99 protein-coding genes, 4 tRNA genes and 1 pseudogene (2 of these 104 cut by a window edge) are annotated in these 113,319 nt (G+C 67.0%); 65 read left to right on the forward strand and 39 right to left on the reverse strand.

Annotation, left to right across the window (positions count from 1 at the left end; genetic code table 11):
* The 4 genes from ACPEH1_RS01650 to ACPEH1_RS01665 form a co-directional block, all read right to left on the reverse strand.
* Positions 1-583, reverse strand: the start of a protein-coding gene (locus ACPEH1_RS01650) for an OprO/OprP family phosphate-selective porin (RefSeq protein WP_026070827.1). The gene continues 629 nt to the left of window position 1, outside the view; 583 of the gene's 1,212 nt are visible here — the first part of the coding sequence; its start codon is at positions 581-583; the stop codon falls past the left edge of the window.
* Between the two features lie 181 nt (positions 584-764).
* Positions 765-1,439 carry an endonuclease III gene (gene nth / locus ACPEH1_RS01655; protein ID WP_136004205.1) on the reverse strand — a complete coding sequence of 225 codons (675 nt, stop codon included), beginning with the start codon at positions 1,437-1,439 and terminating at the stop codon, positions 765-767.
* Positions 1,439-1,804 carry a hypothetical protein gene (locus ACPEH1_RS01660; protein WP_423715130.1) on the reverse strand — a complete coding sequence of 122 codons (366 nt, stop codon included), beginning with the start codon at positions 1,802-1,804 and terminating at the stop codon, positions 1,439-1,441. Before ACPEH1_RS01660 ends, nth begins: the two co-directional genes overlap by 1 nt.
* The gene (locus ACPEH1_RS01665) at positions 1,804-2,586 is read right to left on the reverse strand and encodes an enoyl-CoA hydratase/isomerase family protein (RefSeq protein WP_423715132.1); all 783 of its coding nucleotides are present in this window, start codon (positions 2,584-2,586) and stop codon (positions 1,804-1,806) included. Before ACPEH1_RS01665 ends, ACPEH1_RS01660 begins: the two co-directional genes overlap by 1 nt.
* A gap of 169 nt (positions 2,587-2,755) precedes the next feature.
* Here ACPEH1_RS01665 and ACPEH1_RS01670 point away from each other — a divergent pair, with 169 nt between their 5' ends.
* The 3 genes from ACPEH1_RS01670 to ACPEH1_RS01680 all read left to right on the forward strand — a co-directional run bounded on the left by ACPEH1_RS01670 (position 2,756) and on the right by ACPEH1_RS01680 (position 5,284).
* Positions 2,756-3,457, forward strand: a complete 702-nt coding sequence (locus ACPEH1_RS01670; protein WP_017357558.1) for an FKBP-type peptidyl-prolyl cis-trans isomerase N-terminal domain-containing protein — start codon at positions 2,756-2,758, stop codon at positions 3,455-3,457.
* A gap of 121 nt (positions 3,458-3,578) precedes the next feature.
* Positions 3,579-4,382, forward strand: a complete 804-nt coding sequence (locus tag ACPEH1_RS01675; RefSeq protein ID WP_026071021.1) for a CoA pyrophosphatase — start codon at positions 3,579-3,581, stop codon at positions 4,380-4,382.
* Positions 4,379-5,284 (forward strand): sulfurtransferase, encoded by a 906-nt coding sequence (locus ACPEH1_RS01680; protein ID WP_136004201.1) that lies wholly within the window; start codon positions 4,379-4,381, stop codon positions 5,282-5,284. Before ACPEH1_RS01675 ends, ACPEH1_RS01680 begins: the two co-directional genes overlap by 4 nt.
* A gap of 13 nt (positions 5,285-5,297) precedes the next feature.
* On the opposite strand, the gene ACPEH1_RS01685 is transcribed toward ACPEH1_RS01680, so the two are convergent.
* A complete protein-coding gene (locus ACPEH1_RS01685) occupies positions 5,298-5,876 on the reverse strand; it encodes an N-acetylmuramoyl-L-alanine amidase (protein WP_017357555.1) in 579 nt (192 codons plus the stop codon).
* 57 nt (positions 5,877-5,933) lie between these two features.
* On the opposite strand from ACPEH1_RS01685, the gene ACPEH1_RS01690 reads away from it, so the two are divergent.
* From ACPEH1_RS01690 to ACPEH1_RS01700, 3 genes are all read left to right on the forward strand, one after another.
* The gene (locus tag ACPEH1_RS01690; protein ID WP_287251085.1) at positions 5,934-6,464 is read left to right on the forward strand and encodes a hypothetical protein; all 531 of its coding nucleotides are present in this window, start codon (positions 5,934-5,936) and stop codon (positions 6,462-6,464) included.
* A gap of 115 nt (positions 6,465-6,579) precedes the next feature.
* Positions 6,580-8,724, forward strand: coding sequence for a bifunctional 23S rRNA (guanine(2069)-N(7))-methyltransferase RlmK/23S rRNA (guanine(2445)-N(2))-methyltransferase RlmL (gene rlmKL / locus ACPEH1_RS01695; RefSeq protein WP_026071020.1), 2,145 nt, complete (start codon positions 6,580-6,582; stop codon positions 8,722-8,724).
* Between the two features lie 15 nt (positions 8,725-8,739).
* Positions 8,740-9,276, forward strand: coding sequence for a GNAT family N-acetyltransferase (locus tag ACPEH1_RS01700; RefSeq protein ID WP_166472802.1), 537 nt, complete (start codon positions 8,740-8,742; stop codon positions 9,274-9,276).
* Between the two features lie 196 nt (positions 9,277-9,472).
* Here ACPEH1_RS01700 and ACPEH1_RS01705 read toward each other — a convergent pair whose 3' ends face one another.
* Genes ACPEH1_RS01705 through ACPEH1_RS01715 form a run of 3 tightly spaced genes read right to left on the reverse strand, consistent with a single transcriptional unit; the run spans position 9,473 to position 11,759 of the window.
* Positions 9,473-9,808: a DUF3325 domain-containing protein gene (locus ACPEH1_RS01705; RefSeq protein WP_136004194.1), complete on the reverse strand. Its 336-nt coding sequence runs from the start codon at positions 9,806-9,808 to the stop codon at positions 9,473-9,475.
* Positions 9,805-11,439: a PepSY-associated TM helix domain-containing protein gene (locus ACPEH1_RS01710; RefSeq protein ID WP_153164398.1), complete on the reverse strand. Its 1,635-nt coding sequence runs from the start codon at positions 11,437-11,439 to the stop codon at positions 9,805-9,807. Before ACPEH1_RS01710 ends, ACPEH1_RS01705 begins: the two co-directional genes overlap by 4 nt.
* Positions 11,436-11,759 (reverse strand): DUF3649 domain-containing protein, encoded by a 324-nt coding sequence (locus ACPEH1_RS01715; protein ID WP_243746332.1) that lies wholly within the window; start codon positions 11,757-11,759, stop codon positions 11,436-11,438. The genes ACPEH1_RS01710 and ACPEH1_RS01715 overlap by 4 nt, the downstream gene beginning before the upstream one ends.
* 439 nt (positions 11,760-12,198) lie before the next feature.
* Here ACPEH1_RS01715 and ACPEH1_RS01720 point away from each other — a divergent pair, with 439 nt between their 5' ends.
* Positions 12,199-13,428: an aminotransferase class V-fold PLP-dependent enzyme gene (locus ACPEH1_RS01720; protein WP_166472804.1), complete on the forward strand. Its 1,230-nt coding sequence runs from the start codon at positions 12,199-12,201 to the stop codon at positions 13,426-13,428.
* A gap of 6 nt (positions 13,429-13,434) precedes the next feature.
* Here ACPEH1_RS01720 and ACPEH1_RS01725 read toward each other — a convergent pair whose 3' ends face one another.
* The 4 genes from ACPEH1_RS01725 to ACPEH1_RS01740 form a co-directional block, all read right to left on the reverse strand.
* Positions 13,435-13,836, reverse strand: a complete 402-nt coding sequence (locus ACPEH1_RS01725; protein WP_017357058.1) for a DUF4124 domain-containing protein — start codon at positions 13,834-13,836, stop codon at positions 13,435-13,437.
* Between the two features lie 98 nt (positions 13,837-13,934).
* On the reverse strand, positions 13,935-15,227 hold the full coding sequence (locus ACPEH1_RS01730; RefSeq protein WP_017357059.1) for a DUF445 domain-containing protein: 1,293 nt from the start codon (positions 15,225-15,227) through the stop codon (positions 13,935-13,937).
* Between the two features lie 127 nt (positions 15,228-15,354).
* Positions 15,355-16,230 (reverse strand): plasmid replication/partition related protein, encoded by an 876-nt coding sequence (locus ACPEH1_RS01735; RefSeq protein ID WP_423715134.1) that lies wholly within the window; start codon positions 16,228-16,230, stop codon positions 15,355-15,357.
* 92 nt (positions 16,231-16,322) lie between these two features.
* A complete protein-coding gene (locus ACPEH1_RS01740) occupies positions 16,323-17,675 on the reverse strand; it encodes an aspartate aminotransferase family protein (protein WP_017357061.1) in 1,353 nt (450 codons plus the stop codon).
* 112 nt (positions 17,676-17,787) lie between these two features.
* On the opposite strand from ACPEH1_RS01740, the gene ACPEH1_RS01745 reads away from it, so the two are divergent.
* Both ACPEH1_RS01745 and ACPEH1_RS01750 read left to right on the forward strand, forming a co-directional pair.
* Positions 17,788-19,290: an aldehyde dehydrogenase gene (locus ACPEH1_RS01745; protein WP_017357062.1), complete on the forward strand. Its 1,503-nt coding sequence runs from the start codon at positions 17,788-17,790 to the stop codon at positions 19,288-19,290.
* Positions 19,291-19,396: 106 nt separating this feature from the next.
* Entirely contained in the window at positions 19,397-20,671 is a 1,275-nt protein-coding gene (locus ACPEH1_RS01750) for an MFS transporter (RefSeq protein WP_017357063.1), read from the forward strand.
* On the opposite strand, the gene ACPEH1_RS01755 is transcribed toward ACPEH1_RS01750, so the two are convergent.
* Together ACPEH1_RS01755 and ACPEH1_RS01760 are read right to left on the reverse strand one after the other, a co-directional pair.
* The gene (locus ACPEH1_RS01755; protein ID WP_017357064.1) at positions 20,672-21,133 is read right to left on the reverse strand and encodes a bacteriohemerythrin; all 462 of its coding nucleotides are present in this window, start codon (positions 21,131-21,133) and stop codon (positions 20,672-20,674) included.
* Positions 21,134-21,203: 70 nt separating this feature from the next.
* Entirely contained in the window at positions 21,204-22,556 is a 1,353-nt protein-coding gene (locus tag ACPEH1_RS01760) for a diguanylate cyclase (protein ID WP_312709627.1), read from the reverse strand.
* Between the two features lie 243 nt (positions 22,557-22,799).
* Here ACPEH1_RS01760 and ACPEH1_RS01765 point away from each other — a divergent pair, with 243 nt between their 5' ends.
* Positions 22,800-23,210 (forward strand): hypothetical protein, encoded by a 411-nt coding sequence (locus ACPEH1_RS01765; RefSeq protein ID WP_037591605.1) that lies wholly within the window; start codon positions 22,800-22,802, stop codon positions 23,208-23,210.
* Between the two features lie 82 nt (positions 23,211-23,292).
* Here ACPEH1_RS01765 and ACPEH1_RS01770 read toward each other — a convergent pair whose 3' ends face one another.
* Positions 23,293-24,888: an MASE1 domain-containing protein gene (locus ACPEH1_RS01770; RefSeq protein ID WP_017357067.1), complete on the reverse strand. Its 1,596-nt coding sequence runs from the start codon at positions 24,886-24,888 to the stop codon at positions 23,293-23,295.
* 466 nt (positions 24,889-25,354) lie between these two features.
* Entirely contained in the window at positions 25,355-26,641 is a 1,287-nt protein-coding gene (locus ACPEH1_RS01775; RefSeq protein ID WP_166472809.1) for an NAD(P)/FAD-dependent oxidoreductase, read from the reverse strand.
* A gap of 141 nt (positions 26,642-26,782) precedes the next feature.
* On the opposite strand from ACPEH1_RS01775, the gene ACPEH1_RS01780 reads away from it, so the two are divergent.
* From ACPEH1_RS01780 to ACPEH1_RS01810, 7 genes are all read left to right on the forward strand, one after another.
* On the forward strand, positions 26,783-27,541 hold the full coding sequence (locus ACPEH1_RS01780) for a gamma-glutamyl-gamma-aminobutyrate hydrolase family protein (RefSeq protein ID WP_423715136.1): 759 nt from the start codon (positions 26,783-26,785) through the stop codon (positions 27,539-27,541).
* Positions 27,538-28,935, forward strand: coding sequence for a glutamine synthetase family protein (locus ACPEH1_RS01785; RefSeq protein ID WP_017357070.1), 1,398 nt, complete (start codon positions 27,538-27,540; stop codon positions 28,933-28,935). Before ACPEH1_RS01780 ends, ACPEH1_RS01785 begins: the two co-directional genes overlap by 4 nt.
* 135 nt (positions 28,936-29,070) lie before the next feature.
* Positions 29,071-30,174 (forward strand): polyamine ABC transporter substrate-binding protein, encoded by a 1,104-nt coding sequence (locus ACPEH1_RS01790; RefSeq protein WP_136004178.1) that lies wholly within the window; start codon positions 29,071-29,073, stop codon positions 30,172-30,174.
* 132 nt (positions 30,175-30,306) lie between these two features.
* Positions 30,307-31,440, forward strand: coding sequence for an ABC transporter ATP-binding protein (locus tag ACPEH1_RS01795; protein ID WP_017357072.1), 1,134 nt, complete (start codon positions 30,307-30,309; stop codon positions 31,438-31,440).
* On the forward strand, positions 31,437-32,348 hold the full coding sequence (locus ACPEH1_RS01800) for an ABC transporter permease subunit (protein ID WP_017357073.1): 912 nt from the start codon (positions 31,437-31,439) through the stop codon (positions 32,346-32,348). Before ACPEH1_RS01795 ends, ACPEH1_RS01800 begins: the two co-directional genes overlap by 4 nt.
* Positions 32,345-33,190, forward strand: coding sequence for an ABC transporter permease subunit (locus ACPEH1_RS01805; RefSeq protein ID WP_017357074.1), 846 nt, complete (start codon positions 32,345-32,347; stop codon positions 33,188-33,190). The genes ACPEH1_RS01800 and ACPEH1_RS01805 overlap by 4 nt, the downstream gene beginning before the upstream one ends.
* A gap of 202 nt (positions 33,191-33,392) precedes the next feature.
* The gene (locus tag ACPEH1_RS01810) at positions 33,393-34,757 is read left to right on the forward strand and encodes an NAD-dependent succinate-semialdehyde dehydrogenase (RefSeq protein ID WP_017357075.1); all 1,365 of its coding nucleotides are present in this window, start codon (positions 33,393-33,395) and stop codon (positions 34,755-34,757) included.
* A gap of 79 nt (positions 34,758-34,836) precedes the next feature.
* On the opposite strand, the gene ACPEH1_RS01815 is transcribed toward ACPEH1_RS01810, so the two are convergent.
* The 8 genes from ACPEH1_RS01815 to ACPEH1_RS01850 form a co-directional block, all read right to left on the reverse strand.
* Positions 34,837-35,835, reverse strand: a complete 999-nt coding sequence (locus tag ACPEH1_RS01815) for a magnesium and cobalt transport protein CorA (RefSeq protein ID WP_017357076.1) — start codon at positions 35,833-35,835, stop codon at positions 34,837-34,839.
* A 15-nt stretch (positions 35,836-35,850) separates the two neighbouring features.
* A complete protein-coding gene (locus ACPEH1_RS01820) occupies positions 35,851-37,113 on the reverse strand; it encodes a DUF4105 domain-containing protein (protein ID WP_017357077.1) in 1,263 nt (420 codons plus the stop codon).
* Between the two features lie 8 nt (positions 37,114-37,121).
* Positions 37,122-38,003 carry an HlyC/CorC family transporter gene (locus ACPEH1_RS01825; protein WP_017357078.1) on the reverse strand — a complete coding sequence of 294 codons (882 nt, stop codon included), beginning with the start codon at positions 38,001-38,003 and terminating at the stop codon, positions 37,122-37,124.
* A 64-nt stretch (positions 38,004-38,067) separates the two neighbouring features.
* The gene (locus tag ACPEH1_RS01830) at positions 38,068-38,628 is read right to left on the reverse strand and encodes a hypothetical protein (protein ID WP_051008651.1); all 561 of its coding nucleotides are present in this window, start codon (positions 38,626-38,628) and stop codon (positions 38,068-38,070) included.
* A 75-nt stretch (positions 38,629-38,703) separates the two neighbouring features.
* Positions 38,704-39,411, reverse strand: a complete 708-nt coding sequence (locus ACPEH1_RS01835) for a hypothetical protein (RefSeq protein ID WP_136004175.1) — start codon at positions 39,409-39,411, stop codon at positions 38,704-38,706.
* A 3-nt stretch (positions 39,412-39,414) separates the two neighbouring features.
* The gene (ybeY, locus tag ACPEH1_RS01840; protein ID WP_017357081.1) at positions 39,415-39,900 is read right to left on the reverse strand and encodes an rRNA maturation RNase YbeY; all 486 of its coding nucleotides are present in this window, start codon (positions 39,898-39,900) and stop codon (positions 39,415-39,417) included.
* A 56-nt stretch (positions 39,901-39,956) separates the two neighbouring features.
* Positions 39,957-40,487 (reverse strand): hypothetical protein, encoded by a 531-nt coding sequence (locus ACPEH1_RS01845; RefSeq protein WP_423715138.1) that lies wholly within the window; start codon positions 40,485-40,487, stop codon positions 39,957-39,959.
* 39 nt (positions 40,488-40,526) lie between these two features.
* Entirely contained in the window at positions 40,527-41,510 is a 984-nt protein-coding gene (locus ACPEH1_RS01850; RefSeq protein ID WP_017357083.1) for a PhoH family protein, read from the reverse strand.
* 602 nt (positions 41,511-42,112) lie between these two features.
* Here ACPEH1_RS01850 and ACPEH1_RS01855 point away from each other — a divergent pair.
* The 10 genes from ACPEH1_RS01855 (at position 42,113) to ACPEH1_RS01900 (ending at position 61,496) form a co-directional block, all read left to right on the forward strand.
* The gene (locus tag ACPEH1_RS01855) at positions 42,113-45,340 is read left to right on the forward strand and encodes a type VI secretion system Vgr family protein (RefSeq protein ID WP_423715140.1); all 3,228 of its coding nucleotides are present in this window, start codon (positions 42,113-42,115) and stop codon (positions 45,338-45,340) included.
* 3 nt (positions 45,341-45,343) lie between these two features.
* Positions 45,344-48,679, forward strand: coding sequence for a phospholipase D-like domain-containing protein (locus tag ACPEH1_RS01860; protein ID WP_017356389.1), 3,336 nt, complete (start codon positions 45,344-45,346; stop codon positions 48,677-48,679).
* Positions 48,676-50,301: a hypothetical protein gene (locus ACPEH1_RS01865; RefSeq protein WP_423715142.1), complete on the forward strand. Its 1,626-nt coding sequence runs from the start codon at positions 48,676-48,678 to the stop codon at positions 50,299-50,301. The genes ACPEH1_RS01860 and ACPEH1_RS01865 overlap by 4 nt, the downstream gene beginning before the upstream one ends.
* Positions 50,302-50,995: 694 nt before the next feature.
* Positions 50,996-51,406, forward strand: a complete 411-nt coding sequence (locus ACPEH1_RS01870; RefSeq protein ID WP_423715143.1) for a hypothetical protein — start codon at positions 50,996-50,998, stop codon at positions 51,404-51,406.
* A gap of 90 nt (positions 51,407-51,496) precedes the next feature.
* Positions 51,497-54,877, forward strand: a complete 3,381-nt coding sequence (locus tag ACPEH1_RS01875) for a phospholipase D-like domain-containing protein (protein WP_423715144.1) — start codon at positions 51,497-51,499, stop codon at positions 54,875-54,877.
* Positions 54,874-56,514 carry a hypothetical protein gene (locus ACPEH1_RS01880; RefSeq protein WP_423715145.1) on the forward strand — a complete coding sequence of 547 codons (1,641 nt, stop codon included), beginning with the start codon at positions 54,874-54,876 and terminating at the stop codon, positions 56,512-56,514. The genes ACPEH1_RS01875 and ACPEH1_RS01880 overlap by 4 nt, the downstream gene beginning before the upstream one ends.
* 98 nt (positions 56,515-56,612) lie before the next feature.
* Positions 56,613-58,253: a hypothetical protein gene (locus tag ACPEH1_RS01885; RefSeq protein WP_423715147.1), complete on the forward strand. Its 1,641-nt coding sequence runs from the start codon at positions 56,613-56,615 to the stop codon at positions 58,251-58,253.
* A gap of 98 nt (positions 58,254-58,351) precedes the next feature.
* On the forward strand, positions 58,352-59,323 hold the full coding sequence (locus tag ACPEH1_RS01890; RefSeq protein WP_423715149.1) for an HlyD family efflux transporter periplasmic adaptor subunit: 972 nt from the start codon (positions 58,352-58,354) through the stop codon (positions 59,321-59,323).
* A 125-nt stretch (positions 59,324-59,448) separates the two neighbouring features.
* Complete coding sequence (locus ACPEH1_RS01895) at positions 59,449-60,384, forward strand: ABC transporter ATP-binding protein (RefSeq protein ID WP_423715168.1); 936 nt, start codon at positions 59,449-59,451, stop codon at positions 60,382-60,384.
* A complete protein-coding gene (locus ACPEH1_RS01900; RefSeq protein WP_017356125.1) occupies positions 60,381-61,496 on the forward strand; it encodes an ABC transporter permease in 1,116 nt (371 codons plus the stop codon). The genes ACPEH1_RS01895 and ACPEH1_RS01900 overlap by 4 nt, the downstream gene beginning before the upstream one ends.
* Before the next feature lie 31 nt (positions 61,497-61,527).
* Here the strand turns inward: ACPEH1_RS01900 and miaB are convergent, their stop codons facing one another.
* Complete coding sequence (miaB, locus tag ACPEH1_RS01905) at positions 61,528-62,973, reverse strand: tRNA (N6-isopentenyl adenosine(37)-C2)-methylthiotransferase MiaB (protein ID WP_423715151.1); 1,446 nt, start codon at positions 62,971-62,973, stop codon at positions 61,528-61,530.
* A gap of 207 nt (positions 62,974-63,180) precedes the next feature.
* Between miaB and ACPEH1_RS01910 the strand changes: the two genes are divergently transcribed.
* The 6 genes from ACPEH1_RS01910 to ACPEH1_RS01935 all read left to right on the forward strand — a co-directional run bounded on the left by ACPEH1_RS01910 (position 63,181) and on the right by ACPEH1_RS01935 (position 68,342).
* Positions 63,181-64,125 (forward strand): lytic transglycosylase domain-containing protein, encoded by a 945-nt coding sequence (locus tag ACPEH1_RS01910; protein ID WP_136007008.1) that lies wholly within the window; start codon positions 63,181-63,183, stop codon positions 64,123-64,125.
* A gap of 214 nt (positions 64,126-64,339) precedes the next feature.
* The gene (gene petA, locus ACPEH1_RS01915) at positions 64,340-64,960 is read left to right on the forward strand and encodes a ubiquinol-cytochrome c reductase iron-sulfur subunit (protein ID WP_017354852.1); all 621 of its coding nucleotides are present in this window, start codon (positions 64,340-64,342) and stop codon (positions 64,958-64,960) included.
* A 2-nt stretch (positions 64,961-64,962) separates the two neighbouring features.
* On the forward strand, positions 64,963-66,222 hold the full coding sequence (locus ACPEH1_RS01920) for a cytochrome b (RefSeq protein WP_017354851.1): 1,260 nt from the start codon (positions 64,963-64,965) through the stop codon (positions 66,220-66,222).
* On the forward strand, positions 66,215-66,961 hold the full coding sequence (locus ACPEH1_RS01925; protein ID WP_017354850.1) for a cytochrome c1: 747 nt from the start codon (positions 66,215-66,217) through the stop codon (positions 66,959-66,961). The genes ACPEH1_RS01920 and ACPEH1_RS01925 overlap by 8 nt, the downstream gene beginning before the upstream one ends.
* A 163-nt stretch (positions 66,962-67,124) precedes the next feature.
* Entirely contained in the window at positions 67,125-67,760 is a 636-nt protein-coding gene (locus ACPEH1_RS01930; RefSeq protein ID WP_017354849.1) for a glutathione S-transferase N-terminal domain-containing protein, read from the forward strand.
* Between the two features lie 138 nt (positions 67,761-67,898).
* A complete protein-coding gene (locus tag ACPEH1_RS01935; protein ID WP_017354848.1) occupies positions 67,899-68,342 on the forward strand; it encodes a ClpXP protease specificity-enhancing factor in 444 nt (147 codons plus the stop codon).
* A 98-nt stretch (positions 68,343-68,440) separates the two neighbouring features.
* Here the strand turns inward: ACPEH1_RS01935 and ACPEH1_RS01940 are convergent, their stop codons facing one another.
* From ACPEH1_RS01940 to ACPEH1_RS01955, 4 genes are all read right to left on the reverse strand, one after another.
* Complete coding sequence (locus ACPEH1_RS01940; RefSeq protein WP_017354847.1) at positions 68,441-68,797, reverse strand: DUF3301 domain-containing protein; 357 nt, start codon at positions 68,795-68,797, stop codon at positions 68,441-68,443.
* An 83-nt stretch (positions 68,798-68,880) separates the two neighbouring features.
* Entirely contained in the window at positions 68,881-69,900 is a 1,020-nt protein-coding gene (locus tag ACPEH1_RS01945; protein ID WP_423715152.1) for a DUF2272 domain-containing protein, read from the reverse strand.
* Between the two features lie 103 nt (positions 69,901-70,003).
* A complete protein-coding gene (nadC, locus tag ACPEH1_RS01950) occupies positions 70,004-70,861 on the reverse strand; it encodes a carboxylating nicotinate-nucleotide diphosphorylase (protein ID WP_026070577.1) in 858 nt (285 codons plus the stop codon).
* A complete protein-coding gene (locus ACPEH1_RS01955) occupies positions 70,858-71,127 on the reverse strand; it encodes a Trm112 family protein (protein ID WP_017354844.1) in 270 nt (89 codons plus the stop codon). Before ACPEH1_RS01955 ends, nadC begins: the two co-directional genes overlap by 4 nt.
* A gap of 58 nt (positions 71,128-71,185) precedes the next feature.
* On the opposite strand from ACPEH1_RS01955, the gene purE reads away from it, so the two are divergent.
* Together purE and ACPEH1_RS01965 are read left to right on the forward strand one after the other, a co-directional pair.
* Positions 71,186-71,689, forward strand: coding sequence for a 5-(carboxyamino)imidazole ribonucleotide mutase (gene purE, locus ACPEH1_RS01960; protein WP_017354843.1), 504 nt, complete (start codon positions 71,186-71,188; stop codon positions 71,687-71,689).
* A 2-nt stretch (positions 71,690-71,691) separates the two neighbouring features.
* Positions 71,692-72,834 carry a 5-(carboxyamino)imidazole ribonucleotide synthase gene (locus tag ACPEH1_RS01965; RefSeq protein ID WP_423715154.1) on the forward strand — a complete coding sequence of 381 codons (1,143 nt, stop codon included), beginning with the start codon at positions 71,692-71,694 and terminating at the stop codon, positions 72,832-72,834.
* 67 nt (positions 72,835-72,901) lie between these two features.
* Here the strand turns inward: ACPEH1_RS01965 and ACPEH1_RS01970 are convergent, their stop codons facing one another.
* Positions 72,902-73,483 (reverse strand): superoxide dismutase, encoded by a 582-nt coding sequence (locus tag ACPEH1_RS01970; protein WP_423715155.1) that lies wholly within the window; start codon positions 73,481-73,483, stop codon positions 72,902-72,904.
* Positions 73,484-73,601: 118 nt separating this feature from the next.
* On the opposite strand from ACPEH1_RS01970, the gene grxD reads away from it, so the two are divergent.
* The 11 genes from grxD (at position 73,602) to ACPEH1_RS02025 (ending at position 87,149) form a co-directional block, all read left to right on the forward strand.
* On the forward strand, positions 73,602-73,922 hold the full coding sequence (gene grxD / locus ACPEH1_RS01975) for a Grx4 family monothiol glutaredoxin (protein WP_136006998.1): 321 nt from the start codon (positions 73,602-73,604) through the stop codon (positions 73,920-73,922).
* Positions 73,919-74,659, forward strand: coding sequence for an SDR family NAD(P)-dependent oxidoreductase (locus ACPEH1_RS01980; protein WP_423715156.1), 741 nt, complete (start codon positions 73,919-73,921; stop codon positions 74,657-74,659). Before grxD ends, ACPEH1_RS01980 begins: the two co-directional genes overlap by 4 nt.
* A gap of 335 nt (positions 74,660-74,994) precedes the next feature.
* A complete protein-coding gene (locus ACPEH1_RS01985) occupies positions 74,995-78,243 on the forward strand; it encodes a TonB-dependent receptor (protein ID WP_017356377.1) in 3,249 nt (1,082 codons plus the stop codon).
* A gap of 250 nt (positions 78,244-78,493) precedes the next feature.
* Entirely contained in the window at positions 78,494-79,882 is a 1,389-nt protein-coding gene (gene ppnN / locus ACPEH1_RS01990) for a nucleotide 5'-monophosphate nucleosidase PpnN (protein ID WP_017356378.1), read from the forward strand.
* A gap of 171 nt (positions 79,883-80,053) precedes the next feature.
* Positions 80,054-80,569 carry a GspH/FimT family pseudopilin gene (locus tag ACPEH1_RS01995; protein ID WP_017356379.1) on the forward strand — a complete coding sequence of 172 codons (516 nt, stop codon included), beginning with the start codon at positions 80,054-80,056 and terminating at the stop codon, positions 80,567-80,569.
* A complete protein-coding gene (gene pilV / locus ACPEH1_RS02000) occupies positions 80,566-81,042 on the forward strand; it encodes a type IV pilus modification protein PilV (RefSeq protein WP_017356380.1) in 477 nt (158 codons plus the stop codon). The genes ACPEH1_RS01995 and pilV overlap by 4 nt, the downstream gene beginning before the upstream one ends.
* Positions 81,039-82,205, forward strand: a complete 1,167-nt coding sequence (locus ACPEH1_RS02005) for a PilW family protein (RefSeq protein ID WP_017356381.1) — start codon at positions 81,039-81,041, stop codon at positions 82,203-82,205. Before pilV ends, ACPEH1_RS02005 begins: the two co-directional genes overlap by 4 nt.
* 4 nt (positions 82,206-82,209) lie before the next feature.
* Complete coding sequence (locus ACPEH1_RS02010) at positions 82,210-82,719, forward strand: pilus assembly PilX family protein (protein WP_017356382.1); 510 nt, start codon at positions 82,210-82,212, stop codon at positions 82,717-82,719.
* Between the two features lie 11 nt (positions 82,720-82,730).
* Entirely contained in the window at positions 82,731-86,573 is a 3,843-nt protein-coding gene (locus ACPEH1_RS02015) for a pilus assembly protein (protein ID WP_017356383.1), read from the forward strand.
* A gap of 12 nt (positions 86,574-86,585) precedes the next feature.
* The gene (locus ACPEH1_RS02020; RefSeq protein WP_017356384.1) at positions 86,586-87,014 is read left to right on the forward strand and encodes a type IV pilin protein; all 429 of its coding nucleotides are present in this window, start codon (positions 86,586-86,588) and stop codon (positions 87,012-87,014) included.
* Positions 87,015-87,072: 58 nt separating this feature from the next.
* Positions 87,073-87,149: transfer RNA gene (locus tag ACPEH1_RS02025), tRNA-Asn, on the forward strand.
* 68 nt (positions 87,150-87,217) lie between these two features.
* Here the strand turns inward: ACPEH1_RS02025 and ACPEH1_RS02030 are convergent.
* Positions 87,218-87,754 carry a GspH/FimT family protein gene (locus ACPEH1_RS02030; RefSeq protein WP_423715158.1) on the reverse strand — a complete coding sequence of 179 codons (537 nt, stop codon included), beginning with the start codon at positions 87,752-87,754 and terminating at the stop codon, positions 87,218-87,220.
* A 151-nt stretch (positions 87,755-87,905) separates the two neighbouring features.
* Here ACPEH1_RS02030 and uvrB point away from each other — a divergent pair, with 151 nt between their 5' ends.
* The 13 genes and pseudogenes from uvrB (at position 87,906) to ACPEH1_RS02095 (ending at position 101,956) form a co-directional block, all read left to right on the forward strand.
* A complete protein-coding gene (uvrB, locus tag ACPEH1_RS02035; RefSeq protein ID WP_136006990.1) occupies positions 87,906-89,930 on the forward strand; it encodes an excinuclease ABC subunit UvrB in 2,025 nt (674 codons plus the stop codon).
* Positions 89,931-90,034: 104 nt separating this feature from the next.
* A tRNA-Val gene (locus tag ACPEH1_RS02040) sits at positions 90,035-90,109 on the forward strand.
* A gap of 167 nt (positions 90,110-90,276) precedes the next feature.
* Positions 90,277-92,834, forward strand: a pseudogene (locus ACPEH1_RS02045) (DNA internalization-related competence protein ComEC/Rec2).
* Positions 92,725-93,402, forward strand: a complete 678-nt coding sequence (locus ACPEH1_RS02050) for a MotA/TolQ/ExbB proton channel family protein (RefSeq protein WP_136006988.1) — start codon at positions 92,725-92,727, stop codon at positions 93,400-93,402. The pseudogene ACPEH1_RS02045 and the gene ACPEH1_RS02050 overlap by 110 nt, the downstream one beginning before the upstream one ends.
* A gap of 3 nt (positions 93,403-93,405) precedes the next feature.
* Positions 93,406-93,828 carry an ExbD/TolR family protein gene (locus ACPEH1_RS02055; protein ID WP_136006985.1) on the forward strand — a complete coding sequence of 141 codons (423 nt, stop codon included), beginning with the start codon at positions 93,406-93,408 and terminating at the stop codon, positions 93,826-93,828.
* Positions 93,825-95,573 (forward strand): lipid A export permease/ATP-binding protein MsbA, encoded by a 1,749-nt coding sequence (gene msbA, locus ACPEH1_RS02060; RefSeq protein WP_136006983.1) that lies wholly within the window; start codon positions 93,825-93,827, stop codon positions 95,571-95,573. The genes ACPEH1_RS02055 and msbA overlap by 4 nt, the downstream gene beginning before the upstream one ends.
* Positions 95,573-96,595 (forward strand): tetraacyldisaccharide 4'-kinase, encoded by a 1,023-nt coding sequence (gene lpxK / locus ACPEH1_RS02065; protein WP_166472823.1) that lies wholly within the window; start codon positions 95,573-95,575, stop codon positions 96,593-96,595. The genes msbA and lpxK overlap by 1 nt, the downstream gene beginning before the upstream one ends.
* A 91-nt stretch (positions 96,596-96,686) precedes the next feature.
* Positions 96,687-97,460, forward strand: coding sequence for a 3-deoxy-manno-octulosonate cytidylyltransferase (kdsB, locus tag ACPEH1_RS02070; protein WP_423715159.1), 774 nt, complete (start codon positions 96,687-96,689; stop codon positions 97,458-97,460).
* Positions 97,457-97,945: a low molecular weight protein-tyrosine-phosphatase gene (locus tag ACPEH1_RS02075; RefSeq protein ID WP_026071014.1), complete on the forward strand. Its 489-nt coding sequence runs from the start codon at positions 97,457-97,459 to the stop codon at positions 97,943-97,945. Before kdsB ends, ACPEH1_RS02075 begins: the two co-directional genes overlap by 4 nt.
* A complete protein-coding gene (locus tag ACPEH1_RS02080) occupies positions 97,942-99,357 on the forward strand; it encodes a hypothetical protein (RefSeq protein ID WP_017357521.1) in 1,416 nt (471 codons plus the stop codon). The genes ACPEH1_RS02075 and ACPEH1_RS02080 overlap by 4 nt, the downstream gene beginning before the upstream one ends.
* On the forward strand, positions 99,354-101,201 hold the full coding sequence (uvrC, locus tag ACPEH1_RS02085) for an excinuclease ABC subunit UvrC (protein WP_423715160.1): 1,848 nt from the start codon (positions 99,354-99,356) through the stop codon (positions 101,199-101,201). Before ACPEH1_RS02080 ends, uvrC begins: the two co-directional genes overlap by 4 nt.
* 9 nt (positions 101,202-101,210) lie before the next feature.
* Positions 101,211-101,834: a CDP-diacylglycerol--glycerol-3-phosphate 3-phosphatidyltransferase gene (pgsA, locus tag ACPEH1_RS02090; RefSeq protein ID WP_017357519.1), complete on the forward strand. Its 624-nt coding sequence runs from the start codon at positions 101,211-101,213 to the stop codon at positions 101,832-101,834.
* A gap of 46 nt (positions 101,835-101,880) precedes the next feature.
* A tRNA-Gly gene (locus ACPEH1_RS02095) sits at positions 101,881-101,956 on the forward strand.
* Positions 101,957-102,056: 100 nt separating this feature from the next.
* On the opposite strand, the gene ACPEH1_RS02100 is transcribed toward ACPEH1_RS02095, so the two are convergent.
* Entirely contained in the window at positions 102,057-102,722 is a 666-nt protein-coding gene (locus ACPEH1_RS02100) for a hypothetical protein (RefSeq protein WP_423715162.1), read from the reverse strand.
* A gap of 81 nt (positions 102,723-102,803) precedes the next feature.
* Here ACPEH1_RS02100 and ACPEH1_RS02105 point away from each other — a divergent pair, with 81 nt between their 5' ends.
* The 3 genes from ACPEH1_RS02105 to ACPEH1_RS02115 all read left to right on the forward strand — a co-directional run bounded on the left by ACPEH1_RS02105 (position 102,804) and on the right by ACPEH1_RS02115 (position 106,314).
* Positions 102,804-103,910, forward strand: a complete 1,107-nt coding sequence (locus ACPEH1_RS02105) for an NAD(P)/FAD-dependent oxidoreductase (protein WP_287249804.1) — start codon at positions 102,804-102,806, stop codon at positions 103,908-103,910.
* A gap of 158 nt (positions 103,911-104,068) precedes the next feature.
* A tRNA-Gly gene (locus ACPEH1_RS02110) sits at positions 104,069-104,144 on the forward strand.
* A 226-nt stretch (positions 104,145-104,370) separates the two neighbouring features.
* Positions 104,371-106,314, forward strand: coding sequence for a tyrosine-type recombinase/integrase (locus ACPEH1_RS02115; protein ID WP_017642575.1), 1,944 nt, complete (start codon positions 104,371-104,373; stop codon positions 106,312-106,314).
* 48 nt (positions 106,315-106,362) lie between these two features.
* Here the strand turns inward: ACPEH1_RS02115 and ACPEH1_RS02120 are convergent, their stop codons facing one another.
* The gene (locus ACPEH1_RS02120) at positions 106,363-107,004 is read right to left on the reverse strand and encodes a substrate-binding domain-containing protein (RefSeq protein WP_023110687.1); all 642 of its coding nucleotides are present in this window, start codon (positions 107,002-107,004) and stop codon (positions 106,363-106,365) included.
* A 110-nt stretch (positions 107,005-107,114) separates the two neighbouring features.
* On the opposite strand from ACPEH1_RS02120, the gene ACPEH1_RS02125 reads away from it, so the two are divergent.
* On the forward strand, positions 107,115-107,408 hold the full coding sequence (locus ACPEH1_RS02125; protein WP_003821173.1) for a helix-turn-helix domain-containing protein: 294 nt from the start codon (positions 107,115-107,117) through the stop codon (positions 107,406-107,408).
* Positions 107,409-107,434: 26 nt separating this feature from the next.
* Here ACPEH1_RS02125 and ACPEH1_RS02130 read toward each other — a convergent pair whose 3' ends face one another.
* Together ACPEH1_RS02130 and hppD are read right to left on the reverse strand one after the other, a co-directional pair.
* Positions 107,435-108,328 carry a LysR family transcriptional regulator gene (locus ACPEH1_RS02130; protein WP_003821171.1) on the reverse strand — a complete coding sequence of 298 codons (894 nt, stop codon included), beginning with the start codon at positions 108,326-108,328 and terminating at the stop codon, positions 107,435-107,437.
* A gap of 320 nt (positions 108,329-108,648) precedes the next feature.
* Positions 108,649-109,737 carry a 4-hydroxyphenylpyruvate dioxygenase gene (gene hppD, locus ACPEH1_RS02135; RefSeq protein ID WP_003821169.1) on the reverse strand — a complete coding sequence of 363 codons (1,089 nt, stop codon included), beginning with the start codon at positions 109,735-109,737 and terminating at the stop codon, positions 108,649-108,651.
* A 131-nt stretch (positions 109,738-109,868) separates the two neighbouring features.
* On the opposite strand from hppD, the gene ACPEH1_RS02140 reads away from it, so the two are divergent.
* Positions 109,869-110,351, forward strand: a complete 483-nt coding sequence (locus ACPEH1_RS02140; RefSeq protein WP_033471055.1) for an Lrp/AsnC family transcriptional regulator — start codon at positions 109,869-109,871, stop codon at positions 110,349-110,351.
* Positions 110,352-110,451: 100 nt separating this feature from the next.
* A complete protein-coding gene (locus tag ACPEH1_RS02145; RefSeq protein ID WP_003821167.1) occupies positions 110,452-110,646 on the forward strand; it encodes a heavy-metal-associated domain-containing protein in 195 nt (64 codons plus the stop codon).
* 74 nt (positions 110,647-110,720) lie between these two features.
* Here ACPEH1_RS02145 and ACPEH1_RS02150 read toward each other — a convergent pair whose 3' ends face one another.
* From ACPEH1_RS02150 to ACPEH1_RS02165, 4 genes are all read right to left on the reverse strand, one after another.
* The gene (locus ACPEH1_RS02150) at positions 110,721-111,479 is read right to left on the reverse strand and encodes a MauE/DoxX family redox-associated membrane protein (RefSeq protein WP_017642570.1); all 759 of its coding nucleotides are present in this window, start codon (positions 111,477-111,479) and stop codon (positions 110,721-110,723) included.
* Positions 111,480-111,702: 223 nt separating this feature from the next.
* Positions 111,703-112,041 carry an ISC system 2Fe-2S type ferredoxin gene (fdx, locus tag ACPEH1_RS02155; RefSeq protein ID WP_003821165.1) on the reverse strand — a complete coding sequence of 113 codons (339 nt, stop codon included), beginning with the start codon at positions 112,039-112,041 and terminating at the stop codon, positions 111,703-111,705.
* A gap of 15 nt (positions 112,042-112,056) precedes the next feature.
* Positions 112,057-112,536 (reverse strand): Cu(I)-responsive transcriptional regulator, encoded by a 480-nt coding sequence (cueR, locus tag ACPEH1_RS02160; protein ID WP_003821164.1) that lies wholly within the window; start codon positions 112,534-112,536, stop codon positions 112,057-112,059.
* A gap of 15 nt (positions 112,537-112,551) precedes the next feature.
* On the reverse strand, positions 112,552-113,319 hold the final stretch of the coding sequence (locus ACPEH1_RS02165) for a heavy metal translocating P-type ATPase (RefSeq protein ID WP_033471058.1). Its footprint extends 1,728 nt past the window's final position; 768 of the gene's 2,496 nt are visible here — the last part of the coding sequence; the start codon falls outside the window, past its right edge — the gene reads right to left on this strand; it ends in the stop codon at positions 112,552-112,554.

The raw sequence follows: 113,319 nt of genomic DNA on the forward strand, positions 1-113,319 counted from the left end.
TGATCGGCGCCCAGGTACCACGCGCGCCGTAGCCGCTGCCGTGGGCCAGGTTGCGCGTCAGCTCGCGGCCGAAGGCGCTGGCGGTGACCGACCAGTTGCTGTCGCCGATGCTGTAGGCACCGCCGAGGCGACGGGCCACGGCGTAGGTGTTGGTGACCGCCGCCTTGGAGATGAAGTCGTTGTTCTTGGTGCTGGACAGTTCTTCCAGGCTGTTGGGCTGCTTGAACTGGCCGAACTGCACGAAGTGGTTGGCGTTGCCGGCCAGCTTGTACTTCAGGTTGGTGTCCAGGAACTTGTCGGCCTTGGCATCGTAGCCCACCACCCATTCCACGTTGCCCGGGCCCTTGCCCTTGAGCACCAGCTCGGCGCGGCGCAGCTCGAACTCGCTGTTCTTGCCGTTCCCGGCATCGCCGCCGTTGAGGTCGGTCAGATCGTTGTCGAACCAGTTGCCGTCGGCCTGGACCAGGCCTTCGAAGGTGATCTCCGAACCGCCGATCACGTCGATGGCCACTTCAGCGTGAGCGGCCGGCACGAACAGCGCAGCCGCCACGGCCGCAGTAAGAAGTTGGCGATGCAGTTTCATGGAAAGGAGCCTTGCAGGCAGGTGGGAAGATGCTGCGCAGGCTAATTAGTGAAGATTGCGTAAATGTGACAGTTTCAGACAAACCGTCGTTTGCCGGACCCCACGGCCCGGCAGGGCTTTACATGAATGCCCGGCGCAGATGACCGCCGGATTGCGTACAGATGGCAATCGCCGCCGGGGGTCAGGCGGCGGTTTTTTCCCTGTAGCGGCACAGGTCGCGGATCACGCACTGCGGGCAATCCGGCTTGCGTGCCTTGCACACGTAGCGGCCGTGCAGGATCAGCCAGTGGTGTGCGTCGAGCAGGAACTCGGCGGGGATCACCTTGACCAGCAGGTCCTCCACCGCGCGGACGTCCTTGCCAGGGGCCAGCCCGGTGCGGTTGGCCACGCGGAAGATGTGCGTGTCCACCGCCATCACCGGCTCGCCGAAGGCGGTGTTGAGCACCACGTTGGCCGTTTTGCGGCCCACGCCCGGCAGCGCCTCGAGGGCGGCGCGATCACGGGGCACCTCGCCACCGTGGTCGCGGATCAGCAGTGCGCAGGTGGCGATCACGTTCTTCGCCTTGGCGTTGAACAGCCCAATGGTGGCGATGTACTTCTTCAACCCGTCTTCGCCCAGCGCGAGCATGGCCTGTGGCGTGCTGGCCACCGGGAACAGCTTGCGCGTGGCCTTGTTGACGCCCACGTCGGTGGCCTGCGCCGACAGCGCCACCGCGATCAGCAGTTCGAACGGCGTGCTGTATTCCAGCTCCGTGCGCGGATGCGGATTGAGCTCGCGCAGACGCGTGAACATCTCGATCACATCGGCCTTGGGCATGCGTGCGGAGCGCGGCGCGGCCTTGCTGACGACGGCCATCAGGTGCCGTTCCCGGCCGCCCGGGCCTTGGCGCGGGCGAGGATGGCCGCCGCCGCCGACGGCAGCGCCGGCTTCGCATCCGGCGTGGTCGCCGCCGGTGCCCGCCGCGCGTCGCGTTCGGCGGCACGGCGGCCCAGGCGTACCGCGCGCTGGCGGTAGCGCTCGCGCGCAGCCCACGCTCGCGTGAGCTGCTGCTGGGCCTGCAGCAGGCGCACGGGCAGGTCCGGATGGCCGGGCACCCGCTGGGCGTCGCCAGGGTGTGGCACGTAGTCCATCAAGCCGGCCGCGAGTGCGCCGTCGACGTCGTCGTCCAGCAGCAGCATCCACAGCCGCGTGGGCAGGTCAGGGTCGGTGGCCATCATCATCAGCGGTTCTGGAACACCGGCGGACGGCGGGCAAGGAAGGCGGCGGTGCCTTCGCGCATGTCCTCGGTAGCGAACATCAGCCCGAACTGCGCGGTTTCGTAGGCCAGACCTTCGCCCAGCGCACACTCACCGCCGATATGAACGGCATCGAGGATGCCGCGCAGCGCCAGCGGCGCGGCGTGCGCAAGCTGCTGGGCCAGCGCCTGCACGCGTGCATCCAATGCATCGGCAGCCACCACTTCGTTGACGATCCCGAACTGCAGCGCGCGCGCGGCCGTGATCGGTGTGCCAAGCAGGCACAGTTCCAGCGTCGCGGCGCGGCCGCACAGACGCAGCAGGCGCTGGGTGCCGCCGAAGCCGGGAATCAGCCCGAGATTGATCTCCGGTTGGCCGACTTTGGCGGTTTCGGCAGCGATGCGCAGGTGGCAGGCCATCGCCAGTTCCAGGCCGCCGCCCAGCGCAAATCCGTTGATCTTCGCGATCACCGGCTTGGGCATGCGCTCGATGCAGCGCATCAATTTCTGCCCCAGCGCCGAGAAATCACGTCCCTGAACCGCGCTGAGTCCGTTCATTTCGGCGATGTCCGCCCCGGCCACGAACGCCTTCGGACCGGCCCCGGTGAGCACTGCCACCCGGACCGCCGGATCGGCGGCTGCCGCCGAAAACGCGCTGTATAGCGCTTCCAGCGTAGCCTTGTCGAGGGCATTGAGCTTGTCCGGGCGGTTCACGGTGAGGGTGCGGATGGCGCCGTCATTGGTCACGGCGAGGGGCGAATCGGCCACGGCGGGGCTCCTGGAAAAACGTTAAAAAAAAGTGAGGTTGAACTCTTGAAACGAAGTCAGGTCAGAGCTTGCGTCGTTAGTGGCGGTTCAACGTTGCGGCGGCTATCCTAACCCGTCGCCTCAGGGCGGCCCAACGCGTCCTGAGTTACCACCCCTGGAGAAATGTTTGATGAAGTTGCGTTCTATCGCGGTCGCCGTCGCGGCCCTGGCCCTGACGGGCAATGCCTTCGCCCAGGACACCTCGTCCGAAAAGGGCAAGCTGAGCTATTACTTCGGTTACGACTACGGCAACAATCTGGCTGAGCTCACCTCGCGTGGCGAACAGCTGGACATCAACTCGGTGGTGAAGGGCCTGCAGGATGCCTACGCCAAGAAGCAGCCGGCGATCACCGCCGAGCAGCTGAAGCCGGCCGTCGAAGCCTTCCAGAAGCGTGAGCAGGGTCGTGCGCAGGCCGCCAAGGCCGAGTACGACAAGGCCGCTGCCGAGAACAAGACCAAGAGCACCCAGTTCCTGGCTGCCAACAAGGCCAAGGCCGGCGTGCAGACGCTGCCGAGCGGCGTTCAGTACCGCGTGGTCGAAGCCGGCACCGGCGCCAAGCCGACCCAGGCCAGCACCGTGCAGCTGGAAGTCGCCGGTCCGTACCCGTACGGCACCCGTCCGGCTGAAGCCCGCCCGGCGCAGCAGATCCCGGCGATGAAGGTCAGCGAAGTCGAAATGAAGGCCATGCGCGAAGCGCTGCTGCTGATGCCGGCCGGCTCGAAGTGGGAAGTGACGCTGCCGCCGGAACAGGCCTATGGTGCCGATCCGCGCACGCCGTTCCCGCCGAACGTCGCCGTGCAGTTCGAAATCAAGCTGATCAGCGTCAAGTAAGATCAGGCAGTCACAAAAAACGCGCCGATGGAAACATCGGCGCGTTTTTGTTTGCTATCACCGCGCGCTCCGCGCTCTCGATCCAGCCTGCCAATCGCGCTACTGTTGCACGGTGCAATCACTGGACGATCCCCCGCGTGCCGTACCCACCCCCTGTATCGGTATCTGCGCGCTGGACAGCGCCGATATCTGCGCGGGGTGCCTGCGCACCGTGGATGAAATCACCCGCTGGCGAACGATGAGCCGTCACGAACAGACCCATGTCATGCAGCATACGCTGCCATTGCGCGAGCAGTTGCGGCAGTCGCTGCGCGGTTCGCTGGCCGAGCACGCGCGGCTGATGCGCGCGCTGCATCCGCTGGATGCGCCGCCGACTGGCGAGGGCTGGAACCGCAGCGAGCTGAGTGACCTGCTGCCGCCCGGGCCGCCGGTCGAGGCGGCGGTGTTGGCCGGCATCATTCCGCGCGAGGGCGGTGCCCAGGTGCTGTTGACCCGACGCACCGATACTTTGCGCCATCACGGCGGCCAGGTCGGCTTTCCCGGTGGACGGATGGAGGCGGACGACCGCGACGCCGTGGCCGCGGCGATCCGCGAGAGCGATGAGGAAATCGCGCTCAAGCACGATCAGGTGCACGTGCTCGGTTACCTGGATCCGTTCGTCACCATCACCGGTTACCGGGTGATGCCCGTGGTGGCCGTGATCGATCCGGCATTCGTCGCCGTGCCGCAGCCGGATGAAGTGGCCGAAGTGTTCGAGGTGCCGCTGAGCTATCTGATGGAGCCCGCCAACCTGCACCAGGTGGAGATCGACCATCGCGGCCGCATCCGGCATGTGCTGGAGTACGGCTGGCCGGGCCAACGCATCTGGGGCGCCACCGCCGCCATTCTCTACAACCTGCGTCGCCGCCTGGAGCAGACCGAATGACTTCCACCGCGTTTTCCTGGACCGCCCTGGTCGATGTCGCCGCCCTTGCCGATGCTCTGCAGCAGGGCGGGGCACGCGTGCTCGACGCGCGCGCAACCGCCAGCACCGCCGTGCGCGTGGTCGATGCGCGCTTCTCGCTGGGCGACCCGCAGTCGGGCGCGCAGGCCTATGCCCAGGGGCATCTGCCCGGTGCACTGTACGCCGACCTCAACCGCGACCTGGCCGACATGGGCAAGCACGGCCAGGGACGCCACCCGCTGCCGGACAGCGCGGACTTCGCCGCGCGGCTGGGGCAGTGGGGTATCGCGCCGGAAACCCAGGTGGTGGTCTATGACGCAGGGGATGGCAGCATGGCCGCCGCGCGGCTGTGGTGGCTGCTGCGGCTGATCGGGCACCGTCGGGTCGCCGTGCTCGATGGTGGACTGGCCGCGTGGCAGGCCGCGGGCCTGGCGCTGACCGCCGAGGTGCCGCAGGTGCCGGCGTTGCCGCCCTATCCCGGCCAGTTCGACCGCAGCCAGATCGCCTCGGCTGGCGAAGTGGCCGCACGCCTGAAGCACGCACCGGGCTGGTTGCTGGATGCCCGGGCCGGCGAGCGTTTCCGCGGCGAGGTGGAACCGCTTGACCCCATCGCCGGGCACGTCCCCGGCGCGGTCAACCGCCCGTTCGCGTTGAACGTCCACGACGGACGCCTGCGCCCGGCGGCGGATCTGCAGGCCGCGCTGCGCCCGCTGATCGGCACCCACGATCCGGGCCAGGTGGTGCTGATGTGCGGCTCGGGCGTCACCGCCTGTCATCTGCTGCTGGCGATGGAAGTGGCCGGCCTGCATGGCGCCCGCATCTACGCCGATTCGTGGAGCGGGTGGGTCAGCGATTCCAGCCGCCCGGTCGCCACCGGCCCCTGAAACACCTCCCGGGTCAGGGGCGGTGCGCATCCAACGGTTGCAGCGGCACCGCCGCCAACACGCGCGGCCACGGGAACAGCGGCCCGGGATCGCGCTTGCGCGGCACGCGCCGCTCGGGGTCGTCGCTGGCCACTTCCTCGCGGGTATCCAGCCATTCGTGACCGGCGATGTGCCGCAGCCCGGGCAGCGTGTCGCACAGGTGCTGCAGCAGGTCGATCAGCGCGGCGAGCTGCGCCTCGGTGTACGGCTCGTCCATCGCCTGGTGGCGTGAATCCAGCCAGTGCGGGTAGCGGCCGGTGTTGACCAGCTCGATGCCGACCGAGCGCGGGTTGTAGCCGCTGACATGGTGGGCGATGCGGTCCAACGCCACGTACTGGACGATGCGGCCATCGCGGTCGATGTAGTAGTGCCCGCTGTTGCCGCTGCCGCTGTCGTACAGCACGCGCTCACCGTACTGGCGGGCCATCGCCAGGTCGGGCAGCTCGGTGCAGTGGATGACCACCAGATCGATGTCGGCCGGCGCGCGCGCGCCCAGCCGTGCCACGTAGGGCAGGGGCTGAAGGTCGATCGGGGGCGGTGCGCGGCCGGGCATGGCGCGATGCTAGCATTCCGTCATGAACGCTCATATCCACTCCCACAGGACGCGTGCATGAGCCGCGGCCACTGCATCCTTTCCCACGGGTTCGAAAGCGGCCCGGACGCCACCAAGGTGACCGCGCTGGCCGAGGTCGCCCAGCGGCTCGGCTGGACGCACGAACGCCCCGACTACACCGATCTGGACGCGATGCGCGCGGTAAGCAGCGTCGGCGACGTCCGCGCCCGCCTGCAGCGCCTGACCGGCCTGGCCACGGCGGCTGCCGCACGTGGCCCGGTGGTGCTGGCCGGTTCCAGCCTGGGCGCCTACATCTCGGCCATTGCCTCGCTGCAGGTGCCCACCCGTGGTCTGTTCCTGATGGTGCCGCCGACCACGATGGGACCGATGCCGGCGCTGGATGCCGCCCCGGTGCCGACCAGCGTGGTGCACGCCTGGCACGATGAACTGATTCCGCCGGCACAGGTCATCGCCTGGGCGCAGGCCCGTTCGGCGCGCCTGCTGCTGGTGGACGACGGGCACCGGCTGAACAATCACGTCGAGGCCTCGGCCCGGGCGTTCGAGGACCTGCTGCAGTCGCTGGGGTGAGGGGGGAGCCGGCCAGCGCCCGGCACTGCCGTACAATGGCCGTCCCGGCGTCGCGCCGGGTCGCTTGCCGTGCCCGGTGGGCACCTCCTTTCCGCTGACCTGCGATACCGATTCCGTGAAATTCTTTGTTTCCTGCGCCAAGGGCCTGGAGTACCTGCTCGCCGACGAACTGCTGGCGCTCGGCCTGGACAAGGCCACCGCCACCATCGCCGGCGTCAACGCCGAAGGCGAGCTGCCGCAGGCACTGAAGGTGGTGCTGTGGTCGCGCCTGGCCAGCCGCGTGCTGTGGCCGCTGACCGAATTCGACTGCCCGGACGAAGGCTCGCTGTACCAAGGCGTGTCGGCGATGGCGTGGGACCAGCACATCAGCCCGGAGCTGACCCTGTCGGTGGACGCGCACGTGTCCGGGACCGAGATCACCCATGCGCGCTTCGCCGCGCAGCGGGTCAAGGACGGCGTGGTCGACAGCCTGCGCGCCAAGGGCCTGGAACGGCCGTCGGTGAACACCGAGTTCCCCGATGTGCGCATCAACCTGTCGCTGCGCAAGGGCCGGGCAAGCATCTCCATCGACCTCGGTGGTGGCCCGATGCACCGCCGTGGCTGGCGCATGGCGCAGAACGAAGCGCCGCTGAAGGAAAACCTGGCCGCGGCCGTGCTGATGCGCGCCAACTGGCCCAAGATCCACGCCGAAGGCGGTGGCCTGCTCGACCCGATGTGCGGCAGCGGCACGCTGCTGATCGAAGGCGCGCTGATGGCCGCCGACGTCGCGCCGGGCCTGCAGCGCCACGGCAGCATTCCGCCCAGCCGTTGGCTGGGTTTCGACCGCGACGCCTGGAACACGATGATGGCCGAGGCGCGCGCTCGAGAGACGGCCGGGCGTGCCGCGCTCAAGCAGGTGATCCACGGCAGCGACATCGATCCGCATGCGATCCGTGCCGCCCGGGAAAATGCCGAGACCGCCGGCGTGGCCGAGGCGATCTGGTTCGGCGTGCGCGATGTGGCCGACATGCAGGTGCCGCCGCAGGAAACCGGCTGCGTGGTGTGCAACCCGCCGTATGACGAACGGCTGGCCGCCGATGCGGTGCTGTATCGCCGACTTGGCGATGCGCTCAAGCGTGCGGTGCCGCAGTGGCGGGCCAGCCTGCTGTGTGGCAGTGCCGACCTGGCGTTCGCCACCGGCCTGCGCGCCAACAAGAAGTACCAGCTGTTCAACGGGGCGATCGAATGCGCGCTGATCGTCTGCGATCCGATCGCGGTGCCGCAGCGCGACAACGCCGGCCAGCCGCGTGAGCTGAGCGAAGGCGCGCAGATGGTGGCCAACCGCCTGCGCAAGAACATCAGGAAGTTCAAGAACTGGCGCGCCCGCGAGGCAATCACCTGCTACCGCGTGTACGACGCGGACCTGCCCGAGTACGCGGCCGCGATTGACGTCTACGAAGAAGACGCCGGCGCGCGCCGCACGTTCCTGCACGTGCAGGAGTACGCGGCACCGGCGACGATTCCCGATGTCGATGTGCGCCGCCGCCGCAACGAGCTGCTGTCGGCCGCGCGCGAGGTGTTCCAGGTGCCGGCCGAGCAGGTCGCGCTGAAGTCGCGCGAGCGCGGCAAGGGCGGCAGCAAATACGGCCGCTTCGAACAGCGCGGTGAGTTCGTGCTGGTCCGCGAGAATGACGCACTGCTGCGGGTGAATCTGTTCGACTACCTCGATACCGGCCTGTTCCTGGATCACCGCCCGCTGCGCTGGCACATGGCCCGGGAAGCGGTCGGCAAGCGCTTCCTCAACCTGTTCTGCTACACCGGCGTGGCCAGCGTGCAGGCGGCGGTCGCGGGAGCGGCGTCGACCACCAGCGTGGACCTGTCCGGCACCTACCTGCAATGGTGTGCCGACAACCTGGCGCTGAACGGCAAGGGCGGCAGTCAGCATCAGCTGATCCAGGCCGATGCGCTGGCCTGGCTGGAAGCCGAACGGCACCGCTTCGACGTGATCTTCTGCGATCCGCCGACCTTCTCCAACTCGGCCCGCGCCGAGGACTTCGACGTCCAGCGCGAGCACGTGCGCCTGCTGCGGGCGGCCGTGGCGCGGTTGAGCCCGGAAGGCGTGCTGTACTTCTCCAACAACTTCCGCCGCTTCAAGCTGGACGAAGAAGCGATCAAGGAATTTGCCGAGTGCACGGAAATCTCCGCCGAGACCATCGGCGATGATTTCGAGCGCAATCCGCGCATCCACCGCGCCTGGGAACTGCGCCGCTACGGCGCGTGACGGCAAGGGGCTGACATGGACGACAGCCAGCTTCTCGCCGACGGACTGCTGCTACGTCCGTTCGAGGATGGCGATGCCGCCGCGTTCGCCGCGGCGGTGCGGGAATCGGCCGAAGGCATGCGGCGCTGGATGCCGTGGTGCTCCACCGATTACGGCGCCGAGCAGGCACTGCAGTGGTTCCAGGCCTGCCGCGACGGCCGCGCAGCGGCCACCGCCTATGAATATGGCGCGTTCGACCCGGATACCGGCGCGTTTGTCGGCGGCGCCGGGCTCAACGCCATCCGGCACGATCACCGCTTCTGCAATCTGGGGTACTGGGTGCGGCAGTCTCGCCAGGGCCAGGGCATCGCCACGCGCGTCGTGCACGCGCTGGCGACCCACGCGTTCGCGCACATGGGCATGCAGCGGGTGGAGATTGTCGTGGCGGTGGGCAACCTGGCCAGCGAGCGGGTGGCGGTGAAGTCCGGGGCGCTGCGCGAGAGCGTGGCGCGCAACCGGCTGGTCATCGATGGACAGTCTGCACCGGCCCACGTGTTCTCGCTGGTGCCCTGACCTGTGGTGGCGGCACCGGATTCCGGCCGCGCGCCGTGCGCGTCACACCATCAGACGGCGGCCTTGCGCCTACGCCAAGGGCCAATGACCGCGCTCATACCCGCCGATTGCGGCCTGCCAGTACGGCGGGAGCCCGAGGTGGTCTTCGAGCCGCCACTGGCGACAGGGGCAGCGCTGCATCGCGCCGGTCTGCACGTCAGCGCGCGAACAGCGTCACCGCCAGCCCGAGCGCCGGCAACGCCCACGCCAGCGGCGCGATCCAGCGGGGGCGGAAGGGGTACAGCCCGAACGCGATCAGAATGCCGCTGATCGTCAGCGCCCCGAGCCACAGCACCGGGCCGGCGGCCCAGCCGTGGTCCACCACACACAGGCCGAACGACAGCGCCAGCAACGCCCAACCCAGCCAGCGCCATGCGCGCCTGCGGGTCGGCGTAGCGGCGGCCTTGCCGTGCAGGTCCGCCTGGTGCCTGTCCATCGCCAGCGACAGGGCAGTGAACGCCGAGAAGCTCACGGTGATCGCCAACAGCATCATGCGCCCACCTCCGCGCCGGCATGCTGCTGCGCCTTTGCCGCCGCCTGCCGCTTCTTTCCGGCCGCGCTCAGCGCCGGCTGCCAGCGCTGCATGCGCAGGCCGCAGTAGGCGAGCATCGCGCCGAAGGCGAGCATGGTGAGGTCGAACCCGGCCAGCACCCAGTCGCCGCTGCGCAGGGTCACGCCCAGGTGCGCGTGGGTGGTCAGCGCGTTCACCACCGGGATCAGCGCGAACAACGCCGCGCCCAGGTACAGCTGCCAGGCCCACATCATCCGCTTGGGCCAGATGAACGCGGCCAGCAGCGCCGCGCCCCACGCGTAGAAGAACACGTCGGCTTCGGCCGTCGACCGTTCGGCCATCTGCAGCGGCAGCAGCCGGTTGCCCCAGAAGTACGCCGCGAAAGCGATCGGCAGGCCGGCCACCGCGCCGATGTTGAGCGCATCCACCAGGCGCAGACCAAAGCCGATCTTTCCCGACTTGGCATGCTTGGGCCGTTCCTTGACCGCCCACAGCACCACGCCGCTGGCGACCATCAGGCAGCCAACCAGCCCGGACAGGAAGAACAGGGCGCGCAGGCCCCAGTCGGCAAAACGCGCCAGGTGCAGGCCGTACATCACGCCACGGGTCTGGGTGGCGCCACCGGCGGCCGGACTGGCCTCGAGCAGCGCACCGGTCACCGCGTTGTAGCGCAGCGACGGCGTATCCACCGAAAGGCGCTTGCCGTCGCGCTGCTGGATGTCGATCACCGCGTTGGCCGCGCCCGGGTGGTACAGGGTGAAGCCGCCCACGTCGGCGCCCTTCCATTCGGCGCGCGCGCTGTCCAGCAGCTGCTGTATCGGCAGTGCCACAGCACGTCCCTCGGACGGCGTATCAATGTCGGCCAGGCGCGCGAACGCCTCGCTGAAGAACGCGTCCTCATCCTTGGGGTAGGCCACGCTCACGCCCCACGGCAGGTACATGAACATCAGTGTCACGATGCCCGTGTAGGTGATCATCGCGTGGTAGGGCAGGGCCATCACCGCGCTGACGTTGTGGAAGTCCAGCCACGAACGCAGGCCCTTGTCCTTCCGGAACGTAAAGAAGTCCTTGAAGATCTTCTTGTGGGTGATCACCCCGGTGATGATCGCCACCAGCATGAACATCGCGCAGAAGCCCACGAGGTAGCGCGCCCACAGCACCGGGATGTAGTGCAGGTCAAAGTGCAGGCGGTAGAAAAAGTCGCCCCCGCGGGTCTCGCGCGCGGCCACTTCCTGACCACTGTTGGGGTCCACCGTGGCGTCGCCGAAACGCCCGCCGCCGCGGCGGCGGCGCTTCTCGCCCTCGGCCGGCGGCTTGACCATCGATTCGGGATTGCGCCAGAACATCCGCATCGCGGGGTTGCGCGGGTCGGGCAGGCTCACGTTCCAGCTTTCGGCCTGGGGCGCCTTGTGCTGCAGGAAGATGATCGCGCGCTCGGCCGCCACATCGGCGTCGACCGTGCTGCGCGGCAGCTCCGGGCGCATCCAGCGGCTGATTTCCTCGCGGTAGTAGCTGGCCGTGCCGGCCATGAAGATCAGCAGCAGCAGCCACCCGACCAGCAGGCCGGTCCAGGTGTGCAGCCACGCCATTGATTGGCGGAATCCGTTCTTCATGCGCCCGCCCTCATCACAGCGGTGCCCAGCCAGAACAGTGCGGTGGGCATCAGGATGCCGACCCAGGCGCGCAGTGCGGTGCGCGTGGCGAATGCCCACAGGGCGGCACACGCGCACAGCGCGATGGCGACCAGCATGCCGGTCAGTACCGCCTGGCCGCGGGCGATCGGCAGCGCGACGGCGAAGAACATGGCGCAGGTCGCTGCCAGCGCATAACCCCCCAGGATCGCGGCCATCGAGCGCGACAGCACGCCCAGCCAGGGGCGGGCGAACACGGCGGTGAAACGGGTATGCCAGCTGGCGTTGGGCGTGCTGTTCACGGAAACCTGCAATAGCGAGTCGAACAACGGGCATCACCAGCCGCAGCCGGTGACAGGTAAAGGTGGCCGTCCGTGGCCGGGGCGGCGCCGTGCCGGCGCGTGGCCGGCAGGTCCGCATCCAATGCCGCGGTGGCAGCATCCAGCGCAGGGTCGGCCGCACACTGCGCGGTTCCGCCCACCCGGCAATGCGATGGCGCAGGCACGCCTGCCTCCGCCCGTCTGCCCGCTGCCGGTCACGGGGACACTGCCGTTGGCGGCACACCCGGGGACGGACGCGGATGGCGTGGGGCAGTACACGGGGCGAAGCGAGCCGGTGCACATCGCGCGGCACTGGCCGGGTGGGGCTGGGCATACAACCAATGCTTGAATGATAGTCATTATCATTACGTTCGACAAGCGTCATCAGTCCGTTCGATGGTGACGCTGCGATACTGTGGTGATGGACGCTTGCGAATGGCTTGACCGTGCCGACGTGCCGGACCCGAACGGGCGTACGCCCGACGACCTTGCCGCCGATGACCGGTGGTGGCAGCGGGTACAGGCGCTGTACGACCTGGACGATGCGGTGGTGATGCTCGACAACGGCTACTGGGGCGCGATGGCGCGGCCGGTGCTGCAGGCCTGCCAGGACTGGACGGCGCGGGTGAATGCAGGCAACGCCTGGTTCGGTCGGCGGGCATTTCCGCCGCTGCTGGAGCAGGCACGCGCGCAGGTGGCGGGGATGCTCGGCGTGGACCCCGACGAAATCGCGATCACGCGCGGTGCGACCGAGGCCATGCAGGTGCTGATCGCCGGGTACCGCCGGCTCTCGCCGGGCGACACGGTGATGCATGCCGACATCGACTACGACAGCATGATCACCGCCATGCAGTGGCTGGGCGAACGACGCGGGGTGCGCAGCGTAGCAATTGCCATGCCGGAGCCGTTCACCCACGCGGCGGTGCTGGAGACCTATCGCCAGGCGCTGGCGGCGCACCCGCGCACGCGGCTGCTGCTGTTGACCCACGTCAACCACCGCAACGGCATGCTGCTGCCCGTGGCGGATATCGCCGCGCTTGCCCGTGCCGCCGGGGTGGAGGTGGTGCTGGATGCGGCGCACGGCATCGGCCAGGTCGATACCGTGCTCCCGGCGCTGGGCGTGGCGTTTGCCGGCATCAATCTGCACAAGTGGATCGGCGCGCCGGTCGGGTTGGGCGCGTTGTACATCCGGCGCGACCGTATCGCCGATGTGGCCCCCTACCTGGGCGAGCATGACGACGGCCGTATCGATGCGCGGGTCCACACCGGCACGCTCAACTTCGCCGCGTGCCTGGCCCTGCCCACGGCGCTGGCCCTGCACGCGCGGATCGGCGTGGCCAACAAGCGGGCGCGGCTGCTGCGGCTGCGCAATCAGTGGCTGGAGGCGCTGCACGGGGACGACCGCATCGAACGGCTGGCCTCGCCGGACCCGCGTCTGTCCAGCGCGATCGCCGCATTCCGCCTGCGCGGTCAGACCACGATGGCGGCCAACACCGCTACCGCCGAACGCATGCTGCGCGGGCATGGTGTGTTCGTGGTGCCGCGCGACGGCCTGGCATCGGGCGCCTGTCTGCGCGTGACGCCCGGGATATTCACCCCGCCGGCGCAGATCGAGACGCTGGTGGCGGCGATACGTGCGGTGGCTGGCTGAGGCGGGTCAGCGCGCGGCGCAGGCCTGGCGTACCGCGTCGTTGACGCGCTGCGGAGCCTTCTGCCCGCTGAGGGTTTCGGCCAGATCGCGGCGGAAGCGCAGTTCCTCGCATTTCTCCGGATCGGCGGCCCCATCGATCACCGTGCCGCGGATCGGCGCAGCCGTGCGCCCGGCGTCGGCCTGCATGCGTTGGCGTGCCTCGTACAGTTCGCGCTGCGCGCGGCTGCGCTCTTCCCAGCTGAGCTTGGGGTCCTTGATGATCGGCCGCGTCACGCCGGTGTCCTGGTCGGCCGGGCAGGGCACCGACTGGTAGATGGTCTGTCCGTTGGCCGCGCATTTGTAGATGCGCCCGGCCTCGGCGTTGCCCGCCAGCGCGCACAGCGCCAGCAGCACGATGGTGTTGCGCATGGATCCCCCCAGGCAGGCCACTCCGGCCCCGAATGCGCCGCAGAATACGTGAGCTGCGGCACAAAAACACCCGGTCAAAGCGTCAAGTACGCCGTTCTCTACCAGTGCAGCCAGACGGTCAGGGCGTGCAGGAGCAGGCCGATCAGCCCGCCAACCAACGTACCGTTGAAGCGGATGAACTGCAGGTCGCGGCCGACGCTCAGTTCCAGCTGTTCCACCAGGTGGCGTTCGTCCCAGCCTTTGACGGTCTGCGCGATGTGCTGGGTGACGCCCTCGCGCAGGCGGCTGGTGAGACGTTCGGCGCCGTCCATCAGGTGCTGGTTGAGCGCCTCGCGCAGGGCCGGATCGTCCTGCAGCGATTGTCCGACCGCGGCCAGGCTGCGGCGCAGGTGGCCGGCCAGCGCCGAGTCCTCGCTGGCCAGGTCCTCGCGCAGGCTGGCATGGATGCGCGCCCACAGGCCCTGCACATAGTCCTGTACGGCAGGGTGGTCGATCATCTGCTGCTTGAGGTCCTCGACCCGGGCCGCCAGCGCCGGATCGCTGCGCAGGCGCTGGATGTACTGGCCCAGCCACATTTCGTAATCGCGCCGCAGCGGATGCTCCGGCTGTGCCAGGATCTGCTGCAGTTCGGCCAGCACCGCATGCGCGAGCCGTTCGGCCAGGCTGTCGCCGATTTCATCGATGGGTTTGACCCAGTTGACCGTGCTGGCCAGCTTGGGCCACTCGCGCTGGATGTAGCGCACGATCAGCGCCGACGCGCGCTGCTTGACCGCTTCGTTGCCCAGCCAGTCGCCGACCCGGGTCAGGCCCTCGTCCAGCACCCGCTGGTGCCGGTTGTCGGCGGTCAGCAGGCCCAGCAGCTCGCCGGCCGTGGCAGCCGCGTTCCATTGCCGCAACTGCTGGATCACGAAGGCCTGGATGCTGCGCCGGACCGCCGCCTCGTCAAGGAAATCCAGCGCCTGCAGCGCCCAGCCGCGCGCCATGTCGGCCAGCATCCGCGCCCGCGCGGGCTCGGCCAGCCAACTGCCCAGCCGGCTGGCCGGGTCGAACACCTGCAGCCGCGCCAGCAGCGCCTGGGGTTCCAGGAACTGGTCGCGCACGAATACCGCCAGGCTGTCGGCGATACGGTCTTTGCTGTGCGGAATGATGGCCGTATGCGGGATCGGCAGGCCCAGCGGGCGGCGGAACAGGGCCACCACCGCAAACCAGTCCGCCAGCGCACCCACGGCGGCGGCTTCGCAGAACGCGCCAACCCACGCCCAGACGCCTCGCTCGCCCATCCAGTGGCTGAGCACGAAGCCGGCCAGCATGGCCAGCAGCATCGCCAGCGCGATCAGTTTGAGGCGACGCAACTGGCGTCGGCGTGGGTCGGGGGTCGAAAGGGGCGTCATCCCGGCAGTCTACCCAACGGCAGGGCGTTCCCTGCCGAAACGCCGGGCGTGCGGACCAATCAACCGCACCCGCCCGGGGACCGCACTCCACCGCGATGCCGGCCGTTGGCCGGCAACGCGATGAACCTCAGGCCTCGGCCAGCTGCCGGCGCAACGCCGCCAACTGCTGGCGCAGGGTGTCATTTTCCAGCGTCAGCGCGATCACCCGCTGGCGCAGCTCGGCCGGGCCTTCGCCCAAGGCGGTGAGCGCATCGGCGATTTCGGCGGCGCGGCTCGGGTCGACCTCGGCGTCCTCGTCCGCACTGTGCAGCACCTCCTGCGCTGGCTTGCGCGGCTTGCGCTTGGCGTCGCGCACGCGCTTGGCGGCCTGCTTCAGCTCATCCTTGCCCGCCGCAGCCGCCGCGCGCTGCTCGTCTTCAGGCAGCGCCGTCACCGCGGCGGCGGCGCTGATCGAGATCACGCCGGTCTTCACCGCTTCCACCAGTTCCGGCGCGGCCTGCTTGTGGATGCGCTCGATCATCGTGACCTGGCTGTTGCTCAGGCGCGCTTCGCGGGCCATCTCGGCCCGGCTCACCTTCGGTGCCGGCGCCCACGGCGGGCTGTCGGCATCGTCGGCAGCCGCGTCGGCGGTGGCCGTGCCATCGCTTTCCTTCTGCAGCTGCGCCTGTTCCAGGCGATGGCGCTCGGCCAGGATGTCGCGTTTGCGCAGGGCCAGCACGCCGCGCTGGAAATCCGAGACGCTGCGGCGGCCCAGGTGCTGCTCGATCATCCACAGGTGCACATCGTCCATCGACTGGAAGCGCGTGTTCTGCACGGTCTGGAACGGGAGGTTGTGCTTGCGGCAGATGCCGTAGCGGTTGTGGCCGTCCACCAGCACATCGCCCCACAGCACCAGCGCATCGCGGCAGCCCTCGGCCAGGATGCTGCGCTCCAGCGCGTCGTGCTCGTCCGCGGTCAGTGGGTCGATGTAGGCCTTGAGTTCTTCTTTGACGACAATGTCCATGCAATCCGATACGCGAGCCAAACGTGACCGACCATTGTAGTGCCGGTCGCCCGCCGGCACCCTGATCGACATGAACCGCGTCGGGCTTGACATCACCGGGTGGCGCGGATCACCTCTCCCAGGATGTCCACGATCCGGTCGATCTGCGCCTTGTCGATGATCAGGGGGGGCGACAGGGCGATCACATCGCCGGTGCAGCGCACCAGCAGCTGCCCGTCGCGGAAGCAGCGCTCGAATACGTCATAGCCGCGGCTGCCCGGCGCGTCCTTGCGCGGCGCCAGTTCGACGGCGCCGATCAGACCGAACGTGCGGATGTCGATCACGTGGGGCAGGCCGCGCAATCCGTGCAGGCGGGTCTGCCAGTACTCGCCCAGTTCGATGGCACGCTGGAACAGGTGTTCCTCCGCATACGTGTCCAGCGCCGCCAGTGCGGCGGCGCAGGCCAGGGGGTGACCGGAATAGGTGTAGCCGTGGAAGAACTCGATCGCTCCCGGCGGACCCTGCATGAAGGCCGCATGGATCGCGTCGCTGGCCAGCACCGCGCCCATCGGCACGCTGCCGTTGGTCAGGCCCTTGGCCATCGTCAGCAGGTCCGGGGTGACCCCGAACCGCTGCGCGGCGAAGGCGTTGCCGACCCGGCCGAAACCGGTGATGACCTCATCGAACACCAGCAGGATGCCGTGCTGGTCACAGAGTTCGCGCAGTCGCTGCAGATAGCCCGGGGCTGGCAGGATCACGCCGGCCGAGCCGGCAATCGGCTCGACAAAGACCGCCGCGATGGTGGACGCGTCGTGCAGGGCGATCAGCCGCTCCAGGTCCTCGGCCAGCTCGGCGCCATACCGGGGCAGGCCGGGACTGAACGCATTGCGCTCCAGGTCCAGGGTATGGCGCAGGAAATCGCTGCCGGCCAGCAGCGGGCCGAAGGTCTTGCGGTTGTTGGGCAGGCCGCCGATCGACAGACCGCCAAAGCCGACGCCGTGGTAGGCCTTCTCACGGCCGATGAAGCGGGTGCGCTGCCCGTCGCCCCGCAGGCGATGGTAGGCCAGCGCGATCTTCATCGCGGTGTCGACCGCTTCGGAGCCGGAGTTGGTGAAAAACGCATGATTCAACGTCGCCGGCGCCAGCGCGGCCAGGCGCTGGGCCAGCACGAACGGCAGGGGCGAGCCCATCTGGAAGGGCGGCGCGAAGTCCAGCGTCGCCGCCTGCTGCTGGATCGCCTGCACGATGCGTGGCCGCGCGTGGCCGGCGTTGCAGCACCACAGTCCGGCGGCGCCATCCAGGATCGGGCGGTCGTCGACATCGTGGTAGTACATGCCCTCGGCCCGCACCAGCAGGCGGGGGGCCGCCTTGAACTGGCGGTTGGCGGTGAACGGCATCCAGTACGCGTCGAGATCGGCCGGCATCTGCCGGGACAGCGCGCTCAGTGACGATTCGGAACGAGGCATGGCGGCTCCGCAGGGTCTGGATGGTCACGACTCTATCGCAGACGCGTCACGGCGTGCCGTGAGGGCGGCAGGTATAACCGCGATAGCCCATCCGATCAAACGAGGAGCGTCCATGACCGCCGCACGCACCCGCGCCGACTGGCAGCGCCAGGCCGAGGGCCTGCACATCCCCGACCAGGCCTTCATCGACGGGCGCTACGTCGACGCCGCCAGCGGTGCACGCTACGCCTGCATCAGCCCGATCGATGGACGCGTGCTGGCACAGGTGGTCGATGCCGACCACCTCGACGTCGACCGTGCGGTCGCCGCCGCCCGTCGCAGCTTCGAAGCGGGCCATTGGTCGCGGGCCGCCCCGGCGCAGCGCAAGCAGGTGCTGCTGAGGCTGGCCGAGCTGGTCGAACGCGATGCGGACGAACTGGCGCTGCTGGAGACCCTGGACATGGGCAAGCCGGTGCGCGACGCGCGGCAGGGCGACCTGGCGGGGGTCCTGCGCTGCCTGCGCTGGACCGCCGAGGCGGTCGACAAGGTCTACGGCGAGGTAGCGCCCACGCCGCTGGATACGCTGGGGCTGATCACCCGTGAGCCGATCGGCGTGGTGGCGGCCATCGTGCCCTGGAACTTTCCGCTGCTGATGGCCTGCTGGAAGATCGCCCCGGCCCTGGCCGCCGGCAATTCGGTGGTGCTCAAGCCGTCCGAGCGCTCGCCACTGAGCGCGCTGCGGCTGGCGGCGCTGGCGGCCGAAGCGGGCGTGCCTGACGGTGTGTTCAACGTGCTGCCCGGCCACGGCCAGCGCACCGGTGAACCCCTGGCGCTGCACATGGACGTGGATGCGCTTGCGTTTACCGGCTCTACGGCAGTCGGCCGGCGGCTGCTGCAGTGCGCCGGCCAGTCCAACCTCAAGCGGACATGGCTGGAATGTGGCGGCAAGAGCCCGAATCTGGTGTTCGCCGACGCACCGGACCTGGACACAGCGGCGCAGGCCGCGGCCACCGCGATCTTCTACAACCAGGGCGAAGTGTGCACGGCAGGCTCGCGCCTGCTGGTCCAGCGCTCGATCAAGGATGCGTTCGTGGCGCGCGTGCTCGCCTACGGGCGGCACATGCAGCCGCAGCATCCGTTCGAGCCGGACGCCGCGATGGGCGCGCTGGTCGATGATGCCCACGCCGACCGCGTGCTCGACCACGTGGCGCGGGGGGAGGCCGAGGGCGCCCGCCTGCTGCTTGGCGGTCGGCGGGTGGAGGTGGTGGCAGGCGGCAGCTATGTGGAGCCCACCGTGTTCGATGAGGTCGACCCGCAGCACGCCATCGCCCGCGAGGAGATCTTCGGTCCCGTGCTCGCGGTGATTCCCTTCGATCATGAGGAGGATGCGCTGCGCCTGGCCAACGATTCGGTGTATGGCCTGGCCGCAGGTGTCTGGACGCGCGACCTCGGCCGCGCGCATCGCGTGGCGCGCGGCCTGCGTGCCGGCAGCGTCTGGGTCAACCAATGGGACGGTGGCGACATGACCGCGCCGTTCGGTGGCTACAAACAGTCCGGCATCGGCCGCGACAAATCCCTGCATGCCTTCGACAAGTACACCGAGCTGAAGGCCACCTGGATCCATCTGGGCGCGTAAACCGCCGCGGCGGGCGTCGGCGGCGGACAGTCACGTCTGCAACCATCGTCCCGCCGCAGGCAACGGGCGTGGCAGAATCCGGCAGCTGCCCCTTTTCGTGTGTCCGATGTCGACTCCTGCCGCGCCTGCCGTCAATTCGCCCCGCCGTGTGCTGCTGGCCAGCCTGATCGGCACCACCATCGAGTTCTTCGATTTCTACATCTACGCCACGGCGGCGGTGCTGGTGTTTCCGCACCTGTTCTTCCCCGACAGCAGCGATGGTGCGGCCCTGCTGCAGTCGCTGGCGACCTTCGCGGTGGCGTTCATCGCGCGGCCGGTCGGCTCGGCGGTGTTCGGCCACTACGGCGACCGCATCGGGCGCAAGGCCACGCTGGTGGCCGCGCTGCTCACGATGGGCGTATCCACGGTACTGATCGGTGTGCTGCCCACGCATGCCAGCATCGGCCTGTGGGCGCCCGCGCTGCTGGCACTGTGCCGGTTCGGCCAGGGCCTCGGGCTGGGCGGAGAGTGGGGCGGGGCAGTACTGCTGGCGACCGAGAACGCGCCGCCTGGCAAGCGCGCCTGGTACGGCATGTTTCCGCAGCTGGGCGCGCCGCTGGGCTTCCTGCTGTCGGCCGGCGTATTCCTGCTGCTCGGACGCGCGATGAGCGATGCCGACTTCCTGCAGTGGGGCTGGCGCGTGCCATTCCTGGCCAGTTCGCTGCTGGTCGCGGTCGGGCTGTGGGTGCGCCTGAACATCCACGAGACGCCGCAGTTCCAGGCCGCACTGGACCGCAACGAACGGGTGCGCCTGCCGATGTGGACGGTCATCTCCGCGCATCCGATGACCCTGCTGCTGGGCACGCTGGGCGCGTTCGCCACCTTCGTGCTGTTCTACCTGATGACCGTGTTCACCCTCGGCTACGGCACGACCGTGCTGCACTATGCGCGCGAGGATTTCCTGCTGCTGCAGATGGCCGGCATCCTGTTCTTCGCCGCCGGCATCCCGTTGTCCGCGCGCTACGGCGACCGCTGGGGCACGCGCCGGACGATGATCGTTGCCAGCGGCCTGATTCTGGCGTTCGGCGTGCTGTTCGCGCCGCTGTTCCAGGCCGGCAGCCCGTGGATGGTGCTCGTCTTCCTGTCGCTGGGGCTGTTCCTGATGGGGCTGACCTACGGCCCCTGCGGCACCTTCCTGGCTGAAATCTACCCGGTGCAGGTGCGCTACACCGGCGCGTCGTTGTCGTTCAACCTGGCCGGCATTCTGGGCGCTGCACCCGCGCCGTACGTGGCCACCTGGCTGGCCGAACGCTTCGGCCTGGTCGCGGTGGGCTACTACCTCTGCCTCACCGCGCTGGTCACCATCGTCGCGCTGCTGGCGATGGGCCGGCGGGCGCGCTGATCAGCCGAAGAAGCGCTTGAGCGTGCGGCCCAGCCAGCTGCCCTGCTGGTGCTCGCGGGCGAACTGGTTGAGGTGCTGCTTGACCTGCGGCGCATAGGCCTTGTCGTCGCCACGGATGTGGTTGAACAGCCAGCGCGACAGCATTGTGCGCAGTTCATCGGTGATGTCCTCGCCGGCCTGGAAACGCAGCCGGTACTCGGCCACGCGCTTGCCGAAGATCTCGTGCACGCGCTTGTGCGCGGCGCAGAACGGATAGCCGGCTTCCTCCATCAGCTCTTCCTCGAAAGCGAAGTGCGACATGGTGTAGTCCACCAGCTCGTCGATCACCTCGGCGACGGCCAGTCGCTCCAGGCTCTTCTGCGCGACATGCAGGTGGTTGAGCATCTCCACGATGCGCATGTGCTGGTGGTCGATGACCTCGATCCCGATGTTGAGATCGTCCTGCCAGACCAGAAGTGCCATGATGCGTTCCCTGTGCTTTTCAACTGGGCACGACTCTAGGCACGACGCGGCCAGGCCGCGTTGATCTCGATCAAGGCGCCAGCGCGGGTTCGCACGCGCGGGCGCCGGCACTGGTCGCGACCGTGGTGCAGTTGACCCGGTTGCGGCCGCCGGCCTTGGCCAGGTAGAGCTGGCGATCGGCTTCGGAGATCAGCCGGTGCAGCGAATCGTGCTGCGGGCGCAGGCAGCACAGCCCGATGCTGACGGTCATGCGCAGGGTCGTCTCGCCCAGGTTCACTTCCAGCGCGGCGATCGCCTGGCGCAGGCGCTCGAAGTAGGTCAAAGCCGCCTCCTGGTCCAGCCCCGGCACGAGCAGGCAGAACTCCTCCCCGCCGAACCGCGCGATCAGGTCCTGGTCGCGCGCGTGGGCGGCGACCGCAGCGGCCACCGCACGCAGCGCATCGTCGCCGGCCTCGTGGCCGTGGGTGTCGTTGATGTGCTTGAAATGGTCGATGTCGATCATCGCCACCGCCACCTGTTCGCCGTCCAGGTGCAGTTGCGGCAGCTGGCGCTGGCTCTGTTCCAGGAAGCAGCGGCGGTTGGGCAGCCCGGTGAGGAAATCGCGCGTGGCCAGGTCCTGCAGGGTGCCGATCAGCTCCAGCTGGTCCACGTTCTGCGAGACGCGGCAGAAGAACTCCTCGCGCGAAAATGGCTTGCGCAGGAAGTCATTGGCGCCGTTCTTGAGGAAGCGTGGAATCAGCGACGGATCGGTGTTGCCGGAAATGCCGATCACCGCGACCTTGTCGCGCGAGCGCAGCGTGCGCAGGCGGCGGGTGAACTCCACGCCTTCCATGCCAGGCATTTCCTGGTCCACCACCGCCAGGCGGATCGCCGGATGCGCCTCGATCGCCTTCAGTCCCTCGGCACCGTCGGCGGCCTCGTATACGTCGTGGCCGTACATGCGCAGCAGGGAGGCGGCGTACATCCGCGCCGACAGCGAGTCGTCCACCACCAGCGCGGCGATGCGCCGGTTGCGCTCCAGCCGCTGCACCAGCCACACGAGATAGTCGATGCTGCCGGGCGTGTTCTTCAACACGTAGTCGATGATCTGCTGCTGCAGCACACGCTTGCGCAGGTCTTCGTCGTAGACGCCGCTGACCACCACCGTGGGCAGCCCGCGCGACAGGAAGAACTCCACCACTCCATCGCGGTCGCCATCGGCGAGCACCAGCCCGGTCAGGACCAGGAACCAGCCCCGTTCCTCGTCCAGCAGCCGGCCCGCCTCGGCCAGGCTGGTGGCCACCGACACCGGTAGCTCCAGGCGCTGCTCGATCGCTTCGCGCAGCATGCTGGTGAACGTTCGCGAGTTCTCCACCAGCAGGATCCGCTGGGGCAAAGCATCACCGGGGTCGCTGTCGAAAGCGCCCTGCAACAGTGCCGGCATGAGGCGTACGCTCGGAGTCGAGTGGGTCGGCAGGGATAGCGGCCATTTCATATGAAACTTTAGGCGCGACGCAAGGCGGGACCAGGAGCATGATGGCCATCGGTCCGCCGGCAGGCAGGGCCAGCAGGACAATTGCGCCATTCCGGTTCGATATCGGGACGATGCGCAGGTAATATGCCAAGCGATGTTTTCATTGGCCCCAATCAGGAGGTGGACGTGCCTTTTCTACGTATAGGTAGTGCCGTGGCCAGCGTGATTCTGGCGGTGGTTCCGGCGTTGGCGTTGGCTCAGTCTGATGGTCACGGGGCTCCCCTGGCAAGAAGTGGGCTGGGCCAGACGCATCCAGTTGCCGTCAACCTGAGTCTCGACCCGGAGTGGCGGGTGTACGGGTTCCAGCGTGATGGCATCTCGTACTTCCAGGTCAACGATCTCGTTGGACGGGTGCAGTTGATCATTGGACGTGCGGATGACGCGTTCTGGACGCTGCCCGCTGGCGAAAGCCCGGCCCGTGTGTCGTTGCCACTGCAACGGGTCCAGACTCCGGCGAACGCAGCCAGGTCCGAGGTCTATCGGGGAGCCGGCTTTACGCTGGTTCGTTACGGTCATGGCGCCGATGCCGTCTGGTCGGTAGAGGTCGCAGACCAGCAGCCATAGCGTTCCGGGGCGCATGTGGCCATGACGCGCTGCCGCGTGATACGCGGCAGCATCCGTTCCTGCACACCGGGAACCGGTCTTCCTATTGACCAGACCGGAGACTCTCCCGAACCCAGTGCTGCTGGGGGAGGTCTGCCGCTCTGGCGGGTGTGCGCGTCGATGGCTCCGTCAGCACGATCCTGATCCGATTGCGGCGGCACTGCACAAGGCCGCCGTAGGCAAGCGGCAGGCCGGCCAGATGCTCATCGACCCTGGTGACGGTTGTTTCAGACAGCGTGTGTGCCGGATCGAGCAGTGCGACGACAACGAGGATTCCCCGCCGGGGCCCGAAGCGCCCGCAGCGGGCCCGGACCGTTATCTGTCCGTACTCGTGCTCGAGCAGCATGGAAACCGCTTCAGTGGTTCCCCGATAGGCGGCCAGTTGCAGCCCGGTGCTCAGGAGGCACGGGTCGCCTTCCAGGCGAGGCCGGGTCACCCGATTGCTCAGATCCCAGGATTCACGCACGCCGCCGGCCTGCAGCGCGACGTACAGGCCCAGCTGATCCAGTGTGGTGGGGTAGACCATGCTTGCCTGCGCACGGAACAGTCGTGAATGTACTGTTGCCGTGTTCAACAGCCTGCCTGCTATTTCATTGTGGCCGTGCAGTTTCAGCCAGTTCACCACTTCTTTGAGCGACACATCAATGCCGTCGCCGAGTTTCTTCAGGTGAAGCGCACGTTCGCGCAGGCCATTCTCGGTCGCGATATGTGAATTGCGGGCCAGCTTTATGGCCTTTCCCGCCCCGTCTTCATGGATCCGGTAGCGATGATAGTAGTGCGTGATGCGCGACCCGAACAGAAGAAGGGCGATGCCGGCCACAGCCAGGACCATCTGCGACGTGAAGGTCGTCGGATCAAACGCCAAAGGATGCGGCTTGGGTGTCGTCAGCCCGATGATGAGATTGAGTGATGGAACGGCCAGCGCCGCTCCACGCCACCCAAGCAGGCAGGTAAGTGCTATGGCCGGTAGTGCCAACAACAGCTGCATGCCGGTCTTGGCGGTCGCCGATTCTGCTGGAATCAGCGACGAGGAGATGCCGATCAGGATCATCACCGCCACGGCAATGATGCTCGGCGTCAGGAAACGGCCTGTCCGTGCGGGCTCCGCGCGCCTCAATGCCCAGAGCAGGGCAAGCGGGACCACCGTCAGGATGCCGATGAAGTCTCCCACGATGTAGCGCGCTGCGCCGGCCAGCAGCGGCACATCCGGTGTCGGCCAGAGCAGGTGCATCAGCGCCAGGTTCAACGATGTAACGGCGACGGCCGATGCCGCGCCAACCGAGAGCAGCCAGACCTGGGTGGTGGCGGCCATCATGCGGCGATGCAGTCGTACGATCAGTGCCACTGTGGGCATCAGGGAGACGGAAGCGAGTATCACCCAGGTCAGCCCGTACTTTTCCACCATCGGGTAACGCATCTGGGCAAAGTAGGCGTACTCGCCGAGGAACAGGTAAGGCCAAAGGCGTGGCGGGCAGAGCAGCAGCGCGGCCACCCGTATGCCCGCAGGCAGGTAGAACTGGTCGAGGGACAGCTTGCGCGCGCCCCAGCATGCAAAGGCATACACAACTGCGAGAGCAAGTCCGACCGGGCGGATGTGCAGCTTCAGCTGAAGACCATCTTTCCACCATTCGCCTCGCACGCCTTCCCTCCTGTCCGTGCCCCGTCAACATCCATGCGGCGCAATACACTATGAGTGGACGGTATCCACACGGGAAGGATTATGCAATTGCGCAGGACAGTTGCCGGATTGCGGTGACCGTGGGTTTCAGCAGACGCGGCGCAGCATTCGGCCTTGAGTGTGATTTGCGTCTCTATTTTCTCTGCGGGTTGCCGCAGCGCACGTGGGTATATAGGCCGATGACGTGCGCTCCGGCAGGCGAGGGCATATACCGCGGCCAGAGCGAGGCCAGCGGGCCGAATGCGCAGGTTCAGTTGACGTCCGTTTCTCCACCAGTCCCATCGTGCGACGCCCCGGCGTGTCGTATGAGGCCGGTCTTCCGTCGCGGCGGAGAATCCATCCAGACGGCATTCCCGGAGAACGGGTCAGTATCGGCAGTTTCCAGCGGTTGCAATCGCGACGGGAAACTGCGCGCGATCACCTCCGATCACCACAACGCGTCGCGCAGCTTGTACCAGGACATCGCCGCCACCAGCAGCGGGGTGCGCAGCGCACGCCCACCCGGGAAGCGGCGGTGCGGGATACGGGCAAACACGTCCAGCCGTTCCGACTGCCCCGCGATGGCCTCGGCCAATATCACGCCGGCCAGTCCCGCGGCCGCCACGCCGTGGCCGGAGAAGCCCTGCGCGTAATACACCGTGGGGTCCAGGCGCCCCCAGTCGGGCGCGCGGTTGCGGGTGATATCCACCAGGCCGCCCCAGACATAGTCCATTCCCACATCGGCCAGCTGCGGAAACACCTGGTGCATGCGCCGCGTCATCACGCCGCGCAGGCCCGGCGGCGGCAGCGCCGAGTAGCTGGCCCGGCCGCCGAACAGCAGCCGGTGGTCGTGGCTGAGACGGAAGTAATCCAGCGCCCAGCTCACGTCGGCCACCGCCATGTCGTTGCGGATCAGGGCCTGCGCGCGGGCCTTCCCCAGTACCTGCGAGGCACCGATATAGGTGCCCACCGGCATGATCCGTGCTTCCTGCGCCGGCGCGATGCCCTGCAGCAGGGCGTTGCCGGCGATCACCACATGGCTGGCGCTGACGCTGCCGGCGGCAGTGCGCAGCCGCGGGCGCGTGCCCCGTTCCAGCCGCAGCACCGGCGAGTGCTCGTGGATGACCGCGCCGGCGCATGCCGCCGCGCGTGCCAGGCCCTGCGCATAGGCCAGCGGATGCAGGTGGCCGCTGGCAGCATCGAACATCGCCCCGCGATAGCGCGGACTGTCCAGCTGCTGCTGGAGCTGGCTGCGGTCCCACCACTGCAGTGGATAATCGTAGCGTTCGGCCAGTGCGACCAGGCCCGCGCGCAGCCCGCGTTCCTGGCGGGCGTTGATCGGCACGCTGGCATGGCCGTCCCGCCAGTCGCACTGGATCTGGTGGCGCTGGAGTCGATCGCGCAGCAGGCGCATGCCGTCGCGCGAAAAATCGAACAGCAGGCGGGCATCGGCCGGGCCGACCAGGCGTTCCAAGGTGTCCACTTCACAGCCATAGCCGACGATGGCCTGGCCACCATTGCGTCCGGACGCGCCCCAGCCGACGCGCTGCGCTTCGAGCACGATCACCCGATAGCCGCGCCCGGCCAGCGCGAGCGCGGCGGACAGGCCGGTGTAGCCGGCACCCAGCACGCAGACGTCGGCGACATGGTCGCCATGCAGCGGCGCATGCACGGCCACGTCCGGCACGCTGTCGGCGTACCAGCTCGGCGCATGCGCGACGGCGGTGCTGCTCATGCGCGGCACCGGCAGGGAAGGGAGGGGGCGTCAGTCATGCGCACAGCATGCCAGCAACGCCGGCAACGCATCGTGGAGGTCGCGCTTGCATGGCCCGCGCGCGTCGGCGTACCGTGCAGCCAGGTCATCCGAGCACGATGCATGGACCCGTCACCCTGGATCGGCCTGCCCACCGACAGCCTGCAGCTGGGCCATCACCGGTTTGCGATGGCGGGCGAAAAGTACGTGCAGGCGCTGGTCCAGGCGGCCGGCGTGGTGCCGGTGCTGCTGCCCAGCCTGCACCCCGCCTTGCCGGCCAGCCCCTGGCTGGACCGCCTGCAGGGGCTGCTGCTGACCGGCGCGGTCAGCAACATCGACCCCCGTCACTACGATGGTCCACCGTCCTGGCCTGGCAACCCGCACGACCCGGCGCGCGATGCCAACGCGTTCGCGCTGCTGCAGGCGGCGCTGGCGCGTGACCTGCCGGTGCTGGCGATCTGCCGCGGCTTCCAGGAGCTCAATGTCGCGCTGGGGGGCAGCCTGCACCCACGGGTGCAGCGGGTGCCGGGCATGCTCGACCATCGTGAAGACCCCGCTGCCACGGTCGACGTGCAGTACGGGCCGGCCCACGCTGTCGTGCTCACACCGGGCGGTTGGCTGGCCGGCTGGGCGGGTGCGGAGACGGCGAGGGTCAACTCGGTGCACGGGCAGGGCATCGCGCGGCTCGCGCCGGGGCTGCAGGTCGAGGCGCGGTCGCCGGACGGTCTGGTCGAAGCCGCGCGCAGTCCCACGCATCGTTTCGTCCTCGGCGTACAGTGGCACCCGGAATGGCGTGTCGCCAGCGATGCGTTCTATCACAGTATTTTCCGTGCCTTCGGCGATGCTTGTCGCCGCTACTCCTCTACAGCAGAACGGTCATGACCACCCGAACGCGCTCGCGCAAGAAATCCGCCACGCCGCCCGTCCCGCAGGAGAGCGTGCTGTTGCGCTGGCTCAAGGACCGGCGCATCACCGAAGTGGAGTGCCTGGTGCCGGACATCACCGGCAATGCGCGCGGCAAGATCATCCCGGCTGACAAGTTTTCCCACGACTACGGCACGCGCCTGCCCGAGGGCATCTTCGCCACCACCGTGACCGGCGAGTTCCCCGACGACTACTACGAACTGACCTCGCCGTCGGATTCGGACATGATCCTGCGCCCGGACCCGGACACGGTCCGCATGGTGCCGTGGGCCACCGATCCCACCGCGCAGGTGATCCACGACTGCTACACCAAGACCGGCCAACCGCACGAACTGGCCCCGCGCAACGTGCTGCGGCGGGTGCTGGACGGCTACACCGCACTGGGCCTGCGCCCGGTAGTGGCACCGGAGCTGGAGTTCTTCCTGGTGCAGAAGAACACCGACCCGGACTTCCCGCTGCTGCCGCCCGCCGGGCGCTCGGGGCGCCCGGAGACCGCACGCCAGTCCTATTCCATCGATGCGGTCAACGAGTTCGATCCCATCCTGGACCTGATGTACGACTACTGCGATGCGATGAAGCTGGACGTGGACACGCTGATCCATGAATCCGGTGCCGCGCAGCTGGAGGTCAATTTCACCCATGCCGATGCGATGGACCTGGCCGACCAGGTATTCCTGTTCAAGCGCACCATGCGCGAGGCGGCGATGCGCCACGGGGTGTACGCCACCTTCCTGGCCAAGCCGATGGAGACCGAGCCGGGCAGTGCCATGCACATCCACCAGAGCCTGATACGGATCAGCGACGGCCACAATGTCTTCAGCGGCGACAACGGCGGTGAGGACTTCAGTCCGATCTTCGGCCACTACCTGGCGGGCCTGCAGAAGTACGTGCCGATGGCGATGGCGTTCTTCGCCCCCAACGTGAACTCGTACCGTCGGCTGGTGTTCGGCGAGGTGTCGCCGAGCAACGTGCATTGGGGCTTTGACAACCGCACCTGCGGGCTGCGCGTGCCGATGGACACCCCGGAGAACATGCGCGTGGAGAGCCGCTTCGCCGGGTCGGACGCCAACCCGTACCTGGCGATGGCCGCGACGCTGGCGGCCGGCCTGCTCGGCATCCGTGAGCAGGGCTCGCCGACCGCGCCGATCGGCGGCAGCGCCAAGGAGCTGGGCTACGACCTGCCGCGCTCGCTGGGCGAGGCGCTGGACGGGCTGGAGGGCTGCCCGGAACTGCGCGACATGCTTGGCGAGCGCTTCTGCCGGGCCTATGTCTCGGTCAAGCGCAAGGAGTACGAGACCTTCTTCCGCGTCATCAGCTCGTGGGAGCGCGAATTCCTGCTGCTCAACGTCTGAAGGCCGTGACGCACCCGGTGCGGCAAGGCCGTGAGGGCCGCGTGCTGGGAAAATGGGCGCGCGCCCGGTAGGCTGGCACCCGTCTTGCCGGTCCGGCCGGTTCCCCCATCTCGCACCTGACCTGTGGAGAGTCCGATGAAGCTGCGAATCCTCACCCTCGGCATTGCCGTGTCCCTGCTCAGCGCCTGTGGCGGCGGCAAACAGGAAGACGCCAAGGTGCTGAACGTCTACAACTACAGCGATTACATCGCCGAGAACACCATTCCGGACTTTGAGAAGAAGACCGGGATCAAGGTGACCTACGATGTGTTCGACAGCGATGAGATGGTCGAGACCAAGCTGCTGGCCGGTGACAGCGGCTACGACGTGGTGGTGCCGACGCTGAACTTCTTCGGGCGCCAGATCAAGGCCGGTGTGTTCCTGCCACTGGACAAGAGCAGGATTCCGAACCTGGGCAACCTCGACCCGGAGATGATGAAGCGCATCGCCCAGCAGGACCCGGGCAACCAGTACGGCGTGCCCTACATGATCGGCACCACCGGGATCGGCTACAACGTGGAGCTGCTCAAGCAGCGTTTCGGGGGCAGCACCGAGATCGCCAACAGCTGGGATCTGGTGTTCAAGCCGGAGAACATCGCCAAGATGAAGGACTGCGGCGTGACCATTCTGGACACCCCGTCGGACATGATCCCGATCGCGCTGCATTACCTGGGCGAGGATCCGCACAGCAACGACCCGGCCACCCTGCAGAAGGCGGCCGCGCTGCTCAAGAGCATCCGCCCGTACGTGCAGAACTTCCACTCCTCGCAGTACGTGGGCTCGCTGGCCAACGGCGGTACCTGCCTGGTGGTCGGCTGGTCCGGTGACATCATCCAGGCCCGTGACCGTGCCGCCGAGGCCGACAACGGCGTCACCGTGGCCTATTCGATCCCGCGCGAGGGCGCGCCGCAGTGGTTCGACATGCTGGCCATTCCCAAGGACGCCAAGCACCCGGAGGCCGCCTACGCCTTCATCAACTACCTGCTCGAACCCAAGGTCGCCGCGGCCAACACCAACTTCATCCACTACGCCAACCCGGTGACGGCGGCCACGCCGCTGGTGGACGCGGCCATCCGCAACGACCCGACCATCTACCCGCCGGCCGACGTGGCTGCCAGAATGTTCACCTACTCGATCAACACCCCGGAAGTGGACAAGCTCTACACGCGGCTGTGGACCGAGGTCAAGACCGGGCGCTGAACCGCCCCCGTCTGGTACACCCCTTCAACCGCCGGCCCTGTGCCGGCGGTGTCGGTTGCGGCCCATGACGCGGCCGACACCGCTAAAATGGGATCCTCCCCCCGTCCCGACGCGCGCCCGGAGCCGCTCCCCATGCCACTAGAAGCCAAGCCGGAAGGCGAGGTCGTGCCGGTCCTCGAACCGGGCTATCTGTCCATCCGCGCGCTGCGCAAGGAGTTCGACGGCTTCGTCGCGCTTGACGACGTCAGTCTGGACGTGAAGAAGGGCGAGATCTTCGCCCTGCTGGGTGGCTCGGGCAGCGGCAAGTCGACCCTGCTGCGCTGCCTGGGGGGCTTCGAGACGCCCACCGCCGGCAGCATCGACCTGGATGGCCAGCGCATCAATGCGCTGCCGCCGTACCAGCGCCCGATCAACATGATGTTCCAGTCCTACGCGCTGTTTCCGCACATGACCGTGGAGCAGAACATCGCGTTTGGCCTGAAGCAGGACGGAATGGCGCGCGATGCGATCCGTACGCGCGTGGGCGAGATGCTGGAGCTGGTGCAGATGGGCAGGCTGGCCAAGCGCAGGCCGCACCAGCTCTCCGGTGGCCAGCAGCAGCGCGTGGCGCTGGCGCGATCGCTGGCCAAGGGGCCCAAGCTGCTGCTGCTGGACGAGCCGATGGGGGCGCTGGACAAGAAGCTGCGTTCGCAGATGCAGCTGGAGCTGGTCAACATCATCGAGACCTCGGGGGTGACCTGCGTGATGGTCACCCACGACCAGGAAGAGGCCATGACGATGGCCACCCGCATTGCGGTGATGGACGCTGGCTGGATCCAGCAGGTCGGCAAACCGGACGAGATCTACGAGCAGCCCGCCAACCGCTTCGTCGCCGAGTTCATCGGGTCGGTGAACCTGTTCGACGGCGTCATCGACGAGGACCTGCCCGAGTACGTCACGGTGCGCACCCCGCTGTTCCCGGCGCCGATCTATGTCGCCCACGGGATCACCGGTTACGAAGGCCAGCCGGTCGCCTTCGCGCTGCGTCCGGAGAAGGTGATGATCGGCAAGGACGAGCCCGAGGGCGCCACCAACAAGGCCCAGGGCGTGATCGAGGACATCGCCTATTTCGGCAGCCATTCGGTGTACCACGTGCGCCTGCCCAGCGGCGCCAAGGTGCTGTCCAACTTCGCCAACTCGCAGCGCTGGGCCAGCGACGGGCTGACCTGGGGCGACAGCGTGTGGGTGCATTGGCGCGACAACGACGGCGTGGTGCTCACCGCATGAACGCCACGGGCTGGAAGCGTTGGCTCCCCGGCACGCGCAGTGGCGTGATCGCTGCGCCGTACCTGTGGCTGCTGCTGTTTTTCGCGGTGCCATTCGTGATCATCCTGATGATCTCGTTCGCGCGCACCCAGGTCGGTTCGCCGCCGTACACGTGGCTGCTGGAGTATGTGGACGGCGCGTTTTCGCTCAAGCTCAACCTCGGCAACTACGCCGCGCTGGTCAAGGACAACCAGTACGTGCTGGCCTACCTGAGCTCGATCAGGATTGCGCTGGTCTCCACACTGCTCACGCTGCTGATCGGTTATCCGATGGCCTACGTGATTTCGCGGATGTCGCCGGCCGCGCGCAACGTGGCCATGATGCTGGTGGTGCTGCCGTCGTGGACCTCGTTCCTGATCCGCGTGTACGCGTGGATCGGCATCCTGGACCGCAACGGCCTGCTCAACCAGTGGTTGATGAAGCTGGGCCTGATCGATGCGCCGCTGCAGATCCTGTACACCCCGACCGCCGCGTACATCGGCATCGTGTACTGCTACCTGCCGTTCATGGTGCTGCCGCTGTACGCCAATCTGGTCAAGCTCGACCATCGTCTGCTGGAGGCCGCCTATGACCTCGGCGCCAAGCCGTGGCGGGCGTTCCTGAGCATCACCCTGCCGCTGTCGCGCAGCGGCATCGTCGCCGGCTGCATGCTGGTGATGATCCCGGCGGTGGGCGAATTCGTGATTCCCGAAATGCTCGGTGGGCCGGACACGCTGATGATCGGCCGGGTGCTGTGGGGCGAGTTCTTCAACAACCGCGACTGGCCCACCGCCTCGGCGGTGGCGATCGTGATGCTGGCGCTGCTGCTGGTGCCGATCCTGGTCTTCAACCGCTTCCAGCAGCGCGAGCTGGAAGGGAAGCTGTCATGAGCATGGTGCGCGGCAACCGCTGGCTGGGCTGGGGCGTGCTGGGGCTGGGCTTTGCCTTCCTGTACCTGCCGATCCTGCTGTTGATGGTGTATTCCTTCAACGCCTCCAAGCTGGCCACGGTGTGGTCGGGGTTCTCCACCCGCTGGTACGGTGAGCTGTTCAACAACCGGCAGATCCTGGATGCGTTGTGGATCAGCCTGGAAGTGGCGTTCTGGACCGCCACGGCTGCGACGGTGCTGGGCACGATGGCGGCAATGGTGATGACCCGTTTCCGGCAGTTCCCGGGCAAGACGGTGTTCGGGGCGCTGATCACCGCGCCGCTGGTGATGCCGGAAGTGATCCTCGGGTTCTCGCTGATGACCCTGCTGGTGTCGATGGGCGGCATTCCCGGTTTCCCGAGCCGCGGCGTGGTCACGATCTGGATCGCGCATGTCACCTTCACCCTGTCGTTCGTAACGGTGGTGGTGTCCTCGCGCCTGCAGGAACTGGACCGTTCGCTGGAAGAAGCGGCGATGGACCTTGGGGCAGGGCGCCTGAAAGTGTTCTTCCAGATCACCCTGCCGATCATCGCACCGGCGCTGGTGGCCGGCTGGCTGCTGGCCTTCACGCTGTCGCTGGACGACGTGGTGATCGCCAGCTTCGTGGCAGGCCCGAACTCCACGACATTGCCGATGAAGGTGTTCGCCTCGGTGCGCATGGGCATCAAGCCGGAGATCAACGCGCTGGCCACCCTGATGGTGCTGGCGGTGTCGGTCGCCGCCGTGATCGGCTGGTACATCACCGCGCGCGGCGAGAAGCGCCGCCAGCGCGATCTGCAGATGGCGCTGCAGGACAAGGGGTGAGGCAACGGTCCTGCCAACCCAGCCACGCCGGCGCCCGGCAACGCATCCCCACCATGCCCGCCCGGACGAAGCGATTGCCCGCGCTGTGGCTCTGGCTCCTGCGACGCCATGACGCACCCCCAGCCCGGCGCCCGCCAGCCGCGGCAACATCCGGATCACACCTCCGGGCGCAGAATGACGGTCTGTCTTCCGGAGTACCACGATGACCGTTGAAATCGTCAATCCCGCGACCGGCCAGGTCACGTACCGTCACGAACTGCTTGATGCCGCCGGGATCGAACAGCGTCTGGCGGCGGCGGCAACTGCCTTCCCGCTGTGGACGGCGCGCTCGCTGCAGGAGCGTGGTGGCATCCTGCGCGGCATCGCCGCGCAGCTGCGTGCCCGCAGGGATGACATCCAGCAGGCGATGACCGGCGAAATGGGCAAGCTCAAGGGCGAGGCGCTGGCCGAAATCGAGAAGTGCGCGCAGGCCTGCGAGTACTACGCCGACCACGCCGCCGATTACCTCAAGCCGCAGTTGATCGACACCGAGGCCCAGCGCAGCTACGTGCGCTACGAGCCGATCGGCTGCGTGTTCGCGGTGATGCCGTGGAATTTTCCGATCTGGCAGGTGTTCCGCTTCCTCGCCCCGGCATTCATGGCCGGCAACGTGGCGCTGCTCAAGCACGCCAGCAACGTGCCGCAGTGCGCCGATCTGATCCTGGCGGTCTGCCGCGATGGTGGCCTGCCGGACGGTGTGTTCGATGTGCTGCATATCGACAACGACCAGGCGGCCGAGGTGCTGCGCGACAGGCGGGTCAAGGCGGTCACGCTGACCGGCAGTGAGCGCGCGGGGCGCTCGATCGCCGCCAATGCCGGCGACCAGCTCAAGAAGTGCGTCATGGAGCTGGGGGGCAGCGACGCGTTCGTGGTGCTCGACGACGCCGACCTGGACAAGACCGTCGCCGCCGCGGTGAAGTCGCGGTTCGACAACAGCGGGCAGACCTGCATCGCCGCCAAGCGTTTCGTGGTGGTCGATGCGATCGCCGATGCCTTTGTGGCGAAGTTTGTCGCGGCGGCCGCCGAGCGCGTCTACGGCGACCCGCAGGATGACAGGACCACGCTGGCGCCGATGGCGCGTGCCGACCTGCGCGATGAGCTGCACAGGCAGGTGCAGGCCAGCGTGGCCAAGGGCGCCACCGTGCTGCTTGGCGGCGAGCCGGTGGCCGGTTCGCATGCCGGTTACCCGGCAACCATTCTCGACCATGTGGCACCCGGCATGCCGGCCTATGACGAAGAGCTGTTCGGACCGGTCGCCGCGATCCTGCGCGTGCGCGATGATGCCGACGCGCTGCGCGTGGCCAATGACACCACCTTCGGTCTTGGTGGCAGTGTGTGGAGTGGCGATCCGGTGCGTGGCGAAGCGATCGCCAAGCGCCTGGAATGCGGCGCCGCATTCGTCAACGCCATCGTCAAGAGCGACGCACGCCTGCCGTTCGGCGGCACCAAGCGCTCCGGCTTCGGCCGCGAGCTGGCCGACCACGGCATCCACGAGTTCATGAACATCAAAACGGTCTACGTCGCCTGACGACGCGGGGCGAGGTGGCGGCCCGCAAATACTGGAACGGGCGTGGCCGGCATCTGCGGGAGCCGGCCAGCGGCCGACACTACAGCCAGCGTACGCGCTTGAACAGGCGGTACAGGCCCACGCAGACCGCGCCCACGCCGATGATCATCGCCGGGTAGGCCCACGGCTTGTCCAGTTCGGGCATGTGGGTGAAGTTCATGCCGTACCAGCTCGTGATCAAGGTCGGGGCCGCGAGGAGTGCGGCCCACGCGCCCAGGCGCTTGACCGTCTCGCCCTGGGCCAGGGTCACCAGCGACAGGTTCACGCTCAACGCGGTGCCCAGCATCTCGCGCAGGGTGTCGATCACATCGCTGATGCGCACGGCATGATCGTGCACGTCGCGCAGGTACAGCTTGACCTCGTCCGGCACCAGTTCGCCCTGGTAGCGCTTGATCTGCGAGAGCATGTCCTGCAGCGGGGCCACGGCCATGCGCATCTTGTTGAGGTCACGCTTGAGTTCGTACAGCCGCACCACGGTCTGGCGCTTGTAGCGGTCGGCGAAGATGTCCTTCTCCAGCAGCTCCAGCGTGTCGCGGTAGCGCTGGGTGATCGGCAGGTAGTTGTCGACCACGAAATCCAGCACCGCGTACAGGCAGTACGAGGGCCCCATCCGGCGCAGCAGCTCCGGCTCGCGTTCCACCCGCGCGCGCGGCGCGGCGTAGGACAGCGACGCGCCGTGGCGCACCGTGACCAGGAAGCGCGGGCCGAGGAAGGCATGGGTCTCACCGTATTCGATGCGCTCGTCGACCATCTGCGCGGTGGTGACCACCACGAACAGCGAATTGCCGTACGCCTCCACCTTCGGACGCTGGTGCGCGTTGCGCGCATCCTCGATGGCCAGCGAGTGCAGGCAGAACTCTTCCTGCAACTTCAGCAGCACGCGGTCGTCAGGCTCGTACAGGCCCACCCAGACGAAGCCGTTGCCGCTTTCGATCACGTCGCTGATCGCATCCAGGCTGATGTCGTGGCGCTTGCCCTGGTCGTCGTAGTGCACGCAGTTGATGACGCAGGCGGGATTGGCGATCGGGACGGTCTGCATGGCGGGCATCGTGCGTCAGCGGGTCGTGACGGGCAAGTCACGGCGGCCCAGTGCCCAGGCCAGGGCGATGTGGATCGGCAGCAGCAGCACGATCCACTGCAGGTTGTACTGCGCCTGCAGGGTCAGCCAGTGCAGGACCAGGCCCAGCCCGGACAGCAGGGCCACCGCCCACAGCACGGCGCGGAAGCCGCGCCACGGCTGGCGGCCGCGCAGCAGGCTGATGGCGCCGGGCAGCAGCAGCAGGCACAGCGGCGAGAGCTGCAGCAGGTTGCGGTTGGCCCACGCAGCCTGGTGGGCACTGAAGCCCCACAGGTAGGTCAGCAGCGCACCGGCAATGCCGCAGAACAGCCAGAACGGCAGCGCGATGCCGCCCAGCCAGCGCCGCCGCGCACGCAGCGCCACCACGCCCGCGGCGGCAATCAGCCCACACAGCAGCCAGGGCCACCAGCGGCGTGCCGATTCGGCCGGCTCCGGTGCGATCCGGTGCGGCAGCAGCACCTGCTCGGCCTGCACCAGCGGGCGACCGTCGCTGTTGCGCGCCTGGCGGAGCGCATCGGCCAGGCGCATCGGCACGAACGCTTCCTGCCAGCGCGACAGCGGCGCATCGGCGAACGGTCCCAGACCGATATCGAAGCCCAGCCACATCCAGGGCGACGGCGAGGCCAGCCGCACCGATTCGCTGCGGTAGGTGTTGCCGCGCGAGCGCCCGGACAGCTGTGAATGCAGTCCGCCGCCGAGGGCCTGGTCAACCGCGTCGCGCACCATCGTGGCGCAGTTGGCGGTGTAGTAGTCGTAGTGGTAACGCGCATTTTCCGGCTTGGCGCGCTCGGCCAGCGAAGCGGCCAGTGCGCGCGCCTGCTGCGGGTCCAGGTCCAGCCACTGGATGCTCGCGCCGCGGCCGCTCTCGCGGTAATAGGACAGGTCCTGCTCCAGCGGCAGCGCCACCAGGTAGTACATCATCTCGCCGCGCACGAAGCGGCCGATGAAGTCCGGTTCGGACGGATCGAAGTAGCCGAAATTGTAGGAAGTGGCCGCGCCGGTCACCGGGTCCACCACCACCAGCGCATCGTGGCCGAAGCGCTCGAAGAAGATCTCGCCCGGCTGCATGGTCACCACGCCGATGCGCGGTGCGGGCGTGGCAGGGTCAGCGGCGACAGGCGCCGGCGGCGGGGCAGGGGCCTCCTGGGCCAGCGCCATCGACGGCAGGCTGGCCAGGGCAAGTACCCACGACAGGAACAACAGGCGGCACAACGGCCACCGCATCAGCAGGGGCCGCATGGCGTGGGTCAATCCTCGTCCTGTACGTCGGGGGCCAGCACGGTCACGTGGAAGGCCTGCACCCGGCGCGCATCGGCACGCGCCACCCGGAACACGAAGCGGTCCAGGGTCAGTTCGTCGCCGGTTTCAGGCAGGTGGCCGATGGCTTCGGTCACCAGGCCGCCGATCGTGTCGTAGTCATCGTCGGGGAAGGCGGCGCCGAAACGCTCGTTGAAATCCTCGATCGGGGTCAGCGCGTCGACCACGTACTGGCCGTCGGCCTGGATCGCGATCTGCGCGGTGTGGTCCTCGGCCTCGTCATGCTCGTCGTCGATCTCGCCGACGATCTGCTCCAGTACGTCCTCGATGGTGACCAGCCCGGCGACACCGCCGTACTCGTCGACCACGATGGCCATGTGGTTGCGCGAGAGCCGGAACTCTTTCAGCAGCACGTTGAGCTTCTTGGCCTCGGGGATCAGCACTGCCGGGCGCAGCAGCTCCCGGATGTTGGCCGGCCCGTTGTCGGCCACCACGCCGCGCAGCAGGTCCTTGGCCAGCAGGATGCCGAGGATGTCGTCCTTGTTGTCGCCGTGGACGGGGAAGCGCGAATGGCCGGATTCGACCACCTGCTTCATCAGGTCCAGGAAGGGCGCTTCGACCGGCAGGGACACCATCTGCGAACGCGAAATCATCACGTCGCCGACGGTGAGCTCGGCCACCGAGATCGCACCTTCCATCATGCGCAGCGTGTCGGCGGCGATCAGGCCGTCTTCCTGTGCGGTGTGCAGGACCGCCACCAGCTCGTCGCGGGTGTGGGGTTCGCCGGAGAAGGCAGAGGTCAGGCGTTCCAGCCAGCTGCGCTTCTTCTCAATGTGCTCCACGGAGGAGCTGCTACTGTCGTCTTCAGACATCTCTGGAAAAAAGGCACCCGGCGAGCCGGGCGTTGGATTTAGTCTAGCAGGATGCGCGGCGCTGTCAGCGCCCCCCGGCAGGGGCCGCATTCACCGACGGGACGGGCAGGGCGGGTGGCGGTTCCGGCGCCTCCTCCTCCGGCGGCAGATCCAGACTGTAGGTGCAGCCGGCAAGGGTCTTGCCCGGGTGGCTCTTGACCGTGGACAGACTCAGGATCACCGACTCGATCTGTGCCTCGCCGGTCCTGGGGTCGGTCACATCGCGACTCACCAGCTCGCGGCCGGCCATGAACTTGTCCGGGCTGTCGACCGCGGTCTCCAGCGCCAAGCTGCCGGCCAGGGGGCGAGGGTCGGGCAGGTCCAGGATCGCCATGATGCTCGCACCGGCCACGGCGACGTACTCGGTGCGCTGGCCGAACACCGTCAGCGGGGCGGCCAGGCGGAACTCGGTCATGAACTGGTTGGTCTGCGGCAGTGGCTGCAGGCCGCTGGCCACCGCCTTGAGCGGGTCGGCGACCACCGGGGCCACGGCGGCGTAGTCGGCCACGCTCTGGCGGCATTCGATCAGGGCCGGCAGGTCCAGCGTGGGGGTGGCGCCGTCGGCGGCCAGCGGCAGCAGGCCCATCAGGCCGGCCAGCGCGGTGGAAAGGTGGGGCATCACGAGGCTTCCATCACAAACGAAAACGGCGACAGGCGCCGATCATGGCATTCCCGCCGTCGGCGCAGGGGCGCGCCGCCAGCGGCCCAGCGCCCAGCCGATCGCGGTCAGCAGCAGGAACAGCAGCGTCCAGTGTGACAGCCAGGCCTGCACGTTCAGCGCGCCTGCCGCGATCTGCCACAGCGTTGAACCGCCCTGTTCCAGCTGCACGGCCGCCGGCGGCAGCAGGCGCACGCACAGCACAGCCAGGCCGAACAGGCCACCCAACTGGACGGCACTGGCGCGGAAGAACGGCTGCTGCTCCGGCGTCGGACGGCCACGATGCAGCGCCCGGTACACCGTGCGCCATGCCGAAGGTGCGGTCAGTACGGCGAGCAGGCCGAGCACCATCAGCGCACTGACGCCGCCCGGGCTGTGGGTCGGCTCGGACGGACCCGCCAGATACCGGGGCAGCACGAATCCGACCACCTGGCTGGCCGCCAGGCTGGTGGCGCAGGTCAGGGCGATGGCGAGGCGGACGCGTCGCTGCGTGGTGGCGCTCAACCGCGCCCAGGCGGCCCGCCAGCCACGACGGGCCGGCGCCAGCAGGGCGACCGCCAGCACGGCCAGCACCGCGCAGATGCCGAAACGCACCCCGCCCAGGCTCGACGGCGCCATCAGGAAAACCAGCGCGCACCCCAGCAGCGCCAGCACGAACAGCGCCGCCGGCCAACGCGCGGGGCGGCGGTCGAACAACGGTTCGTCGCGCATGGCTCAGCGCTCGCCGGCGTAGGGGTCGGCGATGCCGAGTTCAGCCAGGATCTCGCGTTCCAGTTGCTCCATCGCATCGGCTTCCTTGTCGTCTTCGTGGTCCCAGCCCAGCAGGTGCAGCACACCGTGCACGGTCAGGTGCGCGTAATGCGCGTTCAGCGCCTTGCCCTGTTCCACGGCCTCGCGGGCCACCACCGGCGCGCACACCACCAGGTCGCCCAGCAGCGGGAACTTGACCCCCTTGGGAAGGCCCTCGGGCACGTCGGCGGGGAAGCTCAAGACGTTGGTGGCGTAATCCTTGCCACGGTAGTGCCGGTTCAGCGACTGGCCCTCCTTGGCATCGACCAGGCGGATGGCCAGGTCGGCTTCACGGATGCGGCCCTTCAGCGCGGCGGCCACCCATTTGCGGAAGCTCACCGCCGAGGGCAACCCGGCACGGGGCAGGGCGTAGCTCACGGCGACATCGAGGCGGACAGGACCCTTGGTCATGGCGATACCGGCATTTCAGAACAGTCAGGAACCGACAGTATCGCGCGTGCGGGCCGTCACTGCGACGTCCAGTCCGGTGCCTGGTAGTGGATCGGAATGACATCGACCCCGACGGTGTGTTCGGCGATGCCGGCCGCATCGGCCGAGAGGTGGCAGCTGTACCCCTTGTGCGCCATCACCTGGCGGCTCAGTTCGGCAGCGGACTGCGCCGGTGTCGCGTTGACGTCGAGGTTGATGGTCGCGTTGGCGCAGCCGCCGACGTTGACCACCTGCATCGCCGGCACCAGCGCGCGCGCGGCACGGCCGGCGAGTGCATCGTCGGGCGCCATCCGCCCGGCGGCATACACGTACACGTTGACCACCACGTCCGGCTGTTCCTTCAGCCGATACAGGAAGCTGGCACCGGCCAACCGCTTGTCGGGATCGTAGCTGCTGCGTTCCAGGGTGAAGCCGCCGGCCGCGTGCGGGGCAACGACATAGCGTGTGTCGACGTATGCCTGCGGTGCCGCCGGCGCTTCGGCGGCTGCCGTGGCTACTGCCGCAAGCGGCAGCAGAACGAAGACGAGCCTCTTCCGTGGATCAGGCATGGCACTTCCTGTGCGCGCGGCGATAGAGCGGGTCTGCGGCTACTCCGCGCCCGGTTTCACCTGCTGCAGGTCGCGGCGATCATAGGCGCTGACGATGCGCGCCACCAGCGGATGGCGCACCACGTCACGCGCCTCGAAGAAGGTGAAGCTCACCCCTTCCACGTCGCGCAGCACCTCGATCGCGTCGCGCAGACCGGACTTCACGTGCTTGGGCAGGTCGGTCTGGGTAAGGTCGCCGGTGACCACCGCAGTGGAGCCGAAGCCCAGCCGGGTCAGGAACATCTTCATCTGCTCCACGGTGGTGTTCTGTGCTTCATCCAGGATCACGAATGCGTCGTTGAGCGTGCGTCCGCGCATGTAGGCCAGCGGCGCGATTTCGATGATGTTCTTTTCCAGCAGCTTGAGCACCTTTTCCACGCCGAGCATTTCGTACAGGGCGTCGTACAGCGGGCGCAGATAGGGGTCGACCTTCTGGCTGAGGTCGCCGGGCAGGAAGCCCAGCTTCTCGCCGGCCTCGACCGCCGGGCGCACCAGGATCAACCGCTGCACGCGCGATTCGTTGAGCGCCTCCACCGCACTGGCCACGGCCAGGAAGGTCTTGCCGGTGCCGGCCGGGCCGATCCCGAAATTGATGTCGTGGGTGGTGATCTGGTGCAGGTAGCGCGCCTGGTTGGCGCCCCGCCCGCGCACGGTGCCGCGCTTGACCTTGATCGCCACGTCCTGGGCCTCGTACGCGCGCTCCACCACGTGCTCCACGTTGGCCCGGTTCAGGCGCAGGTGGATGGCATGCGCATCGAAGCTGACCTCGGCCGCTTCGGCAAACAGCGCCTCGATGAGCGTCTGCGCCTCCTCGACGACGGCCTTCGGGCCGGTGATGCGGAACACATGCCCCCGGTTGGCGATCTCCACGCCGAGCTTGAGCTCGATCTGGCGCAGGTGCTCATCGAAGGGGCCGGCCAGGTTCGCGAGCTGCTCGTTGTTCTCCGGGGCCAGGGTGAAATCGCGTTGGGACAGTGCGGTCATTGCGTCTGGCGGCCCTCGATCCAGGGACCGGGCCGCGGGCAGGGAAAGGGGCTACAGAGTAGCGCGCGCTCCGGGTGCCTGCCAGCGCCGCCGGTTGTCCACACCGGGTGTGGAGGTCTCGTTGGCAAAGCTGTGGATATCCATTGGCAGCCCTTGTGCGGGCAGGCGGAAACAGCGGTGGTGAAAAAACCGCCGGTCGCGTCGCCGGTTGTCCACACAGGATGTGGACCTGGAGGCGATCAACCTGTGGATAGCATGGCAAGCGCCTTGTGCCGCAGGGCATGTGGCCGGGTGGTCAGGAAATGACCAGTGCAGCACCGCGCATGAGGCGGATTCGCGTCAGGGATTTCTGACTTTGGCGTAAGAATTGCACTAAGGGTTTCACCGGAACCCGTGCGGGGCGGCCATCTGCGATATTCTTGCGCCGGGCAGACCGGTCGCCGGATGCGCTCATCGCACAGGGGGTGCGTGGGCCATCCCGGGTGTGACGCTGTTCGCAGGACATGGAGGTGCACGATGGCAGTCCACGAACCGGACCGCCGTGGTGCACGTTGGTTTCGGGACCAATGAGTCGGCCGGATGGCCGCGAATGGACGGGTACGATGCAGGATGCAGTCGCAGTGTTTTCCGCGCTGACGGGCGTGGCAGGAATGGACGGGGAAAGCCGTCCGCATCGCCTGGCGCTGGCCGCCGGCGCGCCGCTGCTGGTGGAGCGCTGGTGGGGTCACGAGCAGTTGTCGGACGGCTTCGAATGGTGGGTCGATGTCCTCGCCACCGATGCCGATCTGGATCTGGATGGCTGGCTGGGCACAACGGCCACGCTGCGCTCGCGGCAGACCGGTGGCCACGATGCCGTACGCAGCGGCGTGGTCCGCGAAGCAGCCTGCATCGCGGCCGATGGCGGCCTGGCCCGCTACCGCCTGTGTCTGGTGCCCTGGACCTGGGCGATGGGCCAGGGGCGCCACAGCCGGGTGTTCCAGGAACGTACGGTGCTGGAGATCCTGCAGCGGGTGATCGAGCCGTACAGCGCGCATGCGGCCTGGCGAGTCAGCGATGAAGTGGCGGATTTCCTGGCGGCCGTGCCGGCGCGCAGCTACTGCGTGCAGTACCGCGAGTCGGACCTGGATTTCATGCAGCGCCTGCTGGCCGAAGAAGGGCTGGGCTGGCGCATCGAGGAAGACGAGGGCGCTCCGGCCGGCCATGCGCTGGTGGTGTTCGCCGACAGTACCGCACAGGCGCAGGACGCCACCGCCGAGCGTGACGGCGGGCTGCGTTTCCACCGCAGCGATGCCACAGAAGCCACCGACAGCGTGCTCGCCCTGGGCCGTACCCAGCGTGTCGGGGTGACCCGGGTGGTGCTGGCCAGCGACGACTACGTCTCGCGCCAGGCCCGTCAGGGGCAGACTCCGGTGCTGGCGGCGCAGCAGGACGGCACCGCGCTGGAGGACTATGCGCCGGTGGGCGCCTACGCCTTTGCCGGCCGTGCCGCGGCCGAGCACTACAGCCGCCTGGCCGCGCAGGCGCATGAATCGCGTGGGGCGTCCTGGCTGGGCAGCAGCACCGCGCCCAGCCTGCGCACCGGCACGTGGTTCGGCGTGCGCCAGTGGCCGATGGCCGACCGTGGCGGTACGCCGTCCGTGCTGGTCACCCGGGTGTTGCACCAGGGCAGCAACAACTTCCCGACCGCTGCGCGCGAGGCATTGGAGCAGCGCCTGGGTGAGCCGATGCCGGCCTCGAGCGGCGCCGATGCCGAGCGCTTTGCCCGCCTCCAGAGCCGTGCCGAATCGCTCGGTTACGCCAATGCATTCGACGGCGTGGACCGCCGCCAGCCGTGGCGCCCGGCGCGCGAGGACGGCACCGGCCTGCGCCTGAATCCCCGTCCGATCGCCCCGGGTTACCAGACGGCGCGTGTGATCGCGGCCGACGGCAGCGACACCGGCGAGGTGTCCTGCGACACGCTCGGCCGGATCAAGGTGCGCTTCCATTTCCAGTCCCCGGGCAGTGGCGACGATGGCAGTGCCTGGCTGCGCGTGGCCCAGCGCTATGCGGGCCCGGGCGTGGGCAGCCAGTTCCTGCCGCGCGTGGGCCAGGAAGTGCTGGTGGCCTTCCTCGAGGGTGACATCGACCGGCCGCTGGTGGTCGGTGCGCTCTACAACGGCCGCGGCGAAGCCGGCGTTGCCCCGACCCCGGCCGGCGCTTCGGCGTCCTCCGATCTTGCGGCCTATGCGCAGGCAGGCGACACCCGTCCCAGCGCGCAGGGCAACCTGGCCGGTGGCCACGCGCCGGCCTGGCATGCGATGGGCAAGGGGGACGACGCGCACCGCAACGCCGCCGCGCTGTGGGGCATCCAGTCGCGCGAGTGGCATGGCGAAGGCCATTCGCGACTGGTATTCGACGACAGCGATGGCCAGCTGCGGCTGCAACTGGCCACCACCCACGCCAGCTCCCAGCTCAACCTCGGCCATCTGATCCACCAGGCCGACAACTTCCGCGGCAGTCTGCGCGGCGAAGGCAACGAACTGCGCACCGATGCCTGGGGCGCGGTGCGTGCGCGCGCCGGCCTGTGGCTCACCGCGCAATCGCGTTCGGCACAGGCGCCGGCCGGCGAAGCAGCGGCGCAGGCCGCCCTGCTGACCCAGCTGCGCGACCTGGGCAAGGCGCAGGACCAGGCCGCCAGGACGCATCGCAGCGTGGTGCTGGCCAGCCATGCCGGCGTGGCGGGGCAGGGCGACGAACCGGCGCCGCTGGCGCAGCTGCTGCGCAGCACCCGCACCACCGTGGGCGGCGACGCCTTCGACACCGGCCGCACCGATGCGCCGGCATTCGCCAGCGATGCCGGCCCCGGGCGGCTGCCGCATACCGGTGAGCCCACGCTGGGCCTGTCGGCCAGCGCCGGCATCGCCCAGGTCGCCGGGCAGAGCCTGCACTGGGCGGTTGGCGAGGTCCTCACCCTGGCCAGCGGCCTGGCGTCCGAAGGCATCGTGCAGGGCAGCGCACGCCTGCACGGTGGCCAGGCGCTTGGCGCACTGGCCGCCACGATGGGCACGCCAACCGGCAACAGCCTCAGCGTGGTCAGTGGCCTGGGCGAGCTGGTCGTGCAGGCCCAGGACAACCAGATCCTGGTGCAGTCGCGGGCCGGCCTGCGCATGGCCAGCGCGTCCGCCGCCGTCGAACTGGCAGCGCCGACCACGCTGCACGTGGCCACCGCCGGGGGGGCAAGCATCACGTTGGAAGGCGGCAACCTGACGGTCACCTGTCCGGGCACCATCACCGTCCATGCCGGCAGCAAGTCGTTCGTCGGCCCGACCAACCTGACCTACCCGCTGCCGACCATGCCGCGCAGCGAATCGCCCGAGGTGATGCCGACCTTCGCCTTCCGTCTGCAGGATATTCCCGGCCCACAGGGCGTGGCGCTGGCCGGCCAGCCGTGGAAGATCGTGCGCACCCGGCAAGCCGCTACCGACACCCCCGACAACCTGCACGCGGTGGACGCCGACGAGTGGGTGGAGGTGCTCAAGGAGGGCAGCGCCGACGGCGACGGCAAGGTCGCGTTGGACGATGCCGACTGCAAGGCGGTCTGGGATGCGGTGGCCCGCTTCCCGGGGCGCCTGTATCTGGTGCACGGCATCGACGCGATCCCGCTGCAGATGCGTCAGTTCAGTACCGGCCCGGGTGTCCGCGAGATGGTGGAAACCCTGGATGCCAACAACTACAGCAAGGACCTCCAGCTGCTGCCCGACAGCGACGCGCTGCGCGCCATCCGCCATCGGATCGAGTACGAGTTCCAGTCCCAGTTGACTGCTGCGCCCAAGCAGCGCAAGGAGATCTGAGTCATGGCCGATGGGACCAACACCAGCACCGTCGCGCGCAACGCGCTGACCTGCCAGACCGGCCAGCAGAGCACGTCCAGCCGCGACTATTACGCGCCTGCCGACCGCCAGTTCGCGCCGATCCGCGAGGGCAACGCGGTGCAATCCTATACCGACGGCCGTTCGGCCATGCATGCGATGGCCGAGGCCATCCGCGGCGCGACGAAGTTCATCTTCATTGCCGACTGGCAGATGAACTTCGATACCGAACTGACGGGGCGAGGGGATCGCGAGCACCGCGGGCGCCTCAGTGAACTACTGTTCGACGCCATCAATCTGCGTGGCGTGGATGTACGCGTGCTGCTCTACGACAGCATCGAGGCCGCTGCCTACACGCACGAAAACGAAGCCCGGACCGCGCTGTACAAGATGCGCGATGAGAACACCCCGGGCAACATCGAAGTGGGCCTGCACAACCCGGCCACCGGCCGCTCCGACGCGTTCAACATCGCGTTCTCGCATCACCAGAAAATCCTGGTGATCGACGGCAGGATCGGTTTCGTCGGCGGTCTGGACGTCGCGCACGGTCGCTGGGACGACGGCAACTTCGACGTGGTCTGTGATCCTGCGCTGCACGTCATCAACGATCACTACAACAACAGCGTGAGCAAGGCGCGCGGCATGACCGGGGACGAGTGGGAGCTCACCCGCGACGTCATGGATACCAGCCCCGATGCCGCCGGGCGGAAGCGTCCGGGGTTCGCGGCGGCCTATCTGCCCAACATGGCCACAGCGATGGACCTGCTCAAGGAGCAGTGGGAGAAGGGGGCCGCCCTGGCGGAAATCCTCGACTACGCCGACAAGGCCGGCATTCCCGACGCCGCCGAACATGCGGTGACCGAGAAGATCCGCGGCCTGGTCATTCCGGGTTACTCCACCGCCACCAGCCTGGTCCAGACCCTGGGCACCCTGCTGGAGGGCATCCAGAAAAGCCTGGCGCAGGCCGACCTGAAATACTCGGAGGTCCTCGCCTCCGGCAACCGCAGCTACGACGAACTGGGCAAGGGCAATGTCAGCGGCGCGGCCGACCATGCCTTGAATGCGGCCAAGGCCTTCGTCGACATCCAGGCCAAGGGCTTCATGGCGCGCTGGGATGAGCTGAAGGCGACCGTCGAGGCCGTCCGCGAGACCGGTGGCAAGGTGATCGACCGGGCGGGTGACTACATCGATGATCCGTCTGAAATCGGCAAAGACGTGGACAAGCTCAAGGCGGCTGCGCTGGACGCCCTGCAGAAGGCCAAGGATGCGTTCCTGGCGTTCGAGAAGTGGCTCAACGAGCCCATCGACCGCGCGCAGATGCTGCTGGATCCAGGACGCCACGCGCGCATGCCCTGGCAGGATGTGCACGCCCGGCTGGAAGGTCCGGCCGTGTTCGACATCTGCCGCAATTTCATGCACCGCTGGAACGCGATGGTCTGGCAGAACCAGCGCGGCGACCGGGCGGCGGGCCAGAAGATCCGCGACGCCACCAATGCGGGCATCCGCACCGCCAACCGCATCGGCGCCGCCATTCCCGAACAGGTCTCGTTGGCGCGCGGTCGCGAACTGACGCCGCTGTCGGGGAAATGGCTGGAGGCGATGGGTGGGCGGCAGGCACTGTTCGGCGACGTATCGCGACGCGGCACCGCGGGTGGCATCACCGTGCAGGTGGTCCGCTCGTCCGGTACAGCGCTGCATACGATGGAACGCGACGCCTGCAGGGAGCACGGCCTGGACATGAATGATGCCGGGTTGAGCCCCTACTGGGACCGGAACCAGCCCATGCGCTCCATCCAGGATGCGATGCTCAACTGCATCGAATCTGCGCAGGCCTATGTCTATGTGGAGACCCAATTCCTGATTTCAGACTGCGGCTTCTCCGATGCCGAACCCGGGCGAAAGCTGGACACCATCATCAGCGGCGGCCGTCGCGGCGAATTGACGCCGGCGCAGGACAAGAAGGCCAAGATCGCCGACCGCGGACTGGGTGCCACCCAGGGCGTCGCTGATCGACTGGGGGCTGGCAACGCGATCAAGGACATCCGCGAATTCCGGCAGGGCCAGCCGTCCGCCGCGCACAACAAGCTGGTCGCCACCCTGGCGTCGCGCATCATCAAGGCGATCGGCTGCGGCCAGGACTTCCACGTCTACGTGACCTTGCCGGTTCACCCGGAAGGCAGTCTGTTCGATGGCGCGGTGCTCAAGCAGCAGTACTGGGTGCAGCAGAGCCTGCTGCGGGGGCGCGACAGCCTCATCCGGCAGATCGCGCGCGCGCTGGTGGCACGCAAACTAAAGATCCGCCGCGAGAGCGTGAGCGAAGCCGATCTGCGGGCAGCAGTCGCCGAAGGTGGCTGGAAGGACTACCTGACGATCCTCAACCTGCGCAGCTATGGCGTGTTGAAGGACACCAACCACGACAGTTACCGCAGCGCGCCGCCCACCGCCGAGGGCAGCAACGCGAATCCGCCGCTCTATCTGGTCACCGAACAGTGCTACGTGCACTCCAAGCTGCTGATCGTCGACGATGCGGTGGCCATCATCGGCAGTGCCAACTGCAACGACCGCAGCCTGGAAGGCACCGGCGATACCGAGATCGCGGCCGTCATCGTGGACACGGAAAACAGGGTGCGCAATCTGGGCAATGGCGCGATGGTGGTGACGCGTACGTTCGCGCGCGACCTGCGTCTGCGGCTCTGGAAGAAGTTCCTCGGGAAGTCCATCGAGACGGGGGCAGTGCCAGGGCGTGTCGCCAAGGACCAGGGCTACACCAACATGGCGGGGAGCGCCTATCACCCACCGATCCGGCCGAACGCGGACGACGTATCCTTCATCGAACAGCCGGCCAGCCGTGCATGCTGGACTGCGATCCAGAAGCTCGCCGATGCCAATGCGGCGGCGTTCGAAGAGGTGTTCCAGAACGTGCCGCGCAACAGCATGGGCACCTACGATGCGGTGTTCCAGGGCTTCGCCACGGCCGGCATGGACGAGAAGCGGGAGAAGGTCCGGCGCTACATCTATGCCCAGCCATCCGATCTGCAGGCCGGCTACATGTCGGTGCCAAGTGTGATGGACGGCGAGGTAACCCGAACCGTGGGGCGGCACAATGTCAGCAAGGGCCTTGCACGACTGCGCGATGGTGCAGCGGCGGTAAAGGGGTTCTGGGTGACCATGCCGCTGGAGTGGGGGCACAACATGGACGACCCGGCCGCCGCAATGCCCAACCAGATCATTGCCGCCGTGCCGACGCACCGCGGCATCAACGACGAAGGAACACGCATGGCATCGGTCAACCCGATCAAGACGGGCACGGAGCAGGTATGAGATTCAGGCGCTGCGTGACGGGGGCGGTGTCGATCGCACTGGGAGCGATGGCGTTCCAGGCGACGGCCGCCTGTACGGACCGGACCGACCCGCTGGCGTCGCCCGTCGCAGGTGTGACCCTGGTGTTCAACGACGGCGCCGCCGCGCGGGTAGCGCTGCAGCACGGCCAGATCCAGGAAGACGGCCGTCTGCGGCAGCCGGCATTGGTGCCGTCCGCCGCCAGCCTCCCGGCGGGCCGGTTCGGTCCGGCCGAGGGCCAGGTGGTCTATCTGGAATCGGACGACAAGGGCGGCCGGCGCGTGTGCCGGCTGGAGCAATGGGAAAGCCGGGTGTACAGCCCCCTGGAGCGCGCGCAACCGGATGGAAAACCCGGTCTGCGTCGCGACCCGGCCGGCAAGGTGCAGGCGGCTTCCTCGCGTCCCATGCCCGGGCAGCAGCGAAATCCGATCCTGGCCAAACTGACTCCCCACTACTTCATGACCCGCGTCGATGCCTTCTTCTACGACGCGGGTGGGCACCTGGTCGAGGCGCGCCTGCATGAGACGCCGGAAATCACGGTGGCCAGCAATCACGCCGCGCGCTCGGTGGTGGCTGACCGGTTGACCTTCTGTGCCCGCTACGACGCGCAGGGGCGGATGACGATGGCCAGCGGCCCGAGCGAGGCAGTGAGCGTCCAGCCGGGTTTCCAGTGCAGCCAGGTCGCGCCGGACACGGCGGCGATGACCACGTATGCTTATTATCCCGACGGTACGCTGCTGTCGCAGCTTCGCACCCCGGGTCCCGGGCAGGCGGACGACGACACGGCGTCGCAGCCGCCGAGCGCGCGCGGTCGAGGGCAGGGCAACGCGTGGCTGAAAGACAAGGACGCCAGGCGCCAGGAGGCACTGTTCAATTTCATTCCGAAGCAGGGCATCTACACGTTCGCCACGCATGACATGGGATTTGCCGCCTTCGATTCCCAGCCGCCTTACGAGCAGCGCAGCACGGATGGCAGCGCCAAGCTGGCATATGACTTCCCGACCCAGCCTGTCCCGCTCTCGGTCATCGACGATCAGTTCGCCTCGCTCGACAGATACCCGCGCATCCGCACCTACCCGCATCGCAGCGGTTCCACGGTAATGGAGTTCTTCGATGCCAACCGCCGCGCACCGCGCCAGCGTCAATGGCGCGGTGCCGACCTGAACCGCCAGGAGATGTATGGCGCGAACGGCAAACTGACCCGGGTGATCCATTACGGCGGCATACCGCAGGAGGTTGCCCGGGAAGATCTCAAGCGCTACGCGGAGAGCGGCGTACTCAAGGTCACGCCCACCACCAGCGGTTACGCCAGCTATCGCGTCTACGACTACGACGCCAAGGGCAAGGAAAGCCTGGTCTTCGTCTGTTGGCAGCACGATGTGCCCAGCAACAAGCCGCTGCGCCACTTCCCGTGGTGGACGCCCGATCCCACGCCAAAGCGCAGCAAGGAAGATGCCCTGATCTACGGCATGAAGAACGTCGCCAACCGCTGCGGCACGCCGGACGGAAAGATGCTGATCCAGGGGCTCGCGCAGATCAATGCGTACATGGCCAAGCAGTACGGCTACGACGTGGAAAAGCTGAGTTACGACGACGTGCGGTAGGACATCGCAGGCACATCGACCCGCACCGGAGACGAGATGGCTTGGTCTGCATCAGCTGTGAGCGTGAAGCCCGGTGTGCTGGGTCTGCTGGTGGTGGCACTTTGGGCTACCTCGGCGCGGGCCGGCGCGGCCTGCTCGGACCGCGCCGATCTCCTCGCTTCGCCCGCGAGATGGCAACGGTGGTCAGCGTGTGTGCCGACTGGAACAATGGGAGAGCCGTGCCTACAGTCCGATGGAGCGTCCGCGGCCAGACGGCACGCCTGGCCTGCGTCGAGACGAGAGCGGCACCATACGGGCAGTTCCTTACGGATATGACGTGGAAACGCTGAGCTACGATCAGCTGCGGTGAGGCGACTGCGTAGGACCTGAGTACGCGTGACTCCTTGTGCACATGCTCGCACACGCCGGCGCCTTCCCCTCTGAGGGCAGGCACCGGCGTGCCCTGCCTGGCCGGCATCACGAGGCCTCGTGACCAGGTTGAACGCTGCTGCTTGATGACCCACGTAGGCGTCCTTGGCCACGACGCAGTGGATGCCCGCAGCACGCCCGAAAGAGGTGAGACGCCGAAGGCCGCAATGGCCCGTCAGGAGATTCTCCTGCCAGACGCGTCCCCTGCAGCGCGGCTGGGCCGCGTACGGCGACGATCCCGATCCCGGTCTTCTGCCGAGACGGCAGCGTGCCGTCGAATCCGCGCATGTCCGGGTCTGCCCTGGCCGATGACGACACCCCGTCGCGGCAGCAGGATCATGCGACCTACAGCGGCGACGACCGCTGCAATGCCTGCGATTGCGATGAAAAAGGGCAGGCAGCCCGCAGCCGTCATCCGCTGGCAGCACGACATCCCCGGCAACACGCCGCTAGGCTCCTTCGCGCGATAGCCGCTGAACTGCACGCTCGGGCGCTGCAGCCATCACGCGCTCATCCACTGCATGAACCGCGCCGCGACTCGTCGCGGTACGCCGGACGCAACAGGCTGTCCCGGCGGCCGGCACAGGTCGACGAATACAGCGGCAGTCAGTTCGGCCGCAAGGCGGAGATGTCGCGTGCGGTACTGGAGCGCGAGCCGGTCCCTGTCGGTCTGGCCCGCGTCCACCACCGTTTTTGAAGCGGGGTACAGCAGAAGCAGTCGGTACGACGGGGGCAGTTCCTGCCCGGGCTGAACACCAGGCGCGGACGGCGCAAGGAGAGGTTGATCATGGCAGATGGCACCCATACCCATAGCCGTACCGTCGCGCACACTGCGCTGACGTGCCGGAACGGTCAGCAGGGCACGTCCAGCGGGGACTACTACGCGCCGGCAGAGCGGCAGTTCGCACCGGTGCGGCACGGCAATGCCGTGCAGTCCTTCACCGATGGCTGTTCTGCCATGCATGCGATGGCAGAGGCCATCCGCCGGGCGAAGAAGTTCATCTTCATTGCCGACTGGCAGTTGAACATCGATACGGAGATGACCGAGCGCGGAGGGGGCGGAGACGGGCGGCTGAGTGAACTGCTGTTCGACGCCATCAATCATCGCGGTGTGGACGTGCGCGTACTGCTCTATGACAGCATCGAGGCGGCCGCGTACACGCACGAGAACGAGGCCCGTATCGCGCTGTACAAAATGCGCGACGACAATACCCCGGGCAACATCGAAGTAGGTCTGCAGAACCCGGCCACCGGTCGCGCCGATGCGTTCAACATCGCCTTCTCGCATCACCAGAAGATTCTCGTGGTGGATGGAGAGATCGGCTTCCTTGGTGGGTTGGATATCGCGCACGGCCGCTGGGACGACGGCAACTTTGATGTGGTCTGCAATCCGGCGCTGCATGTGCTCAACGATCACTACAACAACAGCCTGTCGCGTTCGCGCGGCATGACGACCCTGGAGGTCGATCTCACCCGAGACCGGATCGACGACAGTCTGGAGGCGTGCGGCAGGGTCCGTCCTGGCTTCGCTGCCGCGTACCTGCCGGGACTGGCGATTGCCGTTGATCGCATGAAACAGCAATGGGACGAGGGCGCGGCGCTGTCGGAACTTCTCGACTATGCCGACAAGGCCGCCATCACGCCACTGCTGGAGGAAAAGGGCAAGCAGGTACTCAGCGACGCGATCATCTCAGTGCTTCAGGAAATGGCGGACGTCAAAGGCATCTCCGAGATGATCACCGTCGTGCGGACGGTGGGCGGGGTTCTCAATGCCATCAGGATCGATCTGGACCAGGCCCGGCACCGCTATCGTGAGGTGATTGCCGCCGGCAACCGCACCGTGGACCAGGCCGGGAACGGCGATGTCACAGGTACCCTTGAGGCAGCGTCGGACATTGTGGACGCATTCACGGCCATTCACGCCAAGGATCTGGAGGACTGGATCGCAGGGAAGTCTGCGATGCTCACGCGTTACCACGGGCGTTTCGTGAAGGGGCTGGATCGGATGATGATCTACCCCGGCGATCCATCCCAGATGGACGCGGACATCGAGAAGGCCAAGGCCAAAGCGCTGGAGAAGCTCGCCAGTGCCAGAAAGAAGTGGGACGACCTTCGCACCTGGCTGGCGACCGACGTAGACCGCACCCAGGCACTGCTGGACAGCGGTCGCCAGCCGCGCATGCCGTGGCAGGACGTGCATGCCTGCATTGAGGGGCCGGCAGTCTTTGATATCTGTCGCAACTTCATGCATCGCTGGAACGCCATGCTGTGGCAGAACCAGCGTGGCGCAAGGGGCGGGGGCCGGGCAGCGGTGGGGGGCATCAATGCGGGCATCGATTGGGCGGCGGAGCATGGGAAGGCGGTACCAAGGCAGACGTCCCTGGGGCGCGGCCTGGAGCTGACGCCCCTGGGTGATGCTTGGTTGCAGCGCATGGGGGGTGCCCAGGCGCTCTTCGGAGACCTGTGCCGTCCTGGCACCGCCGGTGGAGTCAGCGTGCAGATCGTGCGCTCGTCTGGCACCGCATTGCACGACATGGAGCGCAGGGCCTGCCGCAGGTACGGCCTGGACCTGGACGACGGCAGCAATCTGACGCCCTATTGGGAGCGCGATCAACCCATGCACTCCATCCAGGACGCGATGCTCAATTGCATCGCATCGGCCAGGGCGTTTGTCTATCTGGAGACGCAGTTCCTGATCTCAGGCTGCGGCTTCTCCGATGTCGAGCCCGGACGCCCGCTGGACAGGCGCATTCGCGATAGTCGACGCGGTCCGTCCACGGAGGAGGAAGAGACCAAGGCACGGCGGATCACGCGGGGGCTGGGGATGGTGGGTGGGCCGGTGGACGCTGCGCTGCCAGGCACGCCGGTCGCGGACATGCTCGCCTTCAAGCCGGGTGTGCCATCGGCGGCGAGCAACCCACTGGTCGAAGTGATCGCCACCCGTATCGCCAAGGCGATCCGCAGCGGGACGGGCTTCCATGTCTACATCACCTTGCCGGTACACCCCGAAGGCAGCGTGACCGACGGCGCGGTGGTCAAACAGCAGTACTGGGTGCAGCAGACCTTGCTGCGAGGGCAGGACAGCCTGATCCGGCGGATCTGCCGGACGCTGGCAGCCAGGCGCCTGGGTATCCGCGATGTCAGTGTGAGCGAGGAGGATCTGCGTGCGGAACTCCGCCAAGGTGGGTGGAAGGCCTATCTGACTGTCCTGAACCTGCGCAGCTATGGCGTGCTCAAGGACACCAACCATGACCTGTACACCACGGGCCCCCGAACCGCAGGCGGCAGCGAGGCGAATCCGCCGCTCTACCTGGTGACCGAACAGTGCTACGTACACTCCAAGCTGCTGATCGTGGATGATGCGGTGGCCATCATCGGCAGCGCCAACTGCAATGACCGAAGCCTGCTGGGCAATGGCGACACGGAAATTGCGGCGGTGATCGTTGATGGCGAGGCAACGCTGCGTGATCTGGGCAACGGCCTCCACGTAGGCACGCGTGCGTTTGCACGGGATCTTCGGATGCGCCTATGGAGAAAGTTCCTGGGACTGTCGATCGACACCAGTGAGAAAATTGAGGAGATGGGCAAGCCTGATGGCTACACCCGTGCAGCGGGACGCGCTTTTCATCCTCCGATCAGCCGGCGCGAAGGTGAGACTCCATTTCTTGCCAAGCCTGCCGATCCCGTTTGCTGGACGGAAATCCAGAGGCTGGCAGACGACAACGCTGCGATCTACGAAGAGGTGTTCAGGAACGTGCCAACCGATGCCCTGCCCCGTTACGATTCAGTGCTCGAAGGGTTTCCATCTGCTGGATGGAATGAAGAGAAGAAGGCAGTGGAGCGCTATGTTCACGCGCAGCCGCCGGATCTCCAGCCGGCCTACATGGCCGCTCCAAGTGTGATGGACGGCGATGTCACCACGGTAGTGGGCTGTCACAATGTCGCCAAGGGGTTGGCTCGTCTTCGTGAAGGTGATGGAGACAGCCGGCCAGCAGTCAGAGGCTTCTGGGTAAGCATGCCCTTGGAATGGGGCCACGGCATGGATGACCCGGCATCCGCGTTGCCCAGCCAACTGATCGCTGCTGCCCCCACCCACACCGGTCTGCACACTAAAGGAACCCACATGGCCTCGGTTCTATCGACCCGCAACGGCAGGAAGCAAGGATGAGCATTGCACGCCGATTGGCGACCGCTGCGCTGCTCACGTCGGTGCTGTCTGCACAGGCGGCTGCCAACTGCTCGGACCGTGCCGATCTGCTCGTATCGCCGGTAGCCGGTGTGAGCATGGTGTTCAGAGGCGACACGCCTGGACGGGTTTGGCTGCAAGGGCCGCAGATCTATGGCGAGGGCGATCTGCGAGTTCCCGCCCTGCGTCCGGCAGTGGTGGATCTGAAAGAGGGCAAGCTTGGTTTCACCGATGGTCAAGTGGTGTATCTGGAGCCCGATGGCAAGGGTGGGAAGCGCGTGTGCCGAACTGAACGTTGGGAAAGCCGGGTCTACCAACCCTTGAGCTACGCGCACCGAGATGGCACGCCGGACCTGCGTCGTGACAGAGACAACAAGGTGCGGGCCGTTCCGTATCGCCGCTGGGCAGGCCAGGAGCGGAACCCGATCCTGGCCAAACTGACCCCGTACTACTATATGGCACGTGTGGATGCGTACTTCTACGATCAGGGCGGGCATCTGGTCGAGGCCAGGGTGCAGGAGACCGAGGATGTGAACGCACTCCGCCAGCGCTACCCCAAAGAGCTGATGATCGACCGCCTGACGTTCTGCGCGCGGTACAACGCCCAAGGGCAGTTGATCTGGACCACGGGAGGGATGTTCGAGTCGTTGGTCAATGTGCCGGGCGCGCAATGTGCCGGGCTTCAAACCGGGGAGGTGGATAGCACTTCTTATCGCTATTATGCCGACGGCAAATTGCTGTCAGAACTCAGGGTCTCGCGAGGAAGCGACGTCTCCCCAAGGACTAGCCAACGCGATGCGTCGAAGCAGGGCGAGTGGTCCGGAGGGGGCACCGCATGGTCCAACGTCCATGTTCCTCAGCGCGAGCGGTCGTCCGTGCACTTCATCTTCACGAACAAAAAGGGGATCACCCGGCTGTACGCAGAGAACATGGGGCTCGCGGCCTATGACGCGCAGCCGCCGTACAAGGAATTGTTGCGCGATCCGAACAGAAAGCTGAGGTATGACTTCCCGCAGCCGGTTCCGCTGTCCGTCGTTGATGACCACTTCGCCACCCTCGACAAGTACCCGCGTGTGCGACGCTACCCGCACCAAAGCGGTTTGAATGTCATCGAATTCTTCGATGGAAACAGTCGCACGCCTCGGCTTCGTCAATGGCGTTCGGTGGAACTCAGTCGCCAGGAGACCTACAACGCCGAGGGAAAGCTGGTCCAGGTGATCTACTCCGGTGGCCGGGCACTCAAGGTCTATCCAGAAGACCTCCGGCGCTATGCCGAAAGCGGCGTACTCAAGGTCACGCCCACCAGAAGCGGCTACGCCAGTTATCGTGTCTACACCTACGATGCCAGCGGCAAGGAGAGCCTGACCTTTGTCTGCTGGCAGCACGATGTGCCCAGCAACAGGCCGCTGCATCGTTTTCCGTGGTGGACGCCTGATCCCGCACCGACGCCCACGCGCGGCCGCGAAGCGGCGCTGATCTACGGCATGAAGAACGTCGCCAACCGCTGCGGCAGGCCGGATGGCACGATGCTGATCCAGGGGATGGGGCCGATCAACACGTATATGGCCACGCAGTTTGGATATGACGTGGAGCAGCTGGTCTACGACAAGGGGCGCTGAGGCCGGTGACGCGCTTCCGCCCCCACCCACACCGGCCTGCATGCTAAAGGAACCCACATGGCCTCGGTTCTATCGACCCGCAACGGCAGGAAGCAAGGATGAGCATTGCACGCCGACTGGCGCCCGCTGCGCTGCTCACGTTGGTGCTGTCTGCACAGGCCGCTGCCAACTGCTCGGACCGTGCCGATCTGCTCGTGTCGCCCGTCGCCGGTGTGAGCCTTATGTTCACGGGCACTACGGGCCAGTGGGTCTCCCTCTTGGGGCCGCAGACCTATGACGAGGGTACTGTGGATGTTCCCGCCCTGGTGCCGACCGTGGCGGAGCTGAAGCGGGGCATGTTGGGGGCCGCGGAAGGCCAAGCGGTGTATCTGGAGCCGGATGGCAACGGTGGACAGCGCATATGCAGGGTTGAGCATTGGGAGAACCGAACGTTCGATCGGATGCAGCCACCACAACCCGATGGCACGCCGGGGCTGCGTCATGACAGGGAAAACAAGGTGCGGGCCGTTCCGTATCGCCGCCGGCCAGGCCAGGAGCGGAACCCGATCCTGGCCAAACTGACCCCGTACTACTATATGGCACGTGTGGATGCGTACTTCTACGATCAGGGCGGGCATCTGGTCGAGGCCAGGGTGCAGGAGACCGAGGATGTGAACGCACTCCGCCAGCGCTACCCCACGGAGCTGATGATCGACCGCCTGACGTTCTGCGCGCGCTACAACGCCCAAGGGCAGTTGATCTGGACCACGGGGGAGATGAGCGAGGTCATGGCTGAGGTGCCGGGCGCCCAATGTGAGGGGCTTCAGACCGGGCGGGTGGAAACCACTTCTTATAGCTACCATGCCGATGGCAGCCTGCTGGCACGACTCTTCGTGCCGAAAAAAAGGGATGCAGCCGAGCCCAGGGGCGAAGGGCTTGCACTGGACGCGGACGAGTGGTGGGGGCAGGGTACCGCATGGCCCAGCGCCTCTGTCCCGCAGCACGAGCGGAAGCTCGTGTATTTCGGCTTTACGAACAAGGCGGGAATCCTCGGGCTGTACACCGAAAACACGGGGCTCGCGGCCTATGACGCGCAGCCGCCGTACAAGGAATTGTTGCGCGATCCGAACAGAAAGCTGAGGTACGACTTCCCGCAGCCGGTTCCGCTGTCCGTCGTTGATGACCACTTCGCCACCCTCGACAAGTACCCGCGTGTGCGACGCTACCCGCACCAAAGCGGTTTGAATGTCATCGAATTCTTCGATGGAAACAGTCGCACGCCTCGGCTTCGTCAATGGCGTTCGGTGGAACTCAGTCGCCAGGAGACCTACAACGCCGAGGGAAAGCGGGTCCAGGTGATCTACTCCGGTGGCCGGGCACTTAAGGTCTATCCAGAAGACCTCCGGCGCTATGCCGAAAGCGGCGTACTCAAGGTCACGCCCACCAGAAGCGGCTACGCCAGTTATCGTGTCTACACCTACGATGCCAACGGCAAGGAGAGCCTGACCTTTGTCTGCTGGCAGCACGATGTGCCCAGCGACAGGCCGCTGCATCGTTTTCCGTGGTGGACGCCTGATCCCGCACCGACGCCCACGCGCGGCCGCGAAGCGGCGCTGATCTACGGCATGAAGAACGTCGCCAACCGCTGCGGCAGGCCGGATGGCACGATGCTGATCCAGGGGATGGGGCCGATCAACACGTATATGGCCACGCAGTTTGGATATGACGTGGAGCAGCTGGTCTACGACAAGGGGCGCTGAGGCCGGTGGCAACACTGCAAGCCCGCCCGCGCCTCCTTCACGGCTGACCACCGGGTCGCGAGGCAGCATGGTGCGGTCCGCACCGATCGGTACCTGTGATGGCTGCTTCGCTCTGCTCCCGCCTGCTTCGTCTCGGTGTGCCGGCGGCACTGCTGCTCCTCGCCGCCTGCCGGCCGGCGCCCCCCGAGGCCTTGGGCACGCTCGAATGGGACCGGATCACGGTGCCGTCGCCGGCGGCCGAAACCATCGTGGCGGTGTCCGTGCGCGAAGGCCAGCGCGTGCCGGCCGGTGCGCCCCTGCTGCAGTTGGAGACCACCCGCACGGCCGCGCAGATGGCCGCGCTGCAGGCGCAGGCGCAGCGCGCCGGGCAGGCACTGGAGGAACTCGAACACGGGCCACGGGTGGAGGAGGTCGCGCAGGCCCGCGCAAACGTGGCCGCCGCCAGGGCGCAGGCCGTGGACGCAGCGGCGTACTACGCCCGGCTGCAGCCGCTCGGCCAGCAGCGGCTCGTGGCGGCCGCCGACGTGGATCGCGCGCGTGCCGCCGCCGGCAATGCCGACGGCCTCGTGCGTGCGGCCGAGCAGGCGCTGCTGGCACTGGAACACGGCACGCGTGTCGAGCAGATCGGGCAGGGCGCCGCAGCGCTGGAGGCCGCGCAGGCGCAGCAGGCCGAGCAGGCCGTGACCCTGCGCAAGCTGGCGCTGGTCGCGCCGCGCGCTGGCGTGGTGGACGCGTTGCCGTATCGGCTCGGCGACCAGGCCCCGGTCGGTGCGCCGCTGGCGGTACTGCTGGTGGGCAAACATCCCTACGCACGTGTCTATCTGCCATCGCCGCTGCGAACGTCGGTGGCCGTCGGCTCGGGCGCGCAGGTGTACGTGGAGGGCCGGGAGACAGCGTTGTCCGGACGGGTCCGCGCGGTCCGCAGCGATCCGGTGTTCACGCCGTACTACGCGTTGAGCGGCGATGACGCCGCCCGCCTGAGCTACCTGGCCGAGATCGAACTGATCGACACCGATGCCGCCACGCTGGCGCGACTGCCGGCCGGGCTGCCGGTGCGGGTGACATTCTGATGGCCGTCGACCCCGTCGACCCCGTCGACCCCGTCGACCCCGTCGACCCCGTCGACCCCGTCGACCCCGTCGCCGCCCAGCCATCCGAGCCGGCAACGGGCAAGGGCGGGCAGGACGACCTGGCCATCCGGGCGCGCGGGCTGACCAAGCGCTTCGGTGCACTGGTGGCGGTCGACCATGTGGACCTGAGCGTGCCGCGCGCCGCTGTCTACGGCTTCCTCGGCCCCAACGGATCGGGCAAGTCCACCACCATCCGCATGCTGTGTGGCCTGCTGACCCCGTCCGAGGGCGACATCGAGGTGCTCGGTCTGCGCATTCCCGAGCAGGCCGAAGCGCTGCGGCGGCGCATCGGCTACATGACCCAGCGGTTCTCGCTGTTCGAGGACCTGACCGTGCGCGAGAACCTGGAGTTCCTCGCGGCGGTGCAGGACATGCCGCGCGCCGACGCGCGACGACGTATTGGAGAGCTGGTCGAGCAGTACCACTTCCAGGACCGCCAGACGCAGTTGGCCGGCACCCTCAGTGGCGGCCAGAAGCAACGGCTGGCCCTGGCCGGCGCGGTGATCCAGTCGCCGGAGCTGCTGTTCCTGGATGAACCCACCAGTGCGGTGGACCCGGAGTCGCGGCGCGACTTCTGGGAAAAGCTGTTCGACCTGGCCGACACCGGCACCACGCTGCTGGTGTCCACGCACTACATGGACGAAGCCGAGCGCTGCCATCGCCTGGCGATTCTGGATCAGGGCGTGCTGGTGGCTGATGGCAGCCCGGCCACGCTCACCGCCGCGCTGGAAGGACGTACGTTGGCGGTTTCGGCGCCGGAGCCGCGTCAGGCACAACGGGTGCTGGCGGCCGTGCCGGGGGTGCTCAGTGTGGCGCAGATCGGCAACAGCCTGCGGGTGCTGCTGGCGGCGCAGGACGATGCGCAGGGCAGGCTCGAGGCAGCCCTGCGACGCGGCGGCCAGCAGGCCGAGGTGACGCCGGTGGCGGCCAATCTGGAGGATGTCTTCGTCTCGGCCACGCGCGGACGCGAGGGTGGCCAGGCCGGGGACAGGGCGGCGTGAGTCTGCGCCGGCTCTGGGCAATCATCCTCAAAGAGCTGCGGCAGATGCGGCGCGACCGTATCACCCTGGCCATGATCGTCGGTATTCCGGTCATGCAGCTGGTGCTGTTCGGCTATGCGATCAACCTCAATCTGCGCAACCTGCATGCCGGGATTGCCGATCAGGCCGGGACCGCCGCGTCACGCGCGCTGGTGATGGATATGGTGGCGACCGGGGTGATCGCACCCACGTTGGCCGCGCGGACGCCGGATGAGCTGATGGCAGCGCTGCGGCACGGCCAGATCAGCGTGGGCGTGGTGATTCCGCCCGACTTCGAGCGCCGCCGCTTCGAGGGGCGCGAGGCGGTGCAGGTGCTGGTGGACGGCAGCGACACCGTCGTGCAGAGCGCGGCGATCCAGCTGGCGCAGGTGCCACTGGACAGCCAGCCGCTACGCAACGACCGGCCGCTGCGCAGCGGCGCGGTGGGCGGGGGCGGGCAGATCAGCGTGGTTGCGTTCTACAACCCGCAGCGGCGCTCGGCGGTGAACATCGTGCCGGGTCTGATCGGCATCATCCTGACCATGACGATGGTGATGTTCACGGCGGTGGCGATCGTGCGCGAACGCGAACGCGGCAACATGGAGTTGCTGATCGCCACACCGTTGAGCCGCAGCGAGCTGATGATCGGCAAGGTGCTGCCGTATGCGGCGATCGGTCTGATCCAGACCACGCTGGTGCTGCTGCTGGGCCTGTGGCTGTTCGAGGTGCCGATCCGCGGCAGCGTGGTGGACGTCTATCTGGCGGCGATGCTGCTGATCACCGCCAACCTCACCCTGGGCCTGCTGATCTCGACCAAGGCGCAGTCGCAGTTCCAGGCCATGCAGATGACCATGTTCGTGTTCCTGCCGTCGATCCTGCTGTCCGGTTTCATGTTCCCGTTCGCGGGCATGCCGCGAACGGTGCAGTGGCTGGCCGAGGTGCTGCCGCTGACGCACTTCCTGCGCCTCATCCGCGGCATCATGCTGCGCGGCGCGCGGATCTGGGAGCTGTGGCCGGAGGTGCTGGCGCTGCTCGCCTTCATCGCGGTGATGATGACCCTGGCGATCCTGCGCTTCCGCAAACGCCTGGATTGAGTGGATGCCGACCGGCGGTCGGCACGCTCCCTCAGGCGACGACCATCCGTCCGCGCAGCGAATTGCTGTACGCCTCGGTGATCTCCACATCCACGAACTGGCCGATCAGACGCGGGTGCCCCGCGAAGTTCACCGAACGCATGTTCTCGCTCTTGCCGGTCAGTTCATCCGAGTTGCGCTTGGACGGCCCTTCCACCAGCACGGTCTGCACCGTGCCGACCATCTTCTCGGAGATCGCCGCAGCCTGCGCGTTGATCCGCGCCTGCAGGCGCGACAGGCGCGCGTGCTTCTCGGCGTCGCTGATCGTGTCTTCCAGGTCGGCCGCCGGGGTGCCGGGGCGGCGCGAGTAGATGAACGAGAAGCTCTGGTCGAAACCGATGTCTTCGATCAGCTGCATGGTCTTCTCGAAATCGGCCTCGGTCTCGCCCGGGAAGCCGACGATGAAGTCCGAACTGATCGAGATGTCCGGCCGCACCGCGCGCAGCTTGCGGATTTTGGACTTGAACTCCAGCGCGGTGTAGCCCCGCTTCATCGCCGACAGCACCCGGTCGCTGCCGGCCTGCACCGGCAGGTGCAGGAAGTTGGCCAGCTGCGGCACGTCGCGGTAGGCGTCCACCAGCGAGTCGCTGAACTCCAGCGGGTGCGAGGTGGTGAAACGGATCCGGCCAACCCCGTCGATCTCGGCGATGGTGCGGATCAGCAGGCCCAGGTCGGCGAACTCGCCCTCGCCATACGGGCCGCGGTAGGCATTGACGTTCTGGCCCAGCAGGTTGATTTCGCGCACGCCCTGTGCGGCCAGTTGCGCCACTTCCACCACCACGTCCTCGAACGGGCGGCTGACCTCGGTGCCACGGGTGTAGGGCACCACGCAGAACGAGCAGTATTTGGAGCAGCCTTCCATGATCGACACGAAGGCCGAGCCACCATCGGCACGCGGCTCAGGCAGACGATCGAACTTCTCGATTTCCGGGAAACTGATGTCGACCTGGGACCGGCCCGATGCACGGCGCTGGCGGATCAGCTCCGGCAGGCGGTGCAGCGTCTGCGGGCCGAACACCAGGTCCACGTGCGGGGCGCGCTTGATGATCGCCTCGCCCTCCTGCGACGCCACGCAGCCGCCCACGCCGATGATCACGCCCCGGCCGTTGTTCTTCAGCGCCTTCCAGTAGCCGAGCTGGCTGAACACCTTCTCCTGCGCCTTCTCGCGGATCGAGCAGGTGTTCATCAGCAGCACGTCGGCCTCGGACGGGTCGTCGGTCAGCTCCAGCCCTTCTTCGGCGGCCAGCACGTCGGCCATCTTGGCCGAGTCGTACTCGTTCATCTGGCACCCGTGGGTCTTGATGTACAGCTTGCCGCGGACGGGGCCGGTGACGGCCGGCCTGGCGCCGGGCAGCGGCAGCAGGTCGGGGCGGGGAGGGGTGGAGGGCACGGCGGAGCCGGCCGACGTCGGCACGGTCGAAGCTGGCGTCCCGGTCATGGCGCTTATTCCAGTCGGGTGGGCGGGCAGGCAGCCTGAACGGCTGCGGTGAGCCGCCCATTGTACCGGGTATCTGCCGGTCAGACCGGCGCCCGTCCCGCCCGCAGGCCGTCCCGGACGCCCCGATCCGTGACGTGCATCGGCTCCTGGGATACCCGGCCCGTCAAAGACTTGGCAAGCCGGGGTGAAACGGAGACACTCCGCTGCATGAAGGGGATCTTGGGGATCTTTGCGCTGGCCTTGGCTGCGCTGACCGCTGTGCCGGCCAGTGCGGGCACGCTGTACAAGTGCGTTGGCGCCGACGGCATTCCCAGCTACGTAAGCAAGCGCGTCTCCGCCGCGAGCTGCAGTGTGGTCAGCAGCTACCGTCCGGACCGCAGTGCGCCCCGCCGCCAGGCCGTGGCCGCGCCGGTCCCGCCGCCTGCGCCGGTGGCGCAGGCCGTCGCGGCCGCTCCGGCCGATGGCGCCAACGCCGGCACCGCGATCACCGCCACGGCATCGGCAGCGCCCGCCGCGACGGTGCTCAGCGCCCCGTCCGCGCCCGCCGCGCGCAAGGGCAAGGCCCAGCGCGTGGTCAACGGGCAGGTCTACACGTATATGAAGGATGGCGTGCGCCACTACACAAGCGCCCGTCCGGCGCAGGTGGCCAGCCTCGGCCAGGTGCGTACGATCCACTACAGCTTCATCGAGCGCTGCTATGCGTGCGGTGCCCAGCCGGGCGTCAACTTCGGCTCGGTGCGGCTCAATACCACCGCCTTCCAGGCCGAGATCGCCGCCGCCGCGCGCGAGTTCGGGGTCGAGGAAGCGGTGGTCCGCGCCATCATCCACGCCGAGTCGGCCTACAACCCCACCGCGCTCAGCCGCGCCGGCGCGCAGGGCCTGATGCAGCTGATGCCGCCCACTGCCCGCCGCTTCGGGGTCACCGACTCGTACGATGCCGCGCAGAACATCCGGGGGGGCGTGCAGTACCTGTCGTGGCTGCTCAAGCGCTTCAACGGCAACCTGACCCTGGCCGCGGCCGGCTACAACGCGGGTGAGGGTGCGGTGGACCGCCACGGCGGCGTACCGCCCTACAGTGAAACCCAGTATTACGTGAAGCGCGTTGCCCTGCTGGCCGACCGCTATCGGGGCGCGACAGCGTCCACGCAGTAGTGCCCGCTGGCCGCTTCGCCGCACGCCGAGACCGTCCGGAAGTGCCGGCTGCTGGCCGGCCCGACCGTTTCGCGCGTGACAGATCTTCGGCGGATGATCTGCGCGTTGTGTCGCTGAGTCAGGTTCCGCTATAGTCGGCTCTGATTCATCGTGGACTGGCCCCCACCGGTCTGCTGGCAGCCTCAAGCTACCTAAATCAATATCGGAGTGCCGGATGGCCAACGATGGGGTAAACGATCCAGTCAATACTGGACGTCGACGGTTTCTGTCAGCAACCACTGCGGTGGTTGGCGCGGTCGGCGTCGGATTTGCAGCGGTACCGTTCATCAAGTCCTGGAATCCCAGCGCCCGCGCCAAACTGGCCGGGGCGCCGGTGATCGCCGACATCAGTGCCCTGCAGGAAGGCCAGCGTCTGGTCCTGGAGTGGCGAGGGCAGCCGATCTGGATCGTCAAGCGGTCCAAGGCGATCCTCGATGCGCTGCATGGTCTGGACGGTCGCCTGAAAGATCCCGAGTCGGGCGAGAAGGAACAGCAGCCGGACTACGTGCTCAAGCAGAACCCCGAATTCCGTGCGATCAAGGCCGATGTCTCGGTCCTGGTCGGGCTGTGCACCCATCTGGGCTGCTCACCGGAAATGGTGGCCGAGATCCGTCCCGAGCCGTATGACCCGCAGTGGAAAGGGGGGTACTTCTGCCCCTGCCACAAGTCGCGCTTCGACATGTCCGGTCGCGTGTTCAAGGATGTTCCGGCGCCGATCAACCTGCTGGTGCCGCCGCACCACTACCAGGATGACAACACCATCATCATCGGCGTTGACCCGCAGGGGGCGGCTTGAGCATGGCCAATATCCTTACCCGCACCGCCACGGGCGTTGCCGACTGGGTCAATGCGCGCGCACCGGGCCTGATGCCGGTGTACCGCAAGCATGTGAGCGAGTACTACGCACCGAAGAACTTCAACCTCTGGTACTACTTCGGTTCGCTGGCGCTGCTGATCCTGGTCAATCAGATCGTGACCGGCATCTTCCTCACGATGCACTACAAGACCAACGCGGCCGAAGCGTTCGCCTCCATCGAATACATCATGCGCGATGTCGAGTGGGGCTGGCTGATCCGCTACATGCATTCGACCGGCGCCTCACTGTTCTTCATCGTGGTCTACCTGCACATGTTCCGCGGCCTGCTGTACGGCAGCTACCAGAAGCCGCGCGAGCTGGTGTGGATCCTCGGCATGCTGATCTACCTGGTGCTGATGGCCGAAGCCTTCATGGGTTACGTGCTGCCGTGGGGCCAGATGTCGTTCTGGGGCGCCAAGGTGATCATCTCGCTGTTCGGTGCCATTCCGGTGATCGGCAACGGCCTCACCGAATGGATCATGGGCGACTACCTGCCGAGCGATGCCACGCTCAACCGCTTCTTCGCGCTGCACGTGATCGCCCTGCCGCTGGTGCTGCTGCTGCTGGTGGTGCTGCACCTGGGGGCGCTGCACGAAGTGGGCTCCAACAATCCCGATGGCGTGGAGATCAAGAAGGGGCCCAAGGGCAACCGCTGGTCGGCCACGGCACCTGCGGACGGGATTCCGTTCCATCCGTACTACACGCTCAAGGACGGCGTGGGCGCCGGCTTCCTGCTGGTCATCGCCGCGTTCATCATCTTCTTCGCCCCGGCGTTCGGCGGCCTGTTCCTCGAACACGACAACTTCACCGAGGCCAACCGCCTGGTAACGCCCGAGCACATCAAACCGGTCTGGTACTACACCCCGTACTACGCGATGCTGCGGGTGGTGCCGAACAAGCTGGGCGGGGTGATCGTGATGTTCTCGGCGATCGCGATCCTGTTCCTGGTGCCGTGGCTGGATCGGGCCCGGGTCAAGTCGTACCGCTACCGGGGCCTGCTCTCGCGCGGTCTGCTTGGCATGTTCGCGGTCTGCTTCGTCTGGCTGGGCGTGATCGGGTCCGGCCCGGGCACCGATGTGCATGAAACCTACATCGGGCGGGTGTTGACCTTCCTGTACTTCGCCTTCTTCATCACCATGCCGCTATGGACCAAGCTGGACAGGACCAAGCCGGTACCGGACCGGGTGACCACGCATGACTGACCACTGGATTGTCCGGCTGGCCTGCGCGGCCGCCCTGCTGCTGGCCAGCACCCTGGCCGGTGCCGCCGAGGGCGGCAAGACGCTGCAGGCCGGCAACGACCTCAGCGACCGCGCCTCGCTGCAGCGCGGCGCGCAGCTCTACATGAACTACTGCTCGGGCTGCCACGCACTGAAGTACCTGCGCTACTCGCGCATGGCCGAGGATCTGGGGCTGAGCGAGGAGGAGGTGATGAACAACCTCAACTTCACCGGCACGCCGATCGGCGAACCGATCCCGGTATCGATGCCCAAGGCGCCGGCGGAGAAATGGTTCGGCAAGATGCCGCCGGACCTGAGCCTGATTTCGCGTGTGCGGGGCAGCGACTGGGTGTACACCTATCTCAAGTCTTTCTATCTGGACCCCTCACGCCCGCTGGGATGGAACAACACGCTGTTCCCCAATGCGTCCATGCCCAACCCGCTGTGGGAAATGCAGGGCCTGCAGCACGCCGTGCACGGCAAGCCCGACGCACCCGGTGCCGACGCGCCGGTGATCGGGCTCAAGCTCGCACAGCCGGGCAATGTCGACCCCGGCCAGTACGACCAGACGGTACGCGACATCACCAACTTCCTGGAGTACGCCGGCGAGCCGGCGGCACTGAAGCGGCAGAAGCTGGGGGTGTGGGTCATCCTTTTCCTGGCGTTCCTGACCTTCCTGGTCTATCTGCTGAAGAAGGAATACTGGAAGGACGTGCACTGAACGGGGAGTGCGCCGGCGCTGCGATTCATGGCTACCGGCATGAGACGCATGGCCTATTGGCTTTTGTGATGTGCAGTTGCACACTCGGGTACTGTGACGACTGCCAGCACTGGGCTGGTGGCGCCGATACGACCGGCGGTTTCCGGTCGTTGGAGAGCCTTTGATGGCGGCGAGCGTACGCATGCGGAATACCCTGACGCTGTTTTCCTCGAACGACGATGTCCTGTGCCATCGCGTGCGGCTGGTGCTGGCGGCCAAGGGCGTCACTTACGACCTCGTTCCGGTCGATCCGCAGAATCCGCCCGAGGACCTCATCGACCTCAATCCGTACCACTCGGTGCCCACCCTGGTGGAGCGTGAGCTGGTGCTGTATGCGGCGTCGGTGGTCAGCGAGTATCTGGACGAACGTTACCCGCATCCGCCGCTGATGCCGGTCGATCCGCTGTCCCGTGCGCGCATCCGTCTGGCCATGCTTCGCATCGAGCACGACTGGGTGCCGCAGGTGCAGGCCATCCAGCTGGGCAACAAGACCCAGGCCGAAGCCGGCCGCAAGCGCCTGCGCGAGCTGTTGACCAGCGCAGTGCCGCTGTTCAAGGCCAGCAAGTTCTTCCTGAACCCGGAAATGAGCCTGGCCGACTGCGCAATGGCACCGATCATCTGGCGCCTGCAGTCCCTGGACGTGGCGCTGCCCAAGGATGGCAAGTCGATCGAGGATTACGGCAACCGCATTTTCCGCCACCCCGGCTTCATCCGCAGCCTGACCGACCAGGAAAAGAAGCTGCGCGATCTGCCCACCTGAGCCGCGCGCGCCGCTGTCGGCGACTGCATCGACGCTTTACGCCCCGCGCGCCGATGCTGACCGGTGCGGGTGCTGGCGCGTACACTTGCACCAGGCAATCCGGATCAAGAGCAGCCGAGCACGGCTCGGCTCTACCACATGACTGAAGACACTTTCCGCATGACCAGCCACCGCCCGTACCTGTTGCGGGCCTTGGTGGAATGGATCAACGACAATGACCTGACCCCGCATATCCTGGTCGACGCGGGCATGCCCGGCGTGCAGGTTCCGCAGAGCGCGGTGAAGGATGGCCGGGTGGTGCTGAATATCGCCGAGCGCGCTGTGGTCCGGCTGCACATCGACAACGAGAGCGTGAGCTTCTCGGCGCGGTTCTCCGGCACCAGTTATCCGGTGCAGGTGCCGATCTCGGCCGTGCTGGCGGTCTATGCCCGCGAAACCGGGCAGGGCATGGCGCTGCCGGACGATATCCCGGGCCACGACCCGGGCCCGGACGACGAACTCCCGCCGGACGATTCCCCGACGCCGCCGGACGACGCACCGCCCAAGCCCACTGGCCGCCCGCACCTGCGCGTGGTCAAGTAACGCACCCCGTAGAGCCGGGTTCTACCCGGCTGGTGGTGCCCGTATCCAACATGCAGCCGGGCAGCAGCAGCCGGGTAGAACCCGGCTCTACGGACGCATCACACGTCTTCGGCGTCGCGGGTCTCCACATCGCGGCGGATCTCGCTGATCCGGGCTGCTGACGGCCCGACGAAGGCGACCAGCTGGTCGCCGCGCAGCACCATGCGGCCGCTGTGGCGGTCCACGCCGTCGTGCGAATACTCGAACTTGAAGGTGCGCTCCCAGCCCAGCCAGCCCGTTTCTTTGCGCACCACGCGCAGGCCGGTGGCATGCACGCTCTGGTCCAGCCACTGCACGTTGGCGGCGTTGCACGCATTGCGGCCAAGTTCGCCGGCGCGTTCGGCGGCGGCGCGCGAGGAGTTCCAGAAGGCGTAGACAAACGCGCCGGCAATCATCAACAGGATCAGGCTGGGCATCGGCGGCTCGGTACGATCAGGGCAGGTGGCCTTCAAAGATGGCGACGAATGCGGCGCGGATCAAGCCGCCCGCGGCGACGCGATCACCGTGTCGTCGTCGTGGGAGGCGGCGGAGCGGGACGCTGCGGCGCGATCTGTGGCGTGGACGGGGCATCCGGTAGCGGCGGCGCAGTCACGCCCGCAGGGTCCGGGGCGACCACCGGCAGCGCGGCCGGCGTCGCTGCCACCAGCTTCAGCAGCGCGGCCCAGTCCTGCCGGTTGAAGCTGCATTCGTCTTCCCGGCCCGGCGTGCAGCCCGGGTCCACGCCGTCGCCGGCGCTGGCCTTGGCCGGTGGCAGCTCGATGCGGCCGCTGCGGTCCAGCGACAGCTTGCGCATCGCCACCGTGTTCATCACGTTGCCGCCGACCAGGTACAGGGTCCGGTCGCCGCCCACGTTGGCGGCGATCACTACTTCGCAGTGTGACTTCCAGTGCGCTGCCCCGCCGCTGGCGAGGGACTGCACCAGGCCGCTGTAGCTCAGCGTCTGGCGGCGATCGCGCAGGAAGCAGAGCAGATCGCCCGGGGCGGGTTTGTCCTGCGCCGGATCGGTCATGCGGTACGGCCCGCTGTTCTGGTACGCAGCGCGGATGTAGTCGATGTGGCGCGGCGAGCGGGTGAAGCCGGGCACGCCGGCGCGTGTCATCACCCAGGAAATGAAGGCCGCCGACCACGGGTTGTCGATCAGGAACGCGCGGCAGTCGCTGTCGGTGTAGCGGGTGCCGAGCGGGGCCATGCAGCTGGACGCGCCGGGCTGGTCGCCCATTGGTGACAGCGTCCCGCTCTCACGCCAGTAGCCCACCACCCGCTGCCAGGCGATCAGCCCGTTGTCGGCCAGGTGCTCGCGCTCGGCTTCGGTGACGCTCAGGCTGGCCGCGCGCCCGTCGCGGTCGATGAAGGGGCGGAACCAGAGCCGGTGTTCATTGCAGGCGGTCTGTACGATGTTCACCGCCAGCGGACTCAACCCGTAGCGTGGCGGGATGTCGCAGACTTCGGCGGCCGACGCGGTGGCCGGCATCAGCATCGCCAGCGGCGACAAGCATGCAAGCAGAGACAGGGGGCGCATGCGCGCTCTCCGGGTGGGGGCAACACGAGCCTCGCAGACCCGGGCTGCCGACGCCGTGAACGTGGGGGGCGGTGGGGCCGACCGATGACCGGCACGCGCCGCGTCAGCCTGGCGGCGGCCCCAGCTTCAGCGACAGGTCGATCGCCTGCACGTGCTTGGTCAGTCCGCCGATCGAGATGCAGTCCACACCGTCCTCGGCAATGGCGCGCAGCCCGGCCAGGTCCACGCTGCCGGAGACTTCCAGAGGAATCCGGCCGGCGGCGATGCGCACCGCCTCGCGGCGCAGGTCGGCGTCGAAGTCGTCGATCAGGATGCGCTCGCAGCCTGCCGCCAGCGCGTCGCGCAGCTGCGTCAGGTCTTCGACCTCGACCACCAGCGGCAGATCGGGCCACTGCGCACGCGCTGCCTGCACCGCAGCGGTCAGCGAGCCGGCCGCGCGGATGTGGTTCTCCTTGAGCATCACCGTGTCGAACAGCCCCAGGCGATGGTTGTCGCCGCCGCCGCAGCGGACCGCGTACTTCTGCGCCATGCGCAGCCCCGGCAGGGTCTTGCGGGTGTCCAGGATGCGGGTGCCGGTGCCGGCCACCGCCGCGACGTAGCGCGCCGTGGTGGTCGCCGTGCCGGACAGCGTCTGCAGGAAGTTCAGCGAGGTGCGTTCGGCACTGACCAGGCTGCGGTTGCGGCCGTGCAGGATCGCCAGCACGGTGCCGGCCCGGACGGCATCGCCCTCGGCCACGCGCCAGTCGATGGTCACGTCCGGATCAAGCGCGCGGTGGGTGGCGTCGAACCACGGCCGGCCGGCGATCACCGCGTCCTGCTTGCACAGCAGGTACGCGCAGTCCGGGCGGTCGGGCAGCAGGGCGGCGGTGACATCACCGGTGCCGATGTCTTCCGCCAGCGCACGGGCGACATCCTCGGCCACCACGGCCGCGGACGGGACGGGCAACGGAGCCGGGCTCATTTTTCCGGGAAATCGGCGATCTGCGCCGTCTCGATGGCCTCCTCGGCCAGCAGCACCGGAATGCCGTCATCGACACGGAACACCTGCTTGCGGTCACGCGTCAGCAGCGCTTCGCGCAGGGGCTGGGTCTGGGGGCTGCCGTCGGCCTTGGCCACGCCGCCGGCACCGATGGCGCGGTTGAGCGCGTCGAGGGCCTTGGCATCGAGCAGGGACAGGGGCTGGCGCGTGTCGGGCGAGCACAGCAGGTCGAGCAGCTTGCGGTCCATGATTCTTCGTCTTGCGTGGAAGATGGCTAGAATACGTCTTTAAGGCAGGTGACGGCCAATGACCCCCAACCAAACCGCGCCGCTCGTCGGCATCGTCATGGGTTCCCGCTCCGACTGGGAAACCATGCAGCACGCAGCCCAGAAGCTCGATTCGCTGGGTGTTCCCTACGAAGTGAAGGTGGTATCGGCGCACCGCACGCCGGACGTGCTGTTCACCTACGCCGAGCAGGCCGGGCCCCGGGGCCTGCGGGCGATCATCGCCGGCGCCGGCGGCGCCGCGCACCTGCCGGGCATGATCGCGGCCAAGACCGCCGTGCCGGTGCTGGGTGTGCCGGTGCAGTCCAAGGCCCTCAACGGCATGGATTCGCTGCTGTCGATCGTGCAGATGCCGGCCGGCATTCCGGTTGCCACCTTCGCCATCGGCAATGCCGGCGCGTCCAATGCGGCGCTGTTCGCCGCCGCCATGCTGGCCTCGGACCAGCCGGCCATCGGCCAGGCGCTGGAGGCCTTCCGCGCCCGCCAGACCGAAGACGTCATGGCCCACGACGACCCGCGTCAATGAGCATGAAGACTGTCGGAATCCTGGGGGGCGGCCAGCTGGCGCGCATGATGGTGCTGGCCGGCGCGCCGCTGGGGCTGCGTTTCGAGTTGTTCGACCCGGCTGCCGATGCCTGTGGCGCCCAGGTGGCGCCGCTGCAGGTGGCCGCCTTCGAGGACGAGGCCGCGCTGGCCGCGTTCGCGGCGCGGGTGGACGTGGTGACGTTTGATTTCGAGAATGTTCCCGCGCACAGCGCCCGCTTCCTGGCCGAGCGCGTGCCGGTGTATCCGAACCCGGATGCGCTGGCCGTGGCCCAGGACCGGCTCAGCGAAAAAACCCTGTTCCAGCAGCTGGGCATTCCGCTGCCGCCGTTCGCCGATATCCGCAGCCGCGACGAGCTGGCTGCCAGGGTCGCCGAGTTCGGCATGCCCTGCATCGTCAAGACGCGCCGCCTGGGCTATGACGGCAAAGGTCAGTTCCGCATCCGCAGTACCGCCGACATCGACGCCGCCTGGGCCACCCTGGGCGATTACGTCGACCGCACCGGCCTGATCCTGGAGGGGTTCGTTGCCTTCGACCGCGAGGTCAGCGTGGTGGCCGTCCGTGGCCGCGACGGCGAGTTCCGCGCCTGGCCGGTGACCGGCAACTGGCACGTCGATGGCGTGCTGTCGGCCAGCGTGGCGCCGGCACGGCTGAGCCAGGCCCAGCATGAAGCCGCCATCGGCCATGCGCGGGCGCTGGCCGAACGCCTGGACTATGTCGGGGTGTTCGCGCTGGAGCTGTTCTGCCGCGGCGAGGAGCTGCTGGTCAACGAGATGGCGCCACGCGTGCACAACTCCGGCCACTGGACCATCGAGGGCAGTGAGACCTCGCAGTTCGAGAACCACCTGCGCGCGGTGCTCGGCCTGCCGCTGGGCGACACGCGCATGCTGGGCCATGCCTGCATGCTCAATTGGCTGGGCGCGATGCCCGATGCCGCGGCGGTACTGGCGCAGTCCGGCGGACACTGGCACGACTACGGCAAGCAGCCGCGCGACGGCCGCAAGGTCGGCCATGCCACGCTGCGCGACGATGATGCCCTGCGGCTGGCCGGGATGCTGCAGACGGTTGGCGGGCTGCTCGATCGCAACGCCCAGGTCGCCCCGGTGATCGACACACTGCGCGGCTGACCGGCAGGTCAGGGCCGCTGCCCGCCTGCGGTGGGTGCCGGCACGCGCCAGCACCCACGGGGAGCCGTCAGTCGCGCAGCTGCGACGCCACGAAGTCCCAGTTGACCAGTTTCCAGAATGCCTGCAGGTAGCGCGCGCGCTCATTCTGGTAGTCGGTGTAGTACGCGTGTTCCCATATATCGCACGCCAGCAGCGGGGTGCTGTTGCCCGTCAAAGCCGTGCCGGCGTTGCGCGTGGTCTGGATCGCCAGCGCGCCGCCGGGGTGCTGCACCAGCCAGACCCAGCCGGAGCCGAACAGGCCCAGCGCGGCCTGGTCGAACTCGTCGCGCAGGCGGCGCATATCGCCGAAATGGCGGGTCACCAGCTCGGCCAGGCGCCCCTGTGGATCGCCGCCGCCGCGTGGATGCAGGCAATGGAAGTAGAAACCGTGGTTCCAGGCCTGCGCGGCCGCGTCGAACAGGCTGCCCTGGCTGTGCCGGACCAGCTCGTCCAGGGCCAGGTCCTCCAGGTCGGTGCCGGCGATGCGGGCGTTGACCGCGTCGAGGTAGGCGCGGTAATGCCGACCGTGGTGCAGGTCCAGGCTCTCGGCCGACAGATGCGGTTGCAGGGCGGTGCGGTCGTAGGGCAGGCGGGGCAGTTCGAAGGGCATGGTCACCACGGGCAGGGAGGGGGCGCCGTATGCGGGGCCAGTAGGCTTACAATGGCAGGCGAGGGAAGTCTAGCCGACCGGTGAGGTCGGGTTGTCCCACATTGGAGGGAGAGTCGTAGTGGCGGTGATGCAGCAAATCCAGGCCGAAGTCGAACGTTACCCCCTCGTGCTGTTCATGAAGGGCACCCCGCAATATCCGATGTGCGGCTATTCCAGCCGCGCCATGCAGGCGCTGATGGCGGCCGGCGCGGTCGCGCTGCGCACGGTCAACGTGCTCGAAGAGCCGGAGATCCGCGCCAATCTGCCGCGTTTCTCGAACCTGCCGACGTTCCCGCAGCTGTTCATCCACGGTGAGCTCATCGGCGGCTGCGACATCGTGCTGGAGCTGTTCGAGTCCGGCGAGCTCAAGCGCATCGTCGAAGAGGCCTCCCAGGCATGAGTGCGGTCCCGTCCGTCGTGGTCGGGACCGGCGCACTGGCCGATCGTGTGATTCTCATTGCAGGCGCGGGCGGCGGCTTCGGCAGCGCCGTCGCCGTGGCCTGTGCCCGCGCCGGCGCCACGGTGGTGCTGCTGGGGCGCAAGCCACGCCGCCTGGACCGCGTCTATGCCGCCGTGCAGGCGGTCGGCCCCGAGCCGCTGCTGTACCCGATGGATCTGGAGGGCGCGACCCCGGACGACTACGCCACACTGGCCGAGCGCCTGCAGGGCGAGCTGGGGCGCCTGGACGGGCTGCTGTACTGCGCGGCCGATTTCGCCGGGCTGACCCCGTTCGAGCTGGCCGACCCGGCCGCGTTCGCGCGGGCCGTCCACGTCAATCTCACCGCACCGGCCTGGCTGATCCAGGCGTGCCTGCCGCTGCTGCGCCAGCGCGACGATGCCGCAGTGGTACTTACCGTGGATGATCCGACGCGGGTCGGGCAGGCCTACTGGGGCGGCTACGGCGTCGCCCAGCACGGGCTGCGGGGCCTGATTGCCTCCCTGCACGACGAACTGGGCCGCAGCCGGGTGCGGGTCAGTGGCCTGCAGCCGGGCCCGATGCGCACCGCCCTGCGGGCGCGCGCCTTCTCGCTGGATGAAGACCGCACCGCGCGTGACCCGGCCGACTGTGCCGATGCCGCCGTCCTGCTGCTGTCCGCCGCCGGCGCCCGCCACCGCGGCCAGATCGTCGAGGGCTGAGCACGGCAAAGGCGTCCGGGCCGCCCGTCCGGTCGCCCTGGTGCCCCAGCCCGCCCGCGCAGGCCCCCCCTGTGCACCGCTGAAGCCCGGAATACCGCATTCAGCCGGTCACACTCACATGTGAAGATGGCGTCACGATCCCGTTGGTATGGCGTGTGTTTTGTCGCCAAACCGTCACAATCCAACGGTACCGTGTTAATCTAGTGTTAACCGTTGCGGCTGAAACCAGCTCGCGGCTAGGGAACCCAGATAAAAGTCCAGTCAGCCGCCAGCAAGGCTGCTTGGACGCGTTTTTTTCTCCGCCATCGCCAATCTCGCATCGAGGCTACTCCCCAATGACCCACTCCCGTTGTCTCCGGATGTCCAAGCTGACGCTTGGTCTCGTGGCTGCACTTGCTGCCGCTCCCGCCTTCGCCCAGAGCACCTCTGCAGGTGTCGGCGGCCAGGTAATGTCGGCTGCAGGCGCGCCTGTCGCCGGTGCGGAAGTCACCATCACGCATACCGAGTCGGGCACGGTCAGCCGTGCGACCACCGATGCATCGGGTCGTTACAACGCGCGCGGCCTGCGCGTGGGTGGTCCGTACACCATCACCATCAACAAGCCCGGCGCTGGCACCAAGACCGAAGAGGGTGTCTACCTCGGCGTGAGCCAGTCGGCGACCGTCAACGCCACGCTGAGCGGTGATATGGCCGCGACCAACCTGGATGCCGTCCAGGTCACCGCCGTCGCGGCCGGCTCGGAAGTGTTCAGTGCGACCAAGATGGGCGCCGGTACGAACATCAGCCGTCAGACCATCGATGCACTGCCCTCGGCCGGTGGCAACATCCAGGATTACGTCCGTCTGGATCCGCGCATTGCGCAGACCAACAAGGCCGACGGTCAGATTTCCGTAGGCGGCCAGAACCCGAAGTACAACGCGATCCGCGTTGACGGCGTGTCGATCAGCGACACCTTCGGCCTGGAAGACAATGGCATGCCGACCCGTCGCCAGCCGGTTGCGATGGATGCGCTGGAAGCGATCAATGTCGACCTGTCCAGCTACGACGTCACCATTGCCGGCGCCACCGGTGCGGTGATCGACGCGGTGACCAAGTCCGGTACCAACGAGTTCCACGGTTCGGTCTACGGCTCGTACCGCGACGGCGATTGGTTCGGCAAGGACCCGGCCGGTTACAAGTTCGACGGCTTTGACAACGAGCGCACCTACGGCATGACGCTGGGCGGTCCGCTGGTCAAGGACAAGCTGTTCTTCTTCGCCAACTACGAAAAGCAGGAGTGGAAGTCTCCGGGCGCAAGCGTGGCCGACAGTGCGCTGGGCAACGGCACGATCAGCCAGGCCCAGATCAATGAAGCCACCCGTCTGGCCAGCACCCTGTACGGTGTTGATGCAGGCAGCGTTGGCGACGTCGATGGCAGCACCGACCTGGAAGAGTACGCGGTCAAGCTGGACTGGAACATCAACGACAATCATCGCGCCAGCTTCCGTTACAGCAAGGTCGAGCAGAACCAGGCACGTACTCCGACCACCGGCGGTTCAATCGTCAACCTGAGCTCCTCCTTCTTCCAGCAGCAGAAGACGATCGAAAACTATGTCGCCCAGGTCTTCAGTGACTGGACCGACAACTTCTCGACCGAGTTGAAGGCGTCGTACCGTGACTACACGTCGGCGCGCATCATGCCGGGCGAAAAAATCGCCACCACCAAGATCTTCTTCGGCGGCAACGTGGATTCTCCGACCGGTGAGTACATCATGTTCGGGCCGGACCCGAGCACCCCGGGCAACCTGCTGCAGACCAAGACCTGGAACGGCTACGCATCGGGCGTACTGACCCTCGGCGACCACGATGTCAAGTTCGGTACCGACTTCAGCAGCAACGACGTGTACAACATGTTCGTCCAGAACCTGTACGGCACGTACGAGTTCTTTGGCCTGGACAACTACGCTGCCGGCAACTGGAGCAACTATGTCCAGCACCTTCCGCAGCCGGGCCTGAGCGATGACACCATCGCCGCCAGCTTCAAGTACCGTGAGCTTGGCCTGTTTGCGCAGGACACCTGGTATGTCAACAACAACCTGACGCTGACCTATGGCGTTCGTGCCGACAAGCCGTCTGTCAGCGGTCGTCCGACCCTGAACGCGGCCGCCCTGGCCTCGTTCGGCCTGGACAACAGCTACGTCAACGGCAAGGACAAGTGGCTGGTTCAGCCGCGCTTCGGCTTCAACTACACCTTCGACTCGGACCGTCCGACGCAGCTGCGCGGTGGCGTGGGCCTGTTCCGCGGCGCATCGCCGCAGGTGTGGTTCGGCAATGCATTCAGCACCACCGGTCTCAACTACCTGCGCTACACGGGCGAGCAGGGCGGCACGATCAACTCGGGCAACTGGGCATATGAGCCGATCGTGGCGGATCAGGTCCGTCCGTCTGTCGGCACGCCGGAAACCAACGTCACCTACGTGAGCCCGGACTTCGAGCAGCCGTCGGTGTGGAAGGCCAACCTGGCGCTGGATCATGAGTTGCCGTGGTATGGCCTGGTCGCATCGGCCGAGTTGCTGGTGACCAAGGTCAAGAGCGATCTGTTCTACCGCAGCATCAACATCGGCGAGTCCACCTTCAAGGGTCAGGACGGTCGCGACATGTACTACGACCCGTCGCGCATCGGCCGTTCGTGGACCACCGGCAGCAATCGTTACAAGCGTGACCGGAACTTCGGCAACGTGTATGTGTTGGAAAACACCGACCAGGGCCGCAGCAGCCAGTTCACCGTTTCGTTGGCCAAGCCCTTCTCGCCGGAAAGTGACTGGAGCTGGAACGTGGGTTACACCTACACCGACTCCAGCATGGTCAGTGACATGACCAGCTCGACCGCCGGTTCGACGTGGAACTACAACTACATCTTCAATGCCAACGAAGAAACGATCGGTACCTCGCGTTACCAGATCCGCAATCGTGTCAGCAGCAGCATCAACTGGAGCCACAAGTTCTTCGGCGACTACAAGACCAGCGTAGGCATGTTCTACGAAGGTCGTAACGGCCGTCCGTTCAGCTACGTGTACTCCAACGATGCCAACGGCGAAGGCCGCAGCGGCAACGACCTGTTCTACGTGCCTGCCGGCCCTGGCGATGTGCTGTTCGGTACGCTGAGTGCGACGGGTCAGTTCACGGCCAACCCGGCGATGGAAAAGTCGTTCTTCGAATGGCTGTCCGCCAACCCGGATCTGGCCCGTTATGCTGGCCAGGCGGCACCGCGTAATTCCGGCCGTTCGTCCTGGGTGAACAGCTTCGATCTGCGCATCAGCCAGGAACTGCCGGGCTTCTTCAAGGGCCACAAGTCCGAGATCTGGCTCGATGTGATGAACATCGGCAACCTGATCAACAAGGACTGGGGCCATATTGAAGATTACGGCTTCTTCGCGAACCGTCGCGTGCTGACCGCTGCGGGCATGTATGACGGCAAGTATGTCTACAGCAACTTCAACCCGAACAATGTCGAGCGTCCGACGGTTGCCAATGGCAGCAACGGCAACGGCAACACCGGTGTGTCCCAGTGGTCGATGCAGCTGGGCTTCCGCTACAAGTTCTGATGAAGTGATCTAGCACCGCTGTACCCGGAACGGCCAGGGCAACCTGGCCGTTCTGCTGTCCGGCGCCCTGCTTGCTCCCGCGCCGGGTTGCGCGTATGCTCAATTGGTTGCGCCGAAAAAGGCGCACGTACGGCGGCCCAAGGCAGCGCCAGGGCGCCACACATCCAACGGTCGGGTCTCCCCGGCCGTTTTGCTTTTTAAGGGGGCAGCGGTACAGTCGGACACCTTGAGGAAAGCAGAAAAGATGGAAATGAAAATCACCGAAACGCCGGCGCGCACGCTGCCGGTGCAGGACGCGCGGATCTACCCGCGCGGTGGGCTGGACGTGTTGTCGCGCGCCGAAGTGGCGCGCCTGCGCGACGCCTCCGGCGGCGGCATGCACGAGCTGCTGCGCCGCTGCGCGCTGGCCGTGCTGACCAGTGGCAGCGCGTCGGACGATCCGCGCGCCGCGCGCGATCTGTACCCGGATTTCGACATCCAGGTGGCGCAGCAGGATCGCGGTGTGCGCATCGATCTGGTCAACGCGCCGGCGATGGCTTTCGTCGACGGCGAGATCATCCGCGGCGTGGCCGAGCTGCTGTTCGCGGTGGTCCGCGACCTGGCCTACATGGCCATCGAAATGGGCCCGGCCTACGCCGCCGAGCTGGAATCCTCCGAGGGCATCACCAACGCCGTGTTCGGTTTGCTGCGCAACGCGCGCATCCTCAACCCGGGCGATCCGAACCTGGTGGTGTGCTGGGGCGGCCATTCGATCGGCCGCGATGAGTATCTGTACACCAAGCAGGTCGGCTACGAGCTCGGCCTGCGCGGGCTGGACATCTGCACCGGCTGCGGCCCGGGCGCGATGAAGGGCCCGATGAAGGGGGCCACCATCGCCCATGCCAAGCAGCGCAAGCATGTCACCCGTTACATCGGCCTGACCGAGCCGGGCATCATCGCCGCCGAGTCGCCCAACCCGATCGTGAACCACCTGGTGATCATGCCGGACATCGAGAAGCGTCTCGAAGCGTTCGTGCGGATCGGTCACGGCATCATCGTGTTCGCCGGTGGCGTGGGTACCGCCGAGGAAATCCTGTACCTGCTCGGCATTCTGCTGCGCGAGGAGAACAAGGACCTGCCGTTCCCGCTGATCCTGACCGGCCCGACCGTGGCCGCGCCGTACTTCGAGCAGATCGACCGGTTCATCCGTCTGACCCTCGGCGATGAGGCCGCCAGCCGCTACGAGATCGTCATCGGTGATCCCGTCGCGGTGGCGCGCCAGATGTCGGCCGGCATCAAGCGTGTGCGCGAGCATCGCCTGGCGCAGAAGGATGCGTTCTTCTTCAACTGGTCGATCGAGATTCCGTGGGAGTACCAGCAGCCGTTCGTGCCGACCCACGAGGCGATGGCAGCGCTGGACCTGCATCACGGGCGGGCGCCCCATGCGCTGGCGGCCGATCTGCGCCGGGCCTTCTCGGGCATCGTCGCCGGCAACGTCAAGGAGGATGGCATGCGCCGGATCGAGCAGTTCGGTCCGTTCGAGATTCATGGCGACGCCGACATGATGCAGGCCCTGGACGAGCTGCTGCGCGCGTTCGTCGAACAGCGCCGCATGAAGATCTCGGGCGAGTACCAGCCCTGTTACAAAGTCCTGGCCTGAGCCGGGCAGGGGGCTGACGGCGGGCAGGGGTGCCCGCGGCCAGCCCCGTCCGTGGTCCCGGGCGTCAACGCATTGACGCCTGTCGCCTCCGGGCGACCGTTCGTCCTGTCGCCGCTTGCTGCCGGGCGGCAGGGCGTCCATCTTCTGTGTCATCACGCTGGGGAGCGTTCCATGTCTTCACGCCGTTCCAACGGCTTCACACTCGTCGAACTGCTGACCACGGTCGCGGTGATCGCCATTCTGTCGGCGATCGCCTACCCGAGCTTCCAGGGCGTCATGCGCTCGAACCGGATCGCGACCGCCAGCAGTGAGGCGTCCGGCCTGATCGCGCTCGCGCGCAGCGAGGCGATCCGCAACAAACGCGGGGGCGGTGTCTGCGGCAGCGCCACCGGCACCAGCTGCGATGGCAGTTGGGACAAGGGAATGCTGGCCTGGGCCGACGTCGACGGCGGCGGCACGTTCAGCGATGGCGAGGTCGTGCTCCGTTTCATGGCGGTCAACACGGCGGTGAGCGCGGTGGGGCCCGACGCCGCCGCGATCGCCTTCGACGGCCGCGGCCGCCGCCGCAGCGCCGATCAGCAGGAAATCGACCTGCAGCCGGACAGCTGCAACGGGCAGCCATTGCGCCGTCGTCTGACGGTCAACGCGTCCGGCCAGCTCAGCACCCTCAAGGAGAACTGCTCATGAGACGTTTCCGTGCCTCCGGAGGGCGCAGGGCCGCCGGCGGTTTCAGCATGATCGAGGTGCTGGTCACCATCATCGTGCTGGCCTTCGGCCTGCTCGGCTTCGCGCTGCTGCAGACCATGAACGTGCGTTTCGTACAGAGCGCCAACTACCGTACCCAGGCGACGAACCTGGCTTACGACCTGATCGACCAGATGCGGGCCAACCGGTTCCAGTCGGCCTGGTACACGGGCGCGTCGTTCGCGTCCGGCACGGTGACCCGCGCCGCCTGTACGCGTCCGACCGGGACCGTGACCATCGGGCAGAACGTGGCCCGCTGGCAATGCCAGGTGGTGCAGGCGCTCGGCGAGGGCGCCAGTGCCACCGTCACCAACGTCAACGGCCAGGTGCAGGTGGACATCGTGTGGGGCGACCAGCGTTGGGACAAGGCCAACCCCAATGCGCGCACCACCTTTACTGCGGTGACCCAGCTATGAGCCGTGCGTTTCCCCTGCCGCGCGCCGTCGCGGGCATCTCCCTGATCGAGGTCATGGTCGCGATGGTGATCGGCCTGGTGCTGATGCTGGGCGTGATCCAGGTGTTCAGCGCGTCCCGCGAGGCCTCGCAGCTGGCGCAGGGCACCGCGCGCGCGCAGGAGAACGCCCGGTTCGCGCTGGAGTTCCTGCAGCGCGACATCCGTATGGCCGGTCACTTCGGCTGCGTCAACGACCAGGCGCACTTCGTCAAGAACCAGGGCGATCCCGTGGTGAACATCGCCGGCGTTGCCACGGGCGATGGCAGCGCACTGGATTTCTCGGTCTCGATACAGGGCTACGAAGCCCCCAGCAGTGCCCCGGACAGCAACCTCACGCTGGGCGCGACCTGGGCGGAGCCGACTGACCTGCCGACGCCACTGAAGAGCCTGGTCCCGCGCGGCGGCAGCGATGTCCTCGTGCTCCGCTACCTCGCGCCGGTGGGCGTGCCGGTGACCAGCATCAGTGCAGGCAGCGACAACACCATCGGCTTCGACGGCGATCTGGGCAGGCGGCTGACCGAGGAGGGTGTTGCCGCCCCCACACTTTTCGGTATCGCGGACTGCAGTCATGCAGACGTGTTCGTCGGCACCTATGCGGTGGGCAGCGTCACCGCCAGTGGTGCCACGCTCAGCCGCTACAACGTGCAGCCGACCGGTGAAACCATGCTTTACCGCGCCGAGTCGATCGCGTACTACGTGGGGACGTCGGCCAGCGGCGAACCGGTGCTGATGCGCGCCCGCGCCAACGCCGCCGGCAATTACGACGTGCGCGAGGAGCTCGTTGAAGGCATCGAGAACCTGCAGGTGATGTACGGCCTGGATACCACGCCGGTGATCAGCCAGACCCAGTTGCCGGTCGGCAACGTTACCGTGCAGGGCACGGCGGCCGACGTCAGCACGGGCAACGATGCAGTGGCGGCCAATCAGTGGCGCCGCGTCGGGCAGGTCCAGGTGGGCGTGCTGGCACGCAGCCCGAATCCCTCGATGGCCTCGTCATCTGCCGCCGCTGTGAATGATCCGCGCCTGCTGGGCGTGCGTTTCGTACCGGCGGCCGCGTCCGACGGTCGCTACCGCGCCGCATACGAATCGACCATCGCCCTGCGCAACCGTCTCTTCGGGAACTGATGCCATGAACCGGTCTTCCAGAACCTTCACCGCACCTGCGCGTCAGCGCGGTGCCGTGCTGTATGTCGCCCTGATCATGCTGATCCTGTTGGCACTGATCGGCATCGCCGGCATGCAGGTGGCCGGCATGCAGGAAAAGATGGCAGCCAACTATCGGGCCACCAACACCGCCTTCCAGGCGACTGAAAGCATGACCCGGCGCACCGAGCACGCCATCGAGGCGATCGCCAACCGCACCTCGCCGGCCAGCGATGCGCCGATCACGGCCAGCAACATCGCGCTGAACTGTGATGATGGCTACGACCCGGTTGACTGGGGCCGGAGGAAGTCCATCACCGGCGCCGATGCGGTCAACGTGCGCCGTATCGACTCCTGCATCATCGGCGGCGGCTCGCTGGGCATGGGCAAGGCCCTGGACCCGACCGCACCGATCTACCAGATCACTTCCTTCGCCACCGATGTGCCGGCCGGTCCGTCCTCGTCGGCCGTCATCGACACCGTATTCAAGCTCTGAGGGCTGCCGACATGATTTCCCGCAAACTCGGTATCACCGCAGGGGCAGGTGTGCTGCTGCTCGGTTCCGGCCTGTACTTCATGTACAGCCTGTTCGCTGCCCAGGGGCAGGGCGAACTCGCCACGGCGCCGCTCAATTCGGTCAGCTCGGCGCCCCCGGCCTTCATCATGGCCGTCGACGATTCCAACTCGATGACGTTCGAGCGCATCTTCGTCGGCGGCGACGGGCGCCTGCAGTGGAACGGCAGCAGTTTCTTCAAGTCGGCAGGTGTGTTCTACAACGTGGGTGCTGGTTGCAACAACAACTCGGTGGACTGCTATGTCTATCTGTTCCCGCACAACGGCTACAACGCCAGTTACACCCCCGGCCGTGCCGTTCCACCGCTGGATGAATTCGGCTTTGCGCGCTCGCCTGCCTACAACGCCGGCTACTTCAATCCGGCCGTGACCTACGAGCCGTGGCGCAAGGCCGACGGTGTGGGAGCTGCGGGTCTGTGGGATGCGGCGGTGCCGGGCAGCACCCGTGCCGATCCGCGTTCGGATTTCAAAACCGGCTACAACGTCATCTACAACCTGACGACCTCACGTGCGCTGACCTCTGAAACCTACAGCATCCTCACGGGCATGACCCTGCCCAAGGGTACGGTCTATTACTCCAGCGGCGAGACCTGCAACACCACCTATACCGATCGTCGTGGCAACGTGATCTCGAACAACGACGGTCTGCCCGATGCCAAGAAGCAGTGGGTCGCGCTGGACAAGGCCTGGGTGGCACCGACCAACTGCACGGTTCCGCTGCAGTATTTCCCGGCCACGTTCTATCTGCCGGAAGCGGCGCCGGCCCCGGCCGGATACAAGACCGCCGACGCCAACCGCCCGATCATCAAGAACGCCTGTGGTCCGTCCTGCAATCTGCGTCGCTACACGATCATCTCGGACAACTACGACAGCGGCTACAACGACGCCATCAAGAACTTCGCCAACTGGTTCCAGTACCACCGCAATCGCATCCTGTCGATGGTGGGCTCGTCCTCGCATGCCATGCGCGAGATCGAGAATATGCGGGTGGGCTACTTCACCATCAACAAGCTTGTCGACGTGACCATGTACGACGTGGTGAAGCAGCGCGCCGACCTGTACAAGAAGATCTACAGCCTGGCGCCCAACGGCGGTACGCCGAACCGCGAAGCGGTGGACTTCCTGGGCAAGCAGTTCAGCCGCACCGGGCCCGGCGCGCCGGTGGCGTTGGCGTGCCAGCGCAACGGCGGCATGCTGTTTACCGACGGCTACACCAACACCTCCAGCAAGGTCCCCGACGGCACCGACTACGGGAACGCCGATTCCTCGGGCACCACGCACTTCAGTGGTGCGCCGTTTGGCGACAGCTACAGCAACACCATTGCCGATATCGCGGCCGCTTATTACGACGGACCGTTGGTACCGCTCCGCACCGACGACGGGTTCCCCGCCGGGCAGGTGCCGGTCAGCAAGCAGTGCAGCACGCTCAGCAAGACCTCGGCGGACTGGAAGCGCTTGGACTGCCAGACCAATCTGCACATGAACTTCTACGGCGTGACGCTGGGCGCCCAGGGCAAGATCTATGAAGTGAACCAGGCGGCGACCAAGGATCCGTACACGACCGCACCGAACTGGAATGGCAACGGCAAGCCGATGGACTCGGATGACGGCCGCGTCATCGACGAACTGTGGCATGCCGCGATCAACACCCGCGGTGAGTTCATCAACGCCAAGACCCCGGCCGAAGTGACCGCCGCGATGCGCCGTGTGCTGTCCGCCGTCGCCGCCGGCTCCTCGCCGTCGGGCAGCATCGCGTTGACGGGTGCGCGCATCGGCGCCGGCTCGCTGACCGTCACTCCGACCTATGAAGTGGCCAATGAAGGTACCGACTGGTTCAGTCGTCTGGCCGCCAATCAGGTCTCGGTCAATCCCAGCACCCGGGCAGCGGTCTACACCCCGATCTGGGAGGCCAGCAGCAAGTTCCCGCTTGCGGCCTCGCGCAAGATCTATTTTGCCAACGGTAACGGCATCAGCGAATTCACTTCGCCGACGGTCACGCTGGACATGCTCTGTGGCACGCCCACCGACCTCTACCCCGGCATGAGCCGCTGCGACAGCGCGGGGCTGACTGGCCTGGCCACGGATGCGTCGGCCACCGCCTATCTGCGCGGCGATGCGAGCGGCGAGGTCCGCAACGGCGGCAAGCTGCGCGACCGCACCACGATCCTGGGTGACATCATCAATTCGTCGCCGCAGATCAGCGCCCCGATCGACGACTTCGGCTATGGCGCGCTGACGGATACGCCGGGCTCGACCTATGCGGCGTACCTGAAGACCAAGCTGAACAACCGCTACATGGTCTATGTGGGCGCCAATGACGGCATGCTGCACGCCTTCGATGGCGGTCTGGATGCGGAGGGCAAAACCGCCGGCAATGGCGGACGTGAGCTGTTTGCCTACATTCCGGAGACCTCGCTGGGCCACATGGGCAACCTGCTCAAGCCCTACAACCCGCTCAACGCCAAGGACCAGGTGCCGCACCGGTACTTCGTCGACGGTCCGGTGACCGTGGGCGACAGTCACTACGATGGCGCCTGGCACACCACTCTGGTCGGTACCACCGGTGCCGGCGGGCGGGGTGTGTTCGCGCTGGACGTGACCAAGCCGGACAACTTCGGCGCCAGCAGCCGCCTGTGGGAGATCAACGACATTTCCGGCGGCTCTACGGATATCCGGAACAACATCGGCTTTGTGCTCGGCAAGCCGGTGATCGTGCCGTTCAAGTCAGGCAACACCGTGAGCTGGAAGGCGATCTTCGGCAACGGTTACAACAGCAAGAGCGGCAAGGCGGTGCTGTTCGTGGTGGACATCGGCACCGGATCGCCCAACGTGCGCATGATCGAAGCCGCCGAATCCGGCACGGGGGCGCCGTCGGGGGTCAACGGGCTGGGCAACATCGTGGTGCTGGATCGCAAGGACAATGGCGACTCCACGCGGATGGTGCGCGATGGGTACGCCGATACCGTGTATGGCGCCGATGCCAACGGTGCCGTGTGGCGCTTCGATCTTCTTGAGAGTGGCAACAAGGTGAGCAAGCCGGTGTTCACCACGCTGTCGCGCGTCGAGTCGCGGATGACCTACCGCCAGCCGATTCTTGGCGGCCTGGTCGCCGCCTCGGGCGAGGGCGGTGGTGTGCTGCTGATGTTCGGTACCGGCAGCTTCTCCTTCGCCAATGACGTGGCGGATGAAACCACGCAGTCGCTGTACGCCTTTACCGATCGTTCCGGTGCCACCATCACGACCGTCACACGCGACAACCTGCAGCCATATGCGGTGCAAGTGGGCAGCGATGGTGTCTCGCGCTCGATGACGACGGGAACCCGGCCCACCGGGCCCCTGGGGTGGTACATCGATCTGCCGCGGGGCGAGCGCATGATCGGCTATCCGGACGTGGTCGCCGGCGTGGTGTTCATGCCGACCTACGCGGCCCTGCTCAACTCGACGGGCTGCAGCACCGTCGGCAAGAACTGGCTGTTCGGCCTGGATGCCCGTTCCGGTGCGGCGGCGTTGTCGACCGTCCGGCTGGGCTCGCCGGGCGGCAAGTCCTACGCGGCGGGCACGGCGGCGGTCGCGCTGGATACCGGCGGCTCCGCTCCGGTCAAGGACGTGGCGGTGTCGGTGGTGCCGCGTCTGCAGGCGCCTGCCAACCCGGGCGGCGGTGCCGCACCGCCCACCGTGCCGGGCAGCGGCTGCTGGATGGTGGTCAATGTGGCCGGCGCCCAGCCGATGTACCTGCCTTATCCCTGTGGTCGCCAATCCTGGCGCCAGATCCAGTAACGGAGACCGCACATGCGTTCGATGCTTTCCAACCGGTTCCGCGGCCATCGCCGCGGAGCCCCCGGCTTCACCCTGATCGAGCTGATGATCACCGTGGCGGTGGTCGCCATTCTGGCCGCAATTGCGTATCCGTCCTACCAGGACCAGATCCGCAAGTCGCGGCGTGCGCAGGCGAAGGCGGACATGGTGGAGTACAGCCAGATGGCCGAGCGTTTCCATACCGTGAACAACACCTACGCGGGCTTTGCACTGGGCGCGACCCAGACCCCGCGCGAGGGCGGCTCGGCGTGGTACGCGCTCACCATCCAGCAGACCCCGGCCACGTTCACCATCACCGCTACGCCCCAGGGCACGCAGGCGAAGGACAAGTGCGGCACGCTGACCATCAACCAGGCCAGTGTCAAGACGCCGGCCGAGGCGACGGTGTCCGGCTGCTGGTGATGCGGAACGGGGCAGGGTGTTGCATCGTCACGCGGCAACCTCTAGAATTCGCCTCCCCGCCCGAATAGCTCAGCCGGTTAGAGCACTTGACTGTTAATCAGGGGGTCGTTGGTTCGAGTCCAACTTCGGGCGCCAGATCATGCAGAAGCCGCGAGAAATCGCGGCTTTTGTCGTTTCCGGCACTGCCTCGGCGGCCGCGCCGCTCAGGGACACGGTTCGGTGCCGCGGTAGGTCAGGGATCGCGCACGCCCGGTGTTGTTCACGATCACATCGCCACGCCGCTCGTCGCGCAGGCACAGCGCGATGGTCAGATTGCTGCCCAGGCTGCGCCCATTGGCGCCATAGCGCAGGGTGGGGCGTCCGGACGTGGCGGTGGCCCGGATGCCACGCGCGCGCTGGCCCGGCTGGTAATGCAGCACGTCGTCCGGCGCGGCCGGCTGATCCTGGCGGCGGCGGTCGCGGTAGATCAACCACCCTGCGCTCCAGTCCAGGCTGCAATGCCGCCCATCGTCGCTTGCGCACACGCTGACGGCATGGCGGCGGCTGATCGCCGTGCTGCGCGCGGCGGCGAATGCGGTCAGCAGCTGCATCCGCATCGTATCCACGCGGGTCCGATCGAGCACATCCTGGAAGCCGGGCAAGGCCAGCGCGGCCAGCCCCGCCAGCAGGCCCAGCACCAGCAGCAGCTGGATCAGGGACAGGCCGGCCGCCTGCGGAGGGGGACGGGTAACCGGGCGCATCGGAAACGTCCTTAACAGCGGAGGTATCGACAGTGCGCGGTCCGCGCGGTGGGCGGTATCGGCACATCCCGGCCGCGGGCCTCGGCATAGCCCTCAGCCAGCCGTCACCAAGGCCCCCGGTATACTGGAGGGCCCGGGCAGTGGCGGCACCATGAGCGATCGCTTTGAACTTGTTTCCCCGTACTCGCCGGCCGGCGACCAGCCAGCGGCGATCGAGAAGCTGACGGCCAACTTCGAGGCGGGTGTCGCCAAGCAGACCCTCCTCGGCGTGACCGGCTCCGGCAAGACCTACACCATCGCCAATGTGATCCAGCAGGTGCAGAAACCGACGCTGGTGATGGCGCCGAACAAGACGCTGGCCGCGCAGCTGTATGGTGAATTCAAGGCCTTCTTTCCGCACAACGCGGTGGAGTATTTCGTCAGTTACTACGATTACTACCAGCCGGAGGCCTACGTACCGTCGTCGGACACCTTCATCGAGAAGGACAGCTCGATCAACGAACACATCGAGCAGATGCGCCTGGCCGCCACCAAGACGCTGCTGTCGCGGCCGGACGCGATCGTGGTGGCCACGGTGTCGGCGATCTACGGCCTCGGTGCCCCCGAGGACTACCTGTCGCTGCGCCTGATTCTGTCCAAGGGCGAGCGCATCGACCAGCGTGATCTGATCAACCACCTTACCCAGCTGCAGTACACCCGCAACGAATACGAACTGCACCGCGGCACGTTCCGCGTGCGCGGCGAAGTGATCGATGTGTTCCCGGCCGAATCGGACAGCGAAGCGGTACGCATCGAGCTGTTCGACGGCGAGGTCGAGCAGATCAGCATGTTCGATCCGCTCACCGGTGAAAGCCTGCGGCGGCTGCAGCGGTATACCGTCTATCCCAAGACCCACTACGCCACCACACGCGAGCGGGTGCTGTCGGCAGTGGATACCATCAAGGCCGAACTGAAGGTGCGGCTTGAGCAGCTGTACGAGCAGAACAAGCTGGTGGAGGCGCAGCGTCTTGCCCAGCGCACCCAGTTCGATCTGGAAATGATGGCCGAAGTCGGGTTCTGCAACGGCATCGAAAACTACTCGCGGCATCTCACCGGCAAAGCGCCGGGCGAGCCGCCGCCGACGCTGTTCGACTACCTGCCGCCGGATGCGCTGCTGGTGATCGACGAATCGCACGTGACCATTCCGCAGATCGGCGCGATGTTCAAGGGCGACCGTTCGCGCAAGGAAACCCTGGTGGAGTTCGGTTTCCGCCTGCCGTCGGCGCTGGACAACCGTCCGCTGCGATTCGAGGAATGGGAGGCACGCTGCCCGCGCAGCATCTATGTGTCCGCTACACCTGGACCGTACGAGCTGCGCGAAGCCGCTGACGAAATCACCGAACTGGTGGTGCGTCCAACCGGTCTGATCGATCCGGTGGTGGAGATCCGTCCGGTGGGCACGCAGGTCGACGACCTGATGAGCGAGGTCAACGAGCGCATCAAGCTGGGCGACCGCGTGCTGGTCACCACGCTGACCAAGCGGATGGCCGAGAACCTCACCGAATACCTCACCGAGCACGGCATCCGCGTGCGGTACCTGCACTCGGACATCGATACCGTCGAGCGCGTGGAGATCATCCGCGACCTGCGTCTGGGCAAGTTCGACGTGCTGGTCGGCATCAACCTGCTGCGCGAAGGCCTGGACATGCCCGAGGTGTCGCTGGTGGCGATCCTCGATGCGGACAAGGAGGGTTTCCTGCGCTCGACGGGGTCGCTGATCCAGACCATCGGGCGTGCGGCACGCAACCTGCGCGGCAAGGCGATTCTGTATGCCGACCGCATCACCCGCTCGATGCAGGCGGCGATCGACGAGACCGACCGCCGCCGCGCCAAGCAGGTGGAGTACAACGAACTGCATGGCATCGTGCCCAAGTCTGTGTTGCGTCCCATTACCGATGTGCTGGAAGGTGCGCGGTCGGAAGCGGCCGAGAAGGAGAGCCGCGGCAAGGGCAAAGGCAAGGGGGGGCGGATCGCCGAGGAGGCGGTCGATTACCGGACGCTGGAACCGGCGCAGATCGCCAAGCGCCTGCAGGTGCTGGAGCAGCAGATGTACCAGCATGCGCGCGATCTGGAGTTCGAGGATGCGGCCCGTGTACGCGATCAGATCCGCCAGTTGAAAGAGGCGAGCTTGGGCTGAACAACGTCTTGTGAAAAATCTTCACAAAAGTGTTGCTCTTCCCAGGCGACGTCCGTAATATACGCGGCCTGCACCGACGCAATCGCGGCAGCGCAGAACGAAACGGGCGGTTAGCTCAGCGGTAGAGCACTACCTTGACATGGTAGGGGTCACAGGTTCGAACCCTGTACCGCCCACCACTTAAGTACCTGAGCAGTCAGAGGAAAAAGTGGATACGAACGAAGCCGGCCCTTGGGCCGGCTTTTTCGTTCTGGTCCTCCTGCGGGCGATGTGCAGGGGGGGCGATCACCCTGTCGCCCCGGAGTATTCCGACGCACGCAAGCCGTGGCGTCTGATGGTGGCTGCCATGACGCCGGCAGACGATGGCCGTTCCATCGCCGCGCCGATTTCCATGCCACGCTCGTCCTCCGCTGCGACCGCCGACAACGTGCCGATGTTTGGCAAGGCCTGTGCCGCCAGCCTGCTGGGTGGCGTGTGTGCGGTGGTCTTTGCCCCTGTCCTGCTGCCGGTGGCCATCGCATGGTGTGGCCTCGTTGTCGGCGCGGGTGCCTGGAGCGCGTGGCCGCGCGGGCGCTGGTGTGGCGGGTTGCTGCTGGGCGCGGGGTGGGCGGCGCTGCACGGGCATGCTGGCCTGGCACTGCAGTTGCCGGCCGCCGCGACACCGGCCGAACATGCCCTGCGCGGCCGGGTGCTCGACCTTCCACACCACGGCGAGCGCAGCACGCGCTTCCGCTTCCGCATCGACGACGACGCCGGCATGCCCGTTTCGCTGCGTGGACGCGAGGTGGTGCTGGGTTGGCACGATCCGGTCAGGCCGGACGCGTCACAGGGGCGTCATGCACTGCGTGCCGGCGCGCGCTGGTCGCTGGTCGCCAGGCTGCGGCCGCCGCGTGGCCTGCGCAACCCGGGCGGCTTCGATGCCGAACGCCAAGCGTTGCTGCAGGGCGTGGCGGGCAGTGGCTATGTCACCGCGCCGCATCGGGCCCGCGCGCTGGGCCCGCCGACCGGCCTGCCGGCGTGGCGCGAGCGCATGGCCCAGGCCATCGCGGAGCAGGTACGCGGGGAAGGGCGCCGCTTCGTCCAGGCGCTGGCGCTCGGTGATACGCGCGGCTTGACCGCCCGCGACTGGGAGGACCTGCGGGCCCTCGGGCTGACCCACCTGGTGGCGATCTCCGGTTTCCATGTCGGTCTGGTCGCGGCGGTCGCGGCCTGGATGGCAGCGCTGGCCTGGAGGCTGCTGCCGGTGCTGGGGCGGTACTGGCCACGACCGCTGGCGGCGGCGCTGGCGGCGGTCGCAGGCGCCGCACTGTACGCCGCCGTGGCCGGGTTCGCGCTGCCTACCGTGCGCACGGTGTTGATGATCGCCATCGTCGCGGCCGCGCGCTGCACCCGGCGGCGGGTCACCGTGGGGCAGGCATTGGCAATGGCGGCACTGGCTGTGCTGCTGTTCGACCCGCTGTCGGTTCTCGCGCCGGGCTTCTGGCTGAGTTTCGCCGGCGTCCTGTGGCTGGTGTGGTGCCTGCCCGGGACGGACCGGCATTGGCTGGCCGCATTTCTCGGGGCGCAGGGCGTGGCGACGGTGAGCCTGCTGCCCCTGACGGTGGCGTGGTTCGGCCAGGCGTCGCGCGCGGGGCCGCTGGTCAATCTGCTGGCCATTCCCTGGTGGAGCCTGGTCGTGGTCCCGCTGGCACTGCTCGGCACCGCGCTGGAGGCGCTGTACGGCGGCGCGGGGCGATGGCCGTGGCAGCTGGCCGCGTGGTGCTTCGACACCAGTTGGTGGCTGTTCGGCCACGTCGCCCGCCGGCCATTCGCGTTGTGGTGGCTGCCGCAGGCCGGGCCGGCCGCGCTGGTGCTGGCCGTGGCAGGTGTGTTCTGGCTGCTGATGCCGCGCGGCGGCGGCGGCCGGTTGCCGGCGCTGGCGCTGTGTCTGCCGTTGCTGTGGCCGGCGCGGCCGCTGCCGGCCGACGGGGAGGTCGAACTGCTGGTGGTGGATGCCGGGCAGGGCCTGGGGGTGCTGGTCCGCACCCGCACGCATGCGCTGCTGTACGACGCCGGCCCGGCCGCACCGGGCGGCTTCGATGCCGGCGAGCGGGTGGTTGTCCCGGCCCTGCACGCCCTGGGGACGCCGGTGTTGGACCGGGTGCTCCTCAGCCACGGCGACCTGGACCATGTCGGCGGCCTGGCCGCCGTGCGGCGGTCCCATCCGGAGGCGCGGCTGCTGGCGCCGTCGGGCGCGCTGTCAATGCCGGCGGCCGTGTGCCGTCGCGGTGACGGCTGGCGCTGGGATGCGGTTGATTTCCGGCTGCTGCACCCGCCGGCCGGGCAGGGCGGGCGCGGCAATGCCGCCAGTTGCGTGCTGCGCATCACCACGCCGCACGGGGCGATCCTGCTGCCTGGCGATGTAGGCCGCCGCGAGGAGGCGGCACTGCTGGCGCAAGACGCACCGGGCCTGGCCGCCCGGGTAGTGGTGGTGCCGCATCACGGCAGCGCCGGATCGTCCACGCCCGGCTGGGTGGACGCGGTGGCGCCAGAGCTGGCACTGGTATCGGCCGGGCATGGCAATCGATTCGGCCATCCGCGGGACGAGGTGGTGGCGCGCTGGCAGGCACGGGGCGCGGAGGTGCTCACCACCGCAGACAGCGGCGCGCTGCGGGTGTGGCTGGGCCAGGACGGCCTGCAGGTGCGTGAACAGCGGCTTTTCCAGCCCCGTTGGTGGGATGCCGCGGAGCGGGCGCGGGCGACTGCTATCCTATCGACAGTCAAACAGGCGGCCGCAGGGCCAGAGGGTTGAAACGTGTGGGAACTGGTCAAGGCCGGTGGCTGGCCGATGGTGCCGCTGCTGCTGTTGGGCGTACTGGCTTTGGCGATCGTCCTGGAGCGTTTCTGGACTCTGCGTCGCAATGAGGTCCTGCCCCCGGGGCTGGGCCAGGAAGTGCGCAACTGGGCGGCACGCGGCAAGCTTGATCCCGGCCACATCCAGTCCCTGCGGGCCAATTCGCCACTGGGCGCGTTGCTCGCGGCAGCGCTGGAAGCCCGCAACCGCCCGCGCGACCAGATCCGCGAGCGCATCGAAGATGCCGGCCGCCACCTGGTGCATCGCATGGAGCGCTTCCTGAACGCCCTGGGCACCATCGCCTCGGCCGGCCCGCTGCTCGGCCTGCTGGGCACGGTGGTCGGCATGATCCAGATGTTCCTGGGCATCCTCGACCACGGCGTGGGCGATGTGAACCAGCTGGCCGGCGGTATCGGCAAGGCGCTGGTGTGCACGGCCACCGGCATGATCGTGGCGATTCCGGCACTGATGTTCCATCGCTACTTCAAGGGCCGCATCAACGGCTACGTGATCGAGATGGAACAGGAGGCCGGCGCGCTGCTGGACGCGCTCGATGCGCGTCCCGGGGTGATGACCGGTGCCGCCCGCCCTGCCGCTGCCGCACCGGTCGCGGGTACGCCCGTGACGGTCAAGGGCTGACGGATGCGCATCCGCAATGACCGGACCCAGGACGAGCCGCATATCGATCTGGTTCCGCTGATCGATGTGATCCTGGTCCTGATCATCTTCTTCGTGGTCACCACCACGTTCGATGCACGCTCGACGCTGCAGGTACAGCTGCCGACGGCGAGCCAGCAGAACAGCGCCGAGCCACCGCGTGCGCTGAGCGTGCTGGTGAATGCCGAAGGACGCTATTTCATCAACGACCAGGAAGTGCTGCGTACCGACGTCGAGTCGGTCAAGCAGACCATCGCCGCGGTCGCCGGCACCGATCGCGAGCAGACCGTCCTGCTGCGCGCCGATGCCCGTACTCCCTACCAGGCGGTCGTGACCGCACAGGATGCGCTCGGCCAGCTCGGCTTCCGGCGCATCGCCATCGCAACGGCCCCCGAGGTGCGTCCATGAGCAGCAAACACGCGCCGGTCTGGCCGATCTACAAACGCCTGCTGGGTTACACCCGCGCCTACTGGGTCTTCATGGTGGCGGCGGTCATCGGCATGGTGGTCGAAGCCCTGGCCGGCTATCACTTCAGCAAGCTGATGGAGCCGCTGGTCAACCGCGGCTTCGTCAACCCCGAACCGCGCATGGCGGTGATTCTGCCGCTGACCATCCTGGGGTTGTTCGTGGCGCGCAGCGCGGCGACCTTCGTCAGTGACTACGCCTTGGCCCGCACCGGTCGCAGCGTGGTGCGCGATCTGCGTGAGCAGGTGCTGGAGAAGTACCTGCACCTGCCGTCGTCGCATTTCGATGCCGAGTCCACGCCGGTGATGGTCAGCCGTCTGAACTTCGACACCGAGCAGGTTACCCAGGCCAGTGCCGACGCACTCAAGACCCTGGTCGCCGACACGCTCACCATCATTGCCATGCTGGTGGTGATGCTGCAGATGAGCGTCAAGGTGACCGTGGCGATGCTGGTGGTGGTGCCGCTGATCGGCGTCATCGTCTCGTTCGTGGGCAAACGCTACCGGCGCATCAGCCGCGGCATCCAGGACGGCATGGGGACAATGGCGCAGACGGCCGAGCAGTCGCTGTCCGCGCAGCAGGAAGTGAAGGTGCATGGCACCCAGGCGCACGAGATGTCGCGCTATGCCCGCCTCGCCAACCGCATGCTGGGCCTCAACATGAAAGTGGAAACCACCCGCGCGGCGGCCTCCAGCGTGGTGCAGTTCCTGGCCGCGCTGGCGTTGGCGGTGATTGTGTGGGTGTCCACGCGCGAGGCGCTGGCCGGGCGGCTGAACGCGGGTCAGTTCATGGGCCTGATGATCTCCATGACGGCCATCATCCCGTCGCTGCGTCGCCTGACCAGTGTGCAGTCCTCGATCGCGCGCGGCGTCTCGGCTGCGGAACGCCTGTTCTCGATCCTGGACATGCCGGTCGAGCGCGACGAGGGCCGCAAACGCATCGGTCGCGCCAAGGGCGAGCTGGCCTTCGAGCACGTCATGCTGCGTTACCGCGAAGACACCGGCATCGCGCTGGACGACATCAGCTTCGTCGCACGGCCGGGGACGGTGACTGCGATCGTCGGCCGCTCCGGCAGTGGCAAGACCAGCCTGATCCGGCTGGTGCCGCGCTTCTATGAGCCCAGCGGTGGGCGCATCACCCTTGATGGCGTGGCCCTGGACGACTACCCGCTCGAGGACCTGCGCCGCCAGGTGGCGATGGTCGGGCAGAAGGTGATGCTGTTTGACGACACGGTGGGCGCCAACATCGCTTACGGCATGGACGCCACCGACGCACAGATCCGCGCGGCCGCCGAGGCCGCCAATGCCTGGGAGTTCATCGCGCGGATGCCGCAGCAGCTGCAGACGCCGGTCGGCGAGAACGGCGCGCTGTTGTCCGGTGGCCAGCGCCAGCGTCTGGCGATCGCGCGCGCGATCCTGCGTGATGCGCCGATCCTGATTCTGGATGAGGCGACTGCGGCACTGGACAACGAATCCGAGCGGCTCGTGCAGGATGCGCTGCAGCGCCTGATGCCCGAGCGCACCACGCTGGTGATCGCCCATCGCCTGTCCACCATCGAGCACGCCGACCAGGTGCTGGTCATGGACCACGGCCGTATCGTCGAACGCGGTACCCACGAGGAACTGCTGGCGCTGGGCGGCCTGTACGAGCACCTGCACAAGATGCAGTTCCGCGAAAGGCAGTCCTGATGGCCGGCAAGGGAACGCAGACGCCGTCGTACTGGTATGACGGCAGTCCGGTGCCGTTGCCGGCGCGGCTGCTGGCCCCCCTGTATGGCGGCGCGATCGCACTGCGACGGATGCTGTACCGGCGGCGCTGGTTGAAGCGTCACAGTCTGCCGGTCCCGGTGATCGTCGTGGGCAATGTGACGGCCGGCGGCACGGGGAAGACGCCACTGACCATCGTGCTGGTGAACCGCCTGCGCGAGGCCGGGTGGAAGCCCGGCGTCGCCAGCCGGGGCTACGGCCGCGACGAGGCCGCCACGCCGCGCTGGGTGGACGCGGCGACCCCCACCGCGTTGGGCGGCGACGAACCGGTGCTGATCGCCTGGAAGACCGGCGTGCCGGTGCGCGTCGATGCGGATCGCGTGGCAGCCGGCCGTGCACTGGTCGAGGCGGGCTGCGACGTCATCGTCTGCGACGACGGCCTGCAGCATTACCGGCTGGCCCGTGATATCGAGATCGAAGTGGTCGATGCCCAGCGCCGCTATGGCAACGGGCGGCTGATTCCGGCCGGTCCGCTGCGCGAGCCGGCCAGCCGTGCACGCGACTGCGATTTCCGCGTCGTGAACATGGGCCAGGCCAGCAATGGCGCCGACGCCTTGCCGGCCAGCGGCTTCGGCGAGTGGCCGATGCAGCTGCACATCGACCACGCCCAGCCGCTGCAGGGCGGGCGGGCGCGCACGCTGGCGCACTTCCGGGGCCAGCGCGTGCACGCGGTGGCCGGTATCGCGCATCCGCAGCGGTTCTTCGACATGCTGCGCGCCCAGGGCATCGGCGTGGTGCCGCATGCGTTCGCCGACCATCATGCCTACCAGCCCTCGGACCTGCGCTTCGGCAGCGAGCTGCCGGTGCTGATGACCGAGAAGGATGCGGTGAAGTGCAAGGCCTTCGCCAATGAGTGGCACTTCGCCGTGCCGTTGTCGGCGGAGTTGCCGGCGGCCTTCTGGGTGAACCTGCTGGACCGGCTGGACAAGCTCGGCAAGCGTTGACGGGCAGGGTGCCGGCTGCGGCACACTGCTCCCCATCATCCTGCCGGTCACGCGCCGGCGGTCCCGCCCCGCCGCTGCGCAGAGGTCTTCCATGAGTGCCCCCCTCGATTTCGTCGTCGCCATTCCCGCGCGCTTCGCGTCCACCCGCCTGCCGGGCAAGCCGCTGCGGCTGATCGGCGGCGAGCCCATGATCCTGCGCGTGGCACAGCGCGCGCTGCTGGCCGGCGCGCGCGAGGTGTGGGTCGCCACCGATGATGAGCGCATCGCCTCGGCGCTGGCAGGTCTGGACGGCGTGCGCGTGGCGATGACCGCGGCCGCCCATCTGTCGGGCACCGACCGCCTGGCCGAGTGCGCGCTCCAGGCCGGTTGGGCCGACGACACCGTGGTGGTCAACCTGCAGGGCGACGAGCCCTTCGCGCCTGCCGATGGCATCCGCGCCGTGGCCGAGGCGCTGGTCTACAGCGGTGCGGTGATGTCCACGCTGGCGACTCCGATCGAGGATGCCGACAGTCTGTTCGATCCGAACGTGGTCAAGGTGGTGCGCCGCGAAAACCTGGACGCGCTGTATTTCAGCCGCGCACCGATCCCGTGGCATCGCGATGCCTTCGCGCAGTCGCGCCACACCCTCTCCGGGTCGCACTGGCTGCGCCATATCGGCATCTACGGCTACCGCGCCCGCTTCCTGCGCCAGTTCGCCGCCTTGCCGCCTGGCGCGCTGGAGCAGCTGGAATCGCTCGAACAGCTGCGCGTGCTGGAGGCCGGCCATCGGCTGACCGTCGCACTGTCGCCGGCTGTGTTCCCACCCGGCATCGATACGCCCGAGGACCTGGACCGCGCGGAGGCGTGGTGGAGCGCGCAGGCGTGAAGCTGCTGGTGGTGTGCCTGGGCAACATCTGCCGCTCGCCGATGGCCGAGGGCGCTCTGCGCGCGCGCCTGGCAGCATCGCCACTGTCGGGGCGGGTCAGCGTCGATTCGGCCGGCACCGGCGACTGGCACGTCGGCGAGCCGCCGGATCGGCGTGCGATCGCCTGCGCCGCGCGGCACGGCGTGGATATCGCCGGCCTGCGCGCGCGCCAGCTCCAGCGCGTGGATTTCGACCGCTTCGACCACGTCTTCTGCGCCGATGCCAACAACCTGCGCGATGCCGCGCGACTGGTCGGCGCGGCCGGGCAGGCTCGCCTGTCGCTGTGGCTGCCGTGGGCCGGAATCGAGACCCCGGCATCGATCCCGGATCCGTACACCGGGGGGGAAGATCATTTCGAGCAGGTCTGGACCCTGGTGGACGCGGCGGCCCAGGCGACCGTGGCACGACTGTTGCATGACGCCGACTCCGGCATAATCGGGCCATGAACGTCCAGCCCGTCCAGGATCTCCCCGAGTTCGCCACCTGGCTCAACGCCGCCCCGACCACCCTGGCCGAACTGCAGGGCCGGCCGGTGGTGCTGGCCTTCGTCAACGCCGCCTCGGTGTGGTGCGCGCAGCGCCTGGCCGAACTGGAGTTGTGGCAGTCGCGCAACCCCGGCAAGGTGCAGCTGCTGGTGCTGCAGGTGCCGCGCTTCGACTGCGAACGCGACCCGGCACAATCGCTCAAGCTGCTGCGCAGGCAAGGGGTGACCGCGCCGGCGCTGCTGGACGCGGACTGGGACGGCTGGCGGCGCTTCAATGTCACCGCCTGGCCCACACTGGTGCTGCTGGATGCCCAGGGCCGTGAACGTGAGCGACTGGTTGGCCTGGGCGGTGAGCTGGAGCGCACCCTCAACGGGCTGTGCGAAGGCGCCACACGCCCCCTCGACGATGAGCTCAACGTGCGCCGCGAGCTGCATCCCGAGCCCCGCCTGCCGCTGAGTTTCCCGACCGGGCTGGCGGTGACCACCGAGCGCCTGTATATCGCCGACACCGGGCACCACCGTGTGCTCGAGTGCAGTCACGGGGGGCGCGTGCTGCGCCAGTTCGGGCTGGGTACTGCCGATTTCATGGACGGGGGGCCGGGCGAAGCCGCCTTCAACCGGCCGCAGGGGCTCGCGCTGGAGCGCGAGTGGCTGTACGTGGCCGACACCGGCAACCACGCCCTGCGCCGCATCCATCTGATTTCCGGCCAGATCGACACGCTGTGCGGCACTGGCCGTCCCGGTGAACCGATCGAAGGGCCGATCGCCGATCCGCGCCGCAGCCCGCTGAACCACCCGCAGGGCCTGGCCGTGTCCGACAACCAGATCCACATCGGCATGGCCGGCGACAACCGCATCTGGAGCTACCACCAGGGCCAGCGCGCGCTGAAGTGGCGTGCCGGGTCGGGTGCCATCGAGGAGCGCGACGGCGGCAGCCATATGGCGGCGTTCGCGCAACCGACCTCGCTGGCTGCCGTGCAGCAGGCGCTCTACGTGTGCGACGCGCTTGGCTCCTCGATCCGCGCGATGCAGCTGCGCGGCGATCTGGTGCAGACGCTGGTCGGGCAGGGCATGTGGTCGTTTGGTGACGAAGACGGTCCACGCGCCACTGCCCGCCTGCAGTATCCGCAGGCGATCGCGCTGAGCCCCGATGCGCCGCTGCTGTGGATCGCCGATACCGGCAACGGGCGCCTGCGCACGCTGCGCCTGGGCGGCGGTGAACTGAGCACGCTGGAACTGCCGCGCCGTCTGCATGGACCGGCCGGGCTGGCACTCGGCGGCGGGGCGGTATGGATCGCCGAGACCGATGCCCATGCCGTGCTGCGTTTTGATCCGGTCAGTGGCGTTCTGAGCGACGTCCCGATCAGCGAATGACCGTTTCTTCCGCCCCCGCCTTCGACGGCAAGGCATTTGCGGCCCAGCTGAGCACCGCCCCCGGCGTGTACCGCATGTATGCCGCCGACGACACGCTGCTGTACGTCGGCAAGGCGCGTGCGCTGCGCAACCGCGTGGGCAGCTATTTCAACGGCACGCCCAAGTCCACGCGGATCATGTCGATGCTGTCGCAGGTCGCGCGGATGGACGTGACCGTGACGCGCTCGGAGGCCGAAGCGCTGCTGCTGGAAAACCAGCTGATCAAGTCGCTGTCGCCGCGCTACAACGTCTCCCTGCGCGACGACAAGACCTACCCGCACGTGCTGCTGACCCGGGAGGACTGGCCGCGCATCGCACTGCACCGCGGCCCGCGTGCGGTGCCGGGCCGCTACTACGGCCCGTATCCGGGCGTGACCGCGGTACGCGACACACTCAACCTGATGCACAAGCTGTTCAAGCTGCGCAGCTGCGAAGACAGCGTGTTCCGCAACCGTTCGCGGCCCTGCCTGCAATACCAGATCGGCCGCTGCAGCGCGCCGTGCGTGGATCTGGTGGCGGCCGACGACTACGCCGAGTCGGTGCGCCGTGCGTCGATGTTCCTGGAGGGCAAGAGCGACCAGCTCGCACGCGAACTGGGCACGCAGATGCAGGTCGCCAGTGAAGCGCTGGAGTTCGAGCAGGCCGCGCGCCTGCGCGACCTCATCACCGCGCTGCGCAGCATGCAGACCCGCCAGTACGTGGACGGCCGCGCCGCCGACCTGGACGTGCTGGCCTGCGCCACCCAGGGCGCCAATGCCTGCGTGATGCTGCTGGCCTTCCGTGACGGCCGCAACCTGGGCACGCGGCCGTTCTACCCGCGCACCAACGGCGAGGAAAGCGCCGAGGAAGTGCTGGCCGCGTTCGTTTCCCAGTACTACGCAGAGCATTCGCCGCCACGGGAAATCCTGCTCGACCGGGAAATCCCCGATGCCAGCCTGATCGAATCGGCGCTGTCCACGTCGGCCGAGCACAAGGTGCAGCTGCGCTGGAACGTGCGTGGCGAGCGTGCCGGCTATGTCGAACTGGCCAGCCGCAACGCGCAGATCACCCTTGTCAGCGAACTTACCAGCCGCAGCGCCCAGCACGCGCGCAGTGAAGACCTGCGGCAGATGCTGGGCCTGGCCGAACCGGTCAAGCGGGTGGAGTGCTTCGACATCAGCCACACGATGGGTGAGGCCACGGTGGCCTCATGCGTGGTGTTCGACGCCAGTGGCCCGGTGCGCAGCCAGTATCGCCGCTTCAACATCAGCGGCATCGAGCCGGGCGACGATTACGCCGCGATGCGCCAGGCCATCGACCGCCGCTTCCGCCGTGCGGTGGAGGAGGACGGCGTGCTGCCGGACCTGCTGTTGATCGACGGTGGCGCAGGCCAGCTGGCCCAGGCCCAGGCGGCCCTGGCCGATCTGGGTGTGGAAGGGGTGATGCTGGTGGGCGTGGCCAAGGGCGTCGAGCGCCGGGCGGGGCACGAGGCGCTGGTACTGCCGGATGGCCGCGAGCTGCGTCCGGGCGCGGCCTCGCCGGCCCTCCAGTTCATCCAGCAGGTGCGCGATGAAGCCCATCGTTTCGCCATCACCGGCCACCGCGGCCGCCGCCAGAAGGCGCGGATGACCAGCAAGCTGGAGGATATCGCCGGTATCGGCCCGCGCCGCCGCGCCAGCCTGCTCAAGCATTTCGGCGGCCTGGTCGGGCTCAAAGCGGCCGGCGAGGCGGAAATCGCCAACGTGGAGGGCATCAATGACGCCCTCGCTGCACGCATCTACGCTAACCTTCATGGACTGCCCACGCCCGACGCGGCGGGCGAGTAGAGAGACGCAATGAAGTTGACCCTCCCCACCTGGCTGACGCTGCTGCGGATTGTGATGATCCCGGTGCTGGTGCTGGTGTTCTACCTCCCCTACAAGTGGACCAATTTCGCCTCCGCGGCGATCTTCGGCCTGGCCGCATTGACCGACTGGCTGGATGGCTGGATCGCGCGCCGCTACGACCTGGCCTCGGCGTTCGGCGCCTTCCTCGATCCGGTCGCGGACAAGCTGATGGTGGCCGTGGCGCTGTTCCTGATCGTGCAGGGCCATCCCACGCCGTGGATGGCATTCTGGGCGGCCGTGATCGTCGGTCGCGAGATCGCGGTGTCGGCGCTGCGCGAGTGGATGGCCGAGATCGGTCAGCGCGCCAAGGTGCGCGTCGCCCTGATCGGCAAGATCAAAACCACCGCGCAGATGGTGGCGCTGCTGTGCCTGCTGTACTCGGTGGCGCCGCATACACCGATGCACGAGATCTGGATGGGCGAAGTCGTGTTCCACATCGGCGACTGGACGCTGGCGATCGCCGCCGTGCTCACGCTGTTCTCGGGCCTGCAGTACCTGCATGCGGCCTGGCCGAGCCTGCGTGAAGACGAACGCGCGGCGCGTGAAAGCGCCAAGGCAAAAAAGAATGCCTGAGGGCTGTTGACAGCACCGCGTTTGGCTGTAGAATTTCGCCTCCCAAGCGGGAATAGCTCAGTTGGTAGAGCGCAACCTTGCCAAGGTTGAGGTCGCGAGTTCGAGTCTCGTTTCCCGCTCCAGATATCGGTTTTCAAGGCGGTTGATCGCAGTGGAAGCCAGCAGAAAAAGCGACCGGAAGGTCGCTTTTTCTGTTTCTGCGGTTGGCTTGGACAGGCGCACTTACGGCATCGTGCGCGGCGCCGTATCGCAATCGTCTTCCAGCCTCAGGCGTTCATCACGAATGCCCACGCAGCGCTGGACGAGCCTGTCTTCCTCGACGGCCGCAAAACTCACCAGCCAAGGCGCGGGCAGTGAGCGGAAGGCCGCGACAGGTCCGTCGGCCAGATCGATGGCCATGTCGATCGAATCCAGACAGCTCTGCAGCAACATGAAATCGAGCTGGACCAGTGCGCCCTCGCGCACCCCGAGCAGCAGAAGGCCGTCTTCCTGTCCTGCGCCGCAGTAGCCCATCGGGGCACCGGGGCGCGATGCGGCGCTGATGAACAACAGCAGGCTGCCGTCCGCTTCCGTTGCGGCTGCGTGGCGTCCCAGTGCCATCACTGTGTCCGACCGGGACAGCGCGTCGCGCAGTGTCGGATTCACCCGCAGATCGGTAGGGCCGGCAGCGGACAGCAGCTGCGCACTGCCGGCGGCGCTGTCGATGCGCAGGTATGCGCCGCTGCCGTCTGCCAGTGGCAGATGGAGGGGCGGCGGCGCAGCCAGGGCAGGGCAGGCGCCTGCTGCGGCCACCGCGGTGCACAGGCCCAGCAGCCCGGTGAAAAGGTAATTCATGGCGCGGATTGTCACATGGGGGCGACGCGCTGCGCTGCGGGCGTGTCGCTTCATACCCGCTTCACCGGCACTTCATGGCCGCTCCGCCGGCGACCGCGATCCTGCACACCTCGCCTGCGCAGGACCACGCCACCAATGGAAACCGCTTCTTCCGCCTACGACTGGGATCTGGTGGTGGTCGGCGCCAGCTTTGCCGGCGCCGCCTGCGCGCTGGCGGCTGCGCAGTATGGCCTGCGTGTGTGTGTGCTCGAGCGCAAGGCCGATCCCGGTGCGCGCCTGCATACCACCGGCATCATCGTGAAGGAGGCGATCGAGCAGACCTGGCTGCGACGCGTGCCCGATGCACTGGTCCAGCGGGTGGAGCACGTGCGGATGTATGCCCCGAACCTGCGCAGCGTGCTGCTGGCAGCACCGGACTATTACTTCATGACCACCGATACGCCGAACCTGCTGCGCTGGCTGGCCAGCGAACTGCGTGCCAGCGGGGTGGCACTGCGCCTGGGGCAGTCTTTCACCCATGCGCGGCGCGAGGGCGTGGGCTGGCAGGTGGAGGGTGTGGGGCGTGCCCGCTATCTGGTCGGTGCCGACGGCGCCACCTCGCGCGTGGCGGACCGGACCGGGCTGGGCCGGGTGCGGGACCATCTCTATGGCGTGGAGCAGGAGTTCGCCGGCGTGGTGTTGCCCGAGGCCGGTGCGCTTCACTGTTTTGCGAGCCGGCGGTTCGCGCCAGGCTACATCGGCTGGGTCGCGCAGAATCCGACCGGCGTGCAGGTCGGGCTGGCGCTGCGCCATGATCCCGCGCGTGCGCGGCAGCCGGACAGGGAGGGCTTCCTGGCGCACGTCCGCGACGCGGTGGGCCTGCCCGCGTCCGCCCAGGCCGGTGCCACCCGCGCGGGCCTGGTGCCGTGCGGGCTGCCGGACGGGCCGATCACCGCGCCCGGCGTGATCCTGACCGGCGACGCGGCCGGGATCGTCTCGCCGCTGTCGGCCGGCGGCATTCATTCCTCGTGGCGGCATGGATGGACCGTGGGCGATGCCATCGCGCTGCATCTGCGCGGGCAGGGGCCGGCACCGGAAGGCGTTGCCGCAGGCGCGGCACCGAGGTTCCGGGCCAAGCGGGTTCTGCGCTGGGCAATGGACCATCTGCAGATGGACTGGCCGCTGGACCTGGCCCTGCAGTCGGGGGCGATGCGGCGGGTGGCCGAACAGATCTACTTCCATCGACGCGGCATGCGCGTGTGAGGGCGGTCTATGGTGAACGCGGCCGTTCCACACCGGCTGAACAAGCATGTTGACGGCGTGAAGGAATCCCGACACAATAGCGCTCCTTCGACGCAGGTCGAGGGGCCGGAAGCCTCCAGCACCCCCGGGTGCGATGCAGTCGGAGCAGTCGAAAGTCTGCGGGAATAGCTCAGTTGGTAGAGCGCAACCTTGCCAAGGTTGAGGTCGCGAGTTCGAGTCTCGTTTCCCGCTCCAAATTATGATCTACAGACTTCTACTGACGTCTGTAAGTCATTGAAAAAAGGGGCTTCGGCCCCTTTTTCCATTCCAGCGAGCGCCACGGAAATCCACCCACAGCTACCGTTTTTGAGTGACCAATTGAGGCACAAGAATACGGGTGGGACGGCTACCGGATAGTTGCTGGGGCTGAGCGGGAACCATGACGAGCATAGGGCCTAAGTCATTACTTAGGAGCCTCGAAATGGCACTCTCTGATCTGACCGTCCGGCAGGCAAGAACCACCGGAAAACGCTACACCCTCTCCGATAATGACTGCCTGGGCCTGATGGTCTCTGCTGCAGGCGGTAAGTCGTGGATGTTTCGCTACTACTGGCTGGGCAAGCAAAAACGTATGTCCCTGGGCGGATATCCTGCCCTCAGCTTGCGCGAGGCCCGCGCCGAGCGGGATAAGGCCCAAGCCCTGCTTGCCAGGGGGGTTGATCCGCAAATCGAGCGTGACCAGCGCCGGCACGCGGCCAAATTGGCGGGTGAATACACCTTTAGGAACGTTTTTGATGCCTGGGTCGAGCATCGCCGCAAGGAACTCAAGGAAGGCCGCCAGAGCACCCTGTCGCAGATTCTGCGCATCTTCAACAAGGACGTGCTGCCCGCCTTAGGGAAGATGTCGATCTACGACATTCGCCGCCCTCAGCTCCTGGGAGTTCTGGCGGCGATCGAGAAGCGCAAAGCGTTCACCACCGCCGAGAAGGTTCGCACCTGGTTCAACCAGATGTTCCGCTATGCCTTGGTCGTTGCCGAGGGCTTGGAGGTCAACCCTGCTGCTGACCTGGATGTGGTGGCCGAACCCAAGCCCCCGGTGACCCACAATCCCTATCTGCACCTGCCCGAGATGCCCGAGTTCCTTCAGAAGCTTCGGCTCTACACCCCCCGCGGCTGGCAGACCCAGCTTGGTGTGCGGCTGCTGTTGTTAACTGGGGTGCGGACGGGCGAATTGCGGCTGGCCGAGCCTGAGCAGTTCGACCTCGACCGCGGCTTGTGGATCATCCCGCCACAATTCGTCAAGCAGCTCCAGGACGAAATGCGCAAGGCCGGTAAGCGGCCGCAGGACGTGCCGCCCTACATCGTGCCCCTCTCTCTGCAGGCCATCGAGATCGTGCGCTATCTTCTGAGCGCGATGCGGCCGGCGCAGAAGTACTTGTTGGCTCATACCAGCGAACTCAAGAAGCGCATCAGCGAAAATACGCTGAACAAGGCCTTGCAGCTCATGGGTTACGAGGGGCGCCTGACCGGGCACGGCATCCGCGGCACCATCTCGACGGCGCTCAACGAAATCGGCTATCCGAAAATTTGGGTGGATGCACAGCTATCGCACTCCGACCCCAACAAGGTCAGCTCGGCCTACAACCACGCCAAATACGTGGAGCCGAGGCGCCGGATGATGCAGGACTGGGCCGATCGCCTCGACCTGCTCGAACAGGGCGAGGTAGAAGCTGCGAGCGCACACCTGACCATCCGCATCGATGGGGTGCCTGCGATGGCAGAAGTGGAAGAGGCGGTGGGTGCGGCCCCCATCGTGGCCGAGCCCCCTGTGCCCGGCGTGCAGTCCCTTGTCGCAACGCCCATTGTCGTCACTTCGAGCAGCGGCGGAATCACGTTCCGGAGACTGTCGCATCTGCCGCCGCCTCCGGTGCATGTCCCAGAGCCGGAAGTGTCCGCGATCCAGCGCGAGCGCGAGGAAATGCTGGCTATCTATGAGTCGCCGAACAGCCTGCCGGTCCCGTTGTTCGGCAAGCTGGCCGGGAAGTCCAAGGACCAGATCAACCGCGAACTGAAAGCCGGAAAGTTGCTGGCTATCAGCCTTGGCAATCGGGGACAGCGTGTTCCGGACTGGCAACTGGTGCCGCTCAAACACAGGCTGGCCCAGGTGCTCATGAACCAGTGCCCGCACGCGGATTCTTGGGGACTTTACCGCATGCTGACCCAGCCGCACCCTGACCTGGGCGATCGCGCCGCCATCGATGCGGTCACGCCGACCAACGTGCCGGCGATCGTACGGGTCATCATGGGCGACTACCAGCATCACGAGGATGTGCCCAAGGCCGTCGCCCCGCAGCCCGTCCCGGAAGATGTGCGGCAGAGCGTTCGTAGGCTAGTGGACAGCGCTGTGGTGATCGAGGGAACCTAATCCACGGGTCAGCCTATGGCCGGGATGACGCTTCCGGCCGTAGGCCCATCACCTTGCACCTTCCCCAGCAATCTGTAGCGCTCTACGCTCGAACCGCTTGGCAGCAGAATCGGCTTGCGCGTGGGGCCGTTGGAGGTACGTCACGATATTGTAGGGGCCATCGGCGAGCGGTCGCATGCCGATCCCCCATTGATGGGCACGCTCGATGCGCGATTGCGCGCATACGCCGATGCCGTAGCCGGATGAGACCCACAGCGCCATCATCTCGAATGAAGTTGCAGACAGGATGTTCTCTTGGTCCACTGGCATGAGGGAGGCCAACCTCTCGTCCAGCAAGGGGCAAGCCTCCACCCGCCAGCGATAGATTGGATAATCCTGAAGATCTGAGATGGTGAGCTTCGCCTGGTTAACTAAGCGGGACCGCGGTGGTATCGCAACGGCCATGCTTTCGCACCATAGCCTCCGGCTACTCGTCAGGTGATCCCCCGCACCGCTAAGAGATAGTCCCGCGTCGTAGCGGCCCTCCTGCAGGCCCGTCATCAACTCTTGATCCGAAACTTCACGCACGGCCATCGCGACGCCCGGCTCCTGCGCTCGCTGCAGTGCAAGCAGCGCCGACAGCCGTGAAGACGGTACACCTGGCGCTATGGCGAGTGTGAAATTCGGGGGCGGACTGATGACGTCATGCATGGATACCCCCAAAGAGGCGGCGGGAGGGGATCGAAAAGATCTACCGACATCATACTAAAGAGATATCTTTAACGTGGTTAAAGATCAGTGATTCCATGACGCTTCTGCGAATGCAGAAGCGCACTATTCGGCCTGGACGGCCCGCCGGAGTAACCACCTATGAGTCCGCACCGGCGTTGGCGTTCGGGCAAGCGGTGCGAGCCGCTCGCCTGGATCAGGGGATTGCTCAGGATGAGTTCGCGGGCTTGGCGGGGATCGCGCGTTCGCACATGGGCAAGATTGAGCGCGGCGAGCACATGCCGACACTCGCTCTCATTCTAAAAATTTCCCTGGCTCTCAAGATCAGCTCGGCCGAACTGATGACGGCCACGGAGCGCAACCTCTACCTTCAGGGCGATGCGTGACGCCGGGTGTGGCGCAGGCGCCGTAGCTAATCGCTCTTTGGCGAACGCAAACGCTCGATGAAGCGCTCTACGGGAACGGATAGTCCGCTACCGCCTTCGGGCCGAAGCAGGTAGGTGATGATGACGGCCGAATCGAGCGCCAACGGCCGGATCACCACGTCGGGACGTTGGCATACCGCGATTCGGGTCGCCGTTGCGAAGCCGATGCCGTAACCAGCTCCGACCAACGTGAGCATCATGTCCAGCGACGAGACATGCTCAACGATGGTGGACTCGCGCTCCAGGGGATGTAGCAGCCGGGTCAATTCGCGGCAGTAGCCCTCGCAAAGCTGCGGATCGCACATCACCAGCGGGTAACTCACGAGTTCACGTAGCGACACTTCCTTGTGGGCCAGCAACGGGTGCCGGATCGGCAAGGTCACCACCAGCGGGTCCTGCCAGATGGGCTCCGTCACCAGTCCGTCGCCGACGTCCGCAGTGTGTGCGAAACCGATCGCGAAGTCGCCGGATCGCAGCCCCCGCAACTGTTCCGCCAGGGTGACCTCGGAGAGCCGTATTTCGATCTCCGGCTCCTCCTGGCGGCACAGGGCAAGAAGTGCAGACAGCCGCGGGTCGATGGCGCCATCGGAGATGGCGATGCGCACGCTGCCTCTTAGGCCTGCGGCGATCGCCCTGACGTTTTCTCGTGCCTGCTCCAGGTTGGTGAACAGCCGGCGAATGTCCTGAAGGAAGGTGGTACCCGCTGGCGTCAACCGCGTTCCCCGCCGATCGCGGTCAAAGAGCAGCACCCCCAGTTCGTCTTCCAATTCCTTGATCGTGCGGGACAGCGGCGGCTGCTCGATGTGCAAGCGCTCCGCAGCACGGGTGAAATGCAGCTCTTCGGCGAGAGCCACGAAGCAGCGCAAATGACGAAGTTCCATGGGCACGTCCTTCAGCAATCCTGGTCATTGGGTTGGCCACGGCGCATTGCTGCCGAAGTGCGCTTAGAGGGGGCGAGGTAGTGCTGGGTCCCTCTTCAGGGCGAGGAAAAAGGCCATCGGTGTATCTGAATAAGAATACATATGTTCATGTATTAACTCAAGTCAAGAGTGGTAGCAACTGTTTCGGAACGTGACGCCGAACCCAACCCGCTCAATGCTTGAGCGGCTAAGGCCGTACTGACGCCAAAGTAGCGCGAGCCCACAGAGGGGCTCGCGAGATGTAGGACCGAAGGCGCTCTGCCTTCATGGAAAAGCCCAAATCAGGCCGGGTTGATTTCCAACGAGCCACGGTTGATCTGGTCGCGTTCCATCGACTCGAACAAGGCGCCGAAGTTTCCTTCGCCGAAGCCCTCGCGGTAGTTGCCCTTGCGCTCGATGAACTCGAAGAACACCGGGCCAAGCAGCGGCTCGGAGAATATCTGCAGCAGCAGGCGGGGCTGGCCGCCTTCGGTCGTGCCGTCGAGCAGAATGCCGCGCGCCTGCAACTCGGGCACGGGCTGGCCATGGCCGGGCAGGCGCTTTTCCAAGTTTGCGTAATAGATGTCGTTGGGGGCGGTCAGCAGCGGGATACCGGCCATCTGCACGCGGTCGAGCGCATCGAGTAGGTTGTCGCACAGCAGGGCGATGTGCTGGATGCCCTCGCCGCTGAACTGCATCAAGAATTCCTCAATCTGGCCGCCGCCCTGGCGTGCTTCCTCGTTCAGCGGGATGCGGATCAGGCCGTCCGGCGCGCTCATCGCCTTGGAAGCCAGGCCGGTGTACTCGCCGTTGATGTCGAAGTAGCGGATCTCCTGGAAGTTGAAGAACTTCGTGTAGAAGTCGGCCCAGTACGTCATGCGGCCGCGATAGACGTTGTGTGTGAGGTGATCGACGATCGAGAAGCCGTGGCCTTTGGGACGGCGATCCACACCGGGTAGGAATTCGAAGTCGATGTCGTAGATGGACTTGCCGTCCTCGAAGCGATCGATCAGGTACAGCGGCGCGCCGCCGATGCCCTTGATCGCCGGTAGGCGCAACTCCATCGGGCCAGTGGGAATGTCCATCGGCTGCGCGCCCAGCTCCAGCGCGCGGTGGTAGGCCTTGTGCGAATCCTTGACGCGGAACGCCAGCCCGCAGGGGCTGGGGCCGTGCTCGCCCGCGAAATACGCCGCCTGGCTTTTAGGCTCGCGGTTGACGATGAAGTTGATGTCGCCCTGGCGGTAGAGCGATACGTCCTTGGAGCGATGCCGGGCCACCTCGGTGAAGCCGAGCTTCTCGAACAGCGGCTCCAGCACGCCGGGCGTCGGCGAGGCGAACTCGACGAATTCAAAGCCGCACAGGCCCATCGGGTTGTCAAAAAGGTCGGTCATCAGGGGTGTCTCTCTTGGGTTTGGGGTGGAAATCTGGACACCCTAGATGGTAAGAAAAAGCCCGCACATCATTTCTGCAAAATCAATTGCAAATAGACTTCTTGATGCCTGATTCCTGCGTGGTGAAAGAAATGAGCACAGAAATAGTCCTTGATGGTACGGATAGACGCCTTATTGATGCATTGCAACGCAATGGAAGGTCCACCTTCGACGAACTGGCCGAACACGCAAGCCTGTCGTCCTCGGCCACGCTGAGGCGGGTGCGCCGCCTCGAAGAGGCTGGCGTCATCGCCGGCTATGTGGCCCTGGTGCACCCCGAACGCATCGGCCTCACCCTCACGGCCTACCTGAACGTGCGCCTCGAAAAGCACTCTGATTCGCACAAGCGCAACCCCATGGACGTGTTCCGCGCGTCGGTTCAGAACTGGCCCGAGGTGGTGGAGTGCCACGCGCTGACCGGCGACATGGACTACCTGTTGCGGGTGGTCGTCAGAGATATGGCCCACTACTCCCGCTTCGTGCTCGATACGCTGCTCAAGCACCCCAGCGTGCAAGACTGCAAGACCAGCTTCGTGCTGGACCGCGTGAAGAGCACCACGGCCTTGCCCCTATGAACATTCGGCAGGTTGGTGTGGCGGGGATGCAAATAGCGCTTGACCTTCCAACCGTGGCAAGGATCAAACTTTAAGCATCCCAACCCGAAAGGAGTTTTCCATGCAATTCCATCTCGAAGACATGACCTGCGGCGGCTGCGCCCGCACTGTGACGAAAACGATCCAAACGATCGACCCCAACGCCAAGATCGTTACGGACCCGCCGACCCGCCGTGTCGAGGTCCAGACCTCGGCCTCGCAAGAGCAGATCGCCGCGGCCCTGAGCGAAGCTGGCTTCCCGCCGCGCGCGCAGTAACACCGCGTCGTGGCCGGCATGCACACAGGACGGCCGATGCGAGCACGTGCGCTGCGCCATATCTGGCGCGGCGCTCAGTGCATCCCAAGGTAGGCGACCTTGGCCCACATCCACAGGGCCATCGCCACCATCATCAGGTTCTCGGTCAGGGACACGAAGTCCAGCGGCACGTTGCTGTCCCCGCCCACGCAGGCGCACTTGAGTTCCCGGCGATCGACATAGACCGCCTTGAAAACCGACACGGCCCCGACGGTCCCGATGAACAGCGCCAACGGAATCGACACCCACATCCCCACGCCCGCGACCATCAGGACGCCTGCGATGGCCTCCGCGAACGGGTAGAAATAGGCATACCGAACCCAGCGCTTGGCCAGCAGGTCGTAGTTGAGGAACATCGTCGCGAAGCCGTCCACGTCCTTGAGCTTCTGCAGCGCCAGGAGACACATGGCAAAGGCCACGAGCCACTCTGCCGCCTGAATGCTCCAGAGCTGGCCGAAGGCCGCCCAGCTCGCCGCCAGCGCCATCGCGGCCGCCATGGCGAACAGCGCGATCACAGGGGTGTAGGTCACGGCGTTCTTGTCCTTCACGGACATGCCGAAGAATTTGCGTAGGTCGTCGTAGCCGCCCACGCGCCGCCCGTTTATGAAGACCTGGGGCGTGGTCTCGACGCCATGCTCCTTCTTGAACGCATCCGTCTGCTCGCGGCTCGCCAAGTGTTTGTCCTCGACCTCGTAGCCCTTGCGTTTGAGCAGATCGAGCGACTTCAGCCCGTAGGGGCAGGTATGGCCGGGCATGACCATTCGGTAGAGCGTGGCTAGCTTGGGCGCAGACATGCAGGACTTCTCCTGTGTGACTTTCCATGGGCCGGCCGTCACGGATTTAAGGACGTTGATGACCTTTCCAGCCTAACCGACGACCGTGCAAAGGGAGTGTAGACACCTGGCTCGCGGGTTGGTCTGGCCCACGGGTTGGTTATCTGGCTGCAATGCCGTCAGTCCTCCATCTGCCAGAGCAACCCTGCCGCAGGCCGGTGCGCCTGAGGCAGCACGCAGGCTCCTAGTGGTTCTCCTTGGCATGGTTGATCGTGTACTTGGGGATCTCGACGGTCAGGTCTTCGGTCGCAACGATGGCCTGGCAGCTCAGCCGCGACTGCGCCTCCAGTCCCCAGGCCCGGTCGAGCAGATCATCCTCGCACTCCTCGACTTCGTTTAGAGAATTAAACCCCTTGCGCACGATGCAGTGACAGGTCGTGCAGGCACAGCTCATGTCGCAGGCATGCTCGATCTCGATGCCGTTGTCCAGCAGGGCCTCGCAGATCGAAGTGCCTGCTGGCACGTTCAGTTCGGCTCCCTCGGGAGCCAGTTCAGGATGGGGCAAGACTGTGATTTTGGGCATATCTCTCCTGGCTGCTCAGTGCGCACGCGGCTTTTTTCCTGCTGCGTTGGCTCGCGCGCGGCGCGGCACTGCGCCAGTGCGCGCTTCGGGCTTGTTGTCACTGGTATCGGGCTGCTCCAGCGTGTGCAGGATCGGGCAGTCGGGCCGTTCGTCGCCGGCGCAACACCGGATCAGCGCCTTGAGCGTCGCGGCCATCTCCAGCATGCTCTCGATGCGCCGGTCCAACTCGTCGATGTGTTGCTGGGCCAGACGCTTTACATCAGCACTCTGGCGCGACTTGTCATTCCACAGTCCCAGCAAGTCCGTGATCTCGGCTACCGAGAAGCCGAGGTCGCGCGAACGCCGGATGAAATGCAACCGGTGAACGTCGTCCTGGGTATAGGCGCGGTAGCCCGAATCGGTGCGGTCAGCCGGAGGGATCAGACCGATTTGCTCGTAGTAGCGGATCATTTTGGCCGAGACCTTCGAGGCCTTGGATGCTTCACCGATGTTCATGGTGTTCCTCCTTTCTCAATGAGCGGTATCCGCCGCCAGCGGCGGCTGGAAGCGGCGCAGGCGCAGCGCGTTTCCGAGCACGAACACGCTGGACAGCGCCATCGCGCCAGCCGCGAAGATCGGCGACAACAGCACACCGTATGCGGGGTACAGGACGCCAGCGGCCACCGGGATCAGGGCCGTGTTGTAGCCAAACGCCCAGAACAGGTTCTGGCGGATGTTGCCGATGGTCGCCTTGGACAGCGCGATGGCGTTGGGCACGCCCTGCAGGTTGCCCGACATCAGCACTACGTCGGCCGACTCCACCGCCACGTCGGTGCCGGTGCCGATGGCCAGGCCCACGTCGGCCTCGGCCAGCGCCGGGGCGTCGTTGATGCCGTCGCCCACGTAGGCGATCTGGCCGTGGCTGGCTTTCAGCCGGCGCACGGCTTCGACCTTGCCCTCGGGCAGCACTTCGGCCACCACCTCGTCGATGCCCAGTTGCTTGGCGATGGCCTGCGCGGTACGCGCGTTGTCGCCGGTGATCATCGCCACCTTCAGGCCGAGCTGGTGCAGCGCGGCAATGGCCGCGGGCGTGCTGGACTTGATCGGATCGGCCACCGCGATGATGGCGGCCAGCCGGCCGTCGATCGAGGCGTACAGCGGCGACTTGCCCTCGTTGCCTAGGCGCTCGGCCGTGCGAGCGAAGCCGCCCACGTCCAACCCCAGCTCACGCATGAAGCGATCGGCACCGACCTCGACACGCGCGCCGTCCACGGTGGCGCGCACGCCCATGCCCGTGAC

This window comes from Stenotrophomonas sp. NPDC077421 (assembly GCF_049545505.1).
GTDB lineage: Bacteria > Pseudomonadota > Gammaproteobacteria > Xanthomonadales > Xanthomonadaceae > Stenotrophomonas > Stenotrophomonas nematodicola.

What these genes read in the sequence shown, in the direction of transcription:
- ybeY (WP_017357081.1), bottom strand. Translation starts at nt 39,900, where the DNA reads ATGACCAAGGGTCCTGTCCGCCTCGATGTCGCCGTGAGCTACGCCCTG.
- ACPEH1_RS01685 (WP_017357555.1), bottom strand. Translation starts at nt 5,876, where the DNA reads ATGCCCGGCCGCGCACCGCCCCCGATCGACCTTCAGCCCCTGCCCTAC.
- ACPEH1_RS02130 (WP_003821171.1), bottom strand. Translation starts at nt 108,328, where the DNA reads ATGGAACTTCGTCATTTGCGCTGCTTCGTGGCTCTCGCCGAAGAGCTG.
- ACPEH1_RS01965 (WP_423715154.1), top strand. Translation starts at nt 71,692, where the DNA reads ATGAAGACTGTCGGAATCCTGGGGGGCGGCCAGCTGGCGCGCATGATG.
- ACPEH1_RS01925 (WP_017354850.1), top strand. Translation starts at nt 66,215, where the DNA reads ATGACTGACCACTGGATTGTCCGGCTGGCCTGCGCGGCCGCCCTGCTG.
- nadC (WP_026070577.1), bottom strand. Translation starts at nt 70,861, where the DNA reads ATGAGCCCGGCTCCGTTGCCCGTCCCGTCCGCGGCCGTGGTGGCCGAG.
- ACPEH1_RS01710 (WP_153164398.1), bottom strand. Translation starts at nt 11,439, where the DNA reads ATGAAGAACGGATTCCGCCAATCAATGGCGTGGCTGCACACCTGGACC.
- fdx (WP_003821165.1), bottom strand. Translation starts at nt 112,041, where the DNA reads ATGCCCAAAATCACAGTCTTGCCCCATCCTGAACTGGCTCCCGAGGGA.
- ACPEH1_RS01930 (WP_017354849.1), top strand. Translation starts at nt 67,125, where the DNA reads ATGGCGGCGAGCGTACGCATGCGGAATACCCTGACGCTGTTTTCCTCG.
- ACPEH1_RS01800 (WP_017357073.1), top strand. Translation starts at nt 31,437, where the DNA reads ATGAACGCCACGGGCTGGAAGCGTTGGCTCCCCGGCACGCGCAGTGGC.
- ACPEH1_RS02010 (WP_017356382.1), top strand. Translation starts at nt 82,210, where the DNA reads ATGAACCGGTCTTCCAGAACCTTCACCGCACCTGCGCGTCAGCGCGGT.
- ACPEH1_RS01870 (WP_423715143.1), top strand. Translation starts at nt 50,996, where the DNA reads ATGTCCGGGTCTGCCCTGGCCGATGACGACACCCCGTCGCGGCAGCAG.
- ACPEH1_RS01740 (WP_017357061.1), bottom strand. Translation starts at nt 17,675, where the DNA reads ATGCCTCGTTCCGAATCGTCACTGAGCGCGCTGTCCCGGCAGATGCCG.
- ACPEH1_RS01720 (WP_166472804.1), top strand. Translation starts at nt 12,199, where the DNA reads ATGGACGCTTGCGAATGGCTTGACCGTGCCGACGTGCCGGACCCGAAC.
- ACPEH1_RS02140 (WP_033471055.1), top strand. Translation starts at nt 109,869, where the DNA reads ATGAGCACAGAAATAGTCCTTGATGGTACGGATAGACGCCTTATTGAT.
- ACPEH1_RS01880 (WP_423715145.1), top strand. Translation starts at nt 54,874, where the DNA reads ATGAGCATTGCACGCCGATTGGCGACCGCTGCGCTGCTCACGTCGGTG.
- ACPEH1_RS01785 (WP_017357070.1), top strand. Translation starts at nt 27,538, where the DNA reads ATGACCACCCGAACGCGCTCGCGCAAGAAATCCGCCACGCCGCCCGTC.
- ACPEH1_RS02030 (WP_423715158.1), bottom strand. Translation starts at nt 87,754, where the DNA reads ATGCGCCCGGTTACCCGTCCCCCTCCGCAGGCGGCCGGCCTGTCCCTG.
- ACPEH1_RS01820 (WP_017357077.1), bottom strand. Translation starts at nt 37,113, where the DNA reads ATGCGGCCCCTGCTGATGCGGTGGCCGTTGTGCCGCCTGTTGTTCCTG.
- ACPEH1_RS02055 (WP_136006985.1), top strand. Translation starts at nt 93,406, where the DNA reads ATGCGCATCCGCAATGACCGGACCCAGGACGAGCCGCATATCGATCTG.
- pilV (WP_017356380.1), top strand. Translation starts at nt 80,566, where the DNA reads ATGAGACGTTTCCGTGCCTCCGGAGGGCGCAGGGCCGCCGGCGGTTTC.
- ACPEH1_RS02015 (WP_017356383.1), top strand. Translation starts at nt 82,731, where the DNA reads ATGATTTCCCGCAAACTCGGTATCACCGCAGGGGCAGGTGTGCTGCTG.
- ACPEH1_RS01705 (WP_136004194.1), bottom strand. Translation starts at nt 9,808, where the DNA reads ATGATGCTGTTGGCGATCACCGTGAGCTTCTCGGCGTTCACTGCCCTG.
- ACPEH1_RS01860 (WP_017356389.1), top strand. Translation starts at nt 45,344, where the DNA reads ATGGCCGATGGGACCAACACCAGCACCGTCGCGCGCAACGCGCTGACC.
- ACPEH1_RS02125 (WP_003821173.1), top strand. Translation starts at nt 107,115, where the DNA reads ATGCAGAAGCGCACTATTCGGCCTGGACGGCCCGCCGGAGTAACCACC.
- ACPEH1_RS01815 (WP_017357076.1), bottom strand. Translation starts at nt 35,835, where the DNA reads ATGCAGACCGTCCCGATCGCCAATCCCGCCTGCGTCATCAACTGCGTG.
- ACPEH1_RS02100 (WP_423715162.1), bottom strand. Translation starts at nt 102,722, where the DNA reads ATGAAGCGACACGCCCGCAGCGCAGCGCGTCGCCCCCATGTGACAATC.
- ACPEH1_RS02150 (WP_017642570.1), bottom strand. Translation starts at nt 111,479, where the DNA reads ATGTCTGCGCCCAAGCTAGCCACGCTCTACCGAATGGTCATGCCCGGC.
- uvrC (WP_423715160.1), top strand. Translation starts at nt 99,354, where the DNA reads ATGACCGTTTCTTCCGCCCCCGCCTTCGACGGCAAGGCATTTGCGGCC.
- ACPEH1_RS02005 (WP_017356381.1), top strand. Translation starts at nt 81,039, where the DNA reads ATGAGCCGTGCGTTTCCCCTGCCGCGCGCCGTCGCGGGCATCTCCCTG.
- ACPEH1_RS01845 (WP_423715138.1), bottom strand. Translation starts at nt 40,487, where the DNA reads ATGCCTGATCCACGGAAGAGGCTCGTCTTCGTTCTGCTGCCGCTTGCG.
- kdsB (WP_423715159.1), top strand. Translation starts at nt 96,687, where the DNA reads ATGAGTGCCCCCCTCGATTTCGTCGTCGCCATTCCCGCGCGCTTCGCG.
- ACPEH1_RS01760 (WP_312709627.1), bottom strand. Translation starts at nt 22,556, where the DNA reads ATGCCGGCACTGTTGCAGGGCGCTTTCGACAGCGACCCCGGTGATGCT.
- ACPEH1_RS01750 (WP_017357063.1), top strand. Translation starts at nt 19,397, where the DNA reads ATGTCGACTCCTGCCGCGCCTGCCGTCAATTCGCCCCGCCGTGTGCTG.
- ACPEH1_RS01995 (WP_017356379.1), top strand. Translation starts at nt 80,054, where the DNA reads ATGTCTTCACGCCGTTCCAACGGCTTCACACTCGTCGAACTGCTGACC.
- nth (WP_136004205.1), bottom strand. Translation starts at nt 1,439, where the DNA reads ATGGCCGTCGTCAGCAAGGCCGCGCCGCGCTCCGCACGCATGCCCAAG.
- ACPEH1_RS02020 (WP_017356384.1), top strand. Translation starts at nt 86,586, where the DNA reads ATGCGTTCGATGCTTTCCAACCGGTTCCGCGGCCATCGCCGCGGAGCC.
- cueR (WP_003821164.1), bottom strand. Translation starts at nt 112,536, where the DNA reads ATGAACATCGGTGAAGCATCCAAGGCCTCGAAGGTCTCGGCCAAAATG.
- ACPEH1_RS01940 (WP_017354847.1), bottom strand. Translation starts at nt 68,797, where the DNA reads ATGCCCAGCCTGATCCTGTTGATGATTGCCGGCGCGTTTGTCTACGCC.
- ACPEH1_RS01790 (WP_136004178.1), top strand. Translation starts at nt 29,071, where the DNA reads ATGAAGCTGCGAATCCTCACCCTCGGCATTGCCGTGTCCCTGCTCAGC.
- ACPEH1_RS01660 (WP_423715130.1), bottom strand. Translation starts at nt 1,804, where the DNA reads ATGATGATGGCCACCGACCCTGACCTGCCCACGCGGCTGTGGATGCTG.
- miaB (WP_423715151.1), bottom strand. Translation starts at nt 62,973, where the DNA reads ATGACCGGGACGCCAGCTTCGACCGTGCCGACGTCGGCCGGCTCCGCC.
- ACPEH1_RS01865 (WP_423715142.1), top strand. Translation starts at nt 48,676, where the DNA reads ATGAGATTCAGGCGCTGCGTGACGGGGGCGGTGTCGATCGCACTGGGA.
- ACPEH1_RS02080 (WP_017357521.1), top strand. Translation starts at nt 97,942, where the DNA reads ATGAACGTCCAGCCCGTCCAGGATCTCCCCGAGTTCGCCACCTGGCTC.
- ACPEH1_RS01910 (WP_136007008.1), top strand. Translation starts at nt 63,181, where the DNA reads ATGAAGGGGATCTTGGGGATCTTTGCGCTGGCCTTGGCTGCGCTGACC.
- ACPEH1_RS01780 (WP_423715136.1), top strand. Translation starts at nt 26,783, where the DNA reads ATGGACCCGTCACCCTGGATCGGCCTGCCCACCGACAGCCTGCAGCTG.
- ACPEH1_RS01920 (WP_017354851.1), top strand. Translation starts at nt 64,963, where the DNA reads ATGGCCAATATCCTTACCCGCACCGCCACGGGCGTTGCCGACTGGGTC.
- ACPEH1_RS01730 (WP_017357059.1), bottom strand. Translation starts at nt 15,227, where the DNA reads ATGACGCCCCTTTCGACCCCCGACCCACGCCGACGCCAGTTGCGTCGC.
- msbA (WP_136006983.1), top strand. Translation starts at nt 93,825, where the DNA reads ATGAGCAGCAAACACGCGCCGGTCTGGCCGATCTACAAACGCCTGCTG.
- ACPEH1_RS01970 (WP_423715155.1), bottom strand. Translation starts at nt 73,483, where the DNA reads ATGCCCTTCGAACTGCCCCGCCTGCCCTACGACCGCACCGCCCTGCAA.
- ACPEH1_RS01985 (WP_017356377.1), top strand. Translation starts at nt 74,995, where the DNA reads ATGACCCACTCCCGTTGTCTCCGGATGTCCAAGCTGACGCTTGGTCTC.
- ACPEH1_RS01670 (WP_017357558.1), top strand. Translation starts at nt 2,756, where the DNA reads ATGAAGTTGCGTTCTATCGCGGTCGCCGTCGCGGCCCTGGCCCTGACG.
- ACPEH1_RS01755 (WP_017357064.1), bottom strand. Translation starts at nt 21,133, where the DNA reads ATGGCACTTCTGGTCTGGCAGGACGATCTCAACATCGGGATCGAGGTC.
- ACPEH1_RS02115 (WP_017642575.1), top strand. Translation starts at nt 104,371, where the DNA reads ATGGCACTCTCTGATCTGACCGTCCGGCAGGCAAGAACCACCGGAAAA.
- ACPEH1_RS01825 (WP_017357078.1), bottom strand. Translation starts at nt 38,003, where the DNA reads ATGTCTGAAGACGACAGTAGCAGCTCCTCCGTGGAGCACATTGAGAAG.
- ACPEH1_RS01890 (WP_423715149.1), top strand. Translation starts at nt 58,352, where the DNA reads ATGGCTGCTTCGCTCTGCTCCCGCCTGCTTCGTCTCGGTGTGCCGGCG.
- lpxK (WP_166472823.1), top strand. Translation starts at nt 95,573, where the DNA reads ATGGCCGGCAAGGGAACGCAGACGCCGTCGTACTGGTATGACGGCAGT.
- ACPEH1_RS01875 (WP_423715144.1), top strand. Translation starts at nt 51,497, where the DNA reads ATGGCAGATGGCACCCATACCCATAGCCGTACCGTCGCGCACACTGCG.
- ACPEH1_RS01745 (WP_017357062.1), top strand. Translation starts at nt 17,788, where the DNA reads ATGACCGCCGCACGCACCCGCGCCGACTGGCAGCGCCAGGCCGAGGGC.
- ACPEH1_RS01955 (WP_017354844.1), bottom strand. Translation starts at nt 71,127, where the DNA reads ATGGACCGCAAGCTGCTCGACCTGCTGTGCTCGCCCGACACGCGCCAG.
- ACPEH1_RS02145 (WP_003821167.1), top strand. Translation starts at nt 110,452, where the DNA reads ATGCAATTCCATCTCGAAGACATGACCTGCGGCGGCTGCGCCCGCACT.
- ACPEH1_RS01725 (WP_017357058.1), bottom strand. Translation starts at nt 13,836, where the DNA reads ATGCGCAACACCATCGTGCTGCTGGCGCTGTGCGCGCTGGCGGGCAAC.
- ACPEH1_RS02105 (WP_287249804.1), top strand. Translation starts at nt 102,804, where the DNA reads ATGGAAACCGCTTCTTCCGCCTACGACTGGGATCTGGTGGTGGTCGGC.
- ACPEH1_RS01835 (WP_136004175.1), bottom strand. Translation starts at nt 39,411, where the DNA reads ATGCGCGACGAACCGTTGTTCGACCGCCGCCCCGCGCGTTGGCCGGCG.
- pgsA (WP_017357519.1), top strand. Translation starts at nt 101,211, where the DNA reads ATGAAGTTGACCCTCCCCACCTGGCTGACGCTGCTGCGGATTGTGATG.
- ACPEH1_RS01700 (WP_166472802.1), top strand. Translation starts at nt 8,740, where the DNA reads ATGGACGACAGCCAGCTTCTCGCCGACGGACTGCTGCTACGTCCGTTC.
- ACPEH1_RS01810 (WP_017357075.1), top strand. Translation starts at nt 33,393, where the DNA reads ATGACCGTTGAAATCGTCAATCCCGCGACCGGCCAGGTCACGTACCGT.
- ACPEH1_RS02120 (WP_023110687.1), bottom strand. Translation starts at nt 107,004, where the DNA reads ATGCATGACGTCATCAGTCCGCCCCCGAATTTCACACTCGCCATAGCG.
- ACPEH1_RS01795 (WP_017357072.1), top strand. Translation starts at nt 30,307, where the DNA reads ATGCCACTAGAAGCCAAGCCGGAAGGCGAGGTCGTGCCGGTCCTCGAA.
- hppD (WP_003821169.1), bottom strand. Translation starts at nt 109,737, where the DNA reads ATGACCGACCTTTTTGACAACCCGATGGGCCTGTGCGGCTTTGAATTC.
- ACPEH1_RS01855 (WP_423715140.1), top strand. Translation starts at nt 42,113, where the DNA reads ATGCAGGATGCAGTCGCAGTGTTTTCCGCGCTGACGGGCGTGGCAGGA.
- ppnN (WP_017356378.1), top strand. Translation starts at nt 78,494, where the DNA reads ATGAAAATCACCGAAACGCCGGCGCGCACGCTGCCGGTGCAGGACGCG.
- ACPEH1_RS01980 (WP_423715156.1), top strand. Translation starts at nt 73,919, where the DNA reads ATGAGTGCGGTCCCGTCCGTCGTGGTCGGGACCGGCGCACTGGCCGAT.
- ACPEH1_RS01690 (WP_287251085.1), top strand. Translation starts at nt 5,934, where the DNA reads ATGAGCCGCGGCCACTGCATCCTTTCCCACGGGTTCGAAAGCGGCCCG.
- ACPEH1_RS01830 (WP_051008651.1), bottom strand. Translation starts at nt 38,628, where the DNA reads ATGGGCCTGCTGCCGCTGGCCGCCGACGGCGCCACCCCCACGCTGGAC.
- ACPEH1_RS01735 (WP_423715134.1), bottom strand. Translation starts at nt 16,230, where the DNA reads ATGGACATTGTCGTCAAAGAAGAACTCAAGGCCTACATCGACCCACTG.
- ACPEH1_RS01680 (WP_136004201.1), top strand. Translation starts at nt 4,379, where the DNA reads ATGACTTCCACCGCGTTTTCCTGGACCGCCCTGGTCGATGTCGCCGCC.
- ACPEH1_RS01805 (WP_017357074.1), top strand. Translation starts at nt 32,345, where the DNA reads ATGAGCATGGTGCGCGGCAACCGCTGGCTGGGCTGGGGCGTGCTGGGG.
- purE (WP_017354843.1), top strand. Translation starts at nt 71,186, where the DNA reads ATGACCCCCAACCAAACCGCGCCGCTCGTCGGCATCGTCATGGGTTCC.
- uvrB (WP_136006990.1), top strand. Translation starts at nt 87,906, where the DNA reads ATGAGCGATCGCTTTGAACTTGTTTCCCCGTACTCGCCGGCCGGCGAC.
- petA (WP_017354852.1), top strand. Translation starts at nt 64,340, where the DNA reads ATGGCCAACGATGGGGTAAACGATCCAGTCAATACTGGACGTCGACGG.
- ACPEH1_RS01885 (WP_423715147.1), top strand. Translation starts at nt 56,613, where the DNA reads ATGAGCATTGCACGCCGACTGGCGCCCGCTGCGCTGCTCACGTTGGTG.
- ACPEH1_RS01935 (WP_017354848.1), top strand. Translation starts at nt 67,899, where the DNA reads ATGACTGAAGACACTTTCCGCATGACCAGCCACCGCCCGTACCTGTTG.
- ACPEH1_RS01850 (WP_017357083.1), bottom strand. Translation starts at nt 41,510, where the DNA reads ATGACCGCACTGTCCCAACGCGATTTCACCCTGGCCCCGGAGAACAAC.
- ACPEH1_RS01775 (WP_166472809.1), bottom strand. Translation starts at nt 26,641, where the DNA reads ATGAGCAGCACCGCCGTCGCGCATGCGCCGAGCTGGTACGCCGACAGC.
- ACPEH1_RS01945 (WP_423715152.1), bottom strand. Translation starts at nt 69,900, where the DNA reads ATGCGCCCCCTGTCTCTGCTTGCATGCTTGTCGCCGCTGGCGATGCTG.